At 45.6% G+C, this 113,604-nt stretch carries 131 protein-coding genes, 1 other RNA gene and 1 other annotated feature (2 of these 133 only partly in view); of the genes, 16 read left to right on the top strand and 116 right to left on the bottom strand.

Going from position 1 to position 113,604, the window contains the following annotated elements:
- Positions 1 to 317, top strand: partial view of a glycine--tRNA ligase gene (locus tag SporoP37_RS16390; protein WP_099662706.1) — the 3' end only. 1,063 nt of this gene lie to the left of the window's left edge; 317 of the gene's 1,380 nt are visible here — the last part of the coding sequence; the start codon falls outside the window, past its left edge; its stop codon occupies positions 315 to 317.
- Positions 318 to 344: 27 nt separating this feature from the next.
- On the opposite strand, the gene recO is transcribed toward SporoP37_RS16390, so the two are convergent.
- The 25 genes from recO to gpr all read right to left on the bottom strand — a co-directional run bounded on the left by recO (position 345) and on the right by gpr (position 25,406).
- Positions 345 to 1,127, bottom strand: a complete 783-nt coding sequence (recO, locus tag SporoP37_RS16385) for a DNA repair protein RecO (protein WP_085431589.1) — start codon at positions 1,125 to 1,127, stop codon at positions 345 to 347.
- Between the two features lie 30 nt (positions 1,128 to 1,157).
- Complete coding sequence (era, locus tag SporoP37_RS16380) at positions 1,158 to 2,066, bottom strand: GTPase Era (protein WP_081244685.1); 909 nt, start codon at positions 2,064 to 2,066, stop codon at positions 1,158 to 1,160.
- On the bottom strand, positions 2,047 to 2,460 hold the full coding sequence (locus SporoP37_RS16375) for a cytidine deaminase (RefSeq protein WP_081244684.1): 414 nt from the start codon (positions 2,458 to 2,460) through the stop codon (positions 2,047 to 2,049). Before SporoP37_RS16375 ends, era begins: the two co-directional genes overlap by 20 nt.
- A 36-nt stretch (positions 2,461 to 2,496) precedes the next feature.
- The gene (locus SporoP37_RS16370; RefSeq protein WP_085431587.1) at positions 2,497 to 2,847 is read right to left on the bottom strand and encodes a diacylglycerol kinase family protein; all 351 of its coding nucleotides are present in this window, start codon (positions 2,845 to 2,847) and stop codon (positions 2,497 to 2,499) included.
- A gap of 4 nt (positions 2,848 to 2,851) precedes the next feature.
- Positions 2,852 to 3,325 carry an rRNA maturation RNase YbeY gene (gene ybeY, locus SporoP37_RS16365; RefSeq protein WP_081244681.1) on the bottom strand — a complete coding sequence of 158 codons (474 nt, stop codon included), beginning with the start codon at positions 3,323 to 3,325 and terminating at the stop codon, positions 2,852 to 2,854.
- A gap of 18 nt (positions 3,326 to 3,343) precedes the next feature.
- The gene (locus SporoP37_RS16360; RefSeq protein WP_085431586.1) at positions 3,344 to 5,458 is read right to left on the bottom strand and encodes an HD family phosphohydrolase; all 2,115 of its coding nucleotides are present in this window, start codon (positions 5,456 to 5,458) and stop codon (positions 3,344 to 3,346) included.
- Between the two features lie 104 nt (positions 5,459 to 5,562).
- Entirely contained in the window at positions 5,563 to 6,525 is a 963-nt protein-coding gene (locus tag SporoP37_RS16355) for a PhoH family protein (RefSeq protein ID WP_198160036.1), read from the bottom strand.
- 5 nt (positions 6,526 to 6,530) lie between these two features.
- Positions 6,531 to 7,622: a sporulation protein YqfD gene (locus SporoP37_RS16350; RefSeq protein WP_085431584.1), complete on the bottom strand. Its 1,092-nt coding sequence runs from the start codon at positions 7,620 to 7,622 to the stop codon at positions 6,531 to 6,533.
- A complete protein-coding gene (locus SporoP37_RS16345; RefSeq protein WP_081244678.1) occupies positions 7,612 to 7,869 on the bottom strand; it encodes a YabP/YqfC family sporulation protein in 258 nt (85 codons plus the stop codon). The genes SporoP37_RS16350 and SporoP37_RS16345 overlap by 11 nt, the downstream gene beginning before the upstream one ends.
- Before the next feature lie 47 nt (positions 7,870 to 7,916).
- Positions 7,917 to 8,435 carry a hypothetical protein gene (locus SporoP37_RS16340; RefSeq protein ID WP_085431582.1) on the bottom strand — a complete coding sequence of 173 codons (519 nt, stop codon included), beginning with the start codon at positions 8,433 to 8,435 and terminating at the stop codon, positions 7,917 to 7,919.
- A gap of 36 nt (positions 8,436 to 8,471) precedes the next feature.
- Positions 8,472 to 9,464, bottom strand: coding sequence for a flotillin-like protein FloA (gene floA, locus SporoP37_RS16335; RefSeq protein ID WP_081244896.1), 993 nt, complete (start codon positions 9,462 to 9,464; stop codon positions 8,472 to 8,474).
- The gene (locus SporoP37_RS16330; protein WP_081244675.1) at positions 9,464 to 10,795 is read right to left on the bottom strand and encodes an NfeD family protein; all 1,332 of its coding nucleotides are present in this window, start codon (positions 10,793 to 10,795) and stop codon (positions 9,464 to 9,466) included. Before SporoP37_RS16330 ends, floA begins: the two co-directional genes overlap by 1 nt.
- Positions 10,796 to 11,136: 341 nt before the next feature.
- The gene (gene rpsU / locus SporoP37_RS16325) at positions 11,137 to 11,310 is read right to left on the bottom strand and encodes a 30S ribosomal protein S21 (RefSeq protein ID WP_009496905.1); all 174 of its coding nucleotides are present in this window, start codon (positions 11,308 to 11,310) and stop codon (positions 11,137 to 11,139) included.
- 143 nt (positions 11,311 to 11,453) lie between these two features.
- Complete coding sequence (deoC, locus tag SporoP37_RS16320) at positions 11,454 to 12,125, bottom strand: deoxyribose-phosphate aldolase (RefSeq protein ID WP_231293267.1); 672 nt, start codon at positions 12,123 to 12,125, stop codon at positions 11,454 to 11,456.
- A 94-nt stretch (positions 12,126 to 12,219) separates the two neighbouring features.
- Positions 12,220 to 13,578 carry a tRNA (N(6)-L-threonylcarbamoyladenosine(37)-C(2))-methylthiotransferase MtaB gene (gene mtaB, locus SporoP37_RS16315; protein WP_085431580.1) on the bottom strand — a complete coding sequence of 453 codons (1,359 nt, stop codon included), beginning with the start codon at positions 13,576 to 13,578 and terminating at the stop codon, positions 12,220 to 12,222.
- A gap of 257 nt (positions 13,579 to 13,835) precedes the next feature.
- Complete coding sequence (locus SporoP37_RS16310; RefSeq protein ID WP_081244895.1) at positions 13,836 to 14,576, bottom strand: 16S rRNA (uracil(1498)-N(3))-methyltransferase; 741 nt, start codon at positions 14,574 to 14,576, stop codon at positions 13,836 to 13,838.
- Between the two features lie 2 nt (positions 14,577 to 14,578).
- Entirely contained in the window at positions 14,579 to 15,523 is a 945-nt protein-coding gene (gene prmA / locus SporoP37_RS16305; protein ID WP_081244671.1) for a 50S ribosomal protein L11 methyltransferase, read from the bottom strand.
- Between the two features lie 15 nt (positions 15,524 to 15,538).
- Entirely contained in the window at positions 15,539 to 16,660 is a 1,122-nt protein-coding gene (gene dnaJ, locus SporoP37_RS16300; protein ID WP_081244670.1) for a molecular chaperone DnaJ, read from the bottom strand.
- A gap of 136 nt (positions 16,661 to 16,796) precedes the next feature.
- Positions 16,797 to 18,632, bottom strand: a complete 1,836-nt coding sequence (dnaK, locus tag SporoP37_RS16295) for a molecular chaperone DnaK (protein ID WP_085431578.1) — start codon at positions 18,630 to 18,632, stop codon at positions 16,797 to 16,799.
- Positions 18,633 to 18,671: 39 nt separating this feature from the next.
- Entirely contained in the window at positions 18,672 to 19,253 is a 582-nt protein-coding gene (gene grpE / locus SporoP37_RS16290) for a nucleotide exchange factor GrpE (protein WP_085431576.1), read from the bottom strand.
- A complete protein-coding gene (gene hrcA, locus SporoP37_RS16285) occupies positions 19,250 to 20,305 on the bottom strand; it encodes a heat-inducible transcriptional repressor HrcA (protein ID WP_085431574.1) in 1,056 nt (351 codons plus the stop codon). Before hrcA ends, grpE begins: the two co-directional genes overlap by 4 nt.
- Positions 20,306 to 20,395: 90 nt before the next feature.
- Positions 20,396 to 21,535: a radical SAM family heme chaperone HemW gene (gene hemW / locus SporoP37_RS16280; protein WP_085431572.1), complete on the bottom strand. Its 1,140-nt coding sequence runs from the start codon at positions 21,533 to 21,535 to the stop codon at positions 20,396 to 20,398.
- 72 nt (positions 21,536 to 21,607) lie between these two features.
- On the bottom strand, positions 21,608 to 23,431 hold the full coding sequence (gene lepA / locus SporoP37_RS16275) for a translation elongation factor 4 (RefSeq protein ID WP_081244662.1): 1,824 nt from the start codon (positions 23,429 to 23,431) through the stop codon (positions 21,608 to 21,610).
- Positions 23,432 to 23,514: 83 nt separating this feature from the next.
- Complete coding sequence (gene spoIIP, locus SporoP37_RS16270) at positions 23,515 to 24,315, bottom strand: stage II sporulation protein P (RefSeq protein WP_231293266.1); 801 nt, start codon at positions 24,313 to 24,315, stop codon at positions 23,515 to 23,517.
- Between the two features lie 53 nt (positions 24,316 to 24,368).
- Positions 24,369 to 25,406, bottom strand: coding sequence for a GPR endopeptidase (gpr, locus tag SporoP37_RS16265; protein ID WP_085431570.1), 1,038 nt, complete (start codon positions 25,404 to 25,406; stop codon positions 24,369 to 24,371).
- 194 nt (positions 25,407 to 25,600) lie between these two features.
- On the opposite strand from gpr, the gene rpsT reads away from it, so the two are divergent.
- On the top strand, positions 25,601 to 25,852 hold the full coding sequence (rpsT, locus tag SporoP37_RS16260; RefSeq protein ID WP_081244658.1) for a 30S ribosomal protein S20: 252 nt from the start codon (positions 25,601 to 25,603) through the stop codon (positions 25,850 to 25,852).
- A gap of 49 nt (positions 25,853 to 25,901) precedes the next feature.
- Here rpsT and holA read toward each other — a convergent pair whose 3' ends face one another.
- Positions 25,902 to 26,909, bottom strand: coding sequence for a DNA polymerase III subunit delta (holA, locus tag SporoP37_RS16255; protein ID WP_081244657.1), 1,008 nt, complete (start codon positions 26,907 to 26,909; stop codon positions 25,902 to 25,904).
- Positions 26,910 to 27,011: 102 nt separating this feature from the next.
- Here holA and SporoP37_RS17150 point away from each other — a divergent pair, with 102 nt between their 5' ends.
- A complete protein-coding gene (locus tag SporoP37_RS17150) occupies positions 27,012 to 27,176 on the top strand; it encodes a hypothetical protein (protein ID WP_157118663.1) in 165 nt (54 codons plus the stop codon).
- A 172-nt stretch (positions 27,177 to 27,348) separates the two neighbouring features.
- A complete protein-coding gene (locus SporoP37_RS16250; protein ID WP_040758137.1) occupies positions 27,349 to 27,483 on the top strand; it encodes a YqzM family protein in 135 nt (44 codons plus the stop codon).
- A 46-nt stretch (positions 27,484 to 27,529) separates the two neighbouring features.
- Here SporoP37_RS16250 and SporoP37_RS16245 read toward each other — a convergent pair whose 3' ends face one another.
- From SporoP37_RS16245 to SporoP37_RS16195, 11 genes are all read right to left on the bottom strand, one after another.
- Positions 27,530 to 29,647: a DNA internalization-related competence protein ComEC/Rec2 gene (locus SporoP37_RS16245; protein ID WP_158233565.1), complete on the bottom strand. Its 2,118-nt coding sequence runs from the start codon at positions 29,645 to 29,647 to the stop codon at positions 27,530 to 27,532.
- Positions 29,648 to 29,820: 173 nt separating this feature from the next.
- Entirely contained in the window at positions 29,821 to 30,384 is a 564-nt protein-coding gene (locus SporoP37_RS16240; protein WP_085431567.1) for a ComE operon protein 2, read from the bottom strand.
- A gap of 13 nt (positions 30,385 to 30,397) precedes the next feature.
- Positions 30,398 to 31,054, bottom strand: coding sequence for a helix-hairpin-helix domain-containing protein (locus SporoP37_RS16235; protein WP_232329780.1), 657 nt, complete (start codon positions 31,052 to 31,054; stop codon positions 30,398 to 30,400).
- A 65-nt stretch (positions 31,055 to 31,119) separates the two neighbouring features.
- Positions 31,120 to 31,860, bottom strand: coding sequence for a class I SAM-dependent DNA methyltransferase (locus tag SporoP37_RS16230; RefSeq protein ID WP_085431565.1), 741 nt, complete (start codon positions 31,858 to 31,860; stop codon positions 31,120 to 31,122).
- Entirely contained in the window at positions 31,857 to 32,201 is a 345-nt protein-coding gene (gene rsfS / locus SporoP37_RS16225; protein ID WP_081244649.1) for a ribosome silencing factor, read from the bottom strand. Before rsfS ends, SporoP37_RS16230 begins: the two co-directional genes overlap by 4 nt.
- Positions 32,202 to 32,204: 3 nt before the next feature.
- Entirely contained in the window at positions 32,205 to 32,777 is a 573-nt protein-coding gene (gene yqeK / locus SporoP37_RS16220) for a bis(5'-nucleosyl)-tetraphosphatase (symmetrical) YqeK (protein ID WP_085431564.1), read from the bottom strand.
- Positions 32,752 to 33,336: a nicotinate-nucleotide adenylyltransferase gene (locus SporoP37_RS16215; RefSeq protein ID WP_081244646.1), complete on the bottom strand. Its 585-nt coding sequence runs from the start codon at positions 33,334 to 33,336 to the stop codon at positions 32,752 to 32,754. Before SporoP37_RS16215 ends, yqeK begins: the two co-directional genes overlap by 26 nt.
- 10 nt (positions 33,337 to 33,346) lie before the next feature.
- The gene (gene yhbY / locus SporoP37_RS16210) at positions 33,347 to 33,637 is read right to left on the bottom strand and encodes a ribosome assembly RNA-binding protein YhbY (RefSeq protein ID WP_081244644.1); all 291 of its coding nucleotides are present in this window, start codon (positions 33,635 to 33,637) and stop codon (positions 33,347 to 33,349) included.
- A gap of 2 nt (positions 33,638 to 33,639) precedes the next feature.
- On the bottom strand, positions 33,640 to 34,461 hold the full coding sequence (gene aroE, locus SporoP37_RS16205; RefSeq protein ID WP_085431562.1) for a shikimate dehydrogenase: 822 nt from the start codon (positions 34,459 to 34,461) through the stop codon (positions 33,640 to 33,642).
- Between the two features lie 23 nt (positions 34,462 to 34,484).
- Positions 34,485 to 35,531 (bottom strand): ribosome biogenesis GTPase YqeH, encoded by a 1,047-nt coding sequence (gene yqeH, locus SporoP37_RS16200; protein WP_443028624.1) that lies wholly within the window; start codon positions 35,529 to 35,531, stop codon positions 34,485 to 34,487.
- Positions 35,532 to 35,587: 56 nt separating this feature from the next.
- Positions 35,588 to 36,103 carry a YqeG family HAD IIIA-type phosphatase gene (locus tag SporoP37_RS16195; RefSeq protein WP_081244640.1) on the bottom strand — a complete coding sequence of 172 codons (516 nt, stop codon included), beginning with the start codon at positions 36,101 to 36,103 and terminating at the stop codon, positions 35,588 to 35,590.
- A gap of 155 nt (positions 36,104 to 36,258) precedes the next feature.
- Between SporoP37_RS16195 and sigK the strand changes: the two genes are divergently transcribed.
- Positions 36,259 to 36,957, top strand: a complete 699-nt coding sequence (gene sigK / locus SporoP37_RS16190; RefSeq protein ID WP_085431558.1) for an RNA polymerase sporulation sigma factor SigK — start codon at positions 36,259 to 36,261, stop codon at positions 36,955 to 36,957.
- Positions 36,958 to 37,177: 220 nt separating this feature from the next.
- Here sigK and mtnN read toward each other — a convergent pair whose 3' ends face one another.
- The 15 genes from mtnN to cymR form a co-directional block, all read right to left on the bottom strand.
- Positions 37,178 to 37,870, bottom strand: coding sequence for a 5'-methylthioadenosine/S-adenosylhomocysteine nucleosidase (gene mtnN, locus SporoP37_RS16185; RefSeq protein ID WP_081244637.1), 693 nt, complete (start codon positions 37,868 to 37,870; stop codon positions 37,178 to 37,180).
- 74 nt (positions 37,871 to 37,944) lie between these two features.
- On the bottom strand, positions 37,945 to 38,646 hold the full coding sequence (locus SporoP37_RS16180; protein WP_085431556.1) for a YrrS family protein: 702 nt from the start codon (positions 38,644 to 38,646) through the stop codon (positions 37,945 to 37,947).
- Positions 38,647 to 38,749: 103 nt separating this feature from the next.
- A complete protein-coding gene (gene greA / locus SporoP37_RS16175) occupies positions 38,750 to 39,226 on the bottom strand; it encodes a transcription elongation factor GreA (protein WP_081244634.1) in 477 nt (158 codons plus the stop codon).
- 220 nt (positions 39,227 to 39,446) lie between these two features.
- Positions 39,447 to 40,082, bottom strand: a complete 636-nt coding sequence (gene udk, locus SporoP37_RS16170; protein ID WP_198160035.1) for a uridine kinase — start codon at positions 40,080 to 40,082, stop codon at positions 39,447 to 39,449.
- Positions 40,079 to 40,747, bottom strand: coding sequence for an O-methyltransferase (locus SporoP37_RS16165; RefSeq protein ID WP_085431553.1), 669 nt, complete (start codon positions 40,745 to 40,747; stop codon positions 40,079 to 40,081). The genes udk and SporoP37_RS16165 overlap by 4 nt, the downstream gene beginning before the upstream one ends.
- Before the next feature lie 23 nt (positions 40,748 to 40,770).
- Positions 40,771 to 41,874, bottom strand: coding sequence for an endolytic transglycosylase MltG (mltG, locus tag SporoP37_RS16160; protein ID WP_232329852.1), 1,104 nt, complete (start codon positions 41,872 to 41,874; stop codon positions 40,771 to 40,773).
- Positions 41,875 to 41,995: 121 nt separating this feature from the next.
- Positions 41,996 to 42,286 carry a DUF1292 domain-containing protein gene (locus tag SporoP37_RS16155; protein WP_081244627.1) on the bottom strand — a complete coding sequence of 97 codons (291 nt, stop codon included), beginning with the start codon at positions 42,284 to 42,286 and terminating at the stop codon, positions 41,996 to 41,998.
- 13 nt (positions 42,287 to 42,299) lie between these two features.
- Positions 42,300 to 42,719: a Holliday junction resolvase RuvX gene (gene ruvX / locus SporoP37_RS16150; protein WP_081244626.1), complete on the bottom strand. Its 420-nt coding sequence runs from the start codon at positions 42,717 to 42,719 to the stop codon at positions 42,300 to 42,302.
- 5 nt (positions 42,720 to 42,724) lie between these two features.
- A complete protein-coding gene (locus SporoP37_RS16145) occupies positions 42,725 to 42,988 on the bottom strand; it encodes an IreB family regulatory phosphoprotein (protein ID WP_081244625.1) in 264 nt (87 codons plus the stop codon).
- Between the two features lie 168 nt (positions 42,989 to 43,156).
- On the bottom strand, positions 43,157 to 45,790 hold the full coding sequence (gene alaS / locus SporoP37_RS16140; protein WP_085431551.1) for an alanine--tRNA ligase: 2,634 nt from the start codon (positions 45,788 to 45,790) through the stop codon (positions 43,157 to 43,159).
- 44 nt (positions 45,791 to 45,834) lie between these two features.
- Positions 45,835 to 46,039 (bottom strand) — a binding site (T-box leader).
- 39 nt (positions 46,040 to 46,078) lie between these two features.
- Positions 46,079 to 48,514, bottom strand: coding sequence for an SF1B family DNA helicase RecD2 (gene recD2, locus SporoP37_RS16135; RefSeq protein ID WP_085431550.1), 2,436 nt, complete (start codon positions 48,512 to 48,514; stop codon positions 46,079 to 46,081).
- Positions 48,515 to 48,542: 28 nt separating this feature from the next.
- A complete protein-coding gene (locus SporoP37_RS16130; protein WP_085431549.1) occupies positions 48,543 to 49,211 on the bottom strand; it encodes a tetratricopeptide repeat protein in 669 nt (222 codons plus the stop codon).
- Between the two features lie 12 nt (positions 49,212 to 49,223).
- A complete protein-coding gene (gene mnmA / locus SporoP37_RS16125; protein ID WP_081244619.1) occupies positions 49,224 to 50,342 on the bottom strand; it encodes a tRNA 2-thiouridine(34) synthase MnmA in 1,119 nt (372 codons plus the stop codon).
- Positions 50,343 to 50,362: 20 nt separating this feature from the next.
- A complete protein-coding gene (locus SporoP37_RS16120) occupies positions 50,363 to 51,511 on the bottom strand; it encodes a cysteine desulfurase family protein (RefSeq protein WP_085431547.1) in 1,149 nt (382 codons plus the stop codon).
- Between the two features lie 12 nt (positions 51,512 to 51,523).
- The gene (cymR, locus tag SporoP37_RS16115; protein ID WP_085431545.1) at positions 51,524 to 51,943 is read right to left on the bottom strand and encodes a cysteine metabolism transcriptional regulator CymR; all 420 of its coding nucleotides are present in this window, start codon (positions 51,941 to 51,943) and stop codon (positions 51,524 to 51,526) included.
- A 127-nt stretch (positions 51,944 to 52,070) separates the two neighbouring features.
- On the opposite strand from cymR, the gene SporoP37_RS16110 reads away from it, so the two are divergent.
- On the top strand, positions 52,071 to 53,366 hold the full coding sequence (locus SporoP37_RS16110) for a replication-associated recombination protein A (protein WP_085431543.1): 1,296 nt from the start codon (positions 52,071 to 52,073) through the stop codon (positions 53,364 to 53,366).
- A gap of 84 nt (positions 53,367 to 53,450) precedes the next feature.
- On the opposite strand, the gene SporoP37_RS16105 is transcribed toward SporoP37_RS16110, so the two are convergent.
- The 6 genes from SporoP37_RS16105 to nadC all read right to left on the bottom strand — a co-directional run bounded on the left by SporoP37_RS16105 (position 53,451) and on the right by nadC (position 60,114).
- Positions 53,451 to 54,251, bottom strand: a complete 801-nt coding sequence (locus SporoP37_RS16105) for a DUF6612 family protein (RefSeq protein WP_085431541.1) — start codon at positions 54,249 to 54,251, stop codon at positions 53,451 to 53,453.
- 90 nt (positions 54,252 to 54,341) lie between these two features.
- Entirely contained in the window at positions 54,342 to 55,421 is a 1,080-nt protein-coding gene (locus SporoP37_RS16100) for a branched-chain amino acid aminotransferase (RefSeq protein ID WP_085431539.1), read from the bottom strand.
- An 18-nt stretch (positions 55,422 to 55,439) separates the two neighbouring features.
- Positions 55,440 to 56,684 carry a glutamate-5-semialdehyde dehydrogenase gene (locus SporoP37_RS16095; RefSeq protein WP_085431848.1) on the bottom strand — a complete coding sequence of 415 codons (1,245 nt, stop codon included), beginning with the start codon at positions 56,682 to 56,684 and terminating at the stop codon, positions 55,440 to 55,442.
- Positions 56,685 to 56,701: 17 nt separating this feature from the next.
- Positions 56,702 to 57,796 (bottom strand): glutamate 5-kinase, encoded by a 1,095-nt coding sequence (gene proB, locus SporoP37_RS16090; protein WP_081244608.1) that lies wholly within the window; start codon positions 57,794 to 57,796, stop codon positions 56,702 to 56,704.
- 357 nt (positions 57,797 to 58,153) lie between these two features.
- Positions 58,154 to 59,260 carry a quinolinate synthase NadA gene (nadA, locus tag SporoP37_RS16085; protein WP_085431537.1) on the bottom strand — a complete coding sequence of 369 codons (1,107 nt, stop codon included), beginning with the start codon at positions 59,258 to 59,260 and terminating at the stop codon, positions 58,154 to 58,156.
- Between the two features lie 5 nt (positions 59,261 to 59,265).
- Positions 59,266 to 60,114 carry a carboxylating nicotinate-nucleotide diphosphorylase gene (gene nadC, locus SporoP37_RS16080; RefSeq protein WP_085431536.1) on the bottom strand — a complete coding sequence of 283 codons (849 nt, stop codon included), beginning with the start codon at positions 60,112 to 60,114 and terminating at the stop codon, positions 59,266 to 59,268.
- 108 nt (positions 60,115 to 60,222) lie between these two features.
- Here nadC and SporoP37_RS16075 point away from each other — a divergent pair, with 108 nt between their 5' ends.
- Together SporoP37_RS16075 and SporoP37_RS16070 are read left to right on the top strand one after the other, a co-directional pair.
- Entirely contained in the window at positions 60,223 to 61,368 is a 1,146-nt protein-coding gene (locus SporoP37_RS16075; RefSeq protein ID WP_232329779.1) for an IscS subfamily cysteine desulfurase, read from the top strand.
- Positions 61,369 to 61,384: 16 nt separating this feature from the next.
- Positions 61,385 to 61,924 (top strand): transcription repressor NadR, encoded by a 540-nt coding sequence (locus SporoP37_RS16070; protein ID WP_085431534.1) that lies wholly within the window; start codon positions 61,385 to 61,387, stop codon positions 61,922 to 61,924.
- Positions 61,925 to 61,937: 13 nt separating this feature from the next.
- On the opposite strand, the gene SporoP37_RS16065 is transcribed toward SporoP37_RS16070, so the two are convergent.
- Together SporoP37_RS16065 and SporoP37_RS16060 are read right to left on the bottom strand one after the other, a co-directional pair.
- Positions 61,938 to 62,630 carry an LrgB family protein gene (locus tag SporoP37_RS16065; protein ID WP_085431532.1) on the bottom strand — a complete coding sequence of 231 codons (693 nt, stop codon included), beginning with the start codon at positions 62,628 to 62,630 and terminating at the stop codon, positions 61,938 to 61,940.
- Positions 62,627 to 63,004, bottom strand: coding sequence for a CidA/LrgA family protein (locus SporoP37_RS16060; protein WP_085431530.1), 378 nt, complete (start codon positions 63,002 to 63,004; stop codon positions 62,627 to 62,629). Before SporoP37_RS16060 ends, SporoP37_RS16065 begins: the two co-directional genes overlap by 4 nt.
- A 251-nt stretch (positions 63,005 to 63,255) precedes the next feature.
- Here SporoP37_RS16060 and SporoP37_RS16055 point away from each other — a divergent pair, with 251 nt between their 5' ends.
- Entirely contained in the window at positions 63,256 to 63,468 is a 213-nt protein-coding gene (locus SporoP37_RS16055; RefSeq protein ID WP_081244600.1) for a cold-shock protein, read from the top strand.
- Positions 63,469 to 63,542: 74 nt separating this feature from the next.
- On the opposite strand, the gene SporoP37_RS16050 is transcribed toward SporoP37_RS16055, so the two are convergent.
- A complete protein-coding gene (locus tag SporoP37_RS16050; protein WP_081244598.1) occupies positions 63,543 to 63,740 on the bottom strand; it encodes a zinc-finger domain-containing protein in 198 nt (65 codons plus the stop codon).
- A gap of 110 nt (positions 63,741 to 63,850) precedes the next feature.
- Here SporoP37_RS16050 and SporoP37_RS16045 point away from each other — a divergent pair, with 110 nt between their 5' ends.
- Positions 63,851 to 64,252: a ribonuclease HI family protein gene (locus SporoP37_RS16045; RefSeq protein ID WP_085431846.1), complete on the top strand. Its 402-nt coding sequence runs from the start codon at positions 63,851 to 63,853 to the stop codon at positions 64,250 to 64,252.
- Positions 64,253 to 64,360: 108 nt separating this feature from the next.
- Here SporoP37_RS16045 and SporoP37_RS16040 read toward each other — a convergent pair whose 3' ends face one another.
- From SporoP37_RS16040 to SporoP37_RS16030, 3 genes are read right to left on the bottom strand one after another with little or no spacing between them, the layout of a single operon-like run.
- On the bottom strand, positions 64,361 to 64,951 hold the full coding sequence (locus SporoP37_RS16040) for a metallophosphoesterase family protein (protein WP_081244596.1): 591 nt from the start codon (positions 64,949 to 64,951) through the stop codon (positions 64,361 to 64,363).
- Positions 64,952 to 64,957: 6 nt separating this feature from the next.
- Entirely contained in the window at positions 64,958 to 65,782 is an 825-nt protein-coding gene (locus SporoP37_RS16035; RefSeq protein ID WP_085431528.1) for a sulfurtransferase, read from the bottom strand.
- Positions 65,779 to 69,372 (bottom strand): dynamin family protein, encoded by a 3,594-nt coding sequence (locus tag SporoP37_RS16030; protein ID WP_085431526.1) that lies wholly within the window; start codon positions 69,370 to 69,372, stop codon positions 65,779 to 65,781. The genes SporoP37_RS16035 and SporoP37_RS16030 overlap by 4 nt, the downstream gene beginning before the upstream one ends.
- Positions 69,373 to 69,635: 263 nt before the next feature.
- Here SporoP37_RS16030 and SporoP37_RS16025 point away from each other — a divergent pair, with 263 nt between their 5' ends.
- The gene (locus SporoP37_RS16025) at positions 69,636 to 70,094 is read left to right on the top strand and encodes a chemotaxis protein CheX (protein WP_081244592.1); all 459 of its coding nucleotides are present in this window, start codon (positions 69,636 to 69,638) and stop codon (positions 70,092 to 70,094) included.
- A 60-nt stretch (positions 70,095 to 70,154) separates the two neighbouring features.
- On the opposite strand, the gene SporoP37_RS16020 is transcribed toward SporoP37_RS16025, so the two are convergent.
- The 3 genes from SporoP37_RS16020 to rnpB form a co-directional block, all read right to left on the bottom strand.
- A complete protein-coding gene (locus SporoP37_RS16020; protein ID WP_085431524.1) occupies positions 70,155 to 72,056 on the bottom strand; it encodes an ATP-dependent DNA helicase in 1,902 nt (633 codons plus the stop codon).
- Positions 72,057 to 72,118: 62 nt separating this feature from the next.
- Positions 72,119 to 73,246 (bottom strand): THUMP domain-containing class I SAM-dependent RNA methyltransferase, encoded by a 1,128-nt coding sequence (locus tag SporoP37_RS16015; protein WP_085431522.1) that lies wholly within the window; start codon positions 73,244 to 73,246, stop codon positions 72,119 to 72,121.
- 137 nt (positions 73,247 to 73,383) lie between these two features.
- An RNA gene (gene rnpB, locus SporoP37_RS16010) (RNase P RNA component class B) lies at positions 73,384 to 73,759 on the bottom strand.
- A gap of 665 nt (positions 73,760 to 74,424) precedes the next feature.
- Between rnpB and SporoP37_RS16005 the strand changes: the two genes are divergently transcribed.
- Both SporoP37_RS16005 and SporoP37_RS16000 read left to right on the top strand, forming a co-directional pair.
- Positions 74,425 to 76,689, top strand: coding sequence for an ATP-binding cassette domain-containing protein (locus tag SporoP37_RS16005; protein WP_085431520.1), 2,265 nt, complete (start codon positions 74,425 to 74,427; stop codon positions 76,687 to 76,689).
- A gap of 45 nt (positions 76,690 to 76,734) precedes the next feature.
- Positions 76,735 to 77,430: a DNA-3-methyladenine glycosylase family protein gene (locus tag SporoP37_RS16000; protein ID WP_081244586.1), complete on the top strand. Its 696-nt coding sequence runs from the start codon at positions 76,735 to 76,737 to the stop codon at positions 77,428 to 77,430.
- Positions 77,431 to 77,523: 93 nt separating this feature from the next.
- Here SporoP37_RS16000 and gpsB read toward each other — a convergent pair whose 3' ends face one another.
- The 3 genes from gpsB to SporoP37_RS15985 all read right to left on the bottom strand — a co-directional run bounded on the left by gpsB (position 77,524) and on the right by SporoP37_RS15985 (position 79,666).
- The gene (gene gpsB, locus SporoP37_RS15995) at positions 77,524 to 77,817 is read right to left on the bottom strand and encodes a cell division regulator GpsB (protein ID WP_081244585.1); all 294 of its coding nucleotides are present in this window, start codon (positions 77,815 to 77,817) and stop codon (positions 77,524 to 77,526) included.
- Positions 77,818 to 77,897: 80 nt separating this feature from the next.
- Entirely contained in the window at positions 77,898 to 79,169 is a 1,272-nt protein-coding gene (locus SporoP37_RS15990) for a ribonuclease H-like domain-containing protein (RefSeq protein ID WP_085431518.1), read from the bottom strand.
- A gap of 275 nt (positions 79,170 to 79,444) precedes the next feature.
- Positions 79,445 to 79,666, bottom strand: a complete 222-nt coding sequence (locus SporoP37_RS15985; RefSeq protein ID WP_081244582.1) for a transcriptional regulator — start codon at positions 79,664 to 79,666, stop codon at positions 79,445 to 79,447.
- Between the two features lie 127 nt (positions 79,667 to 79,793).
- On the opposite strand from SporoP37_RS15985, the gene SporoP37_RS15980 reads away from it, so the two are divergent.
- Entirely contained in the window at positions 79,794 to 80,240 is a 447-nt protein-coding gene (locus SporoP37_RS15980) for a DUF4385 domain-containing protein (RefSeq protein WP_085431516.1), read from the top strand.
- 51 nt (positions 80,241 to 80,291) lie between these two features.
- On the opposite strand, the gene SporoP37_RS15975 is transcribed toward SporoP37_RS15980, so the two are convergent.
- Complete coding sequence (locus SporoP37_RS15975; protein ID WP_158233564.1) at positions 80,292 to 81,581, bottom strand: DUF2254 domain-containing protein; 1,290 nt, start codon at positions 81,579 to 81,581, stop codon at positions 80,292 to 80,294.
- A gap of 185 nt (positions 81,582 to 81,766) precedes the next feature.
- Here SporoP37_RS15975 and SporoP37_RS15970 point away from each other — a divergent pair, with 185 nt between their 5' ends.
- Together SporoP37_RS15970 and SporoP37_RS15965 are read left to right on the top strand one after the other, a co-directional pair.
- A complete protein-coding gene (locus SporoP37_RS15970) occupies positions 81,767 to 81,970 on the top strand; it encodes a helix-turn-helix transcriptional regulator (RefSeq protein WP_085431512.1) in 204 nt (67 codons plus the stop codon).
- Positions 81,970 to 82,650: a DUF3169 family protein gene (locus tag SporoP37_RS15965; RefSeq protein ID WP_085431510.1), complete on the top strand. Its 681-nt coding sequence runs from the start codon at positions 81,970 to 81,972 to the stop codon at positions 82,648 to 82,650. Before SporoP37_RS15970 ends, SporoP37_RS15965 begins: the two co-directional genes overlap by 1 nt.
- A 64-nt stretch (positions 82,651 to 82,714) precedes the next feature.
- Here the strand turns inward: SporoP37_RS15965 and SporoP37_RS15960 are convergent, their stop codons facing one another.
- The 45 genes from SporoP37_RS15960 to SporoP37_RS15750 all read right to left on the bottom strand — a co-directional run.
- Positions 82,715 to 83,083 carry a DUF488 domain-containing protein gene (locus tag SporoP37_RS15960; RefSeq protein WP_085431508.1) on the bottom strand — a complete coding sequence of 123 codons (369 nt, stop codon included), beginning with the start codon at positions 83,081 to 83,083 and terminating at the stop codon, positions 82,715 to 82,717.
- A gap of 96 nt (positions 83,084 to 83,179) precedes the next feature.
- A complete protein-coding gene (locus SporoP37_RS15955) occupies positions 83,180 to 83,572 on the bottom strand; it encodes a Zn-binding domain-containing protein (protein WP_085431844.1) in 393 nt (130 codons plus the stop codon).
- A gap of 93 nt (positions 83,573 to 83,665) precedes the next feature.
- Positions 83,666 to 84,415, bottom strand: a complete 750-nt coding sequence (locus tag SporoP37_RS15950; protein WP_085431506.1) for an N-acetylmuramoyl-L-alanine amidase family protein — start codon at positions 84,413 to 84,415, stop codon at positions 83,666 to 83,668.
- A gap of 17 nt (positions 84,416 to 84,432) precedes the next feature.
- Entirely contained in the window at positions 84,433 to 85,257 is an 825-nt protein-coding gene (locus SporoP37_RS15945) for a peptidoglycan DD-metalloendopeptidase family protein (RefSeq protein WP_085431504.1), read from the bottom strand.
- Positions 85,257 to 85,526, bottom strand: coding sequence for a phage holin (locus SporoP37_RS15940; RefSeq protein WP_085431502.1), 270 nt, complete (start codon positions 85,524 to 85,526; stop codon positions 85,257 to 85,259). Before SporoP37_RS15940 ends, SporoP37_RS15945 begins: the two co-directional genes overlap by 1 nt.
- Positions 85,527 to 85,540: 14 nt before the next feature.
- Entirely contained in the window at positions 85,541 to 85,906 is a 366-nt protein-coding gene (locus tag SporoP37_RS15935) for a hypothetical protein (protein ID WP_085431500.1), read from the bottom strand.
- A gap of 90 nt (positions 85,907 to 85,996) precedes the next feature.
- The gene (locus SporoP37_RS15930; RefSeq protein ID WP_085431498.1) at positions 85,997 to 86,992 is read right to left on the bottom strand and encodes a tyrosine-type recombinase/integrase; all 996 of its coding nucleotides are present in this window, start codon (positions 86,990 to 86,992) and stop codon (positions 85,997 to 85,999) included.
- 208 nt (positions 86,993 to 87,200) lie between these two features.
- Positions 87,201 to 87,395 (bottom strand): hypothetical protein, encoded by a 195-nt coding sequence (locus SporoP37_RS15925; RefSeq protein WP_085431496.1) that lies wholly within the window; start codon positions 87,393 to 87,395, stop codon positions 87,201 to 87,203.
- Positions 87,396 to 87,432: 37 nt separating this feature from the next.
- Positions 87,433 to 87,927 carry a hypothetical protein gene (locus SporoP37_RS15920; protein WP_085431495.1) on the bottom strand — a complete coding sequence of 165 codons (495 nt, stop codon included), beginning with the start codon at positions 87,925 to 87,927 and terminating at the stop codon, positions 87,433 to 87,435.
- Between the two features lie 103 nt (positions 87,928 to 88,030).
- Positions 88,031 to 88,624, bottom strand: coding sequence for a hypothetical protein (locus SporoP37_RS15915; RefSeq protein ID WP_143565443.1), 594 nt, complete (start codon positions 88,622 to 88,624; stop codon positions 88,031 to 88,033).
- 54 nt (positions 88,625 to 88,678) lie between these two features.
- Complete coding sequence (locus SporoP37_RS15910) at positions 88,679 to 88,831, bottom strand: XkdX family protein (protein ID WP_085431491.1); 153 nt, start codon at positions 88,829 to 88,831, stop codon at positions 88,679 to 88,681.
- The gene (locus SporoP37_RS15905; RefSeq protein ID WP_085431489.1) at positions 88,832 to 89,041 is read right to left on the bottom strand and encodes a hypothetical protein; all 210 of its coding nucleotides are present in this window, start codon (positions 89,039 to 89,041) and stop codon (positions 88,832 to 88,834) included.
- Positions 89,041 to 90,309 (bottom strand): hypothetical protein, encoded by a 1,269-nt coding sequence (locus tag SporoP37_RS15900; protein WP_085431487.1) that lies wholly within the window; start codon positions 90,307 to 90,309, stop codon positions 89,041 to 89,043. The genes SporoP37_RS15905 and SporoP37_RS15900 overlap by 1 nt, the downstream gene beginning before the upstream one ends.
- 1 nt (position 90,310) lies before the next feature.
- Positions 90,311 to 91,162, bottom strand: a complete 852-nt coding sequence (locus SporoP37_RS15895) for a hypothetical protein (RefSeq protein ID WP_157118662.1) — start codon at positions 91,160 to 91,162, stop codon at positions 90,311 to 90,313.
- Positions 91,163 to 91,172: 10 nt separating this feature from the next.
- Positions 91,173 to 91,925, bottom strand: coding sequence for a phage tail protein I (locus SporoP37_RS15890; protein WP_085431484.1), 753 nt, complete (start codon positions 91,923 to 91,925; stop codon positions 91,173 to 91,175).
- Positions 91,918 to 93,036, bottom strand: a complete 1,119-nt coding sequence (locus SporoP37_RS15885; RefSeq protein ID WP_085431483.1) for a baseplate assembly protein — start codon at positions 93,034 to 93,036, stop codon at positions 91,918 to 91,920. The genes SporoP37_RS15890 and SporoP37_RS15885 overlap by 8 nt, the downstream gene beginning before the upstream one ends.
- On the bottom strand, positions 93,023 to 93,310 hold the full coding sequence (locus tag SporoP37_RS15880; protein ID WP_157118661.1) for a hypothetical protein: 288 nt from the start codon (positions 93,308 to 93,310) through the stop codon (positions 93,023 to 93,025). Before SporoP37_RS15880 ends, SporoP37_RS15885 begins: the two co-directional genes overlap by 14 nt.
- Before the next feature lie 28 nt (positions 93,311 to 93,338).
- Positions 93,339 to 94,007 (bottom strand): phage tail protein, encoded by a 669-nt coding sequence (locus SporoP37_RS15875; RefSeq protein ID WP_085431479.1) that lies wholly within the window; start codon positions 94,005 to 94,007, stop codon positions 93,339 to 93,341.
- Complete coding sequence (locus SporoP37_RS15870; RefSeq protein WP_085431478.1) at positions 94,004 to 94,432, bottom strand: phage baseplate assembly protein V; 429 nt, start codon at positions 94,430 to 94,432, stop codon at positions 94,004 to 94,006. The genes SporoP37_RS15875 and SporoP37_RS15870 overlap by 4 nt, the downstream gene beginning before the upstream one ends.
- On the bottom strand, positions 94,432 to 95,451 hold the full coding sequence (locus SporoP37_RS15865; RefSeq protein ID WP_085431476.1) for a phage late control D family protein: 1,020 nt from the start codon (positions 95,449 to 95,451) through the stop codon (positions 94,432 to 94,434). Before SporoP37_RS15865 ends, SporoP37_RS15870 begins: the two co-directional genes overlap by 1 nt.
- The gene (locus SporoP37_RS15860; protein WP_085431474.1) at positions 95,448 to 95,663 is read right to left on the bottom strand and encodes a tail protein X; all 216 of its coding nucleotides are present in this window, start codon (positions 95,661 to 95,663) and stop codon (positions 95,448 to 95,450) included. Before SporoP37_RS15860 ends, SporoP37_RS15865 begins: the two co-directional genes overlap by 4 nt.
- The gene (locus tag SporoP37_RS15855; protein WP_085431472.1) at positions 95,656 to 98,874 is read right to left on the bottom strand and encodes a phage tail tape measure protein; all 3,219 of its coding nucleotides are present in this window, start codon (positions 98,872 to 98,874) and stop codon (positions 95,656 to 95,658) included. Before SporoP37_RS15855 ends, SporoP37_RS15860 begins: the two co-directional genes overlap by 8 nt.
- 144 nt (positions 98,875 to 99,018) lie before the next feature.
- Positions 99,019 to 99,354 (bottom strand): phage tail assembly protein, encoded by a 336-nt coding sequence (locus SporoP37_RS15850; protein WP_085431470.1) that lies wholly within the window; start codon positions 99,352 to 99,354, stop codon positions 99,019 to 99,021.
- 15 nt (positions 99,355 to 99,369) lie between these two features.
- The gene (locus SporoP37_RS15845) at positions 99,370 to 99,894 is read right to left on the bottom strand and encodes a phage major tail tube protein (protein ID WP_085431468.1); all 525 of its coding nucleotides are present in this window, start codon (positions 99,892 to 99,894) and stop codon (positions 99,370 to 99,372) included.
- Between the two features lie 14 nt (positions 99,895 to 99,908).
- Entirely contained in the window at positions 99,909 to 101,351 is a 1,443-nt protein-coding gene (locus tag SporoP37_RS15840) for a phage tail sheath family protein (protein ID WP_085431467.1), read from the bottom strand.
- Positions 101,351 to 101,671 (bottom strand): hypothetical protein, encoded by a 321-nt coding sequence (locus tag SporoP37_RS15835; protein ID WP_085431465.1) that lies wholly within the window; start codon positions 101,669 to 101,671, stop codon positions 101,351 to 101,353. Before SporoP37_RS15835 ends, SporoP37_RS15840 begins: the two co-directional genes overlap by 1 nt.
- A complete protein-coding gene (locus SporoP37_RS15830) occupies positions 101,664 to 102,149 on the bottom strand; it encodes a hypothetical protein (protein ID WP_085431463.1) in 486 nt (161 codons plus the stop codon). Before SporoP37_RS15830 ends, SporoP37_RS15835 begins: the two co-directional genes overlap by 8 nt.
- A gap of 3 nt (positions 102,150 to 102,152) precedes the next feature.
- Positions 102,153 to 102,698, bottom strand: coding sequence for a phage tail protein (locus SporoP37_RS15825; protein ID WP_085431461.1), 546 nt, complete (start codon positions 102,696 to 102,698; stop codon positions 102,153 to 102,155).
- A 10-nt stretch (positions 102,699 to 102,708) separates the two neighbouring features.
- The gene (locus tag SporoP37_RS15820; RefSeq protein ID WP_158233563.1) at positions 102,709 to 103,044 is read right to left on the bottom strand and encodes a hypothetical protein; all 336 of its coding nucleotides are present in this window, start codon (positions 103,042 to 103,044) and stop codon (positions 102,709 to 102,711) included.
- A complete protein-coding gene (locus SporoP37_RS17335; protein ID WP_158233562.1) occupies positions 103,037 to 103,399 on the bottom strand; it encodes a hypothetical protein in 363 nt (120 codons plus the stop codon). Before SporoP37_RS17335 ends, SporoP37_RS15820 begins: the two co-directional genes overlap by 8 nt.
- A gap of 11 nt (positions 103,400 to 103,410) precedes the next feature.
- A complete protein-coding gene (locus SporoP37_RS15815) occupies positions 103,411 to 104,439 on the bottom strand; it encodes a major capsid protein (RefSeq protein ID WP_085431459.1) in 1,029 nt (342 codons plus the stop codon).
- 3 nt (positions 104,440 to 104,442) lie between these two features.
- Entirely contained in the window at positions 104,443 to 104,811 is a 369-nt protein-coding gene (locus SporoP37_RS15810; protein ID WP_085431458.1) for a head decoration protein, read from the bottom strand.
- Position 104,812: 1 nt separating this feature from the next.
- Positions 104,813 to 105,841, bottom strand: coding sequence for a head maturation protease, ClpP-related (locus SporoP37_RS15805; RefSeq protein WP_085431457.1), 1,029 nt, complete (start codon positions 105,839 to 105,841; stop codon positions 104,813 to 104,815).
- A complete protein-coding gene (locus tag SporoP37_RS15800) occupies positions 105,831 to 107,381 on the bottom strand; it encodes a phage portal protein (protein WP_085431456.1) in 1,551 nt (516 codons plus the stop codon). Before SporoP37_RS15800 ends, SporoP37_RS15805 begins: the two co-directional genes overlap by 11 nt.
- Before the next feature lie 16 nt (positions 107,382 to 107,397).
- The gene (locus tag SporoP37_RS15795; protein WP_232329778.1) at positions 107,398 to 107,631 is read right to left on the bottom strand and encodes a DUF6148 family protein; all 234 of its coding nucleotides are present in this window, start codon (positions 107,629 to 107,631) and stop codon (positions 107,398 to 107,400) included.
- A gap of 3 nt (positions 107,632 to 107,634) precedes the next feature.
- Complete coding sequence (locus SporoP37_RS15790) at positions 107,635 to 109,269, bottom strand: phage terminase large subunit family protein (protein ID WP_443028436.1); 1,635 nt, start codon at positions 109,267 to 109,269, stop codon at positions 107,635 to 107,637.
- A gap of 127 nt (positions 109,270 to 109,396) precedes the next feature.
- Entirely contained in the window at positions 109,397 to 109,975 is a 579-nt protein-coding gene (locus SporoP37_RS15785) for a hypothetical protein (RefSeq protein ID WP_085431442.1), read from the bottom strand.
- Positions 109,976 to 110,611: 636 nt separating this feature from the next.
- Entirely contained in the window at positions 110,612 to 111,166 is a 555-nt protein-coding gene (locus SporoP37_RS15780) for a site-specific integrase (protein WP_085431440.1), read from the bottom strand.
- A 3-nt stretch (positions 111,167 to 111,169) separates the two neighbouring features.
- Positions 111,170 to 111,604 carry an ArpU family phage packaging/lysis transcriptional regulator gene (locus SporoP37_RS15775; protein ID WP_085431438.1) on the bottom strand — a complete coding sequence of 145 codons (435 nt, stop codon included), beginning with the start codon at positions 111,602 to 111,604 and terminating at the stop codon, positions 111,170 to 111,172.
- Between the two features lie 14 nt (positions 111,605 to 111,618).
- The gene (locus SporoP37_RS17145; RefSeq protein WP_099662703.1) at positions 111,619 to 111,792 is read right to left on the bottom strand and encodes a hypothetical protein; all 174 of its coding nucleotides are present in this window, start codon (positions 111,790 to 111,792) and stop codon (positions 111,619 to 111,621) included.
- Between the two features lie 108 nt (positions 111,793 to 111,900).
- The gene (locus tag SporoP37_RS15770; protein ID WP_085431436.1) at positions 111,901 to 112,473 is read right to left on the bottom strand and encodes a membrane lipoprotein lipid attachment site-containing protein; all 573 of its coding nucleotides are present in this window, start codon (positions 112,471 to 112,473) and stop codon (positions 111,901 to 111,903) included.
- On the bottom strand, positions 112,470 to 112,667 hold the full coding sequence (locus SporoP37_RS15765) for an XtrA/YqaO family protein (RefSeq protein WP_085431840.1): 198 nt from the start codon (positions 112,665 to 112,667) through the stop codon (positions 112,470 to 112,472). The genes SporoP37_RS15770 and SporoP37_RS15765 overlap by 4 nt, the downstream gene beginning before the upstream one ends.
- A gap of 68 nt (positions 112,668 to 112,735) precedes the next feature.
- Positions 112,736 to 113,047 carry a nucleoside triphosphate pyrophosphohydrolase family protein gene (locus SporoP37_RS15760; protein ID WP_232329777.1) on the bottom strand — a complete coding sequence of 104 codons (312 nt, stop codon included), beginning with the start codon at positions 113,045 to 113,047 and terminating at the stop codon, positions 112,736 to 112,738.
- An 89-nt stretch (positions 113,048 to 113,136) separates the two neighbouring features.
- A complete protein-coding gene (locus SporoP37_RS15755) occupies positions 113,137 to 113,352 on the bottom strand; it encodes a hypothetical protein (RefSeq protein WP_085431432.1) in 216 nt (71 codons plus the stop codon).
- Between the two features lie 42 nt (positions 113,353 to 113,394).
- Positions 113,395 to 113,604: the 3' portion of a hypothetical protein gene (locus SporoP37_RS15750; RefSeq protein ID WP_085431430.1), read on the bottom strand. The gene runs 171 nt beyond the window's last position; the window shows 210 of its 381 coding nt (coding positions 172-381); the start codon falls outside the window, past its right edge; it ends in the stop codon at positions 113,395 to 113,397.

The raw sequence follows: 113,604 nt of genomic DNA, 5'->3' as shown, positions 1-113,604 counted from the left end.
GCACAGTGCTCCGTTTCCACCCGGCACTGGCTCCTATCAAAGCAGCTGTGCTTCCATTGTCCAAGAAATTGGCAGACGATGCACAGAAAGTATATGCAGATCTTGCGAAGCATTTCCCGGTACAATATGATGACGCTCAATCCATCGGACGCCGTTACCGCCGTCAGGATGAAATCGGAACACCATTCTGTATCACATTTGATTTTGATTCATTGGAAGATCAGCAAGTAACTGTCCGTCACCGTGACTCTATGGAACAGGAACGTATGCCAATTGCAGACGTTACCGCATATATCCAGAAACACTTATCATTTTAATCATTAAAACCCGGAGTGAAGTCGGCATTAGCCTTCTTCTTCCGGGTTTTCTTTTGTTTTCCGCAATTCAGGTGTACGTTCAAGCTGCTCAATAAACTTTCTCGACTTCAGATAGATTCCTGTCTGTTCCTGGTAAACGGTAGACACCAGCTTCTGCATAAATGTTTTCGTCGTTTTCTTCAGCGTCAGCTTGCCGATTTGATCGAGCGGAACATTGTAAAACATTCGGATCAATTTAGTTTGTGTAGGTGACAGGCGGATAATATATGCATCCGCATGAAAGCACCGGTGACAGAGAAAACCGATCTGCTGGAATGAAAACGCAAATTCTCCTTCCGTAGCACCGCAATTTGCACATTCATGGAGAACAGGATGAATTCCGGCGACCGGCAGCATTTTCCACTGTACAAACAATGAAATAGCTTCCGCGTCATAGCCTTCTTCCATCGCATGAAACGACTCCTCCAGCAAACGGAATATCCCCGCATTCGGCTGTTCAGGCTCTGTCAGCCGGTCAAGCAGCTCTACGATAAGTCCAGCGTAGGCTGTCGTCTCCAAATCAGCCCGGATATGGCGGACACTGCTGATCAGATCACCTTGTTCAAGTGATCCCATCCCGCGGCTTGACCGCACGAGAAAATAGCCGTGTGTAAAGGTTTGCGTAATAGCGGCTAAGCGGCTTGCCGGTTTTTTCGCACCGCGTGCCATCGCAGTAATTTTACCAGCTTCTCTCGTGTAGATTGTCACAATTTTATTGGATTCACCGTACGGGATACTCTTAATGATAAATCCTTCCAATTTATTCAGCAACGCGCTCTCTCCTTCTTCAGGGCAGACAGCTTAGTAGTCTTCCTCATTAAATCCGAATTCCTTCAGCCGGCTCGGACGGTTGCGCCAATCTTTTTGAACTTTTACCCAAAGCTCCAGATACACTTTATGGCCAAGCAGCATTTCAATATCTTTTCTTGCCTTCACGCCGACTTCTTTCAGCAGCTTTCCGCCTTTGCCGATGACAATTCCTTTTTGCGAATCCCGTTCCACGACAATCGTCGCACGGATATGTGTTTTATCTGTTGCGGGATCTTGCTCGATACTCTCGATCGCGACCGCAATGGAGTGCGGAACTTCTTCTCTCGTTGTATGCAGCACTTTTTCACGGATCATTTCAGAAATGATGAAACGTTCGGGGTGATCTGTTACTTGTTCCGCATCATAAAACTGCGGACCTTCTTCCAAATAGCTTTCCAATGTTTCCACAAGACGTTCAATATTATTGCCGTTCAGCGCAGAAATCGGAACCACTTCCGCGAACTTCATTTCATTTGTATATGAGGTAATGATTTCCAACAGCTCATCCGGATGCACCAGGTCAATTTTATTGATGACGAGGAATACAGGTGTCTCAGATTTTTCAAGCCATTCCATAATGAATCGGTCGCCTGTCCCAATTTTTTCATCAGCATTGACCATGAACATGATGACATCTACTTCGCTTAATGTGCTGCGTGTCACCTTCAGCATGAAATCACCAAGACGGTGCTTCGGTTTATGAACACCCGGTGTATCGATGAAAATCATTTGGGACGTATCACTTGTGACAATCCCTTGCACTTTGTTTCGTGTAGTCTGCGGCTTATCGCTCATGATGGCAATCTTTTGACCGACCATCCGGTTAATGAATGTGGATTTTCCTACATTCGGACGGCCAATGATTGAAATAAAGCCTGACTTAAAGTTGCTCTTCTGCATAATCTAAATCCTCCTTGGAAAAAGCTCCAGGTAATAGCTGTTCCACTGTTGTTTCCTGCACATCACCTTTGATGTTTGTCAAATACACAGGCATATCCGGCGCACAAAACTCCGCAATAACCTGACGGCAAGAGCCGCACGGGGAGATCGGACCTTCCGTATCGCCTATTACTGTAATCGACTTGAACGTCTGAATGCCTTCTGAAACAGCCTTAAAAATAGCTGTTCGTTCTGCACAATTCGATAATCCGTAGGCAGAATTTTCAATATTACAGCCGCGATAAATCTTGCCGTCTTGCGTTTCCAATGCTGCACCGACCGGAAACTTGGAATACGGAACATACGCCGTTTTCATAGCTTGCTTTGCCTCATTCACTAATTGTTCCATTTTCATATGAGTCACTCCTATTCGTTCTTCCATTATATATTGTCATCCAAACCATTTTGGAAAGAAAATCATGCCACCGATCACAGCACTTGCCACGGCAAAAACAAGCACAGACCCCGCGGCGACGTCTTTCGCTTTCTTTGCCAGCGGATGGAATTCTGCCGTTACGAGATCCACTGCATACTCCACTGCTGTATTCATTAATTCAAGCGCCATCATACCCGCGATGACAATAAAAATAATCATCCATTCCACTTGTGAAAGTCCGGTCAGCCAGCCTGCAATCAGCACGATTCCTGCTGACAGGCCGTGCGATCTCATATTCCGTCCGTGACGAAAGCCATCCTTCACACCGGCCCACGCATAGACGAAAGACTTAAAAAACCTTTTCATAAAATCACTGCCGTTCCAAGCCGAATGATGTAAGAATTTCCGTCTGTCTTCCGAACATCTTGCGTTCATCTTCTTCATTCAGATGGTCGTAGCCTAGTAAATGCAGGAAACCGTGCAGTGCAAGAAAGCCAAGTTCACGTTTAAATGTATGATTATATTCTGCTGCCTGTCGTTTTGCGGTATCGATGGAAATAATAATATCTCCAAGCACTACAGGCATGTCGCTTTCGCGTATAATCGCAACTTCCCCTTCAGACAGCTCCTCCAGCGCAAATGAAATCACGTCAGTCGGGCGATCCTTCCCCCGGTACTCCGCGTTCACGGCCTGAATGGATTCGTCATCCATAAACGTGACGGACAATTCATACAGACCTTCCAATTCTTCCATTTTTGCTGCATGCGTCAATAATTCTTTGATCAGGATCTCTGATTCGGGCTCTACCATTTCTGTTTCGTCTTCAAAATAAAAATCGATCATTGTCACATTGCTCCTTTGTTAATCGGGATATTCTATCCGGTGATGGAATATGCCATTCAATGTTTCACAAATTACTTTTTTCACTATTTTAATCTCTCTCAATGATAAATCACATTCATCAAATTGATCATCTTCCAGTTTTCCTCGGACAATCGAATTGACGAGCGCGGCAATTTTTTCAGGTGTAGGCTCTTTCATTGAACGCACAGCCGCTTCCACACTGTCTGCAATCATAATGACAGCATTCTCTTTTGTCTGTGGTTTTGGGCCCGGATAGCGAAACTCCTCTTCTTTGACTTCAGGATTCATCTCTTTAGCTTTCATATAAAAGAATCTGACACTGCTCGTTCCATGATGCTGTCTTGCGATGGCAACCAGTTCTTTAGGCATATGATGCTTTTCGAGTATTCTCGCGCCGTCTTCTGCGTGGGCTATAATCATATCACGACTTTTCTCAGGTGTCAGTGCATCATGCAGATTTCGGCCATTGTGCTGATTTTCTATAAAAAATCCAGGATGTATCGTCTTGCCTATATCATGATAATAACTGCCGACTCTTGCAAGAAGTCCGTTGGCACCGATTGCTTCACATGCCGCATCCGCTAAATTGGCAACCATTACACTATGATGATATGTTCCGGGTGTCTCGACTAAAATTTTCTTTAAAAGCGGATGATTCGGGTTTGACAGCTCGACTAAACGCATATTAGAAAGCAGCTGGAAACTGGATTCAAAAAACGGCAGCAGCCCCATCGTTAATGCGCCTGACACTAAGCCTGAAGATACAGCCGCCACAGCATAAAAAATCAGCTCAGACATTGTATAACTTGTTTGTGTCATCAATAAATAAAATAGGATGAACATAACATTCGCGCCCGCCACACCGAGACTCGTCTGCAAAATGGTGGACCGCCTGCCGTGTTCGCTCAGCAGATAGATACTGACGATTCCGCCGAATAAAATATAGAGCGCCACTTCCATCTGCATAATTGCCGCCAAACCTTCCTGCAGCATAATGCCGGCTGTTGCAGATGTAATAATTGCCGCCAATACAGCGGATCGTTCATTAATCAATAATTTTACGAGCATCGGCACAAGTGCTGTCGGGAATAAAAATGCAATTAGGACGTCAAATTCATGATCTATATAGCTGACGATTTTCATCAGCACGACGGCGAGCAGAAGGATGATGCAGAAAATCAGCAGGGCTTTCTTTTTGAATGCTTCTTCTCTTTCTGATTTCCCAAAATGCAGCGTAATTAACATAGAGATGAACAGGATATACAGGATAATTCCCAATGTCGGTTTGATTGAAGATTGATTATTGAGTACGCCGGAAAGCTCCAGCTGATGATACACATCGCGGTCGATCAGCTGTCCTTCGCGCACGATGACTTGCCCCTGTAAAATACGGATCGCTTCGATGGATGCCCGTGCATCTGCCTGGTTTTTCGCGGTCTGTTCCTCATCGACTACTTCGGTTTCAACGACTGCCATCCGTCCAAGCGATAAGGCAACGTCGAGCAAGTCGCGCGGCAGCGTATTCGATTGACGGATTCTCCGTTCCACTTCGTACCGGTGCATCGTCAATTGCTCCGTTTTGAACGGCCTTGATAATTCTCTTCCTACGACAAGCGTAAGCATTTCATGCAGGTTATCGAGGTCTACAGGGTCCGATACCAGCAGTTGTTTCAGCTGATCATCGGTGACAGGCAAAGAAGTTTCTTCTTTTTCAAATCCCGGCAGTTTTTTCCGCAATAATTTCATTTGTTTATCCAGCGGCATATCCGGATTGCTGTTCGCTTCCACTTGGACATCCCCCACCGCTGTAAAAATAGAACTGAGGAGTGCCTGGCGGTTTTTCATAATATCTTCAGAAAAACGGTAGGAATTGGGCACTGCCTGTTCAGCACGCACCCGTTCGAGCTCTGTTTTCTCCGTATCTTCAATTGTTTTGGGAGAACGAATGGTTTTTGGTGAAATCTCAAAAGCAGAGATTTCGTATGTTTCACTCTGACCGCTTCCATACATGAGAAAGAACAACAGTACACCGGAAAGTGAGACAACAAGCATCAAAAGAAAGGTAAATTTCACTTTTCTTATTTGCGACCGCAGTTCTTTTAACGTTGCCATACAGCTGCCTCCTTTCGGCAATTTTGCGCGTCACTTGGATTCAGCGAATCTTTTTGATGTGACGGGTCAGTATGTATCTGTATCATTCAAAAAAAAGCAGTCAATTAATTAGTTGACTGCTCTTTCTCATATGCTTCGATAATTTTGGCCACAATCGGATGACGGACAACATCCCCCTGCTCTAAATACATAAACTGGATATCCGGTACGTTCTTCAGTATATGTTCAGCGACGTTCAGTCCCGAGTCCACACCGCGCGGTAAATCGATCTGTGTTTTATCCCCGGTGATTACCATTTTCGACCCAAATCCGAGGCGGGTTAAAAACATTTTCATCTGTGCTTTCGTAGTGTTTTGCGCTTCGTCTAAAATAACAAACGCGTCGTCAAGTGTTCTTCCCCGCATGTAGGCAAGCGGGGCAATTTCGATAACTCCGCGCTCCATCAGACGCTCTGTATGTTCGGCTCCCAGGACGTCGTGAAGGGCATCATACAACGGCCGGAGGTATGGATCCACTTTCTCTTTTAAGTCGCCTGGAAGGAAGCCCAGGCTCTCTCCTGCCTCAACAGCTGGACGCGTGAGGATAATGCGTTTCACTGAACCGGACTTCATGGCCTGCACCGCCATAACGACAGCCAGGTACGTCTTTCCAGTACCGGCAGGCCCGATGCAGAACACTAAGTCCCTTGAACGGATTGCCTGAACGTACTCTCTTTGACCAATCGTTTTCGCACGGATGACTTTTCCTTTGGTGTTGCGTGCGATTTCTTCATCATAAAGAGATGAGAAATATTCAATCGTGCCGTTTTTCGCCATTTCAATTGCTGTCGCCACATCACGTAAATTGATATTGATCCCTTTTCGGATAACTTTTAACAGCTGTTCAAGAAGTGCTTTTGCAGCTTCCGCCTGCTCTTCTTCTCCGCTGATCGAGATGGTTTCACCCCGTGTGTGGATGGCGACAGTTAACTCTTCTTCGATCAGATTCATATTCTGATCGGAAATACCAAGAAGCATAATCGTTTCATTCGGTTCTTCAATATGGAGTTGCAATGTTTGTTCGCTCAATATATTCAGTCTCCTTGAGTTATCGGTCGTTTTTCAGCAATGTTTTCATTAAGTAAAAATAGTATAGTCCCACTCACTTTATCATTAGTGAATGTTACATGTAAAATGTTTTCTTCTTTAATTATGCGCTCATTTGTACTCTTTGACAACAAATCATACTTTAGCAGCGGGAGGATGATCGACTCCTCCATCCCTTCTTTTAAATACACTTGATGAATCGGATCCTCCCGTGTCTTCTCATAGATCACCGGATTTCTAAAACGGACACCACCGGACTCTTGATCTGTCCAGGGTGCTCTCCAGCCGATTTTCAAACTTTCTTCCCCTTGAATGAAATAACGGATAGTGCGCGGCATTTCAAAATGACATTCAAGCCAGTAATCTGCAAACACTTCACCATCCGCTCCCACTACGGCAGTCTTCTCTCCTTGCTCGAGAATACCTGTTGCCAGCATATCACCCTTTTTTACGGTTTGATGAACAATACTGGCCCGCTCTCCTCTTGTTAACGCAAAATGTGTAATCACTCCTCCCGTTTTTGCCACAAGATGTGAAGGCTTTTCTTCCTTTTCTTCTTTCACGCCGGTCGACAGGGGTGCAGTCATAGGAGAGACAACGAGCGACGTGCCTGTCTGTGAAAATCGGATCCACGATAATGTGGGTTCATCCTGCATGAGCAAACGCCTAATTTCATCTTCCTGCGGCAGCCCGGATAAGAGAGAAGGTGCTTTAATGTTCGCTTTATCCAATTTGTTCTCCATTCGCTGCGCAATTTCAGGCACATCACTTTCCACTGTGATCTGCCAGAGAAAAAGCGAGGCCGCGAATGGAATACAGCAGGCGATCAGGAATAAATAAGAGGAGAATAAACGATGAAGGACGGCGTCATCTCCTTTTCTCCTAATTTGTACTTTTACACGGTATTTTCTTCTGAACCTGCGAATAGTTGCGATTCCTTTGCTGTCTGTCTCAAAAAACACCGCACTTCCTGATACATACAGCCGATGGATCTTAATATTCTCCCTCTGCAATTTACCCAGGAATACAGAGCCTTTACGAACATCCGACATCTGCACTTCAAAACGTTTAGTGCTCATAGCCGTTTTCCTCTTCCGGTGTAAAGCGCAGCGTCACTTCTTTTAGCTCATCGATTGATACGTGGGCGTGTTGTTCAGTCAGCATGAGAACCGTTACATCTTCCCCATTGATGGTCATGACATAGTCATTCGTTTGAAAGGATACGGATTGTTCGCTTAATGCCAGTAATCGATAGTTACCGGTAATCCGTAATGAATTGAATTCATCTAGAATAATGGATGGATGAAGTGCGAATAATTTTTTCACGAAAAAACCCCCTGTCTCATCCTATGAAAAGACAGGGGGCGGCATGATTACCGTTTTGATTTTGGCGGACCTAAAATTTCTGAATAGACAATCCCCTGCAAGATTTGCTGGGAAGTTCTCGGAATCAAGTCTTCCTGAAGTATCTGCTCCTCTTCGTGCATGACGGATTGTTGTGCGTTCAGCCTGCCTCTGCCCTTCTGACGCTCCTGGCGGGGCGCAGACACAGTCGTAACAGGTTTCTTGGGTTCCGCATAAAAGATCTCCGACTGAGGTGCCTGAGTCTTTACAGTGGGCTCCTGGGTTTCTTGCTGAAGATCCTGAAATTCTTTTTGTATGTCCTCAAACAGGTTCTTCGATAACTCTTTTAGCGAACGCGGCTTCTCAGCAGGAGCCGCATTGGTGCGCTGTGGTTCTGTTTTTTCCTTTAATTCACGCTGAGTCGGCTGAGCCGGCCATTGCCGGTTGGGCTGCCTTTTTGGCGGCTGTTTCTGTTTTTCATCATCTTTCTTTTTGCCGAACAGCGAGCCCATCGCCAGCATGATGACCAAAATAATGAGCTGTTCCATTATGCATCCCCTTCCCGGGAATTCATCTTGTTATGATTAGTCTTTTTTAGGAGGCTGCTGATCTCCGCCAACTTTGCTGATGGAGTCACGCATACCTGTATCTGCCTGGATATTTTTATAGTTCATGTAATCCATAATACCGATGTTTCCTGAACGCAAAGCCTCTGCCATTGCCAAAGGCACTTCGGATTCTGCACCCACAACTTTCGCGCGCATCTCCTGTGTTTTTGCCTTCATCTCCTGCTCACTTGCAACAGCCATTGCACGGCGTTCTTCTGCTTTTGCCTGAGCAATGTTTTTATCTGCCATTGCCTGCTCCGTCTGAAGTTCCGCACCGATGTTTTTACCGATATCCACATCGGCAATATCGATGGACAGAATTTCAAATGCTGTACCGGAATCCAATCCCTTTGTCAGAACTGTCTGGGAAATCATATCCGGATTTTCCAATACCTTTGCGTGACTGATGGAAGAACCGATCGTTGATACGATACCTTCACCGACACGGGCAACCACAGTATCTTCACCGGCACCACCGACGAGGCGGTCAATGTTGGCGCGAACTGTGATACGTGCTTTCGCTTTTACTTCGATACCGTTCATCGCAACACCTGCGATAAATGGCGTCTCAATTACTTTCGGGTTAACGGACATTTGAACTGCTTCCAGCACGTCACGTCCTGCCAAGTCGATCGCCTGTGCTCTTTCAAACGTCAGATCAATGTTAGCTCGCTGCGCAGCGATGAGCGCATTGACAACACGATCCACATTACCGCCTGCTAAATAGTGGCTTTCCAGCTGATTAATTGATACTGTCAGACCCGCTTTATGTGCTTTAATCAGCGGGTTTACAACACGGCTCGGGATAACTCGGCGTAAACGCATCCCGATCAGTGTGAAGATGCTTACCCGAACGCCTGCCGCAAGGGCCGAAATCCACAGCGTTACTGGAACGAATGTAAAGAATACCGCCAGTACGATGATAATAATGAAGACTGCTGCTACCAGTCCGATTGTTCCTAGTCCCATCATAAGCCTTGTTCCTCCTCTTTCTTCTCTCTTACTACGATTCTGAAGCCTTCTACCGCTACGATCACTACTTCTTTCCCGCTTTCGATATAACGCCCTTCGGATACTACATCGATTCGTTCCCCATCTAATTCAGCGACGCCGGATGGATAAAGTGGTGTAAGTGTTGTTGCAACTTTCTGCAATAACTCGGTACGGTTTTTATTGGAAACATAACCGCTTTCCGTATCCATCGTATCCATTAAGATGATTTTATTCAACAGATGAAGTTTTTTACCGAAGAATTTCATAATTACCACCATCCCTATACTCGCTACGGCTATCGCAATCAGCACTGAAATTGCCATGTAAGCCAAATTCGCGCCTGCGAGCAAAATACTTCCGATGATAGCCAGGATCCCGAAGATGCCCGCTATCCCGCCTGCAATAAAGAATTCGGCAATAATGAGACCGACACCGAGCAGGAATAAAATCAATGTCTCATACCCTGCGAGACCCGCTACTGTGTGCCCGTAGAAGAATAAGAATAAGGCAGTGAGCCCCATGCTTCCCGGCACACCGAAACCTGGCGAATACAATTCTACAATCAATCCGAGACTTGCTACGGAGAGCAGGATCGGCACGACAATAGGATTCGTAATGAAGCGGGCTGCTTTCTCTGAGAACGTTTCCGCTGTTGAGATGACAGTCGCATCTTTCAAGCCCAGCTTTTGAAGTAATTCATCAAATGTAGCAACCGTCCCCTCACTGTATTCCACCTTTTCAGCTTCATCAGCAGTCAGAGTCAGCAGTTCCCCTTTTTTCGCACGTAATTCCGGCATATCCATTTCAGGATCCGCCATTGCCAGCGCGATGTCCGGATTACGTTTTGAATGCAGTGCAGCATTTTTCATTTGAGCCAGCCAATAGCTGTTGGCTTTTGTTTCTGCTGCATTTCCAGATCCGTCAATGACCTGTGCAGCACCGATAGAACCATTGGGTGTCATGTAGATTTCATCTGCATAGAGTGCCAGGAACGCACCTGCGGACAGTGCCCGGTCATTGATGAATGCCACGATGTGCGCGTCTGTCGATTTCATCAGTTTGGCGATTTGATCGGCTGCGTCCACGAAGCCCCCAGGCGTATCTATATCCAAAATAATCGTCTCTGCACCTTCAGCTTCTGCTTCTTTGAAAGAACGCTGCAGAAAGGCATGCAGCCCCTTTTCCACTTCTTTATGGAGCGGCACCCGATATACTGTTTCTTCAGCTGCGTCTGAGTGGATAAAAGGCAAAGCAATTGTCCCGATGAATAAAATGAGCAGAAAAACTGACCTAATCATTTTAGTCATTATTTTCTCACCTCTTCCTACTGCCTATTATACTTACTATTTACGTATGAAGAAGCATTTGGTTTCATTTAATTAAAATTAAATGAAAGTTTTTATTTCAAGGTATCCCAGACTGTTATTATATGGCTGCATCATAGACAAAAATGAACAGAACCGTTGAAGTGAATGATCAAATTATGAATGAATGCAAATCACTTATTGCCGGTAATATGTGAAATAGTATAGCCTTTACGTTTATTTTTATTTCCATGCAATAAAATAAACCGAAAATCCGTTAATGGATTTTCGGTTTATAAGAAATTACATTATTAGGTAATATCAAAATTCAATGTAGGCAGAAATTAGAATTTGCGCTTACGTGCCGCTTCTGATTTCTTTTTACGTTTCACACTTGGCTTTTCATAAAACTCGCGCTTTCTTACCTCTTGTATTGTACCACTCTTGGATACAGTACGTTTGAAGCGGCGAAGAGCGTCTTCAAGTGATTCATTTTTGCGAACGACTGTCTTAGTCATATCTCTTGTCCCTCCCTCCGAGCACACTTCGAAACATAGCAGTTTGCTATGTACTATAAAATTATAACGTACAAAAGCCCATCGGTCAATAAAAAACTATTAGAATACTATCAAAAGTTTTAGTAAATACTCACTTGGAGCCATCAGTAATCCGCTGATGACTGAAGTCCCTGCATGATGGAGACGCCGGAACTTGCACCGATTCTGGTTGCGCCGGATTCAATCATGCGATTGACATCTTCCGCACTGCGAACGCCGCCACTTGCCTTTACCCCGATTGCCGGACCTACGACTGAACGCATGAGCTTCACGTCTTCTGGTGTAGCACCGCCTGTTGAGAAGCCGGTTGATGTTTTAACGAAATCTGCCCCCGCCAGAACTGCCAGCTCACAGGCTGTACGTTTTTGGACATCGTCCAGCAGGGATGTTTCGATGATTACTTTTACAAGCGCCCGATCTTTTGCGGCTTCGACCACTGCTTCAATGTCCCGTTGCACAAGTTCAAGATCACCGCTGTGCAAAGCACCGATATTCAGAACCATATCAACTTCAGTCGCTCCGTTATTGATCGCATCTTTCACTTCAAAAGCTTTTACTTCTGGCGTGTTCGCGCCTAATGGGAACCCGATGACCGTGCAAACTTTCACTTCTGTTCCTTTTAAAGCGTCAGCTGCTGTCCGGACCCATGTCGGATTGATGCAGACTGAAGCGAAGGTATACTTTTTAGCCTCTTCACATAATTCCACTATTTGCTGTTTTGTCGCTTCTGCCTTTAACAGCGTATGATCAATATAAGCGGCATAATTTGTCGTCAATGAAAGCGCTCCTTTGTATATCCTGTTTTTATAAGTATAGCAAAGCCTGCATTTTGTTGCACGAAAAAGACCGCCCATTACAGGCGGTCATCCGTTAAATAAGTATTTCTTCCTCGTTCAGCACACGAACAGGTTGTCCTTCGTTATAAGGATAGCCCGCTTTAGTGATTTTCACTTTTACTATCTGTCCGACCATCGATTCATCAGCCGGCAGGACGACTTTCAGATAATTATCTGTGTAGCCTTCGTACAGGTTTTGTTCCGGATCTAGTTTATATCGCTCTTCCGGGATGACTTCAAGTACTTCACCCTCAAAACGGGCTGCGTAGTCCTTTGCCAATTGATCATTCAGCGTCAGTAAGCGGTGTACACGCTCATTTTTCACGTTTTCATCGACCTGGTCTTCCATGCGTGCAGCAGGTGTGCCCGTACGCTTGGAGTAAGGGAATACATGCAGCTCGGAGAATTTATGGTCGCGAATGAAGTCATATGTTTCCATAAACTCCTCTTCTGTCTCGCCGGGGAAACCGACGATGACATCAGATGTGATAGCCAAGTCCGGCAGCGCTTCATTCAGGCGCGTCAGACGCTCGGAGAAAAATTCCATCGTATACTTACGGCGCATCCGTTTAAGCACCGTGTTGGACCCTGATTGTATCGGAATGTGCAGATGACGCACAACGATATTAGAATCGCGGAGCACATCGATAACTTCATCTGTTAACTGACTCGCTTCAATCGAACTGATGCGAAGCCGCTTCAGACCTTTGACTTGCTGTTCCAGATCGCGGAGCAGTCGTGCAAGATTATAATCTTTCAGGTCTTCCCCGTAACCGCCTGTATGGATACCAGTCAAGACAATTTCCAGATACCCGGCATCAACCAGCTGCTGTGCCTGACGAATCACTTCCTGCGGATCACGGGAACGCATTAATCCTCTTGCCCACGGAATGATGCAAAACGTACAGAAGTTATTGCAGCCTTCCTGAATTTTTAATGAAGCACGTGTACGGTCACTGAAAGACGGCACATCGAGTTCTTCATAAACACGATTTTTCATGATATTGCGAACCGCATTGATCGGCTGCCGCTCTTCGCGGTACTGTTCAATCAAACCGAGCAATTTGGTACGGTCTTGTGTGCCGACAACGATGTCCACGCCGGGAATCGCCATAATTTCTGCGGGAGATGTCTGTGCATAGCATCCTGTGACACAAATGACAGCATCAGGATTTTTCCGAATCGCACGGCGGATTACCTGCCGGCTTTTCTTATCGCCCGTATTGGTCACTGTACATGTATTAATGACATAGACATCGGAATTTTTATCAAAATCTTCCCGTTCATAGCCTGCTTCCTGAAACAGCTGCCAAATAGCTTCCGTTTCATAATGGTTCACTTTGCAGCCTAATGTATGAAAAGCTACGGTTTTACGAAGCCCATTGTTACTCATATTTATTTTTCATCCTTTCATTACACTCAATAAAAATCATAACTTATCCTATAATATCACAATCGTGCAAAATGGGCATAACGCAACCTTACCAGAAAGAAAAAATGAATCCACTGAAGTTTTGGTGAGTTTGGAGGACCTTTTATCGGGGGATTTGCAGGCAGCCTACTTGTAAAGCATTGTTTCCGGCATACGGATGTGGTGGATACAGCGGATATAAATGCAAAGCAGCTGAATAGATCAGCTGCTTCCCTCTTTCATTCAAATTCATAAGACATGGCGGACAATACATATAAAGGAGCTGTTTCTGTACGCAGAATTCTTGGTCCGAGCGATGCTGGAAGGAATCCTGCTTCTTGCAGTAAAGCAGCCTCTTCCCTTGCCAAACCGCCTTCCGGTCCAAAAACAACTGCTATCGTTTGTCCAGGATGCACATTTTTCAGACGGTCAGCAATCTTATGCGGCACGTCGCTTTTTGCGTCTTCTTCATCCGCAAACAGTTTGATGTCAAAAGAGGCAGTGGATGCAATCAGCTGCTTGACGCTTTGGACGGAAGATATCTCGGGCACCTTATTGCGATGACATTGTTCCGCAGCTTCTTTGGCAATCTTTTGCAGACGCTCTATGCGTTTACCGCCTTTTTTAGCATCCCATTTCACAATCGAACGGCTTGCTGCAAATGGAATCAGCCGGCTCATGCCAAGCTCGGTTCCTTTTTGCGTAATCCAGTCGAGTTTATCACCTTTAGGCAGACCGCATGCGATGGTTACTGAAACCGGCAATTCATTGTCCTGATCGATCACCCTCAGCTGCGACACGGTGACATGTTCTTCCGAAATGCTGTCAATTACTGCAGCAGATACGATGCCTTCGTATACCGTCAGCACTTCCTGGCCGGGTGTCATGCGCATGACTTTAACAATATGCTTGTAGTCGTCACCGCTGATGGCAACTTGCTGCTGTTCATCAAACGGCTGATCCAGAAAATATCGCTGCACCATTATTCACTGCCTTTGCGTGCGATAATGGCCACCCAATCTTCCATGAGCACCGTTTCTACAATGTCGAACCCTTTTTCGATGAAATCATTGCGAACTTCATCCCGCTTTGCACCGATAATTCCGGACGCAATAAATAATCCGCCCGGTTTGACGAGCTCGTAGGCATCGTGTGAAAACGACATGATGACATCCGCAAGTATATTAGCAATAATAAGATCAGGTGTTTCTTCAATAGAATCAAGAAGATTTCCCTTTAACACCGTAATGCGGTCATCTGCATGGTTATACGTGACATTTTCCTGGGCGGCACGGACAGCAACCTCATCCAGATCGAGCGCTGTAATGTGTTTCGCACCGAGTAATGCGGCACCGATTGCCAGTACACCTGAACCGGTTCCAACATCAACTATAGTCTGACCAGGCTCCAAATATTTCTCCAGTGCCTGTAAGCATAAAACTGTTGTCGGATGCGTTCCTGTACCGAACGCCATACCCGGATCCAGTTCAATGATCAGTTCATCCGATTCTACCGGCGTATACTCTTCCCATGTAGGGACGATAGTAAAACGCTTGGATATTTTTACCGGGTGGAAGTATTGTTTCCACGAGTTTGCCCAATCTTCCTCGTCGACTTCTGTAATACCGATCGTAAAACGTCCCGGATTCAATGAAAACTGACGAAGGCCTTCAATTTCCAGTTCAAGCTCCTGCACGGTTTCATTGATAAAACTGTTGACAGGCAAATACGCTTTGATAATGACTCCTTCATTCGGGAAATCATTTTTATCAAGTGCATACATTTCGCCGTATTGATCCACCCGCTCTTTGCCGGGCTCTTCGGAATCTTCAATGACGACTCCGCTTGCTCCTGCTTCATGCAGAATATTTGCCACTGCCTCAGTTGCCTCATGCGTCGTATGGACGGAAACTTCAGACCATTTCACAGTTATTCAATCCTTTCATTCACCTTTGAAAGTGCGTTTGATTTTATCGAAAAATGAGCTGGAATACTCATCAGGAGTCTCTCCTTCAATGGAAGCAAACTCACGCAGCAATTCTTTTTGCCGTTCTGTCATCTTTTTCGGTGTTGCCACTTTGACGATGACGTGCTGATCTCCTACTCCGTGCCCGTGTACGTTTGGAACCCCTTTGCCCCGGAGGCGGAAATTGGTGCCGTTTTGAGTGCCAGCCGGAATTTTCAGCTTAACTTTTCCGTGGACTGTCTGAACTTCGAGTTCGTCTCCAAGTGCAGCCTGCGGGAATGTCAGCGTTAATTCAAGGATGATATCGTCTTCTTCACGGATAAAGCGCTTATGCGGACGTACATTAAATACGATGTATAAGTCCCCAGGAGGTCCGCCGTTAATACCGGCTTCACCTTGACCGCCTACACGCAAACGCTGTCCCTGATCCACTCCTGCAGGAATTGTCACTTTAATGACTTTGTTTTTCGTTACGCGGCCTTTACCTCGGCATGTTTCACATTTTTCAGGAATGATTTTACCTGTTCCCTGACAGGTTGGACATGTTCTGCGGTTAACAACCTGGCCAAATGGCGTGTTTTGTGCAACCGATATTTCACCTGAACCATTACATTCTGTACATGTTTTAACACTCGTGCCTTTTTTGGCGCCTGTTCCGTCACATGTATCACACTCTTCTTCGCGCGGAATATCAATTTCCGTTTCTTTACCGAAAATAGCATCCATGAAATCGACCGTCATTGTATATTGCAGGTCATTTCCTTTTTGCGGGGCATTCGGATCTCTTCTTCTTGCACTGCCGCCAAAGAACGTGCTGAAAATATCTTCGAATCCGAAGCCTTCCGCTCCGCCGCCGCCGAATCCGCCAAATCCTTGCCCAGGACCGGCATGACCGAATTGATCGTACTCTGCACGTTTATTCTCGTCGCTCAGTACCTCAAATGCTTCTGTGACTTCTTTAAATTTCACTTCAGCATCCGCTTCTTTATTTAAGTCCGGATGGTATTGTTTCGATAGCTTACGATATGCTTTGCGGATTTCTTCCTTTGTAGCGGACTTAGAAACGCCAAGCACATCATAGTAATCTCGTTTACTCATTCACTGCACCCCTCATCGCATTTTACCTGTTGTCCATTGTAACACGTTGATATTGAATTTTGTTAGTTAACAAACGAAAAAGTCAAAGCCGGAATTTCGGACTTTGACTTTTCCGTCAATAGCTATTTATATTTACTTATTTCTTGTCTTTATCGTCTTCGACTTCTTCGAAGTCCGCATCGACTACATTATCGTCTTCCTGGCCTGGCTGTGCATCGCCTTGTGCAGCCTGTGCTTCCGCTGCAGCCTGCTCATACAATTTCACAGACAGAGCCTGCACTAATTCGTCGAGTTTTTCTTTCTTCGTACGAATTTCTTCAAGTTCTCCGGATTCATTGGCAGCTTTCAATTCTTCCAATGCCGTTTGCGCTTCCTTCACTTCTGCTTCATCCACTTTACCTTCAATATCTTTCAGTGTCTTTTCAGCCATAAATACTAATTGATCTGCTTCATTGCGAAGTTCTGCTTCTTCTTTACGCTTTTTATCTTCTTCAGCGTGTGCTTCTGCATCTTTGACCATTTGATCAATTTCTTCGTCAGAAAGGCCTGAACTTGATTGAATTGTAATGTTCTGTTCTTTCTGTGTACCCAAATCTTTCGCTTTAACATTTACGATACCGTTTTTATCGATGTCGAATGTTACTTCGATTTGTGGAACGCCGCGTGGTGCCGGAGGAATATCCGTCAATTGGAAACGGCCAAGTGTTTTGTTGTCTGCCGCCATCGGACGCTCACCCTGCAATACGTGGATATCAACTGCCGGCTGGTTGTCAGCTGCTGTAGAGAACACTTGTGATTTGCTTGTAGGGATTGTTGTGTTGCGTTCAATTAGCTTTGTGAAAACGGAGCCCATTGTTTCAATACCCAATGAAAGAGGCGTTACGTCCAGAAGTACTACGTCTTTTACGTCTCCAGTCAGGATAGAACCTTGAACCGCCGCACCCATTGCTACGACTTCATCCGGGTTAACCCCTTTAAACGGCTCTTTGCCTGTTGCTTGTTTGATCGCTTCCTGTACAGCAGGAATACGCGTTGACCCACCTACGAGGATTACACGGTCAATGTCAGATGCTGACAAGTCTGCGTCTTTCAGTGCCTGGCGAGTCGGAACCATAGAACGTTCTACAAGGCCTGCAGTCAGCTCGTCGAATTTGCCGCGAGTCAATGTAATTTCCATATGAAGCGGTCCTGCTTCTCCAGCAGTAATGAATGGCAGCGAGATTTGAGTCGATGTAACACCGGACAAATCTTTCTTCGCTTTCTCAGCAGCATCTTTCAGGCGCTGCATAGCCATTTTGTCTTTTGAAAGGTCAATGGAATTTTCTTTGCGGAATTCCTGAACCAGATAATCCATGATAATATCATCAAAGTCGTCTCCGCCCAGTTTGTTGTCACCCGCTGTAGAACGCACTTGGAATACTCCGTCACCCAGTTCAAGGATGGATACGTCAAACGTACCGCCACCTAAGTCATATACAAGGATTGTCTGATCTTCGTCTGTTTTGTCAAGACCGTAAGCAAGTGCAGCAGCTGTCGGCTCGTTGATGATACGCTCTACTTCTAGTCCTGCAATTGTACCTGCGTCTTTTGTTGCCTGACGCTGTGCATCGTTAAAGTATGCTGGAACGGTAATAACCGCTTTCGTTACTTTTTCGCCCAAGTATTCTTCCGCATAACCTTTCATGTACTGAAGAATCATTGCAGAAACTTCCTGCGGAGAATATTCTTTACCGTCAACTTCCACTTGGAAATCAGTTCCCATATGTCTTTTCACAGACATGATAGTGTTCGGGTTCGTGATGGACTGACGCTTCGCTACTTCCCCAACTTGTCTTTCACCGTTTTTAAAAGCTACAACGGATGGTGATGTTCTGTTGCCTTCCGGGTTTGGAATTACTTTTGCTTCTCCGCCTTCGTATACAGCTACTACTGAGTTTGTTGTTCCTAAGTCAATACCGATAATTTTACTCATGTGTGATTTTCCTCCTATAGTGTCAATGCATTAGAATTTTTATTCGTTTACTTTTACCATGGATGGTCTGAGCACGCGTTCTTTAAGCTTATATCCTTTTTGCATTTCGTCCAGGATAATTCCGGACTCTTTGTCATCTTCACTGCCAGTCATGACTGCCTGGTGGAAGTTCGGATCAAACTCTTTATCCAGCGCCTCAATTTCTTCTAAGCCTTCTGATTTCAGTGCTTCCACAAGTGAACGGTAGACCATCTCCATTCCTGTGAGGAGGGATTTGGTTTCCTCTTCTTTTGCTTCTACTGAAAGAGCGCGCTCAAAGTTATCGAGTACAGGCAAAATATTTACCATTACGTTTTGTGCACGATAAGTCTGCAGCGTCTGATAGTCGAGTGAAGCCCGTCTTTTCATGTTTTCTATATCTGCCAAAACACGCAGCCGCTTACTCTCTTCTTCTTCAAGTGCTTTCGTTAATTCATCTATTTTGTTCTCAAGTTCCTGCTCTTTTGTGAGCTCTTCAACGACTTCTTCAGCTTCAGGCTGATCAGCCGCTTCGTTGAGCTCCTGCTCATCCACGGAAAGATTTTCATCTTGCTGCCCGTTAAATTCTTGTTTTTCCGTCACCTGTCTTGCCCCCTGTTCCCGTCTTGTCCGATGGTCAGCCGGTGAAGTGCAGAAGATAGATCACTGCTTAAAATATCAAGCAGCGTAATGACTCTTCCGTAATCCATCCGTTTCGGACCGATAATTGCAATGGAACCTTCCATATTCTCCCCTGCCGAGTATGTGGAAGTGATCACGCTATAATCTTCCATATCCAGCACATTGTTTTCAGAACCGATGCGAACTTGAATTCCTTGTCCATTCTTTTGGAAAAGAGCCATTGCAGGATCGCCCTTCTCGATCAGTTCAAAAAACGACTGCATCTTGTGGAAGTCGTGAAATTCCGGTTGTTTCCACATATTCAATTTCCCGCCGAAATACAACCGTTCTTCAGGCTCCACAGCAATCGCTTGCTGCAATGAGCTGAATAGTTGTTCCGCCTGGTGAATATGCTGTTCAAATACATGCTTCGCTTCGAGCTGCAATTTTTGCTGCAGCTGCACAAGCGATGTGCCGATTAGGCGTTCATTTAAAATATTTACCGTCTTCTCAATTTCTGAAGCAGTCAGTCCCTGGGGTATATCGAAAATACGATTTTCCACATGACCATTATCTGTGACGATAATCGCGACTGCCCGTTGCTGATCCAAAGGTACAATTGAAAATTTCTTGACGGCATGTGCTGAAGTATCAGGCCCAAGTAATATAGACGTATAATTCGTCAGCTCCGACAGAATGGTCGCAGATTTACGAATTAACTCTTCGGACTCTCCTACTTTCTCCTGAAATACCGTCCGCAGCTGCAAGCTGTCTTCCAGACCCAGCGCTTGCGGCTGCAGTAAATGATCTACAAAAAACCGGTAGCCTTTTTCAGAAGGCACTCTTCCAGATGATGTGTGAGTCTTTTCTAAATAACCCATGTCCTCCAGATCCGCCATATCATTCCGGATGGTTGCCGAACTAAATGGCGCTTCCGGCTTCTTTGACAGCTGTCTGGAACCCACAGGCTGAGCAGACTCGATGAAATCTTTCACTGTCAATTGTAGTATGAGCAATTGTCTGTTTGTCAACATGATCATCACTCCTGTTAGCACTCATTAACACCGAGTGCTAATACTACTCATAATTTATCAAATTCTATTTTGCATGTCAACGAATCAAACTCACTTATCGAGTAAAAATTCCTGAAATGCTGTATTTCCTTGAAAAATACCTTTTCTCGTCAGCTGGAGATGATCTCCTGTGATTTGCAGAAGCCCTTGACGCTGCAGTTCTTCTATTGGCTTTCCGAATACTTCGCGGATTGGCCGTTTGAACTTTTCCTCAAATTCTTTCATGGATACCCCTTCAATAATCCGCAGACCCAGAAACATTTCTTCTTCCATGGATTCGGACTGTGTCACTTCATGCACTTCTTTACGAGGCAGTTTTCCATCTTCCAGCAAATCAATATAGTGTGTCAGCGGGCCAACGTTCGCATAGCGCTCTTTCCCAAGATAACCATGTGCGCCTGCCCCGATTCCCGCATAGTGAGAGTTTTCCCAATAAATCAGGTTATGAAACGAAGGATAGCCGGATTTAGCAAAATTACTGATTTCATACTGATTCAGGCCCTTTTTATTCATGCGGTCCATCACCATAGCAAACATTTCTGCCTCTATATCTTCCCCTGGCAGCGGCAGCTTGCCTTTGACCATCCGGTTGTAGAATACCGTTTTCGGCTCCACAATCAATGAGTACGCAGAGTAATGCGGCAAATCAAGTGACAATGCGCGGTCAAGCGTCTCTTCCCATTCTTCCGCCGTTTGCGTCGGCAGTCCGTACATGAGATCAATGCTGATGTTATCGAAACCGATCTTACGCGCGGCAGCAATGACGCGTTCCACATCTTCATTGGAATGAGTCCGGCCTATTTGCTTCAGCAAACGTTCGTTAAAAGTCTGGACACCGATGGATAGACGGTTCACGCCTTTCTCTTTTAATACGACCAGCTGATCTTCCGACAGATCATCAGGATTTGCTTCTGTCGTAAACTCCTTCAGCGCTGTCACATCAATATATTGTGAAACGATCGTCAGTAAACGGTCAAGCTGCGCGACATTGAGTGCCGTTGGAGTGCCTCCGCCTAAAAACACCGTTTCCACTTGATCAAACGAATAGCCGGCTTCTTTCATATAATGAAACTCTTTGCCGATGGATTCTATATATTGATCGACCGGCTGATTTTTCAGGAATACTTTATTAAAATCACAGTAATAACAGATTTGCTGGCAAAACGGTATATGAATATACACTCCCCGCATGCTGTCACATCCTTTTTCTAAATATGTAAACGGCAAAAAGAGGGCGGTTTGCCCTCTTTTTGCTGAGTCCAATTAATCTTCGTCCATCTTCAAAACAGCCATGAACGCCTCTTGCGGAACTTCCACCGAGCCGACTTGCTTCATCTTCTTTTTACCTTCTTTTTGCTTCTCAAGAAGTTTACGCTTACGGGAAATATCCCCGCCGTAACATTTAGCCAAAACGTTTTTACCCATCGATTTGATCGTGGAACGCGCCACGATTTTCTGACCGATTGCCGCCTGAACCGGCACTTCGAATTGCTGTCTTGGGATTAATGATTTCAGCTTTTCAACGATAGCCTTTCCGCGCTCATAGCTAAAGTCACTATGCACGATAAAGCTCAGTGCATCGACAGTTTCACCATTCAGCAGAATGTCCATTTTAACAAGCTTAGAACGTTTATAACCGATTAATTCATAATCCAGGGAAGCGTAGCCTTTTGTGCTGGATTTCAGCTGATCAAAGAAGTCATAGACGATTTCTGCTAAAGGCAATTCATAAATAACATTCACGCGTGTACTGTCCATATAATCCATCGTGATGAAATCTCCGCGCTTGTGCTGGCAAAGCTCCATAACGGCACCTACATAATCATTCGGAACCATGATAGAAGCTTTCACATAAGGTTCCTCAACGAAATCAACTTTTTGCGCAGCAGGCATCATCGAAGGATTATCGACGTCCAAAGTCGAGCCGTCCGTCAAGTTAACTTTGTATATAACACTTGGTGCCGTTGTGATTAAATCTATCTTGAATTCACGCTCGATTCGTTCCTGGATGATTTCCATGTGCAGCAGACCGAGGAAGCCGCAGCGGTAACCGAAGCCGAGCGCCTGAGAAGTCTCTGGCTCATACTCAAGTGCAGAGTCATTCAGTTCAAGCTTTTCAAGTGCTTCACGCAAGTCATTGTATTTGGATGTATCAATCGGATACAGGCCGCAGAATACCATAGGATTCATTCGGCGGTAACCCGGCAGTGCCTCGGGAGCCGGATTATGAACATGGGTAATCGTGTCGCCCACCCGTGTGTCTCCAACATTTTTAATAGATGCGGAAAGGAAGCCTACATCTCCTACAGTTAATTCTTCACGCGGAGAAATAGAGGGAGTGAAGACACCTGTTTCCAGTACTTCAAACTCTTTTCCTGTTGCCATCATGCGAATTTTATCGCCCGGCTTTACTTTACCTTCTACGATTCGAATATTGACGATGACACCTTTGTACTGATCGTAATGCGAGTCAAAGATCAATGCTTTTAAAGGGGCATCAGGATCTCCTTGAGGAGCCGGAACCTTTTCCACAATCTGCTCCAGAATTTCATCAATACCGATTCCTGCTTTTGCAGAAGCCAGCACTGCTTCTGATGCATCTAAGCCGATCACATCTTCAATTTCCTGTTTGACGCGCTCAGGGTCCGCTGCCGGCAGATCAATCTTATTGATGACAGGCAGTATTTCCAAATCATTGTCCAGTGCCAGATAGACGTTGGCCAATGTTTGGGCTTCAATGCCCTGCGCCGCATCCACAACGAGGATGGCCCCTTCGCAGGCCGCCAGACTTCTTGATACTTCATATGTGAAGTCGACGTGTCCCGGTGTATCAATCAAGTGAAACGTATAGTCTTCACCATTTTTTGCAGTGTATGTTAACTGAACGGCATTCAACTTAATGGTGATGCCCCGTTCACGCTCCAGATCCATGGAATCCAATGATTGCGATTTCATATTCCGGGTCTTTACTATTTCCGTTTTTTCTAAAATACGGTCAGCTAATGTCGATTTGCCGTGATCGATATGGGCAATGATAGAAAAATTTCGGATGTTCTGCTGACGTGCTAATCTCTGCTCTTGATTCATCACTGTTCACTCCTACATGTACGTACCTATTTAAGCTACTTGAATTATAGCAGTGAACGGGTCAGACTTCAATATTTGATAGATTATTGCGCACCCATCATAGCTGAAACAGATTCACCGATGATCGAAATCGATTGATTTAGTTCCGCTTCCGTATTACCCACTCCGCCGAGCTCAACTAAAATCATGCTCGTATCAAGATCCTGATTGTACTTTCCATCTACACCCCGGCCGCCTTTAATAATGATTTCCCGCGTAATACCCGGCACCAGCTTCTCCATCTCATTTTTTAATTGTTTCGCTTTGGCCAAATTCCTTTCGTAATACGGATGATCCCTGCCGATTACGAATGCCACTTTCGCATAGCGTGTATTAGCGTGTGTGATTGTTGTTTTGGAAGGGCCCAGGGAATCTCTGTGCAAGTCAATGATTAAATCATACGGTTGTTCCTTCACTCGTTTCTCAACGTACGGCCTGATTGCAGCATAGGATTTATGATACGGTATTTTCTTTTGCTGCATGATTTTTACGATATCGATATCAAGCTGCTCAGCAGAAAGGCCATGAGCGAGTAAATTTTCTTTCAGCCGGCCTCCGACCTTTAAAATATTCTCCGTATGATGTGAGACTGCGACTTTACCGTCAGCCGCTTTTGTGATCGGTTCATATGCTTCATGAGAATGAGTCGCGTAAATCAACACATTTCCTTCCACTTTTGGGCGGATATCTTCTTCCAGCACATTGGATGCATAGACAATCATGCTCGGTTCCTTTATTGAGAGGGCACCGGGGACGGTCGGCTGTTTAGGAATGAACTGCAGAACGACTGGGAAGATGAACAATAGAAAAATGACGCTCATCCAAATTTGCAAAGTTTTTTTCATTGTGATCCCTCCATCTTCCACACTATGCAGAAGAAAAAAGGTCAATGACTAGTTCAGGCGTTTACTTTATGAATCCAGCCAATTAATGAAGAAGACAGTGCTGTTGCATAGTTTGCCACCCACGAATCAATTTCTTTCGGCGAAATGAACGTGGATAATTCCTGATTTGTCAATACTTCTTCAAAGAGCTGAATACGCTCCTCGTGTGTCCACGAAGACCAGTCGCCGAAAATTGGCGCAAGAGAAGCCCGATCAGCGTCTTTCGTCGTCCGCTGCGGAAACCGTCCGGTTGCGAGCTTGGACGAAGGCATACCGTCCTCCTCGATTTTTGCTGCGATATAACCGAACATCGTGTCAATTGCATCCGCCACCAGCACCGGACCGTCGACGACCGTCGGCACACCGATTGCGATGACAGGAATTCCAAGACTTTTCTCAGACAATTCTTTCCGGCTGTTTCCTACACCAGAGCCCGGATGAATTCCAGTATCCGTCAGCTGAACCGTGCGGCAGAGCCGTGTACTGCTTCTTGCCGCAAGCGCGTCGACGACAATGAGCAGGTCCGGCTTGCTCTGCTCCACAATCGCCTTGACAAATGAAGCGGTCTCAAGACCTGTCTGGATCGTCACGCCGGGCGCATAAACTAATATACCGCTCTCATCATCTTCGTAATAATCCGGGATCACCTCTTTCACATAGTCCATTACTGCAGGTCCTACGGCATCGGGTGTAATGTCACGGTTGCCAAGGCCGACATAAAGCACTTTCTCAACTTTGCCTTTACATTTCTCCTGAACCAGCGCATCCATCTTCTCGATTACCAAATTGCATAATGTATCGAGTTCTTCCACTTCGTGAACAGCAAGTGTCGGAATCGTCAGCGTAATATATGTACCTTTTGCTTTACCGATCTCCTCTTCACCTTCTGCCGTCACTTTTACCGTTGTTGATTTAATTCGGCCAATAATCTTCTCTTCTACCTCAATACCGGACATTTGTTTCAGCTTCTTTTCTTCCTGTTCTGTCTGATGTCTGACAAATTCATCACTTTCGTCAATTAAATCCGTACGGTAGTAGTTGTATTCGCTCATTTTCATCACCTCTACTAGCAAGCTTGTGCAAATAATCCGCGTTTATTCTCAAATACATTGCTGTAAAGATGAAAAGCTTTACTTTTTTTCTTGCAATCTGTCAGCAGCTTTGTTAAAATTGTGCTTGTTGTAAAGAGATGTCCGGATGATTGTGGAAACACTCTTGCCTTACCTGAAAGCTGGAGGTGAATGAAATGCCAAACATTAAAGGTGCTATCAAACGCGTGAAACAAAGTGCTGCTGCTAACGAGCAGAACTCTCATGTTAAAGCTTCTATGCGTACTGCAATCCGTAAAGCGGATGCTGCTCTTCTTAATAACGAAGAAAACGCTGGAGATCTTTTGAGAGATGCTGTGAAACAATTGGATACTGCTGCCCGTAAAGGTCTGATCCATAAAAACACTGCAGCTCGTCAAAAATCACGTCTAACTAAAAAAGCTCAATAATGATATGTTAAAAGACTGCCTTCACGAAAGGCAGTCTTTTTTTGTGCTGTTATAATCCATTCATCAGGAATAGTTCCAATTTTCGCTGACGATTGCCGCTTGTGGTTTTCAGCTGCAGATCAATCGTCGCCAAATCATCCAGCGCTTTCAGTAAAACAGGAAGCGGCGGCAGACTTCGCTGCATCATCAGCTTCACCCGGTACGGATGAATATGAAGCGTTGCTGCGATTTGTTGCTGCTGATAACCTTTTTTCCGCAAATTCGTCACATGGATCATCAGACGTACCTGACTTGCAATAAGTGACGCCAGCATAATGGGTTCTTCTCCGTTACGGAGAAGATCATGATAGACTGCCAAAGAATCAGCCTTTTTATTGTTGACGAATGAATCGGTCAGCCGAAAGACGTCCATCTCCGGTGTGCGGGCTACAAGCTGTTCAATCATATCGATGTCTGCCGTCCCCTGATACGCTGTATACGCCGCAAGTTTCTCCACTTCTGCAGAAAGCTGCAGCAAATCAGTTCCTGCCATTTCCATCAGAAACTCCGCGGTTTTTTTATCGAATGTAACGCCTTTATCTTTTCCTTGCTGCATAATCCATGTGGACAAATCCTGCCCTTGCATGGCCACTGCTTCTACGACAACCGCATGTTTTTTAATTTTCTTCGTAATTTTCTTCCTCGCATCAAGCTTTTCATAAGGCGCGACGAAAACAACAGTTGCGGTCGGCGAAGGATTCTCCAGCCACTGTTCCAATAATCCCAGCTGATGATTCTGTTTTTCTTTTGTGTTATCTGTGGCCTTCAGGAATGAACAGTTCTTTGCCACGATCAGTTTATGATCAACCAAAAAAGGCAATTCATCCGCAACTTCAAGAACCGCCTGAATTGGAGTTTCTTCCAAGTCAAAACGGTTCACTTCAGAAGATGTCATTCCGGGCACTGCCTTGATCAGCTTCTTAATTGTTTCATCAAGTAAATGCTGTTCGGTGCCTGTCAGCAGATACACCGGCTGCACATCACCTTTTTCAATTGTGTTCCAAATTTTTGTTACCATCTTCTTCACCTCAGCTGCCTAATACTTATCATAAAAACCTGAGCTAACTATACATGAAATTCATCTATTTCTCCATACTAGCAGGAAAAGGAGGTATTTTTGATGAAAAAGTCTGAACGCGCAAACGGCAGCCGGCGCAGCATTCCGAAAACGAGAGAAAAAGAAGAAATTTCCCTGGAAATGATGGACTTGGAAGAATTACAGCCTAAACAAGAGCCAATGACACCAAACCACAGAGAAACAGCAGAAAAAGACCGATATTATTAACACTAAATCAAAGAGCGGAACTTGCTGTCGGCAGCTCCGCTCTTTGACTCATTATTCATGAAGTTTTTGAACAATTTGTGTCAACGTTCATTGCAAGCTTTGAAAACTGCAATTTATATGGATTTTTCCTTCACTTTCATCTATACTTAGTATGGAATTAGGAGGTGTAGCAATGAATGAATTTGAACATGATGTCCAATCCAAACGTAATGATGCGATTGACAGTGGCATCGGCTTTATAGTTTCGTTTATCGGTTTTTCTGCAATTTTTGTTGTTGCTACGATCATCGATATCGTCGCTCGCTAATCAATTGTTTATAAAATAGACACATCCGTCATGCCGGCGGATGTGTCTATTTGCTTTCCTGCCTGCTGGACGAAGCAGAATACACTCCTTTCTTCACACGCAGTTCAATAGTCCCCCTTTCAGCAGTCGTCCAAACAGGAGTGCCGTTCTCCTTATAACGCTCCATCACGTCTTCATGCGGATGACCGTACCGGCTGTTCCTGCCTGCAGAAACCACTGCGAATTCCGGTTTTAAAAAGCGTATGAACGGCTCTGTGCTCGACGTCCTGCTTCCGTGATGACCCGCCTTTAATACGACCCTGCCAAAAGCGGAAGATGCGTATCTCTGCAAAAACCTTCGCTCTCCTTCGCTCTCCAAGTCTCCAGGAAATATAAGATGCAAATCTTCTTCTGTCATAATCAGCAGTAACGAACTGTCATTTCCTTCATATGCCCGCTGTTCCGGTGCCGCGTAGCGAAAATGATAATTTTGTAATTGCCAGCTTACGCCTTCTCCGACTAACCGAACCGGAACGCGCTGATGTTTTGCCAGCCGCAGAATTCCCTCCATCGCTTTCTCCTTTTCACTCCCGGGAGGTATATGAACCTCCAGTACACGCAGCTCCTCCATCACTTCATCCGCGCCTTCTATGTGATCCAGATCGGCATGCGTGAGCATTAGCCGGTCTATTTTCGTAATACCTTGCGCTTTTAAATAAGGCACCACAATATTCCGGCCGATTTCAAATGGCTGCTCAGGTGTTTTCCAGGTTGATTCGCCAAAGTGAACGACTCCTCCCGTATCGATCACGTAGACCGCCTTGCGAAAGGGCATCTCGATGATTGTGCTGTCTCCCTGTCCCACGTCAACGTACGATATAATCACATCGCGATGCATGATAGGCTTTACCTCCAAATACAGTGCGGGTATAAGCAGACAGATGCTCCCTAGAATCATCGTCTTCCGCCTCTCCAGACAGACAAGAAAGATCAATATACCAACCACTGCAAACACGGCGCCGAATGCATCTGGCCGCCCTGGCGTCCACAGTTGATAAGGCATCGAAGCAAACCAGGTCGTCATGCCGCCAATCCAGCCGCGTATCGGTTCATAGAGAGTAAATAGGACAGCCGCTGTCTGCGGTGAGATATACGTGCAGACGAGCAGAACTAAATTTGCAGGTAAAATGAACACTGAATAAAGAGGCACATAAAACAAATTTGCGGCAAATGAAGAAATCGACAGTTCATAAAAGTGGTACAGCAAAATTGGATATAACGCAACTTGTGTAATAACCGTAACAAGAAATGAAACGAAGAAGCCATTTTTCGCCTCATTTAGAATTGCTGAAGAATACAGCAATGAAAAAGCCGCTAAGTAAGATAGCTGAAAACCTGGCTGAAAGACGATATACGGCTGAGTAACAATGAAAAACAATGCGCTCAATGCAAGCGCGTCATCCAGCCGCAATTTAACGTTTCCGGATACCGCCAGCAATAGAATCATCGTCACGGTGACTGCACGCCAAACTGACGGTGCGCCGCCCGCGACGCATGCATAGACTGGAAGAAACAGCAGCAGACTGTATGTGACCCATTCTTTCCGGAGACCGGCGCGCAATAAAATGGTCCGTATAAAAAAGGTCAATAAACCGACATGCAGTCCCGAGATTGCAAATAAGTGAGTAATACCGAGCGTACGGTACTCTTTCTGTAATACTTGGTCCATCCCCGTACGGTCGCCGATCAGCAATGCTTCCGCTTCGGTGACAAGCGAAGGAGGAAACCGTTCATGGATGTGCGTTTTAATGGCCGACCGATAGTGTGAAAGCCTGGAGCGCACCGTAGACAGCGGTACGATTGCATGTATATTCTTTACTTCCAGAATACCTGCAGCACCGTTCATCCGCAGATAGCGTGCCATATCAAATGAATAGTCATGTGCTGCGGGCTCCAATTCTTTCGGCTCGACTTTCGCGGTGAACTGAAAAGTGGATAAACGGGCGGATTGAAATCGTTGCTTCTCCTGCTCTGAGCCAAGCGTATACATCATATAGACGATTGTGCCATCTGTCAGGCGGGCGAAGCCTTTTACTTTCGCACCGTCTATTTTCACTTGATCTTGCCATTGGAATGTAACGACTGACTGATCGGGGAGAACGGAAGTATTATGGGAGAAATACAAAAAAGAGAAACTTGCCAGAAGCGCGCAAAGAATTAGGTGGAGATAATCTTTGCGTAAAAAGTAGAATGGAATGAGGTAAACTGCATGTAAAAATAAAAGCGATCCCGAAAGCTCAGCCGCAAAGGCAGAAACTGCAACAGGAATCGCTATATACATCCATCGTATCGATCGGATTAATTGCCAAATAAATGATTCACCCTTTGCAAAAGGGTATCCAGTTCTTCAGGTTCAGCGCCAAGCTCCTGCATTTTCAACAGCATTTCATTGAACAGCGCAAACTTCTCTTCGCTTGCAAAGTCAATGGAACGTTCATCAAACGGCACTTTTTCAATCGCAACGCCTGCCTGCGCGAACAGCTCCAGCGCATATTCACTGTTACGATAATCTTCCGCATACTTGACCCGTTCAATGCCTGCCTGAATCAGCGCTTTACTGCACTGCAGACACGGAAAATGGGTGACGTAGATTGTTGCCTGCGCAACAGGTATTCCGTATTTGGCACATTGCAGCAGCGCATTCATCTCTGAATGGATTGTTCGTACGCAATGATTATCTACGACATAACAGCCATGCTCTATACAGTGATCACCGCCGGATATCGAACCGTTATAGCCGCCTGCGATGATGCGCTGATCACGGACTAGAACAGACCCTACAGAAAGCCGTGTGCATGTGCTGCGCATTGCCAGCAGATGACTTTGCGCCATGAAGAACTGATCCCAAGTTATTCGCTCCATACGGTCGCCTCCATCAGTTACTAATATGTGGTGCTAATTTCTCAAACGTCTTGTCGCCAATACCGGAGATGTTTTTCAGATCATCCAGTTGTTTGAAAGCACCATTTTCTTCACGGTATTGAATAATCGCCGCAGCTTTCGCGGGGCCAATGCCGGGAAGTGTCTGAAATTCACTTTCATTCGCAGTATTGATATTTACTTTTGCACTGGAACTGTCAGACGACGGGGAAGAGTCTGCTGCAGGAAAAATTGGCGGCTCTTCTCCTGCGACAGGCACGTAGACCACAGATTCGTCCTGCAGCCGCTGCGCATGATTGAGCAGACGCGTGTCCGCAGACTCTGTGTAGCCGCCCGCTTTGTCAACAGCATCTAACAGCCGATCTCCGTCTTGCATAGAATAAAGACCAGGATGTTTCACTGCGCCTTTTACGTCGACGAGTATAGCAGCAGAAACGGCTTCTGCTACGAGTTCGACCGGCGCTTCCACTTCTTCAATAGTTCCGGATTCTGTCGTTTCAATTGTTTCTAAAAGGGATTGTCCACGTTCTACGGATAATTCATCCGGCTGTTCCCGGGGAAAGAACAAAACAGTGGAAAGTACAGCGAACGCTGCAATAGGAATGATCAATGTACGCCATTTTTCGGTTAGAAATGAACGGATAGTCAACAATCCTTTCTTTCAGCACCGTATGGAGTCCCCTTAACTATACCCGATTCAAAAAAACTATGAAAGAACTATTTACGTGCTTGGAAAAATATTCTTTCGCTTTCTTCATCCGGGGCTTCATCTTCCCAGTCCGCAAAAATTCGCTCAATCTGAAATCCGGCTTCTTCAAGCATCTGGACATACTCAGGCACAGCAAATGAGCGTTGCATATGTACTTCATCGAATCGGCGGTATGTGCCGTCTTCCTGTTTCACGAAAAACGCCAGCTCCGAATAAATTGAATGACGCTCATCTCCGGGAGCCGTCTGCCATACATACGTAATCCGCTGATTATCAAATACGAATGGTCCTTCAAGAAAAATTTCATCCATTTTGAATAGGGAATGCACGTCAAATAACAACACGCCGCCTTTATTCAGCGTGCCGTAAATCCGCCGGAATGTTTCCTCAACATCGGCTTGTCTGATGACGTAATTCAACGAGTCAATGGATATGACCGCTGCGTCGAACGTATTATCCACATCCAGCTGCTGCATCGGCTGTTCAATGAATTCAATATCGAGCGAAAGGGACTGCGCACGGTGAGCGGCCACTTCAAGCATGTCCGCAGACAGGTCGACCCCCGTGACCTTGGCGCCTTTTTTTGCGAGCATCGCGGAAAGCAAGCCAGTTCCGCAGCCAATATCCAAAACTTTTTTCCCGAAAACGCCAGCAGACGCCAAATCGAGTAACTCGACATAGGCGTCATACGGGATATCATTCATCAGTTCGTCATAAATTGGGGCGAACGCTGAATAAGAAGAAGTCATTGATCGGTCGCCACGTCTAACTGCGGTGCGTCTCCCCATAACTTTTCTAAGTTATAGAATCCGCGCTCGTCTCTATGGAACACATGGACTACAACGTCGAGCAAATCGACCAGTATCCAGCGGCCTGCGTCAAACCCTTCCATGCGCTTCACTGTGAAGCCTTCTTTGGAAGCCTGGTCAGCCACTTCACGGGCAATCGCCTGTACCTGACGCTCTGAGTTGGCATGACAAATGATGAATTGATCTGCTATCAGTGAGATGCCCTCCATGTTTAATACTACGATGTCTTCTGCTTTCTTACTGTCTACTGCCTTGTATGCTAATTCTAATAATGTTGGCATATTTCACTGTTCCTTTCTTCTGCGTACATGTTCATTATAACAGTCAAATGAATAAGGGAATATAACTGCGTACTTGTGAACCAAGAACTGCAGCGTATGCTGAATGCACTCCGTCATTTGATCTTCCAGCGGTTCACCGTCAATCCGCTGGCGCAACTCATTGATGCCCGGAAACTTCCGGCCCGGCTCGATCAGATCGGCGATGTAGATTACCTTCTCCAACTCGCTCATACCTGCACGGCCTGTCGTATGGAAACGGATGGCCTGCAAAATTTCATCATCGTCGACTCCATAACGCTCTTTCGCAAGCAGCGCTCCGACTGGTGCGTGCCACAGTTCCGAGTGATACTTTACGTACAGTTCATACTCTTCGTCACGTTTCAGCAATTCCAGTAATTCCTCTTTGTTCATAAACTTGGCGTAATCATGAAAGAGGCCGGCAACTTCAGCCTTCTCCACTGAAACTCCCACTTCTTCCGCTAATTTCATTGCCGTTTCCGTGACACGCAATACGTGTTCATAACGCTCTTTCGGCAAACGCCGCTCCAGGTCATTTCGAACTTGTTGAAGATCCATATAATCTCTCCTCTCGAATGTAAGCTTCGACAGCCGGCGGAACCAGCAGCTGCACTGTTCCGTCTTCGGCAAAACGCCGGCGTATCAGTGTGGATGATAAATCTAGCTGCGGCGTTTCCACCAATCGCACCGGAATTTCAGAAACATTGTCAGCACCTGGGCGTTTGACACCTATAAAGGTCACGATCTGCAGCAGCTCTTCAATCCGGTGCCACGCCGGCAGCTGATCAATCATATCGCCGCCAATGATAAAATAAAAGTCACAGTCCGGTTCGTTTTTTACTAATTGCGACATTGTATCATATGTGTACGATACACCGCCGCGTTCAATTTCAAACGACGAAGCACGCAGACCTTCGATTTCATCCGCTGCCAATTTCACCATTTGCAGACGCTGCTCTGCAGTCGCGTCCCCCGCGGCTGTCTTATGCGGCGGAACAGCAGCCGGCATCAGCCATACCTCGTCCAGTTCCAGCGCATAGCGCACTTCATTGGCAATCAATAAATGTCCGGTGTGCGGCGGATTAAAAGTTCCGCCCAAAATGCCGATTCGTTTCATCTGATTCTCCTTACGGTAATTGTATGCGTTTTTTCTCTGCTGACTCTCTGTATAGAACAATCGTGCTGCCTATAATCTGAACTACATGAATCCCTTTGTACGCGCCAATTTTCTCCGCAATTTCATTTTTATCTTCGTCGCAATTCTGAAGAACACTTACCTTCAATAGCTCACGTGCTTCAAGCGCTTCGTCAATTTGCACAAGGATCGCTTCTGTCAAACCGCTTTTTCCGATTTGGAACAATGGATCCAAATGATGCGCTTCACTGCGCAGAAATCTTTTTTGTTTACCTGTTAACATGTTTACCCGCCAACTTTCATTGTAATCGTATCAATCATTTTTTTTGTGTCAGGATAGACGCCTGTCCACTTTTCAAAAGCGAGCGCCCCCTGATGGACGAACATTCCTACACCGTTCATCGTCTGTGCGCCTGCCTTTTTTGCAAGCCGTAAAAATTCTGTTTCGAGCGGATTATAAATAATATCCGCTGCAACAGCACCGCTGGACATATTTTTTGGATTAAGCGGTATACCCTCCTGCGCAAAATTCATGCCGACAGAAGTCGTTTGCACAATCAGGCCGAACTCCGACAGCCGCTCTTCCGCGTCTTCTATAGAAAGTGCGTGGCCGTCCTCCATATCCGCAGCAAGTTCAGCGGCTCTGGACGCGGTCCGGTTAGTAAAATAAAGCGGGCTGAAACCTGCCGACTGCAGCGCAAAGGCAATACCTCTTGCTGCACCGCCGGCACCGATTACCAGCACAGGACCATTCACTGCATCCGTAAACTCCTGCAGCGATTTCACAAAACCCGCACCGTCTGTATTTGCACCGGCCAGCTTTCCGTCTTCTGTATGATAAACGGTGTTGACTGCGTTCATAACCTTTGCCGATTCATCCACTTCATCAAGCAACGGAAGTATTGTCTGTTTGTGAGGCACCGTCACGTTCCAGCCGCTGCATCCAAGTGTCCGCAAGCTGCTGACAGCTTGCTCAAGATTATCCGCCGCTGCATGAATCGGTATATATGTCGCATCGAGATTGTTTTCACTGAGCCACTGATCATGCATGACCGGCGACATCGATTGTGCGATGGGATCGCCCAGCACTGCATACCACTTTTTCATTACCCCATTCCCCCCGCCTTTGTTTAGATCAATGAAGGCCTAATTTCCACATTTACACCCTTCGGTGCATGAACAGCCACCTTCACATTCGCATGCTGAACCGTGATCCACCCGAGACCTGAAATAACCAAATCCATTTTTGCCTTCTTAATCGAAAATTCATGCCGCACAAGCGGAGGCAGTTTTTCAAGAGAGGCCGGACCTGGCGGTGACAGCATATCGCCGAGATGATTCGCAAATAATTCATCCGCATTTTCCAGCTTTGTCCTGTGCAGCGGCAGACCATTTGCCGCATAAATATTGAATGAAGAACGTTCGCCCTGAATAAAATCAAAGCGGGCCAGTCCGCCGATGAATATAGTCTGCTCTGCATTCAGCTGATAGACTTTCGGCTTCAATTCTTTTTTGGGTGTTATCAATTTCAGATCATGCGCATCCAGATGATGTGCCATCTGGTGATCGTTAATGATTCCCGGTGTATCCATTAATGATTTTCCGTCATCCAACGGAATCTCGACCACATCAAGCGTGGTGCCCGGGAAATAAGATGTCGTAATGACATCTTCCATACCTGTCGCCTCTTTGATAATCCGATTAATGAACGTAGATTTTCCGACATTTGTGCATCCGACTACATAGACGTCTTTGCCTTTGCGGTATGTTTCGATGGCATCAAGCGCTTCACTCATGCCGTTGCCTTTTACTGCAGAAACCAGCAGCACATCAGCAGGTTTCAATCCAAGCTTCGCCGCTTCTTCTTTCATCCAATTCGTTACACGTTTAGGATTGATTGACTTAGGAAGAATATCCGCTTTATTGCCGATCAGTAAAATGTCTTTTTTCCCTACGAACCGATGCAGACCATGGATCCAGCTTCCGTTGAAATCAAAGATATCCACCACTTTGACGATTAAGCCTTCTTTTTCGCCAATTCCGTTCAGAATCGCCAGAAAATCGTCTCCCGATAGAGAAACCGGCTGCAGTTCATTATAGTTCCGTAATTTAAAACAGCGCTGACAGATGACATCTTCCTTCTCTAAGGCTGCAGGCGGTGCATAGCCCTCAGCCATTTTATCTGCCGTTTGGATGGTAATACCGCATCCAATACATTTGATTGATTCCAAATTCAGTCCTCCCACGTAAGTAATCCTTTTCTTTTGAACCTTGCCATGATCCGGCGCTCTATCGCCCGGTTAAACTTTGTAATCGTGGCGTCAGAACTTGCCACAGGAACGACTAATATCGTCTGCAAGCCCACACGATTTGCACCCAACACATCCGTCAGTAATTGATCGCCAATCATGACAACTTCCTCTTTCGGCAGTCCTAGTGTAGCCAGTGCCTGATAGAAGGCTTTTTTCATCGGCTTCCGCGCTTCACAAATATACGGGATGCCCAATGGATCACAAAAATGACTGACACGCTCTATATGGTTATTGGAAACAACTGTAATTTGCAGACCTGCATCGCGCATAGATTCAAACCACGCCATAATATCTTGCGTAGCATCTGCACGATCCCATTCAACGAGTGTGTTGTCTAAATCCGTAATAATACCCTTGAACCCTTTTTCAATTAACTGTTCAGGTTTGATTGACAATACTGATTTAACATACGCGCTCGGTAAAAAATGATTTAACACATTATCCTCTCCGCCCTACAACAAATTCTTGTCTGATTATAACATAGTTGTGTAGACTGCACGCACAACTATGTCTGATTTCATCGCTTTTCTTGCCAGTGATAGACCTTCCGTTGTTTGCATAGAGTAAAGTACCAATAATCGGAGGTGGTCACATGAGCGGGTTTTTCTTGGCTGTCATGCAATTATGGCTAGAGATCCCCGCGCTGATCGGTTACATCAGAGGGCAGGCATTCCTTCGGCCGTTATCGAAAAAAGAAGAGGCCGAGTGCTTACAACGATTGGCAGAAGGTGATGAAAGTGCCCGTGATGAACTCATTGAGCACAATATGCGTTTAGTCGCCCATATCGTCAAGAAGTTCCAGCCTAAGCACGAGCTGCTCGATGATTATATTTCGATTGGCGCGATTGGTCTGATGAAAGCTGTCAACAGTTTTACGCCGGATCGCAAAACCAAGCTCGCCACGTACGCTGCACGCTGTATTGAAAATGAAATCCTTATGTATTTACGAACACAGAAAAAGGTGCAAAAAGACGTATCACTCTACGAACCTATTGGCCTCGATAAAGATGGGCAATCTCTAGAAATCGCAGACCTTCTCCAAACTGATGATGTCCCCCCACAAACCACCGTTGAGCAGAATGAACAAAAAGAGCGGCTTTACCGTCATTTGAATAAGCTGGATGCTCGTGAACTTGAAATTATTCAGAGACGATACGGCCTGCTTGATGATCAGCCCATGACTCAAAAAGAAATCGCTGAACAGCTGAAAATCTCAAGAAGTTACGTATCACGCATCGAAAAACGAGCAATTGTTAAATTGTATCAGTCATTTAAGCATGAATACCAATAATGCAAAAAGCGTTTCCGCTTGTGCTGTTCAGGGCATTTGCCCCCGCACATCGGAAACGCTTTGTTTCTATTGTTAGTCAGCTTTAACCTCACGCAAAATAATTGCTGCCAATAGTGCTGTGACGATAAATACTCCACCCATTAGGAATCCCATTGAATGTCCCTCCTCTCAACAAAACGATCTGCTGGTCTGTCTACTTAGCAATTTTATCATAGAACCATCAAAGTTTCGAGATGACGCGCAAAACAATCTGTGACGAGTGTTTGGCGGCCAGCGGTAAGAACTCATCGAAACTGACCGTCGATTCTTTCCCCGCAATATCAGATAACGCACGGATGACAACGCATTTCGTATGAAACTGATAACAGACCTGCGCTACGGCCGCCGCTTCCATTTCCACTGCGATGACGCGCGGGAATCTGCTCTTCACCTGCAGGACCTTTTCAGGATCTGCCATGAAGGTATCGGCTGAAGCGATCGTGCCGACAGCATGTTCATATGTATCTAGCTCTATAACTGCTTCTCTTGCCAGGCTGATCAGGTTAGGATCCGATGGAAAGCTGGCCGGAAGCTGAGGAACTTGTCCCAATTCATAGCCGAATGCTGTTACATCGACATCATGATGGAGAACATAATCAGATATTACAACTGTTCCTACTTCGAGGTCAGGATTCGTTCCGCCCGCAGAACCTGTATTCAGGACGATATCGGGTTTGTAGTTCTGCAGCAGGATTGCCGTAGCCATCGCCGCGTTTACTTTACCTATGCCGCTTTTCGTTACGATGACCTGATGCTTTCCTACTTTCCCTTCGATGAATTCACAATTGCCGATGGTTGTGATTTTTCCCAGTCCGATTTCTCTGCGTAAGATTTCGACTTCTTCCTCCATTGCACCTACGACTGCTATTTTCATGTATGCCCTCTCCTCTTTTTTCACTTACTGGTATGTGCTGCGGAGTACACAGCACATTGACAGATTCTTGCTGATTATTTCAGCACATCCATTTTCACAGGTTTCCAGCCTTGACCGTCCACCCATTCAAGATATACTTTGTACTTTTTGGAATTATCTCTGCTCGAAACAATACCTTCTGATTTTTGCGGGCCTCCGCCATTTTGAATACGCAAGAAAATTAATTCGTCTTCAGACATTCCCGTAGCATAAGAGATGGCTTTCTTTTTTTCATGCCAGTCAGCTGACTGACCGTCGTATTTGGATACGTGCTGACCTGTTTGCTTCGTTCCAATCGGTTTCCAGTTTGGATCCACAACAGATTTTTTACCGGCGTCTGATGAAGTTTCTTTCTTTGGATCTTCTTGCTGCGGCTCATCCTCTTCTTCCACAGATTCTTCTATCTCATTAACGACCGAAGCACTGTTTTCTTCAGAAGTTTCTGCTGCCGGTTCTTCAGTGCTGTCTGCTTCAGAACTCTCTGTGTCGGGTTCTTTTGCCTCTTCGTCGTCTTCAAGCACAATCGGTTCGATTGGGGCGTCATCAGACTTAGTGGCTTGCTGCGGCTGCTCCACAGTGAGTTCGTCCTTTTTACTGCCGTTGACAAACACAATTGCCACTACCGCGATGAGCACAACTACGACACCGATGGAAATATTCAATGCTTTGTTTACCTTATTTGCTTTGCTGCCTTGTTTTCGTGACGTTCTGGAATACTTTGGATCTCGATCTGCCACTTAGGACAACTCCTTTATTATGAAATCGTGTAGATATTCTGAAGGGAGATTACAGTAAAAATAAGCAATACCGTCTTCTGCTTGTGAGAAGACGGTACGCGTGTCATTTTATCTCGAGTATTTCAACTGACATTTCACCGCCGGGAGTTTGGATCTTTACTGTTTCATCTTTTTTTCGGCCAATTAATGCTTTTGCAATTGGAGAGTCATTTGAAATCAAGCCTTCAAGAGGGTTGGCTTCAGCCGAACCGACAATCGTATATGTCTCTTCGTCTCCGTCTGGTATTTCTTTAAAAGTAACCGTCTTGCCCAGTTGCACTTCATCTGTATTCAATTCATCCTCAGTAATAATGACCGCGTTGCGGATCATTCCTTCCAAAGAAGAAATTTTTCCCTCGACGAATGCCTGATCCTCTTTCGCTGAATCGTACTCAGAGTTTTCAGATAGGTCTCCGTAACTGCGTGCAATTTTAATGCGTTCTACTACTTCTTTTCGTTTAACCGTTTTCAAATACTCTAATTCTTCTTCTAATTTTGCTTTACCCGACGCTGTCATCGGATACTTTTTCTCTGAAACCATTTAGTAACACTCCTCAAATTTCTTTTCATAAAAAATACTATGTCACACAAACTTCAATTATGTGACATAGCAAAACTATTTTTGAATTGACCGTATGTTCTTCCCGGTCAGGAACGAACTTGACTGAATAATAAAGTCTCCACTCGCCTGGAATATCCTGACATTCCATCAGAATAATAGGATGTACGCTAAATTAATTTAAAATTATGTCATCATCATATTATACTTCGCTGGCAGAAGCAAGAATTGTTTTTATTTTCGTCACCATCAAATCAATAGCAACTGCATTCTCTCCACCTTCCGGAATGATTATATCAGCATACTTTTTTGTCGGCTCAATAAATTGATTATGCATTGGCCGGACCACATCCAAATATTGCCCGATCACGGAGTCTACCGTGCGGCCGCGATCATGAATATCGCGCTGTATGCGTCGAATGATGCGGATATCAGAATCCGTATCGACGAACAATTTAATATCCATGAGATTTCGCAGACGTTCGTCTTCAAGGACTAAAATTCCTTCCAGTATGATGACGTCCTGAGAATCTACAGTGACCGTTTCAGCAGAACGAGTATGCACGGTATAGTCATAGGTCGGCTTTTTTATAGCTTGTCTGCTGATGAGCTGATGAATATGTTCTATCAGTAAGTCTGTATCAAAAGCTAACGGATGATCATAATTGGTTTTTAGTCTTTCCTCAAATGCCAGATGCGACTGATCTTTGTAGTAGTCATCCTGTTCAATTACGACAACTGAATGACCTTGAAATACTTCATGAATTTTTTTAGTGACACTTGTCTTACCTGAGCCCGAACCCCCGGTAATGCCAATTACGACAGGTTTATTCTTCACAGTGATTCCCCTTCGCAGCATTTTGTCTCTGCCTTTTTAACCGCAGTCAGAATGCCGTCCCCAATGGGAAGCAGAGATGTTTCAAACTGTTCATTCTGCATCGCCCAGCCGGTAAATTGCTGCAAATTCCGGATCATCGTGCGGTTGCGTTTCGGTATGTCTGCATCTTCCAACAGCACCATACCATGCATGAACATATTATCACAATAGATTACACCTGAAAGACTCACGAGCGGGCTGTATTTGTCAAAGAACTTTCGATATTGCCCTTTCGCCGCATCAATAAACAGCGCATCAAACGGTTCTTGCGGCAATTTGGCTTCATCCAATTCAAGCGCGTCGTCATGCATGATGGTGATGCGGTCCTGCAGTCCGCTGCGGCTAATATTGGTAACCGCTGTATTGTAACGCTCTGTGTCCCGTTCAATCGTATAAATAACAGCCTGCGGAAACGCCTTGGCCAGCCGGATAGCCGAGTAGCCGATGGCGCTTCCAATTTCAAGAATACGTTTTGGCTGCTGAATCTGCAGCAGTCCGATCAGTGTGTAAAGGCCGGTGTCGTCCATAATCGGCACACGATGTTCTGCGGCATATTGTTCCATTTCCAGGATGAGCGGCTCTTTCTCTTCTGTAAAGCGGCTAATATAAGTATTGTAATCCGACATATCCACCCCTCCTTTACAGCGTATTATTTATTCTGGCTATCGATATATTTTGCTTTGTTTTTCAGGTGCTCTTCATACGTCTTGGTAAAATGATTTTTGCCGTCTTTATCGGCCAAGAAGAAGAGATATTTTGTTTTGGACGGTTCCACCACTGCCTGTATCGACGCAGTGCCCGCGTTTGCAATCGGTCCCGGCGGCAGTCCTTTATTTTGATACGTATTATATACATTATCCACTTTTAAATCTTCATTCAGCACACGTGACTTATGCTCGCCGAGCGCATATAAAACAGTCGGATCCGTCTGCAGCGGCATGCCTTGTTCCAGGCGGTTGTTGAATACACTTGCGATTGTTTCGCGATCAGACTGTTCTGTCGCCTCCTTTTCCAGCAATGAAGCAAATGTCAGCAGCCAGTGAGCCGATTTTTCTTTTTCCTTCAAATATCCTTGGTACGGAATGACGTTCTGAACAGTTGCCTCTACCATCGTATCGACGACTTCTTTCACTGTCACTTTCTCCTCATAGAAAGGATAGGTAGCCGGGAATAAATAGCCTTCGAGTGCATACCTGATATTTTTGTTCAGAATTTCTTCTGTAATAATATCAGGATACTTAGTGATATATTCTTGAATGACTTGTTCATTCGTTACATAATCCATAAACTGCTTTTCGCTAATACCTGTTTTTTCACTTGTTTTCTTTGCAATCTGATCCAGCGTAAGGCCTTCCGGTATTACGAGTGTAAAGGCGGGTGTGCGGTAGACAACGCCCGTTTTCAGACTTTCGATCAGTTCATCAGGCGTCATGGCCTGTGTTAACCCATACGTGCCCGCCTGAAATTCAGCTTCATTATTCACTTTGGCATAGTATTTAAAAATACGGGCACTTTTTATAATACCCGACTGTTCAAGTTTTTCAGATATTGCGTCCAAACCGGATCCGATCGGTATTTCTACTTCCACCACTTTTTCTGAATTTGGATCTACAGGCTGTAATGCACCTTTTATGTATGTATAGACTGAGAATCCTGCAACCAGTCCCACTACCAAAACAACAGCAACAATCCAAAACACTATTTTTCTAACGGTTCTCACTTCTTCCTTCTGTTCCAGCATTCGTTCAAACATAATCTCTTTTTTTCTTTGGGGCTCTTTTTCCACAAGCCTCACCTCTTCTTCCGCTATGGATAAATCAAGCAAAAAAGACGGAACGGTCCGCACCATTCCGTCCGTCACATGATGTTATCGTTTACTCGTCTTCTTCTTCAAGAAACGTGTTGAGTACTTCTTCTATCATATCCCACTCTTCATCGGATTCGATTTCAAGAAGCGAACCGCCTTCTTCCGTTTCCTCCGTCGGAATGAAAGCAGCTGCGTGAATTTCAACTTCTTCATCATCATCTGTCGGCTCTCCGTCTAGCACGTGGTACAGCACATAAGATCTTTCAAATTCTTTTGAATCAAATGTTAAAATTACTTCACATACGTGCTCTTCACCATTCTCGTCTACAATTGTCATTGTTTCTTGTCCGTGTTCCATTGTGTAATCACCTCTAAAGTTTTTTTGAATCTAAATACCCTTGTAAAATCATGACGGCTGCCATTTTATCAATGACTGACTTGCGTTTTTTTCGGCTGACATCCGCTTCAATAAGCACACGCTCTGCAGCCATTGTGGTAAGCCGTTCATCCCATAATATCACGGGGAAGCCGAACTTTTCACGTAATTTTTCTGCGTAGCGTTCAGATGCTTCTCCCCGCGGCCCAATTGTATTATTCATATTTTTAGGGTATCCGACGACGAACTCCGTCACTTCGTACTCTTCTGCCAGCTGTTTAACACGTTTCATGCCGAAAGAACCTGCCGCCTCATCAATTTTGATGGTTTCAATTCCTTGGGCTGTCCAGCCGAGGCTGTCGCTAATTGCGATGCCGACCGTTTTTGTGCCGACATCCAATCCCATAGTTCTCATACTGTCTAGCCCCTATTCTCCCTAATATAAAACTTTACTAATTCTTCAAGAATTTCATCCCGCTCCAGTTTGCGTATCAGACTGCGAGCGTCTTCGTGGCGTGGAATATAGGCTGGATCTCCGGACAATAAATATCCGACAATCTGGTTGATAGGATTGTAGCCTTTTTCTTCTAATGATTTGTAAACGTGGAGCATGACCGTTTTTACTTCTTCCTCCATCGACTCTTCAGGAAAGTTGAATTTCATCGTTTCATCAGACGAACTCATACTCGACACCCCGCTTTCCGATTTCCATTATGTGCAGTACGACTAATCGACCTTCTATATATAGAGTATACGGATAACATGCTGCCCGGTTATATACGGGCTCGTGCATACCTATTTATTTACCGGCACTAATTATCCGTATTCATGCATAGCGAACGTACATAATGGTTAAACAGATTTTACATAATCATACACGGATTGAAGCGCCTCATCAAGTTTAGACGCATCTTTTGCTCCAGCCATGGCCATGTCCGGACGGCCGCCGCCTTTTCCGCCGCAAAGTGAGGCAACATGGTTGACGATTTTCCCTGCGTGATAGCCGCCGCCTTTCAGATCGTCCGTGACGCCTGCTGCGAGCATAACTTTCCCGTCAGTTACTGTACCGAGTACAATGACGCTTTTGACCGTTTTTTGTTTCAGTTCATCAATCAATTGTCTAAGGCCGTTATTGTCTTTCACTTCTACATTTGCAGAAATCACTGTGATATCTTCGATTTGCTGTGCTGTCTCCAATACAGCTGTCAGCTGGCTGTTGCCGAGTTTCGCCTGCAATGATTCGTTTTCGCGCTGCAGCTCTTTAAAATCAGCCAGAATGGATTCGACTTTTGTTACCACCGTTTTCGGTGTAGCCTTTGCAGTCTCCGCCACTTGGTCGATCACAGCCTGATCTTCTTTAAACGAACGGAAAGCTTGTCCGCCGGTAAATGCTTCAATACGACGTGTTCCTGCCCCGATTCCGCCTTCTGAAATGATTTTGAAGACATTGATATCAGATGTATTGCGCACATGACAGCCGCCGCACAATTCAATAGAGTAATCTCCAACTTTTACGACGCGCACGATATCGCCGTATTTCTCTCCGAACAATGCCATCGCGCCCATTTCTTTCGCTTCTGCGATGGGTGCAAGCGATGTATCGACCGGCGTTCCAGCCCAAATTTGTTCATTCACCTGGAATTCGATGCGCTCCAGCTCGTCTTTCGTGACTTGTCCAAAATGAGAAAAGTCAAATCGCAGACGGTCTGGGCCAACATAGGATCCAGCCTGATTGACATGATCACCTAGGACATCTTTCAGCGCTCTGTGCAATAAGTGAGTTGCCGTATGGTTTTTGACTGTCAAGTTGCGTGAAAACTCGTCCACTTTCGCAGCAACTGCTGCGCCTTCATTCATTTCACCTGAGCTGATGAAGACGGTGTGAAGGTTTTGACCGTTTGGCGCTTTTTTCACATCACGCACTTCAGCAGTGAAGGAATCATTTGTCAATGTCCCTTTATCTGCAATCTGACCGCCGCTTTCAGCATAGAAAGGTGTGCGGTCCAAAATCAGCTGGACTGTTTCTCCTTCTGCTGCATGGCCAATGCGCTGCCCGTCCTGAATGAGCACACTGATGACTGCGTCCGCTTCGAGCTGGCCATAACCGATGAATTCACTGGCATCGTGAATTTCACCGAGAACGCCTGACTGAACATGCATGGAATCCGTTGTGGCGCGGGCAGCCCGTGCACGGTTCCGCTGTGCAGCCATCTCTTCATCGAATCCGATACGGTCAACCGTTACATCTTCTTCCAGAGCAAACTCTTCTGTCAGTTCAAACGGGAAACCATAGGTGTCATACAGCTTAAAAGCATCACTGCCTGAAACAATAAATGTACCCGACGCTTTTGCTTTTTCAATAATAGAGGAAAGAATCGTCATTCCGTCATGCAGTGTTTCGTGGAAACGATCTTCTTCGTTTTTCACGACTTTCATAATGAATGCCTGTTTATCATGCACTTCAGGATAGAAGTCTTTCATAATATCTCCGACAATCGGCACCAGCATGTACATAAACGGCTTATCGATACCTAATTGCTTAGCGAAACGCACTGCTCTTCTTAACAGACGGCGCAAAACATAGCCGCGGCCTTCATTGGAAGGAAGTGCTCCGTCGCCGATTGCGAAAGCTACTGTACGAACGTGGTCTGCAATAACTTTAAATGCCGTGTCTGCTTGGGATGTTTCCCCGTACTTTCTTCCAGATACATTTTCCACCGCTTCAATGATCGGCAGGAATAAATCCGTATCAAAGTTCGTCGGCACATCCTGGATTACCGATGCCATCCGCTCCAGTCCCATTCCTGTATCAATGTTTTTCTTTGGAAGCGGCGTATACGTGTTATCAGGGTTATGATTGAACTCAGAGAATACTAAATTCCAGATTTCCAAATAACGTTCGTTTTCTCCGCCCGGGTATAATTCGGGATCTGAGAAGTCATCACCGTAGGAAGGGCCGCGGTCATAGAAAATTTCAGAGTTTGGACCGCTTGGGCCTTCACCGATATCCCAGAAGTTCCCTTCCAGGCGAATAATGCGCTCAACCGGGATTCCAATCTGATCTTTCCAAATTTTATATGCTTCCTCATCTTCCGGATGGATTGTCACGGATAATAATTCCGGGTCAAAGCCGATCCATTGATCATTTGTCAGAAAATCCCACGCGCGGATAATTGCTTCTTCTTTGAAGTAATCCCCGATGGAAAAATTTCCGAGCATCTCAAAAAACGTATGGTGACGAGCCGTGTAGCCGACATTTTCAATGTCGTTAGTGCGGATTGATTTTTGTGCATTGGCAATCCGCGGATTTTCAGGAATTACCCGTCCGTCAAAGTATTTCTTCAATGTAGCGACACCGCTGTTGATCCATAACAAAGACGGGTCATCAACTGGCACTAATGCAGCTGATGGTTCTACATTATGTCCGTGCTCCTTAAAATAGTCTAAAAACATTTGGCGAATTTCAGTTGCCGTAAGCTTCTTCATCGTTTTGCTCCTCCTAAAATTAAAAAAACTCCCCCCCTTTTAAAAAAAGGGGCGAAGATTTCATTGATCGCGGTACCACCCTAATTACCGCATGACGCGGTATCTCGAGTTGCCTTAACGCGGCAAGACGGCAGGGATTAACCTGCACTTCGGAATAGCGTTCCCCGCAGTTCTGAGAGAGCTTTTTCAGCCAAGAAGCTCTTTTCTTCACACAGAATATACGGGTACTCGTTCCTTCAACGTTTTTCGATATTTCTAAACGAATTATAGGAAAGTTCTATCGCTTTGTCAATCAGTCGCCTCCAGAAAGTCGAATGGTGACAAATCAGACATACCGATCATAGGATCGATTGCAGTGAAATTATCCATCGTTAATTTTGCTGGGGATGCATCTTCCTGTTTCATCGTTTCCTGTACGGTCACTTTTTCGGGACGCGCCGCAGTTTCAGATGGAACGGCTTTCGTTTCGGGCTGTCCCGCTGTCTCTCCTTCAATCCGTTCTTTCAGCGTGGTCTGCCGTTCTGTTTCATCTGTGCGTGCAATACCTGCTTTGAACTCTTCTGCTTCACCGCATAAAATTAAAAAGTTTTTTGCACGTGTAATGCCTGTATAGAGCAGATTGCGCCGCAGCATTTTACGCTGGCTTTTGACGATCGGCATAACGACAATCGGGAATTCACTTCCCTGGGATTTATGGATAGAACAGCAATAGGCGAGCGTCAGCTGATTTAAGTCGCTGCGTTCATATTGCACTTCATTGCCGTCGTATGAAACGACCATAATGGCTTTTTTGTCAGTTGTTTCTTTAGCCAGCATGATAGCAACCACTTCGCCCATATCACCGTTAAAGACATTGCTCTCCGGCTGATTCACGAGCTGCAGCACTTTATCGCCGACACGGTAAGTGGTTTCGCCGAAGACCATTTCTTTTCTGCCTGATGCGGGCGGATTTATGATTTCCTGAATCATCTTGTTCAATCCGTCAATTCCCGCCGGTCCTTTGTACATCGGAGCAAGCACCTGGATATCTTTAATAGAATGACCTTTTGACACAGCGCTTTGGATAATCTGTTTAACAGCAGGTAAAATCTGTTCACTTGAAGCTTTTATGAAAGAACGGTCGGACGTTTTTTTAGTCACATCCATCGTCAATTCTTTTTGTTTAATCATATGTGCGAGTTCGATGATGGTGGAGCCTTCACTTTGGCGGAAAATATCCGTCAGTTCGACGACAGGAATTTTACCGGACCGCATAAAATCATGCAGCACTTGTCCCGGTCCGACAGAAGGCAGCTGATCCTGGTCTCCGACGAATAACAGCTGGGCGTCATTGCGGACTGCTTTTAGCAGCTGATGCATTAGCCATGTGTCCACCATGGACGTTTCATCAATAATGATGAGATTGCCTTCTACTTCCCGCTCGGTTTCTTCTTCATCTTCCTGGCCTGTAAAGCCGAGAAGACGATGAATGGTCATGGCAGGCAGCCCTGTAGATTCCGACATCCGTTTTGCCGCACGTCCTGTAGGAGCAGCTAAAATAATCGGGAACGGCTCCTTTTTACGTGCATACTCTTCTACATCCAGAGATATTCCATGCAATTCCGCGTACGCCTCGACCAGCCCTCTAATAACAGTTGTCTTCCCTGTCCCCGGCCCTCCTGTCAATACGAGAAGCGGGGAATGGAGAGCGCGTTCTATCGCTTCCACCTGTGTCTCGGCATACTCCACTTCAAGACGTTCTTCAATTTCACCAATTGCTTTTCTGATTTCAGATGCAGGGAACTGTTCGTCCACTTCATTTTCCAATATTTTATTCACTTTGGCAGCAATGCCAATTTCCGAATAATACAGAGACGGAAGGTACAGCCGCTGCATTTCAGCAGAAAGTGCGCCTTCTTCCACGAGCTCGATGACTGCCTGTGTAATGGCTTCGTACGAAATGCTATGCGGCTGACTCGCTTCTAGCAGCTGCTTTGCCTGCGGAAGAATTGCTTCTGATTCCACATACACATGCCCTGCTGAGTTCACTTCACTATGTACGCTGTAATAAACAGCTGCTTTAATACGCGCCGGATGATCGCCTACAAGTCCCAGTTGCTGTGCAAGATCATCTGCACGCTGAAAGCCGATTCCTTCAATTTCTCTGATCAGCCGATAAGGGTTTTCGGTCAGTATCGTAATGGCATCGTCCTGATACGCCTGATAAATACGCATAGCCACTTGCGGTCCGAAACCCCATTCATTCAGCTGGACCATTGTCCGTTCCAGTCCGAGGTTCTCCTGCAGCACGGCAACGAGGGTATCTTTTCTTTCTTCGCTCAAGCGGGGAACTTGATCGAGTACGCTGCGGTCTTCCAAAATCTTCTGGATAACATTATTGCCGAGTATTTTCACGATATCACCGGCAGTTTTTTTACCGATGCCCGGAAACAGATCACCAGACAAGTAATGGATGAGACCCGCCTCGGTTGCTGGTAATTCTTTTGTAAATGTCTGGACATCAAATTGCTGTCCGTGCACGGGATGATTGACAAGACGCCCCGTGAATTTATAATCTTCTTCGGCTATCAAAGGAGGGAATGACCCCTTAATGACGATTTCTTTATCACGGTAATCAGTATTTGTGGATGTGATTTTCATTTTGACGATGGAAAACAGATTCGCCGTATTATGAAAAATCGTCACCACCGGTCTGCCGATTACATATTGTTCAGATTCATTCATCGGGAAAACTCCCTCCTTTCCTGCCGGTTCATTTTTCGCTTTGTTCACCAAGCTGAATCATATCGAATAAATAGCGGGCTTGTGTGTGCTCTGGCTCAATCGTGAAAGCCTTCTCCAGATGAGACAATGCGCTTGCTTTGTCTTCAGTCGAAACAGCGTAAAGTACGCCGAGATTATAATGTGTGTCCGCATGGTCCGGCACACTTGCCAGAATGGATTCAAACACCGGCTTTGCTTCTTTGAATAATTCAAGCTTTGCCAATAAAATACCATAAGACAAGGCAATCTCCGCGTCCTCTGGATTCAGTTCGGCAGCGCGCTGCAAATATGGCAGTGCTAAACGGTCACTGCCTCCCTGCTCAAGACTTTTACCGAGCATGAAATAGGCATCAGCAGATTCTAAACCGGTCTGCACCGCTTTCTCATACAATTTAGCGGCCTCTTCAAAGCGCTCCTGATTATAATAAAGATTTGCGAGTCCGTAAAATGCCGTTCCCGCGTTTTCATCGAGCGTCAGTGCCTTCTGAAAAAACGGCTCTGCCTGTTCAGCATCTCCAAGGGAAGCGAAAATATTTCCGATATTAATATAACCCGTTGCTTCTTCCGGATTTTCTTCCACGGCCTTTGTAAAAAGCTCAATCGCTTTTTCGTAATTGCCTGCCTGCATTTCTTTAATTGCTTCGTTATGAATCGACATGCTGCTGCCTCCTTATCCTACATACGTCAGTTTTTTGCCGTCCTTAAATACTTCATTGATCGTTCCGCCGCCAAGACACTCTTCGCCGTCATAGAGCACGACAGCCTGTCCCGGTGTGACTGCGCGAACAGGTTCGTCAAATGTGACGATTGCTTCATTGCCTGTCAGCTGCACAGTTACTTTTGTATCCGGCTGACGATAGCGGAATTTTGCTGTGCATGTGAAACGTTCCGGCAAATCTCTCGGTGAACAAATATTCATGTCGGTCGCCTGCAGGCTTGTCGAAAATAATGCGTCATGATTGAAACCTTGTTCCACCAGCAGCACATTACGCTCCAGATCTTTACCGACCGCAAACCATGGCTCGCCTGCTCCGCCGATTCCGAGACCGTGACGCTGGCCGATTGTATGGTACATGAGTCCGTCGTGCTTACCCATCACGACACCGTCCATTGTCTGCATTTCGCCTGGTTTAGCCGGCAAGTATTCGCCAAGGAATTCTTTGAAATTACGTTCGCCAATAAAGCAAATCCCGGTAGAATCCTTCTTTTTCGCTGTGGCAAGTCCGGCTTCTTCTGCGATTTCCCGGACTTTGTTTTTCTCCAAGTGACCGAGAGGGAACATCACTTGCTGAAGCTGTTCCTGTGTCAGCTGATTAAGGAAATAGGTCTGATCTTTGTTATTATCTACTCCGCGAAGCATAGCTGTGCCGTTTTCACGTTCGACAACCTGCGCGTAATGTCCGGTTGCCAAGTAATCGGCACCGAGACTCTTTGCATGCTCAAGAAATGCTTTGAACTTGATTTCTTTATTGCACATAACATCCGGATTTGGCGTGCGGCCTTTTTTGTATTCATCAAGAAAATACGTAAACACTTTATCCCAATATTGTTTCTCGAAATTGACGGAGTAATACGGAATGCCGATTTGATCACATACACTGCGCACGTCCTCAAAATCTTCTGTGGCAGTGCAATGTCCCGATTCGTCTGTATCATCCCAGTTTTTCATAAAGATTCCGATCACTTCATAGCCTTGCTGTTTTAGCAGCAGTGCCGCAACCGAAGAGTCCACTCCGCCTGACATTCCAATGACTACACGTGTATCGGCAGGTGCTTTTTTCGTTGTCATGTTTTTCATCCTTTACTGATTCATTTCACTAATCGTTTAACGACGTGTGCGATCCGTTCTGCGGCCTCTTCCACCGAAGACGGAGTGAGGCCGTAGCCGAAGCTGATGCGTATCGAATTTCTGGCATTCTCCGACTCGTTGCCGAACATTGCTGTTACAACATGCGACGGTTCAAAAGAGCCTGCTGTACAGGCAGAACCACTTGAGACAGCGATGCCTTCCAAATCCAGACTCATTAAAAATGTTTCCACGTCGGTACCGGGAAACGATACATGATAAATATGTGATAATGACGGAACAGCAGCCGGAACGGTCGGTTGAAAATGCAAGCCGCGACGTCCGAACACTTCCTCCATTTGTTGTTTATATGCTGAATACGTAATAGTGTGCTCTTGTTTTGACTGCTCGGCTATGGAAACTGCTTCTGCGAACGCGACAGCAGCCGGAACATTCTCTGTGCCTGCTCTGCGCTTTTTCTCCTGCGCTCCGCCGAGCACCTGGCCTGCAAGCATTTTACCGTTGCGCTGATAAAGGAAACCGATTCCTTTAGGACCATTCAGTTTATGAGCTGAGACGGACAGCAAATCCACTTGCATTTGCTCCACGTCCAGCTGACACGCGCCGTAAGCCTGCACCGCATCGGTATGGAACACCGCCTGATGTGGAGAAAGGATCTGGCCTATTTCAGCGATAGGCTGAATGGTGCCGACTTCATTATTGCCGTACATAACAGACACCAGAATCGTTTCATTTGTCAGCGCCTGCTGCACTTGTTGTGCTGTAATGAGCCCGTTGATGTCGGGCTGCAAATAAGTCACGTTATAGCCTTGTGACTCCAGTTGTTTACACGGGTTTAACACCGCATGATGTTCAATTTCAGTTGTAATGATATGGCGCCCGTGCATTTGCATCGACTGTGCAGTTCCGAAAATAGCCAAGTTATCTGCTTCCGTTCCGCCTGAAGTGAAAATAATTTCATTAGGCGATGCGTTAATAGAAGATGCCAGCGTTTTCCGCGCGTCCTCCAGCATTTTTTTGGCGTGTCTGCCTACCTGATGTGTACTCGACGGATTGCCGTACGTATCATCCAGTACGTCAGTGAACCGTTCCAGTACAGCCGGATGCATAGGCGTCGTAGCGGCATGGTCTAAATATATAACAGGTTTCATAAGAAAACTCCTTTAAATATAAAACATGTATTCATCCACAGCGGAAGAATCATCAAATTCAATTAAATCTTTAATAGTTGTATGATCTAACACGCCTCGAATCGCGTCTCCGATCCGCTTCCACAATTCACGCTGCGGAATCTTGTCATCGTCTAATCCTTCGACTAACTGAATCGGACCTTCCAGCAGACGGATAATATCTCCTGCTGTAATCTCAGAAGGATCTTTCGCGAGTTTATAACCGCCGTAGGCACCGCGCACACTTTTCACCAGTCCGCTGTTGCGCAGCGGGGGGATCAGCTGCTCGAGGTATGCTTCAGAGAGATTCTGCTCTTCTGCGATCTTCCGCAGAGGTACAGGTCCTTCTCCATATTTCCGTCCTAATTCTACTATTACTGTAAGTCCGTATCGTCCTTTAGTAGATATTTTCATGTGGGCATCGTCCTTTACTAAAATTGCTGAAATCAGTATAGCATAATTGTATCACTGGTTCTTCCAAATGACTTCACTAATGTTTTACGTTATAATGAAAGAACAAACGTACGCAAGGAGGATATACATGCATAATGAACCTTTGGCCTTTCGCATGCGGCCCGGTACGATTGATGAAGTCATCGGACAGAACCACGTCATTGGCAGCCATACTCCCTTATATCGGATGATCAAGAACGGACATGTTCCGTCTCTTTTACTATACGGAGAACCGGGCATAGGCAAAACTTCTCTTGCCTATGCCATTGCAGGCACTTCAAAATTGCCGTTCATCGCGCTGAATGCCACGGTGGCGGGAAAGAAAGATGTCGAGGATGTCGTAAAAGAAGCGAGAATGACAGGAAAGGTACTGCTGTTTCTCGATGAAATTCACCGTTTCAATAAATTGCAGCAGGATACTTTGCTTCCGCACGTAGAAAGCGGATCGATTGTACTGATTGGAGCGACGACAGAAAATCCGTTCCACGATGTCAATCCAGCCATCCGATCTCGGTGCGGAGAGATTGTCCAGCTGAAACGGCTGCAGCCCGAGGACCTGCTTGAATTACTCGAACGGACCTTAAAGGACGAGAAAAAAGGACTGGGTAAGGAATCTATTCAAATCACAAAAGAGCAGCTCGAAAAAATTGCGGAAGGTGTGAATGGCGATGCCAGAAAAGCACTGACGTTTCTTGAATCATTGCTCGCAGCGAGTGATGAAGAAGACGGGATTATCGTCGTGGAAGACGATTTGCTTTCTCAGCTGCTCACACGCATCAGTCTGCTGGGCGATAAAAAAGGCTCACACCATTTCAACTTATTATCCGCGCTTCAAAAAAGTGTGCGCGGCAGCGATGTCGATGCAGCATTGTATTATTTGGCGCAGCTGCTTGAGATTGGCGACTTGACAGCCGTTACAAGACGGATGCTTGTCATGAGCTATGAGGATATCGGCTTGGCGGCACCGGCGATCGGCAGCCATGTTCTGGCGGCTACAGACGCGGCTTTGCGGCTCGGGATGCCAGAAGCACGTATTCCGCTTTCCGTGGCAATAGTGGAAATGTGTCTGGCGTCGAAATCGAACTCGGCCTATAAAGCAATCGACGCCGCAACGAAAATGCTGCACGAAAAACCGACAGGAGAGATTCCGATGCATTTGCGGGACACACATTACGGAGGATCAGCTGCACTCGGGCATGGCGGCTACGTCTATCCGCACGCGACGCCCGTCGGCACATTCGGCGGCTGGACCGATCAGCAATACCTCCCTGATACGCTGGCGGATGCTGCGTTTTACACGCCGGTTGAAGCGGGGGAAGAAACGAGAATGGCTGCCATCCATAAGCGGCTGCAGTCGTTCAAATCTAAAAAAACTGCACGCTGACAGTATATTTGCAGATTTCATGTAAAACAGAAGTAATTCCATAAACAAAACTCCACACCTGCCGGACGGCAAATGTGGAGTTTTTTATTGAAACATCTTGGCATCTTTCGGAGTCTGGATGGCATCAATATCATTGAAATAACTGTACGTTGCATCCAGCTTTTGTTTATATCGGATATAATCCCGTTTAAAATAACCAGTTATATTTGCCGACATTTTCACTCCTGTTACAAACATCGTCTGATCATTGATTTTCAGCTCAATATCGAGTTTATCGATGACAGGAAACCCGCCGTGTGTATGAATAAATTGCTCCGGTTGTTCACTGTTCACAGAAACCAATTCCATCAGCTTGCGGTAGTCCGCCGGCGACAGCGAAAACTGCAGCGCATAGCCGTAATCGATTTTTTCCAGTTTCGCATCATCTGCGAATGGCTCAAGCAGCGACAAATCCATTACAGGGGATGCAAACGGAACCCAAACACCAAGCAGCTGAGCGCGCTGATCTTCGGTTATTTCTTGCCAGCCTTTTTTATCTTTTACCAGTCTTTCATGCATCGCCAGCTCATCGCCCTGGCGGAACAGCTTGATGTTTCTCGCTGTTTGCAAAGGCGCTTTCCAGACCACTTCCTCTGAAACCATCAGCGGATGCCGTTGAAAATCCGCCTGCACTTGAACGTTTTGGCTTGTGCGTTTCGGAGGATTGGACGTGACACTGCTCTCATCAAAACTGATACTTGTATGAACGGATTCGAGTTTACTCATCGCATGATCCGCTTTTTTCAAAACATCTTCCGCACTTGACGGCGCGGAAGATGTTTTTCCGCATCCTGTCATTGTAAATAGGATTACTGCCAGGAATAGAACGAAAAATCTTTTGTTCATCAGGAAACTCCCCTTCAATCAAAACTATTTACAGTGTACTTCACAGCCACGCAGTTGTCACGGACCATTCGATATCATTTGTGATGAAAATTAGTCAACAGCAACGACCCAGTTGAACGGATCTTCCACTTTACCTGTCTGAATACCTGTAATCGTATCGTATAGCTTCAATGAAAGCTCTCCGATTTCATTGTGATTGATTTCGCATTTTTTGCCTTCAAAGAACAGTTCGCCTATCGGAGAAATGACCGCGGCTGTACCTGTGCCGAACGCTTCTTCAAGCGTGCCTGCTTCATTTGCTTCGATGATTTCGTGAATAGATATTTTGCGCTCGGTAACAGGCATGTCCCATGATTCCAGTAATTCAATGACTGATTTACGTGTAATCCCTTCGAGAATGCTTCCATTGAGCGCAGGCGTAATAATTTCTCCGTTAATTTTGAAGAAAACGTTCATCGCTCCGACTTCTTCGATATAACAATGTTCTTTCGCATCGAGCCAAAGAACTTGAGAGTAACCGCCCGCTTCAGCCACTTCCTGCGCTTTCATGGCTCCTGCATAGTTTCCTGCTGTTTTCGCACTGCCGGTACCGCCCGCAGCCGCTCGGACGTACTGGGATTCCACTGCGATTTTCACGGGGTTCATACCTTCTTTATAATACGGACCGACCGGAGATAAAATGATCATCAGGCGGTACGTTTTGGAAGGCGCTACACCTAAATAGGGCTGCGTGGCAAAAATGAAGGGACGTACATACAGCGATGTTCCTTGTCTGTCAGGAATCCAGTTTTTATCGAGAGAAACCAATTGTTTTAATGCTTCCAGCACGAATTCTTCATCAAACATCGGCATGCATAATCTGTCATTGGATCGATTTAACCGTTTCATATTTTCTTCAGGACGGAACAGCACAACTTCTTTATCTTCGTTCAGATACGCTTTCAATCCTTCAAATACGGTTTGCCCGTAATGCAGGACGATAGCTGCCGGATCGAGCAAGAACGGCTCATACGGTTCAATGCGCGCGTCATGCCATCCCGTGCCGTCTGTATAATCCATTACAAACATATGATCTGTGAAAATCGTTCCGAAAGCGAGCGGGTCATTTGCCGCCGGTTTGTCTTTCGGCTGTGTCGTCTGATTGATTGTGATCTGTTTCTCGGTTGTCATAGTAAAACCTCCTGATAATTATCTGATTTGACCCGTTCCGCGAATAACAAATTTGGAAGAAGTCAATGCTTCTAATCCCATCGGCCCTCTGGCATGAAGCTTTTGTGTACTGATCCCTATTTCTGCGCCGTAACCGAATTCAAACCCATCTGTGAAACGGGTGGATGCATTCACGTACACTGCCGCCGCATCTACACTGTTCAGGAATCGTTCTGCGTGCTCATCGTTCTGAGTAATGATTCCCTCTGAGTGTTTCGTGCTGTATTGCGCGATATGATCGAGCGCCTGCTGAACATTTTCCACACTTTTCATGCGCAGTGTCAAGTCCAGGAATTCACCGGACCAGTCATTCTGTTCAACAGCCTCGATGGACGGGTCAAATGTGCGCACTGCAGCATCTCCCTGCAGCCGGACATTTTTTTCACGTAATGCACCAATTAATTTCTCTCCGTGCTCCGTCAGCCAGCTGCGGTCAATCAATACGGTTTCAATAGCGTTACAGACGGACGGGCGATGTGTTTTTGCATTGACGACAATGTCGATTGCCATTTGCTCATCCGCTGTTCCGTCGATGAATAAATGACAATTCCCTGCACCAGTCTCAATAACAGGCACCGTAGATTCACGAATGACTGTTTCAATTAGTTTTGCTCCCCCGCGAGGAATCAGCACATCCAAATAATCAGTGAGCGTAAACAATTCTTTCGCTGTCTCACGGCTTGTATCTTCAATCAGCTGAACGGAATCGACTGGCAATGAACTCTTCTCAAGTCCGCGCTGAATAACGCGCCATAGTGCGAGGTTAGAATATTTGGCGGACGAACTGCCGCGCAACACGACGGCGTTTCCTGTTTTCAATGCCAGGGAGGCCGCGTCAATTGTAACATTAGGACGCGCTTCATAGATCATTGCGATCACGCCGATCGGCACACGCTTCTTGACGATATGCAGGCCGTTGTCTTTCGTAATATCTTCAAGTGTCTCGCCGATCGGATCTTTCAGGTCAATCAGCAGACGGACGCCTTCCGCCATCGCTTCAATGCGGTCTGGAGTCAATAGAATCCGGTCAAGAACCGCCGATTCAATCCCTTTTTCGCGGCCTTCTTCTATATCTTTTTTGTTTTCCGCAAGCAGCTGTTCCTGTTCTTCCAGCAACTGATCCGCAATCAGCCGCAGCGCTTCGTTTTTCTCTTCTGTCGTTGCGATATTCAGTGCGACACTTGCTTCTTTAGCTGCTTTTCCTTTACGTCTGATTTCACTCATCATCCATTCGCCCCTTTTTATTGTAGTTGTACCCAGCGGTCTCTGTGAATGACTTCCAGCATCGGCTTGAAATCTTCCTGCTTATCCCGCTCGGCAATCGTTTTCTTTAACTGCTCGGATGAATAAGTCACTTCACCTTTGCCGATCAGACCATTGAGCCCGAATACTTCCACCACTTCACCGACCTCAAAACTCCCCTGCACTTTAAACACACCTGCCGGCAGCAGACTGCGGCCGTTATGCACGATGGCTTCTTCTGCACCTTTATCAACGTACAGACGTCCTGTAGATTCCGAATGAAGGGCAATCCACTGCCGGTTCGTGTTGATTGTAGTAGCGGCAGGACTGGAAATATACGTTCCGTCCCCGTGACCTTTTAAAATGTCGAGTAATTTTGTCTGACCATAGCCTGTCCCGATAAAGACCGGAACTGCCAGCGTATGTGCGGTTCTGGCAGCCAGAAGTTTGGAGCGCATTCCCCCTGTACCCACTTTAGAACCCGTTTCATCGGTTCCCCCGAGAAGTTCATCTGTAATTTCATCCAGCTTGGTCAAACGCACTGCATCCGGGTCGGTACGTGGGTTGCTCGTATAAATTCCGTTAACGTCTGTCAGTATTATTAATTGGTCTGCATGCAAAAAGCCGCTGACCAATGCAGACAGCATATCATTGTCGCCAAATGTCAGCTCATCAATCGAGACGGTGTCATTTTCATTGATGATCGGCATAATCCCGCGGTCCAGCAATTCTGACATCGCCGCAAACGCATTACGGTAGCGGTCACGATCCGCAAAATCCAGGCGTGTCAGCAAAATTTGAGCAGGCACAATTTTATGTGTGCTGAACCGTTCGATATACGACTGGATCAGCAGACTTTGCCCTACTGCTGCAGCCGCCTGCTTGCCTTTGATGGTCAGCGGACGGGAAGAATATCCGAGCCGCGCAAAACCCGCTGCCACAGCTCCTGAAGATACAACAATTACTTCATGACCGACGTTTTTCAGCATCGCCAGCGCGTCCACATGATCGTTAAATTTCACCTGATCAATTTCACCGTTATCATTCGTTAAAGAACTGCTGCCGATTTTTACTACTATCCTCTGTTTTTTCATCTACATTCGCCTGCCGTTTCTACTTGTTACTTCACTGTATGCAATTAAAAAAAGCCCAATCGTCCCGATATAATCAGGACGAAAGGACGTAACTTCCGCGGTGCCACCATCATTGGATCCATATACATGAATCCCGCTCTCCCCATAACGCCGGGTGACGCGCCTGTGTTTGCACAGGACTCAAAAGGCAGGTTCAACAAGGCATTGTGACGGAAACTTGCAGCCGGTGGATTCCGCTCTCTTACACATGCTCTTTATCTACTGGTCCTTCTTCAGCGTTCAACATCATTTTCACCAATCATACAATATTCAGAGTAATTGTCAAGTGTCAAAGGAGCAGAAACGGGCGGTTCTCCATTAACAGCGGAGCATACGTTCAAGCGCATTTACTGCTTCAGCTGAGGTCACTTCATCCACTTTGATAATATTCTGTTCGGCGCCTTCCATGATGTTTTCAAGACTCCATAATAAGTGCGGCAAGTCAATGCGGTTCATAGTCAGACACGGGCACATTAACGGATTCAATGAAATGATGTCCTGCTCGGGGTGGTTTTCCATCAGCCGGTTCACTAAATTCATCTCCGTGCCGATCGCCCATTTCGTGCCTGGCGGCGCCGCTTCAATTTGGTCAATAATATATTTCGTCGAGCCGTTATCATCAGATTTCATGACGACTTCATGAGAACATTCAGGATGAACAATAATCCGCCGCCCGGGATCATTTTCCCTTAACTGGCGGATATTTTCCACAGTGAAATTTTCGTGGACTGAACAATGACCTTTCCACAAAATCACCCGGCAGTTTTCATCCTGCCCGTCGTATTCCAATACATCTGTAATCGGGTTCCAAACAGCCATATGATCGAGCGGCACACCCAGATCATATGCTGTATTTCGCCCCAGATGCTGGTCAGGCAAAAATAAAATTCGCTTTTTCTGCGTGAACGCCCATTCAACAATTTTTTTGGCGTTCGATGACGTTACCGTCGCCCCGCCGCTGCGGCCGACAAATGCTTTAATCGCGGCGGTCGAATTCACATACGTCAGCGGCAGAATCGTATCCCCAAAACGCGCCTGCAACTCATCCCACGCACGTTCTGTCTGATATATATCCGCCATATCCGCCATCGAGCAGCCTGCCCGCATATCAGGCAAATAGACTTTTTGATGTTCCGTTGTCAAAATATCCGCGGTTTCCGCCATGAAGTGCACACCGCAAAAAACAATATGCTCCGCCTGTTCATTGGCTGCGCAAATTTGCGCCAGCTGCAGCGAGTCGCCCTTGGCGTCCGCAAACTGAATCACTTCATTTTTCTGATAGTGATGGCCGGGTATGAACAGCTTCGTTCCCAGTGTTTGTTTGATGGTGCGGATTTTCTCTTCCATTTCATTGACGGTGTAATTTTTATAGTGTTCAGGCAACATAGCATCTGCCTGTCCTTTTATGAGATCAATCATCGACATGTTACTCAGTCCCCCTGCCCGGTTAGTTGTAAAGTAGCGCTGATATCAGCAGCAATGACAGAATGTGTCAGCGCGCCGACTGATATGTAATCAATTCCTGTGTCGCCGTAAGCTTCGATCGTTTCCTCCGTAATCATACCCGAGGCTTCAGTGATAATATGCGGCGGCACAAGCGGCAGCCATTCCGTAATTTGCTCCGGCAAGCGGTTATCGAACATAATAATATCCGCTTCCGCTTTGACAGCTTCTTTCAGTTGTTCAAGCGTCTCGATTTCCACTTCGATTTTTACCGTATGCCCCAGACGGCTTCTCAGCTGCGCGACCGCATTAGTGATGGAGCCTGCATAAGCCAAGTGATTGTCTTTCAGCATCACAGCATCATACAGGCCGTTCCGATGATTGAATCCTCCTCCTGTGCGTACTGCATACTTATCGAGCATGCGCAGTCCAGGCGCTGTTTTGCGGGTGTCACAGACTCTCGTATCCGAGCCGGATATCAGTTTCGTCAGCTGTGCAGTCTTCGTCGCGATAGCACTCATTCGCTGGATGCAATTCAATATGACGCGTTCTGCGCTCAACAGACTTCTGACGGGCCCTCTGGCAACAGCGAGCACTTGCTGATCTTCCATACGCTCCCCATCCTGCACATAACATGTCACTTCTATGGCGGGGTTCATCACGTGAAAACCTTGTGTAATCACATCCGTTCCACAAAATATGCCTGCCGTTTTGGCGATTATCTGCATTTCACCGAGTGCATCGGGCGGAAATAATGTGTTTGCCGAAAGATCGCCATCCCCTACATCTTCTATAAAAAATTGCTCTAGCATGGAAGCCAGTTTCATTCTATTCATCTGTGTACCTACTACCTTTCTCTGCTTGAGGTGTCTTTACATCTATCTTTACATAACTGAAGTTATATGACAAGATGAATATATTATTTTATGCAGGGGGTTTTTTATTTGCACTACTTTGATTACGCTGCAGCGACTCCGCTTTGCAAAGAAGCTGCAGCTGTCTATCTGTCAGTTTCGCAGCGGCAATTCGGCAATACTACGAGCCTTCACGATGAAGGAGGCGCAGCACAGCATGTCCTTGCACAGAGCAGGCAGCAGCTTGCGGCGCTGATCGGAGTGCGTGCAGAAGGACTTTATTTCACTTCGGGCGGGACAGAAAGTAATTCTCTTGCTCTTCTGTCTTTGGCACAGGCCGGTCGAAGAAAAGGGCAGCATATCATCCTGTCCGCAGCGGAACACCCTTCCCTTCATTCAGCTGCAGCATACCTGCAGGAAAGGGGGTATCGCATTTCACTGGTCCCTTTCACCAGCGAAGGTCTGATTGATTTACAAGCATTAACTAACGCAATAACAGAAGAAACTTCGGTTGTCTCAGTACAGCATTGCAACCCCGAGATCGGCACCATTCAGCCTGTCCGTGCCATTTCAGAGCTGGTCCGTCCTAAAGGAATCTATCTGCACAGTGACTGTGTGCAGTCTTTCGGCAAGCTGCCGCTGACAGACATCAGCGCATACGTTGACAGCCTTTCGTTGTCCAGCCACAAAGTCTACGGCCCTAAAGGTGTAGGAGCTGTCTATATAAATCCAAGAATCCGGGCTGTCCCGCTGTTCCCCGGAGCCACGCAGGAAAAAGGGTTTCGCGGCGGTACGGTTAACGTGCCGGGTATTGCCGCATTCGTCGCAGCCGCTGAGCTGGCTCAGACCGGCGTACAGCCGTTCACTGAACTTCGCGAGCTATTTCTGGAACTGCTCTCAGCACGCAAAGATTTATTCACGTTTTACGGCAGCCCGCGTGCAGCCGAACAGCTGCCTCATATTGTGGGGATGTGCGTCAAACACTCAGAAGGTCAGCTAATTATGTTAGAATTAAACAGAAGAGGTTTCGCGGTATCTACAGGAAGCGCCTGCCAGGTCGGACAGCAGCAGTCATCGATGACGATGGGCGCGATGGATATCCCCCCGCATCTGGCGAAAGGTCTGGTCCGGATTTCATTTGGAAGCAGTTCCACTGGGGGGAGCGTAAAGAAATTGGCGGAAGCGCTGCTTGAAGTGGCAGAGAGCATGCACAAGATTCCGTCAGATATTTTATAGATTGCAGGTGAGAACATTGTGGCGTAAAACAAAAGCAGGAGGAGAACAGCGTCGTGAATTGATTCTTCGGACGCTGCAGGAAGCGGGCCATCCCTTGACAGGCGCTGAGCTCGGGCAGCTGACGAATGTCAGCAGACAAGTCATAGTCAGTGATGTCAATTTACTGAAAGCAAAAGATGAACCGATCATTGCAACAAATCAAGGATATTTATATACCCAGTCTGCTGAAAAATCAACAGATGCAGAAAAGATTATTGTCTGCAAACATGATCCTGAACAAACAGAGGAAGAATTACACATTCTGGTCGATCATGGAGTGACCGTAAAAGACGTGCGTGTCGAACATCCAGTATACGGCGATGTGAGAGCGTCGATTATGGTTTCAAACCGCCAAGAAGTGAAAGCATTTATTGACCAGATTAAGCAATCAAAAGCACCGTACCTGTTAAATCTGGACGAAAGCGGCATTCACCTCCATACGATCTCAGCCCCTAGGAAAGATCAGTTGCTGGAAGCGGAAAACGCATTAAAAAAAGCAGGATTCCTTGTCGAATAGGAATCCTGCTTTTCTATGGAAATAACCAAATACCGAATAAAGGGCCTGCAAGCGCACCGAGAATTGCCGACAGTGTCATGGCGACCGAACTCATGGAAGCTGTCTGTTCTCCATACTCAAGCGCTTTAGAAGTGCCTATCGCGTGCGCACCGACGCCAAGTCCGATACCCTGGCCGATCGCTGTATCAATTGCAAACCAGCGGGAGATCCAGGGGCCCATGAGGATGCCTGCAAGTCCTGCGATAATCACTAACACCGTGGCAAGCGAAGGAATACCGCCCAGTTCTTCCGCTATCTGCATAGCAATCGGTGACGTGATCGATTTCGGTAAGATGCTGGCAAGAAGTTCGGTTGAGAAACCTGCCAGCCTCGCAGCCAAGACACCTGTAATCATCCCCGTCACACCTCCTGCCACTACCCCGCTGAAAATAGGAAGCAGATTTTTACTGATCAAATCGCGCTGTTTATACAATGGAATGCAAAGCGAAACGATCGCAGGGCCAAGCAGTGCGTCAATCCATCTGCCGCCCGTCATATACGTTTCGTATGAAATATCTAATAGTGATAACACGACGATCACTGCGATGGTTGTCGTCAGAATCGGAACTAAAAAAGGAGACCGAAGCCGAACGTAGACAGCGTTCATCAATATATACATAATGACCGTCAGCATGATCATCAAAACCGTAATCACCCATATGTTCATGAAAGATCCGCCTCCGCTTTTACGCTGCGTTTCGCAATAGACTGGCTGACAAGGCTGGCTGCAGCCATCGTGATGAATGTGCTGATAATCGTAATGACGATAAGCAGACTGCCTTTCCCTGCAAATACATGCCCATAATCCATGACACCGACTGTGGCGGGTATTAAATACAGCGGCAATGTAGAAAGAAATACATAAGCCCCTTTTTCCACCCAGCGAAGCGGCACGATTTTGGCGGCAAGCAGCGCCCACAGCAACAGCAATCCGATAATGCTTCCAGGCAGCGGAATCGACAGCCAGGCCCGCAAAAATTCACCCGTCAGAAATAGTATGTATAAAAAGGCTGCCTGCACGAGCGTGACGATGAGTTTCATTCCAACACTTCCTTACGTAATTCTCCAATTTATGCTAATCAAAATGAATACTCCCTCATTATAGAGATTTATCAATAAAAATCCAAGTCTTTCCGGACTTTCATTAAAAAATATTCAGATTATTCTTCCTACTGTTGACGCTATCTGTCAATTCATGTATAGTGTAGGAAGCCGTATTGAGCAAGTTGCCATTGCGCATGCTCGCGCGTTACGGGTGGATTTGGATTTCTAATTGCCGAGGAGGAAATGATATGCACCAAGGTAAAGTGAAGTGGTTCAGCAGTGACAAAGGGTATGGATTTATCGAAGCAGATGACGGTGAAGACGTATTTGTACATTTCACAGGAATTGCTACAGATGGATTTAAAACACTGGCTGAAGGCCAAACTGTTTCTTTTGAAGTGATTGAAGGAAATCGCGGTCCACAGGCGGCAAATGTATCAGCACTCGATGATGAAGCGTAACTTCATCTTGGCATGAAGTCGAATAAAAAATATAAACAAAGCATCCACGCAGCAGCGGGATGCTTTTTTACTGTCTATTTCGGTGCCGTACTAATTTTATTGATTTCTCTTCCGAGGAATTGCAGCTGATCTCCTATGGTACAATCGGAAATACAAAATTGGTGAGCGCCCGTTTTTCCGCGTTCTTTTGTCAGTTGTTTTTTTACGTAGCAGCCTTCACAATATATATCGAGCAATTGATTAATTTCTTTCATGACAAGTACTTTATTCATTAGAAAAGAACTCCCACCTTTCTTCCTTCTATTTTAGGCGGGCTGAAGAAATGATGCAAGTCATTACGGGAAGTTTTACAATTCATTACCAGACAGGAGCGACGCGAATTATGTTGGAAGTGTATATAGACGGCGCCAGTGCGGGAAACCCAGGACTGAGCGGAATTGGCATCTATATTAAAGGCGAAGGACAAGATGTGCGGATCAGTGAACCGATTGAGCCGACGAATAATCATCATGCAGAGTTTCAGGCGCTTGTGCGCGGCTTGGAGGAAGCCGCGAAGCTGACGGCCGGAATGGTGTCCATGCGTTCGGATTCAACAGTTGTCGTGCAGTCGATGGAAAAAGAGTTTGTAAAAAACGAGCAATATGCCCCCTATTTGAAGCGCGCATTAAAGCTCGCGGCGACGTTTGACTTTTTCTTTATTAAATGGATAGCGGACAGTACGAACAAAACGGCGGATTCACTTGCAAGGCAGGCTATTTTAGCGCAGAAGAAGCAGAAGGGCTGACCGAAAAGCCGATGGATGCATGCAAAGGACAACCTCTCTATAATTCTATTTCCGGTTTCTCCATTTCATCGCGCGAAAAGGCTGAGGAAAATAAATTCCTCAGCCTTTCTATGCTTTCATAAATATTACTGTCTGGGTTACAGAATCATATAACACCCATTCTCTGGACAAAACCACAGCACCCACGTTAATAATGCTTCTCTTATCCGCTACAGTCTGCTCTCTGCCCCATGTAAACGGCACGGTTTGTCCGTCCTGTGTTAGCCCTGAATGATGCGTATGGCCATGGAAGACAAGGTGTGCTTGCGGCAGATGTTCGGTCAGCCACGCTTCTCCCTGCTTATGAGGCCACTGATGACCGTGAATGATTACTGCATCGTCCGCATTCAGCATTTCAGGCAGATCATTGAGAAAATCTCTAACCGGTTCCTGCCGCTCTGTCAGCAGCAAAATGCGCTCTTCCTGATTTCCGTAAATTGACGGAAATGTCAGCAGCTCATCAAACCCTGCCGGATGGTTGATTACTTCTTCTACAGAACGATAAATTTGGCCATGAAGGTCTTTTTTACTGACTGTGCACTCATAGATGTCCCCGGTGCCGATAATTCTTGCCTGCGGAGCTTCCTTGGAAACCTGCTCCAGCACCGCCTGCAGATCTTCTTTTGACGAGTGAATGTCACCCAGCAGCGCAAATTGCATCGTGAATCAGCCCCTTATTGCAGTTTCAATCGGCGCATCGTCCTGAGAAATCCAGTCGCTGAAACTTCCGACGTATAATTTCACATTAGGATAATCCAGTTCCGTCAGTGCTGCGAATAAAGGAGAAGCTGTTACACCGCTGCCGCAGTAGACGATAATGTCATCTTCGGGTGCCGCGGTTTGCATCAGCTGTTCTTTCACTTTTTCCACATCAAACTGTCCGCCCTGTTTCAGCTGCTCCCAGTCAAAGTTGCGGGCAGTCGGGATATGACCCGCTTTATGATAGAGCGGTTCTTTTTCCCCGCGATAGCGGACTTCAGAACGCGCGTCCACAAGCACGGACGGACGATTGCCCGCCGCCACTTCTTCAACTTCATGGCGGTCGGCATACAGCTGCTCCTGCCAGTTCGGTTCGACTGCTGATTTTGCAGGCACAGCCGGTTCAGCAGTTACGTCAAACATTCCGCGCAACTCGCGATAGCCTTCGGTTACTACATGAACATCTGTGAATCCCGCATATTGCAGCATCCACCATGCGCGTGTCGCAAACGGGCTGCCGCCGTCGTCATAAATAAGAATGGCATCGGTAAGTTCCAAGCCGCTCGTGCGGAATAATTCCGTCAGCTGTTCTTTTGACGGCAGAGGATGACGGCCGCCGGTACGAGACGCACCCGATAAATCCTCTTCCAAATCCCAGTGAACTGCACCTTTCAGATGTTCTTGCTGATAGGCGAGTTTGCCGCTTTTTTCATCCTGCAATGAAAAGCGTGCATCGATCCATTTCACGTCTGCCGTATTTACATCATGAGCAGATACAAATACTTGTGTCATTGAACCATCTCCTCTTGTCGGATTGTTTCATAGATATTCTGCCATTGTTCCAGCTGCTCCGAACCGTCGAGCAATGTCCGCTCCGATTCGATCTGCACCAGACTTTCCTGCAATAGATGAACACGCAATGCTTCCGCCTCGTCATTAATCCACAAATCTGCCCACTTCTCAATACGTTCTTTCTGATCGCCAAGATAACTGGACGCATCGCCTTTTAACTTTTCTTCCAGTTTTGCTTTCAGAATATCCCGATCGCCGCGTTCAAAGAATGCTTTTTGATTTTTGAACGATTTATTGACTGCACTGTAGACCATAGGATCTTCATACGGGATGTCAAATGACAGCATCTCTTTGTCATTCGGTTCATATGGAGACGGCACGATGGATTGATCCATATCGGACAGAGCACGGACTTCCGTGCGCTGGCGTTCCAGTAACTGCTTCTTCATGTAGTGAAGAATACGCAAATTGGTTACTTTCAATTCCTGCGTCAAATCAAAGCCGACCATATTCACAGTTTCCGCCAATGCGATTTTCAAAGCTTTTTCGGATGAATTTTTCGCAAATGTCGACGGGCTGTATCCTTCTTTAAAGAAATCTCCGAAACGCAAGAACACACGCTGTAAAATATAGTATACGAGTTCACTTAATTCATCATGTGTCGCTTTCACTAGAATTTCACTCGCACTCTTTTCAAAACGCTGCTTAATTGCCGCTTCGGCAATTGCCAGCTCTTCCAGTCTTTCCGCTTTTCGAGACCTGTTCTGTATGGTTCTGTCAATTAATGAAGCAAGCCGGTCAATTGTTTTCACCGTTTCTTCTTCAAGCGCCTGCACAACCTGCGCACGCAGATCATGCTCAAGGAACGCATAGAATTTCTCTTCAAAATCGGCCATCAGCGGGTTCGGCTGCTGCGCAAGCTTTCCTTCAAGCGCCTGCAGGCTAGAAATGCCATGCACACGCGGATTGCGGATTCCGAATTTCTGTAATTCATTGGCGACGAAACCTTTCACTTCTTCGCCTTCTTCTTCATTGGAAGCAAGGTCGATTGCGTTGACGATAAAGAACATCTTGTCGAGTTCAAATGCGTCCTTGACCCGGCCCAGCTGAATAAGGAATTCACGGTCTGCACGTGCGAATGCGTGATTATAATATGTGACAAACAAAATCGCATCTGCGTTACGGATATATTCAAACGCTACATCTGTATGACGTGCGTTGATGGAATCTGCCCCCGGTGTATCTACCAGCGTGATGCCGTGACGAGTCAGAGGGCAGTCATAGAAGAAATCGATAGAATCTACGAAACAGCTGCGTTCTTCCTGTGCCACGAATTTCGTGAACTCGTCACGCTCTACCGTCAGCGTCGTACCCAGTGCAGGGGTATACAGCGGATAGCCTCTTTGGAACGCACTGATAAAGGATTTATGAATATGCAAATTCTCATCTTCAAGCGGCTGCTTCATCGCTGCGTCTGTCTTATTGAATGCATCTTCAAGTGAAGAAACTTCGATGCCAAGTGCGCTGAATGACAATGCCACGTCTTCAGTCATCGTCGCTTCATCCTTCAAATGAATGTCTGCCGTATTATGCAGATGCGCTTCACTTACAGGACGGATCCGGTTAATCGCCGCTGTTGTCGGATTTGGAGATACCGGCAGTACTTTTTCACCAATTAAGGCATTTGAAAATGATGATTTGCCGGCACTGAATGCGCCAAATAATGCGACTGTGAATTCCTGTCCCTGCAGACGTGCCGCTTTCGTCATCAAATATTGAGCCGTTTCTGCGAACCCAGGGATCGTCTGAACAGATTCTGCAATATGCTGTGCATGCGCGATCGCTTTTTCCGAATCGACAAGCTGACGTTCTTCCGGCACTTCTTCCGCCGTTTCTTCTGCGGCTACCTTTTGTTCTTCCACTTTTGCCACAAAATCGATGGTCTCGATTTGTTTCGGCTTTTCCCACTGGGCAACCAGCTGATCGCGGCCCATGCGTGTAGGGGCGGACGGATTGGCGATTTCTTTGTCCACCCATTCCATGCGCTTCTTCCATTTATTTATTTCATTCAATGCGTCCACTTTCTCCTGCAGTATTTCAATGGTTTCTGCAAGAGGTCCTGACTGCTCACCGCCTGCTTCTTTTGCGATGACCGACATTTCCTGCTTCCATTTATCTGTTTTTCTCTTATAAACTAAATGAATCGCACGTTTCATCTGCTCCGCATAGTTCAGGATAGTTTCACCCGTAATGACTTCCTGCACCAGCAGCTGCTCGTCCACTTCATCAAACGGCAGCGACAAATCCATCGCATCGATTGCAAGAGACCGCTCATCTGTCAAAATACCTGCTTCTTTCAATGATTTCTTCATCAAAGTCTTCATATAAATTTCGATTTGCGTATGCGCGAGACCAGAAATATTATCATCCAGCTTTTGACGGCGTTTTTCGCGTTCTTCTGCTGTCTTCTTCGCACCGAACAGTAAGCCGACTTTGAATTTCGGTGACTTTGCTTCCAAGTGGCTTTTCAGTAATTCTCTTGTCTCAAACGGCGCAAGTCCCGCATTCTCTAATAATTCATTGCGTTCTTTTTCAAAATTCACGTAGAATTCATCACCAGACACTAATTCCAGACGTTTTTTCGCGTCTTTCAAATCCTGGCTCAATTCTTCGTACTGTTCCCATTCGGACTCGCTGAGGATCTCTGAATAATTTTCTTTGACATCATCCACTTGCTGCTGAAGGAATGCCATATGCTCATCTTTCAGTTTCAATAAAGACTGCCCGATATTTTGTTCAAAGTTTTCTTCCCGGTGTTCAATGGAACCGTCGACGATTGCTTTTACTTTCTCAAAATCATTATGCGGATGATCAAGCTGTTTCAATGAAGTGTAAAAAATCCCTTTCGGCTCTACTCTCCATAATTTGAATGAATCTTCAACGGACTTTTTAAAGTCATCGAATGACAGTTCACTGTCACGGTGTTTATCGATCTGATTAATGATCAGATAGACGTTGCTGTTATAGCGCATCAATTCTTTAGTGAACCGGAAATTCATTTCGGATTGAACGTGGTTATAATCCATCGTATAAAACACCAGATCAGCCAAGTGCAATGAAGATTCAGTTGATAGCCTGTGTGCATCATCTGTGGAATCGACGCCAGGCGTGTCCATAACAGTAATTCCTTCAGGAAGATTGGAATCCGTATGGCCGATTTCGACCAATGATACTTCCGCACCGTCCTTACTGAAGGCTTTCACACCTTCAGAGAAGCCGTGTCCGCTAAATTTCACAGCACTTCCGTCAACACGGTGAATGATTGCGTAATCTTCATCCGCTTTATGTACCTTGACGATATTTGCACTTGTCGGAATAGGGCTCGACGGCAGCAAATCATCTCCCGTCAATGCATTGATCGTAGAGGATTTCCCCGCTGAAAAGTGTCCCGCAAAGGCAATCGTATATTCTTTCTCTATTATTTTATTGGCAAGTAATGCCGTTTTGGCTTTACGCTCATCATCTTCGTTGTTGGAAAAAATTTGGCCATATGTAGCAGATTGCTGTAAAAATTCATGGTTTGTAGACATAATCTTCGTCCTTTCAATTTTAACTCACCCCATCATACCATTAATGAGTGAAAAAATAGATAGTTACATGATAATTCCTGTGATTCGTGCGGAAAGTGCGTTCCGGCCCTGCAGCAGCGTCCCCGTTTACGTGTAAGTTACACAGCAGGATCATCTGTCAGCAGCAGTCTTATAGTTATAAAGTTAAAATACTAGTAGTCTTTTAGTTATGTTTGGTGATATAATTGGACTATAAATGTAATTGTGAGAGGATGTTCCTTTAGATGGACAAAGCAGCCAATGTACAAAAGGTATTAAACGCGACGATTTCCTCCCTTACGACAGTAGTCCCGCTCAAATTCCAAGTGCTCTCGCCCGCCCTGATTCAGCAGCCATATGAACAGCGTGAAATTAGTGTGTTAATTGGCCTTATCGGCGATATGAAAGGCCGGCTGATCGTAGAGCCGACGAATTCCATTATCAGTGAAATCGGCCAGGCGATGTTCGGTATGCAAATTGAAGGCGAGATGGCTGAATCATTCACTGGAGAGCTGGGAAATATGATTGCCGGAAATCTTTGTACCGTATTGGAAAAAGAAAATCTGACACTTGATATTTCCCCGCCGACTGTATTGACCGGCCAAACAAAATTTTACGGATTCAAACAAGCGTTTAAAATCCCTGTGAAATTTGAAAATGAAGATGTACTGAATTTATTGCTGACCATCGATGAAGAACGATAAAACACCAATAAAGCGCAAGGACGTCGGAATATCGACATCCTTGCGCTTTTTAGACAGTCATCACGAGAACGGCACAGGCAGCACGCGTTCGATGACCGGAAGCAATTCTTTATTCTCAGGTTTCATAAATAAATGAATCGAACCGAAGTCATCGCTCGTCCGGATCAGCCGGCCGATTCCTTGCCGCAGACGCAACAGCATAAACGGCAAGTCCACTTCGTCAAACGGATCTTCCGCAAATTCTCTGCGCGCTTCAAACAGCGGGTCGTGCGGAGGGAACGGCAGATCAAAGATAATGACACGTGTCAGCGCTTCGTTCGGCAAGTCGAGGCCTTCCCACAGATGGTACGAGAAGAATACATTGACTTTACGCTGCTGGAAATCTTTCACAAGCGAAGACAGGGAGCGCTCTCCTTCATAAGTTACCATCACACTTTGCTCTAAAGGCAGCTGCTCATAGGCGTCCATCATTGACTGCTTGGAGCCAAACAGCACTAATGTCTGTTCCTCATCATCGAGCAGATCCGAGAGCCGGCTGATATTTTCTTCCGCTGACCCTTGCTCCAGATGAATTTTCATGACATTTTCATAATCAAAAGGTGAGGCGATAGAAAACGACTGGTAATCAACAATGCCCAGACTGTATGCCAAATAATCAAATGATTTCTCAACAGATAATGTTGCAGAAGAGAAAATAATCGGCATCGTGCCAGTAAACAATTTCTCTTTCAGAATCGACGTCACTAATCTTGGCATAATGAGCAATGTACTTTCTTCCCGGCGGTTTTCCAGCCAGTCCACCGCGTCGTTATCGCCGGCAAACAGTTCCATTGAATATATATATTGCTCCAGGTATTCTTCGACAATTTTCAAATCATATTCTGGAATTACATACAATTCGCCTTCAAATACGAATTCTTCAAGAAGTTCATTGGACAAAGCTACTGCTGTTTCGGCCAGCTTCATCATTTCTGCATTCTTTTCGATCGTCAAACGTTCATTATCATGCTGTGTGGCATTACTTTTCAGCTGATTAAAGAACATTTCATGCGTTTCAAGCAACTGTTCCATCAGCTGCAGTGATTTCTCACGGATGCCGTCGACCATAATTCGTTCGAGCAGCTGGATAATAGTCTGTTCCTGCACTTCGTAAGTCAATGCGCGCTGAGCAGAGTACTCGAGCAAATGGCCTTCATCAAATACTACCATTGACACTTCCGGCAATAGAGGCAGCTGTCCCTGTCTGACGCGGGATTCTTTCGTCCATAAATGTTCCATATAAAAATCATGTGAACAAATAATCAAATCAGCCGCTTCACGGTAATGATTGCGATGAATCGTCTGACCGCAGCGGTTACGGATATCACATGCCGCACATTGCTGGATGGGGTGATAGTTAATCATATCCCATTCATGATCCGCGAGATACGGATAATCCGAACGCACTCCGTAAGGATACACCGACTGCAGCGAGCGTTCCGCATGGACAAATTCCGGCAGCTCATCTTCGACCAAATCGACGAAATCTTCATTGGTCTTCATGCTGGTTTCTTCCAGACGCTTCAGGCAAATATACTGGTTACGCGCTTTTGCCAGGCGCACGTCCACCGTCATATTCAGGGCCTGACTCAGCTTTTCAATATCGCCCTCTTCTTTTATCAACTGATCAATCAGCGTTTCATCCGCACAGGAAATGACTGCCGGTTTTCCTGTATAACGTGCGTAAGCAATTGCGGGCAATAAATAAGCAATCGTTTTCCCTGTACCAACGCCTGCTTCCGCCAGCAGCACATTCTTTTCTTTCAACGCCTGTTCTATTTGAAATGCCATGTAAATTTGCTCATCCCGGCATTCGAATCCTTTTTCCGTCAAATCGTCATATAATGTATCGCCGAGCCAGTCATTCAGCGATTCAAAAAATGTCTGCCCTTTATCCAATTCAAATGGAATTTTCGTATTCATAGTGTCCCCTCCTGAATGCATGCGAAAGGAAGAGGGGTCTTCTCCTCTTCCTGCTCTTTAAATTATGAACGCTGTCCCCAGAACTGATACAAATCAGTGCGAATAAAGCCGTTAAACAGTTTACGCTTCTTCGTTGCGCGCTTACCGTACATTTCTTCATAGTTTTCCAGGGAAGATAAAATATACACCGACCATGACGGATGCTGTTCCATGATTTTCCCAAGAACCCCGGCAATTTCTTCTGCTTCTTCCACTTCACCAAGTCTCTCGCCATAAGGCGGGTTGGCAATCAGTACGCCGTTGTGGCCTTCAATTTTCAGATCACGCACATCTTGCTGCTCGAATGAAATGATATCCGTAAAACCGGCTTCCATCGCGTTCCGCTGTGCAATAGAAATAATATTATAATCTACATCATAGCCGCGGATATCCAGTTCCAGATCGTACTTCGCGACATCTTCCACTTCTTCACGGACACGGTCCCAGACTTGTGCATTCATCCACGGCCATTCTTCACTAAGAAATGAACGATTGTAGCCGGGTGCAAGATTTTGCCCGATCATCGCAGCTTCAATTGCAATGGTGCCGGAACCGCAGAATGGATCGACAAACGGACGGTTTGGGCTCCATCTGGACAGCTTGACCAGCGCAGCCGCCATCGTTTCTTTCAGCGGCGCATCCCCTTGACCCAAGCGATAGCCGCGTTTATGCAGGCCCTGTCCGCTGGAATCAATCGTCAGTGTCACTTTGTCTTTTAATATGGATACTTCCAATTTAAACAGCGGACCTGACTCTTCCAGAAAGCCGGTTCTGTTATATGCGGTTTTCAGCCGTTCAACAATTGCTTTCTTCACGATAGCCTGACAGTCGGGAACACTGAATAATTTGGATTTGACAGATTTACCTGCTACCGGAAATGCCGCATCCGCAGGCAAAAACTCTTCCCAAGGCAATGCCTTTGTGCGTTCAAACAGTTCATCGAATGTATATGCTTTAAATTCACCGACGATAATGCGGACTCTGTCGCCTACACGCAGCCACATATTGGCTCTTGCGATCGTTTCTTCATTGCCTTGAAAATAAACTTTACCGTTCTCTGTCTGGCATTCATAGCCCAGATCTTTTATTTCAGATGCAACAATCGATTCAAGTCCCATTGCGGCGGTTGCCATTAATTTGTATTCACTCATGTTTCAGCACTCCCTTTGCTTCTGTTCAGCCGTTTCCACTCGATTGGAAAGGTTTATGTACTATTTTGCTTATATACAAAAGAAAAACTCTCCCAAAACTGTAGGAGAGCTAATTGTAAGGTAAATGCCATAGAATATTCTGTAAGCCATGTTTTGTTCTTCGGTACTCAAACGGCTTGCGCCTCGTACTTGAAGCGGTAATCATCTATCTACAGACAATTGTCTGTTCCTTCCTCCATTGAATTCTTTCGGAAGAACGCCCCTACCATAATTTGGGTTTCTCACTCGTGGGGTTTACCCGTTCCACCCGACATGTTTCCATGCCGGCTACGTCACTGTGGCACTTTCAGGGAATCTGGTCCATATCCGAAGACTTAGGAGTTATTCCCGCCATCAATGCAAAAGCATTGCCCCGGCTTATTTTTTCACCGAGCACGAACACTACGGTCATCTCAGATCCGTGTGAGCATGGACTTTCCTCTACAGCCGAAGCTGCAGCGATTACCTGAATACTCTCTATGGCACTCCTGAGTATACACCAGAACTTAGATTTACACAATGGATTCGATTGGGAAAGCGTTTAGAAATAAAATCAAGTGCAAAATCTTTACGCGTGGGTGAGTGAATTGGTGTCGTGTTTGGGATTGATGCTCCAGCTGGGGACGCTTTCCGGAGGGCGTGGCTTGAGCCTCCTCGTCCGCTTCGCTTCCTGCGGGGTCTCAAGACGCACGCTGATCCTCCCGGAGTCGCCCCAGCTTCCGCTTCAATCCTACGCAGAAAGTGGATGGATGTATATCACTCACAGGAGGTATAGTATTAATTATTATTGTCTTTGAACCTATTTAAGTTCAAGGTCAGTTCAAAAGATTACAACACTAACTTCAATGATTTTAATAAGTATCATCCAATCACGATGCTAGGGATTGGAGCGTAGGAGGGGCGACTCCCGGAGGATCAGCCCGACAGGTGAGACCACTAAAGGAGCATAGCGACTAGGGGGGCTCACTGCGGGCCCTCGGGAACGCGTCCCCTCCGAAGCGCAAATCCCCACCCCAACACCCCCGCCAGCTTCTCCCCCTCACCTACCCCAACAACCCCTAATTTCCAAGTGTAACTTCATTAAAACAGGGAATTGATGTAGCAGAATGGAATATGTACAGATGAAGGAGGATGCTGAAATGTCAGGAACTAAGGATGAGATTATTTTAAGAGGACTTTCTGAGAATAATTTAAAAAATATAGATTTGAACTTGCCGAAGGAGGAAATTACGGTTTTCACCGGGCTTTCGGGGTCTGGAAAGAGTTCTGTCGTATTTGATACGCTGGCAACCGAAAGCAGGCGGCAGATGACGCTGAATTATCCTCTTTATGTGAGAAATCAGATGCCGCGCTATGAAAGGCCGCGTGCTGATCTGATGCAGCACTTAAGTCCGGTTATCGTAGTGGAACAAAAACCTGCAGGCGGCAATTCACGTTCAACGGTCGGCACGTATATGGACATTCACCCATTGATCCGGCTGCTATTCTCCCGGATAGGCACTCCGCCGATTGGTTCCGCCACAGACTTTTCCAGTCAAAGTTCATTTGGGAAATGCCCTGAATGCAACGGCTTCGGTGAAGTTGTATATCCGGATTTACATAAAATCATTGATCTGGACAAATCATTGCGTGAGTACGCTGTAAAGTTTCAGCCGTTGTCTCCTTCAGGGTGGCAGGGCAGGTGGATGATGACAGGCGGATTATTTGATCCGGACCTCCCAATTAAAGATTATCCCGAAGAACAGTACAATCTGTTAATCTACGGACCTCCCGAAGGTGAACGGGTCTTTGCACCGTTCCATACTAAAGACGGACCGCATGATCACGAGTGGGATGGCTTGTTGCCAAGATTCGTGCGGCTGTATATCAACCGGGATATTACAAAACTTAAACAGACTTCACAGGAGGACGTCCTGGCTGTATCAACACATACTATATGTCCGACTTGCCATGGTTCCGGCCTGAACCCTGAAGTATTGAAATGTAAAATAAACGGCTTGAACATTGCAGAGTATGATCAGCTGGAACTGACAGAGCTGCTTCTGGAATTAGAAAAGATAGATGACCCGCTTGGCGAATCTATCGCTCGGCAGGCTATTCCGAATGTTCAGCAGCTGATTGACCTCGGGCTTGGCTATTTAAGTTTATCAAGAAAAATGGGAACACTGTCTGGCGGTGAGGCGCAGCGGGTGAAAATCGCCAGACACTTAGGCAGCAGCTTGAACAATATTACGTATATTTTCGATGAGCCGAGCGCCGGTCTTCATCCTGAAGAAGTGGACATGCTCATCGATATGCTGGAAAGCCTGAAAGCCAACCATAATACAGTAATTGTGATTGAACATGATTTGTCGGTCATTAAAGTTGCCGATGAAATAGTAGAAATGGGCCCCGGCGCGGGTGCAGCTGGCGGTAAAGTGGTCTATCAGGGTAAGCCTGACGGATTGAAGCACACCTCCGCTCTGACGAATCTGGATCATAAGCTGCAAATCAATCCCCAGCCGCGCAAATCCCATGATTATTTCAAACTCAATAAAGCCGTGAACAATAACTTAAAAGATGTCAGCATTGCTATCCCTAAAAATGTCCTGGTATCTGTCTGCGGCGTTTCGGGATCAGGCAAGAGTTCCCTTTTACTTGAAGCGTTTTCGGCAAAATATCCTGACACCATCAAAGTCAGCCAAGGACGCATTGGAATCTCCAGCCGTTCCACACTGGCGACCTATATGGGAATCATGGATGATATCCGGCAAATCCTTGCGAAAGAAACGGGACAGCCCGCCGGTTTATTCAGCTTCAATTCACTGGGCGCCTGTCCGGTATGTAAAGGGAAAGGAGTGACTGCGCCTGACGTCGCATTTGCAGATCCTGTGACCGTTGTATGTGAAGCATGCGGCGGGTTGAGATATTCAGATGAGGCACTTTCGTATCAGTACAAAGGCAAAAACATAGCAGAAATTTTAGAACTGACAGTGGATGAAGCGGCTGAATACTTTGTCATGCCGAAAATCCTGAAAAGAATGGATATGCTGCAGGAAGTAGGTTTAGGTTATCTGACATTAGGCCAGACCACGAGTTCATTAAGCGGCGGTGAAATTCAGCGGCTCAAACTTGCAAGCCATCTGCAAAACGAAGGGCAAACATACTTGCTCGACGAACCGTCGTTAGGGTTGCATATGAGCGATAACGGAAAGCTGCTGGATTTATTCCAGAAGCTGGTAAACAGAGGGAATTCGGTTATTATTATCGAGCATAACCTGGACTTTATCGCAGCCAGCGACTGGGTAATTGAGTTAGGTCCTGGAGGGGGCAAACGCGGCGGGAATATATTATTTGAAGGTACGCCAAAAGAGATGCTGTCTGCAGATACATTGACGGCTAAATGGCTGAAAAAGAGTGTCTGATTGACTGGTCTATGCCAAAGGACTTGAAGATGGGAGTGGAGTTAATTGAGTACGCTTTATATTCATACAGAAGATCAGCGGGTCAAAAGTATATGTGAAAGAGATGCAGCGATGAAACAGCTGATTTCGCTAGTGGGAGATCTCAAAATCCCTTTGCGTTCGGATTATCTTTCGTCGATTGTCCGTTCTATCATTGGACAGCAAATCTCCGTCAGTGCAGCCAGCGCAATTTACGGGCGGCTGCTTGAATTGCTTGGCGGCAGTATTACTGTTAAGGGATTACTGGATACTTCTAATGAAGAGCTGAGGCAAGCGGGGTTAACTGTCAGAAAAGCTGAATATGTGAAAGACTTGGCTGAAAAAATCACAGCAAATGAACTCGACCTCGAAAATATTGCAGACTATGATGACGCGTCTGTGATGAAACAGTTAATCAGTGTTAAAGGAATCGGTAAGTGGACAGCGGAAATGTTTCTCATCCTGTCGCTTGGACGCGAAGATATACTCGCTGTAGATGATGTAGGTATACAGCGTGCTGCCAAATGGCTGTACGGAGCAGATCAATCAGAGCGCCGCCAAATACTTATTGACAAGTCACCTCTTTGGGCTCCCTACCGTTCGATCGTCTCTCATTATCTGTGGGAAGCGATTCACCTGGGGTTTGTCAGCGATTACGACTCGATCGATCAGGTGCTGCAGTCCAAACAGATGGAATTGCCGGGAGACCATGGGAAATTCTGAAGTTACGAAAAGAACCGCCGCTAAAAAGTGCGATTGGCACCTTTTGCGGCGGTTTCTTTATAGATGCTGTAAATTTCCTGTCGTCTTGAAATTTTACTCTTCAACCAATTTATCGCCAAATACTTCTCTTTCCAGATTAGCGATACGCTGAATAATATCAATATTGGTAGTTTGAGGTGCAGGTGTGGCGGACCGTCTCTGAGAGGAATTCACTTCTGCTTTCAGTCTAGTATTCTCTTCCTGAAGGCGCGCAACTTCCTTTTTGAAAGTTTCATAGTCCTGAATCACATCATCGAGGAACCAGTCTACTTCTTCTTGCTTATAGCCTCTAATGGCCTGTTTAAATTCTTTTTCTAAGATTGTTTTCGTATCGAGCTTTAATTCCATGACAAAACGTCCTTCCGTCTATGATTCCATAAGGTCATTATAGCATATGTTGTCATTCTTTGTCTTACTCCAAAAGACCATTATTCCTCGCGTGTCGCTTCTTGCGCTTGCCCAGGAAATAATTTACGGGTGATCCGTATTTCCCGCTTGGCCAATGATTTCGTCATTCGGTCGAAGAAGCGTTTAGTAAAGTCATTTGGCTGCTTCAACAGTGTTTTCGCGCTGATAATGCGCTCGTAGGCCAGCTGGAAGTTTTTCATCTGATGCTCATATAATTTCGCAAGTTCTTCAAATGCCAGGAGCTGCTCCCTGCCGCTTCCATATAAAGAGACAATTTCAAATGACTGAACCGCACGTTCATATTCCTTATTGCGCTTTAGTAAAAGACCTAAATGATAATGTGTTAACGGATAGCTGGACCCGTAGGTTTCCGCGATTCGCTGTAATTCCTTGTAGCTGTGATCCGTTAAACCAAGATCTTGAAACCATTTGGCGATATTCGTTGCAACTTGTGCATTCTGCTGACTTTCTTCCTCCATGATGATATCAGATGACAGACTGAACAGCGTCACAAGCGACAGGATATCCCATTCATTATGCCACATGACTTTCATCAGTATTTCTGCACGGCCATTTTTCACCGCATCCTGATAGATGATCGGCGCCATATGACCCGGAATATCGTCTTTCCGGTGAAATCCGAGCTGCATTTTTTCGACTTCTGCCAATTTAAATGAATCCATCTGACCTTTCCATATACGCCGTGATCCATGCAGCAGATCGATCTGATGAGGCACAGGCAGCGGCGGCAGCTGGTTCCGGTGCAGCGACCAGCGTGTCTGCAGCTGAGGAAAGTCAAAACTCTTTCCATTATACGTCACGAGTGTGAGCCCTTCTTTCCACAAACCGGACGCATAAAGGAACGCCGCTTCGTGATCAGGATTCGGCAGCACATATTGTGTCATGACAAATTCATCGGACGTCAACTCCAATAGACCGATCAGGAAAATAACAGCCCCTGCACCTTTCAAACCTGTCGTCTCCGTATCAAAAAACAGCAGTTTACCTGATTCCGGTGATAAAGGATGCGCATAGTCAGCTTCTGACCACTTCAAGAGCTTCTGCTTAATATCACCCAGCCGAAAATCTCCATGCATCATCTCCAACGGATAATGTACGACACGTTTATAGACGATCCCCAAGTCATTTTCGATTTTTTCCATACCGGTTGTCAGCCAGCGCTTTTCATAACGGGGCGCCGGCGGTTTCGTGAAGATCTCTTTCGCTTCCTGAACTACAGCCGTCTTCTTCACCAGCGACTTCATCGCCATTAATTTCTTCTCATAAGACATGACGATTCAGCTCATCTATCTGTTCCTGCGTTTGTGGGCTATCCACTATATGCCGAACCTCTATCGCATAGAACGGCAGAAAATTATTTTCATACATATATTGCAACATTCTCATTTCACCTCAAAAGTGATTGTACTGATATGGATTATACATGATTTTCGGAAATCATAGGTGAAATGAACATTGCGGGAAGGATCAGACGATTCTCAGCTCATAAAAAATGATGCATCCGTCAGCATGGATACATCACACCAGCTTTTCTATACACTACCAGTTACCCCGTAACCGTCTCTCTCGCTTTAACCGGAACAACAGCCAATACATTGTCGATCAGGAAAGTCCGTTTGGAATGACGAAGAAAACAATACGCACTAAATGTTTTATGATGGACGCTGAGGACACGAATTTTCCGTTTGCTGATCGAACCATCCTTCGCCAAATACATTACTTCCAGAACATCCCCATACTGAAAAGCCTTCTCCAATGATTTACGCACATTTGCTCCCCCCTCTTTGCTTCAGTATAAAGAATGTACGTTCTGTTGTAAAGAGTTTAACACGGCATTCACAACGTTTTTTCTTTTTCAGCGAGGGGTACAGTAATTGAATAAAGGAGTGACTTCTATGTCTTTTAATTACGATTTGGATTACAGCACTTTAGACTTACGCAAACACCCCGAACTGTATCGGGTCGGCAAAGGCGAACAAGGAGTCTTATTAGTAGAGCCTTATAAAAGCGAGATTTTGCCGCATTGGCGTTTTAAGACACCTGACATAGCGAAAGAGTCCGCCGATACAATTTATGGAATGTTTGAGGAATACCGAAAGAATGACGACTTTGTCGGAATGGATATGGCTCGGAAATTCATACAAATGGGGTACACACGTGCACGCCGGTATGCCAATCATAAAAGCGGACGGAAGTATAATGAGGACGGCACAGTAAAAGAGCGGGAACTGGACCCCGTGAAAGCGGAGTCTGCAGCAATTTTCAAAGAGCGATGGGATACGATTCGTGAAGATGAAGACTATATTAAACGAAAGAAAGCTCATCAAAAAGCATATGGCTGATAGGGAGTAAAAAGCGATGAACGTCTTACGCAGAAGACATTCATCGCTTTTTTAGGCTGTCAGAACGTGAAGCAGTTCCCTCTTCTCTTCCAGTCTAGAAGAATCCAACGGCTCAAGTACTTCATGTGTAAAATGATTCCACACATAATTACTCATTTGAAATACTAGTTTTTTTGACTTTTCATCTTTAGAAGTGCGTGCGATATACAAAAGAGAATCGAATAAGGCATTCAGAACACTCGCATCCTCCTTGCCGTAATAACTGATCTGGCTATATGCCGAATAAAAATAATCGTCTGCTTTCGGATACATCGCCATCAGGCACGGCTTGTTTTCTTTTGTATATGTAACGGCGATTCCGCCAGGCAGAAGAGATGCCCTCTGTAATACTTCGCCGATCGAATGAATACAACGGATTGCCGTATTCGGATCATTGATTCCGGGTGACAGCGCACGCAAAGCAATCTCCACCAGTTTTTCGATTCCATATTCCACATCCTGTAAAATCGAACGTTCCTCCCCCAGTGAGAAGTGGGAGGATAGGTCTTTCGCGGATACTTCTTGTTCAGAATATATCGTTGCCAACACCGAGTGGGTTCCGCAAAATGCTCCGATCGGCTTTACTACATCTACGATTGCATCCTGGCCGACCGCCCATTCCGTCAGCTTTTTGTACTCAATATATTGTATGTATCCAAAGGTTCCGCTCTTTATTTCCGTAACGAATGGAAAACTTTGCACGAAAAACGGTTTTTCATCACTCCAGACAACGGCGTTTTCCTGCATTCCTTTCTTTTCACTTTTCAGCGCTTCAATCACATCATTAGCCAATTCACGAATCAATCGACTGACCTGTACCGATGTTCCGACATTATGGATAAAAAATGCAAAGTATGCCAGACAGATGACCGCAAGCAAGACACCGACAGAGGCTGAAATAACTTCGTGATCAATGGACGCTTTCCGCATAAATAACAGGGACAGGATGGTATAGACAAATCCTCCCATGAAGATTCCCAATACGCGCTGTGTCGATAATTTATTGAGAAAATTTTGAAGAGCTCGAGGCGAAAACTGGGACGAGTACATCGTCAGTACAACCATAATTGTCGAAAACGTCACGGTCGTCATGGTCAGCAATGCGCCTGACAGCGTTCCTAAAATCGTTTGTGCCAAATCCACCGATGTCCGGAAATAGGAAGGTGTGTATGCTTTCAGTTCATAATTGTACCGTGTATCTATCAGTACCATGCCAAGTGCCAGCAACGATGCGATAGCTGTATAGACGCTTGGTATGAACCAAATACTTTCACGCATTCTCACAAGTATTCGTTTGAACATAGGCATCGCTCTCCTCTCCTTGGCAGCTGAATCTTTCTGTTCATACTGTACCCTGTATCACGGCCTGATAATCGTTTTAAAAAGACTCTGGTGAAACTATATATGACATTTAAATTAGTCAATTTGACAAATATACTTGTCAAAACGAAGTATATTCATTACAATAATTTCAAGAGGTGAGGCTAGTGAGAACACGATTGAAAGAATTGCGTGCGCGAGACGGGCTCAATCAGACAGAATTGGCAAAGCGTGCAAAAGTGTCCAGGCAAACCATCAGCTTAATAGAACGGGAGGAATTCGTACCTTCCCTGCTTATAGCAAAACGCATCGCGAATATTTTTAATGAGACGATTGAAAATATTTTTATTTTTGATGAGGAGGAATTGTAATGAAAATGGTAATTTGGACGTTGATTGGAGCCGCCATAGGTGTCTTCGGAATGAATGCTGTATTGTCTTTTGATTCCACAGCAGGTTTCCCGCCGATAGGTTTTGAAGCGGACATAGTATTGCTTGCGATTACAGTGATCCTATTGATATTCAGTACAGTCAGTATGGTGCAGATGAAGAAAAAATCACAACTGGACTTGACAGGTGACAAGGAAGACGAACGTGATGTCTGGCAGTACAAACGGTTCAGCGATGTCAGTTTATGCACTGCAGCCGCTCTTGTTTTAAGTATCCTGGCCGCCGCTGTAGCAATCATCACTGTTCAGCCCGCATGGATACTGATTATTTCTGGTGTCGCCTTCATGGTATCGGCTATTCTCTCTGTTTTCAGCTCCGGTCTGGTGAACTCCTTATATCCAGAACGTAACTTACCTTCCCCATCCGATAAAAATTATGCAGAAAAACTTCTGGCGGCTTCCGATGAAGGAGAACAGTTCGTTATGCTGCAAGGTTTGTACAAAACTTTTAGTACGATGAACCTTACATTATTGATGGCTTTACTGGTGTTCATTGGCTATTCCGTCATTACGGGAGATTCCCAGTTATTCTCTATTTTCGTCATAGGTCTCGTATTAATTGGGACGAACGCACAGTATTTGATTACGATTCGCAATAAATAACAAAGGCTATGTAATATAAGATCGCTATCCAGGAGGGTTATTTCTCTGGACAGCGGTCTTTTCATCATACTAGCTGATGATCCAATATTTCTTTCAGGACGACAGCCTGATTATTCTTTTCATCCTTTGCTCCATAGACAAGCGTTACGTTTTTCTTATGCTTCACCGTCCACTCTTTCAGCTTTTCCAGCTCTTCCTGCTGCTCGTCATTCTTCTCCAGTTCCTCTTTATACTTTTTCTTAAATTCGTCGAACTTGTCAGGATCATGATCGAACCATTGACGAAGCCCTTTACTCGGTCCCACTTGTTTCAGCCATTCGTCTACTTGTGCATCTTCTTTACTTACTCCGCGTGGCCATGCACGATCCACTAGGACACGAAGTCCGTCTGCTTTCTTCGCTTGATCATATACCCGCTTAATTTGTACTGGCATGTTGATCTCCTCCTTTATCTTGTCTTTCTCTGTCCTATTACCCTCATTTAGAAAAAATAAAAGAGAGCCGAAGCCAAAAGCTCCAACTCTCCCATATCACTTCGCCAACTCCGCCAGCAAGCTATGCGCCCGATGTTTATTATCTTTCTGCCCTGCTTCCTGCGCCCCAATACAAACCGGACAGCCATGTTCACAAAGGCATTCCGCCACATGATCTGCAGCAAGCGTCAGCAGCTCCCTCCACCGCGGATATATATTCTCACTTAATCCTATGCCTCCCGGGTAGCTGTCATAAATAAAGAATGTCGGCCGCTCCATATGAATTGCCTTCACTTGCGGGACAACGTGAATGTCAGTACGGTCACATTTAATAAACAGCGGCACTAAAGACTGGATCGCATACGCGGCAGCAGTCATCGCATCGGTCAGTTCAGACTTTTCCCAGTCATCCGGCACATCAAACGTCAGCCACGTTCCTGATGTATGCATTTCTTCAGCAGGCAATGAAATTGGACCGGAACCAATATTGTCGTGTGTATCGAATTTTATTTTAATGAAGTATAGTTTGAACGCTTGTCAAAATTACTTTCTTAAGTCAGTAACGACCTTCATTATAACACTGGCGAACTGCTCCCGTGTCATATTTTCTTTAGGACGTTCACCGTTCATGTACCCTTTTTCCTTCGCCCAATCCCAACCTGTCTTATGTGACGGGCTCGGTGTGTTTGTCGGTTGCTTAGGTTTACTCACTGCAGCCACTTCCTTTCCTGCTTTTAATTTCAAACCAAAATGTGATACCAAACCTTGAGCGATGGCTGCACCTTGCGCTCGAAGCTTACTGTCATCACGCAGTGCATCGATATCAGTAGTGCTGTCCATAAAACCGCCCTCCGTCAAAATTGCCGGCATATTGGATTCACGGACCATGTGTAGATTCAAGCTTTTTACTCCACGATCACGCAGCTCCATTGCCCTTACAATACGCGGATTAATATTAGCAGCCAACTGCTTGGACGCTTTGCTGGCACCCGGATAAACATACGTCTCAACGCCTCCCCAGCTTCCCCACTTCGCCGTATTGGCGTTATGGTGGATAGAGACAAGCGCGTCAGCTTTCCAATTGTTTGCCTTGTTCGTCCGCGTCCTTAGCGGCACGTCAGTTTTGCCTGTTGGATCGTCAAGCCGAAGAATCTCCACGCCTTCATACTTCTGTAGTTCTGCCTGGCAGGCTATCAGCACCTTACTGTTAAATGACCACTCACGCTCATCGTCTGGCGAGCGCTTGCCTGGCGTATACAGTCCGTGCCCTGCATCTAGTGCTATTTTAACCACTTGATCAGCTCCTATCTTTACAATGATTTGTACAGCTCAACTGCAGCTGCAATGATCAGACCGACAAGGTCGCCATCCTCTTTATCTCGTGTCTTCCAATCTTCACTGTAGCCTTGATCTATGGCCATTTTAATTGCAATTTCTTGCTGAGCGCGACTACCGATAAAGGTTTCCACCAGTCTTCGAGATGTGCCACTTGTAAACGTCAGTGTAAGAGTAGACGTAGCAGACGCCGGCTTTGAGTCAGATGCTACCTGCTTTGCAACATCAGCTTTAAGCGCCGCGTGCGTCGCGTGTCCAGCATAGCCATCAGCAGTCAGGCCGCGGTCTTTTTGGTACTGAGTAACAGCGGCTTTCATTTCTTGGCCATAATAACCGTCCACGTCTAATTTATAGCCCAGCTTAACTAAAAGTCCCTGTTGTTCCTCAGTAAGCGGATCTTTAAAGTATAAAAGCGGGTCTCGCTTTTTCGTGAAATCATCTGTGTATTTGCCTCTGACAATCTCGAAATGCAGATGCACGCCAGTAGCGCTGCCTGTTCGCCCTTTCTTACCGATTACCTGCCCCTGTTCAACTGTTTGCAGATATTTAACACTCGTACTTGCCAGGTGGCTGTAGCTGGTCGTGTCACCGTTAGAATGCCTGATCAGTACAAAGTTACCTGCAGTGTCGGAATAACCGACTTGCGCAACCCTGCCGGACGCTGCAGCCCATACACGGTTATCGTCAGCGCTGCCGATGTCCACGCCTTGGTGAGCCTTTACTACGCCCTCTTTTGGGTGCTTACGTGCAGGTGCGAAAAAGGAAGTAATATAGCCGTTTGTCGGCTTGATGTATGACATTATTTATCCCCTTTCTTCCGCGGCTTATCGTAATTCATTGCCTGGTCGCTGTCGTCGACGCCGTCAGTTGTATGGTCCACTACAATACCTAGAATCACTAACAGACCAAATACTGCATTAATAAAGTTAGTCGCTTCTTCCCCAATCAGGTCTGCAGCCAGTTCATAACCGAACCATCCGGTAACAATCTGTAAGACCAACAAAAAAGCCGGCACCAGGGCCAGCCAGAAGAACTTATTTTTTGCTCGTACTTTCCAATTCACCTTCATCACATTTCCTCCTATCATTTTATCATCTGAATAACGGCGGTGATGCCGCCCACCAGACCACCTGAACCTGCCAATCCACCTACAATACCAATCACAATTTTCTCCCGAGTACTCAAACGCTTAAGTGTGATTTTTTCATCTACCTTGATGACATCACGTTCCGTCTTTAGTTTAGCTCGGTCGGTTTCGAAATAGTGATCTACGAATTTATTCAAAATATTTCTCGTTTCTTGACCATCTTTCATAACAGTCAGCTCCATATTAGTTTGGGAAGATTTTATTTCTGTGACTTGACGGTTGTAATCAAGCTGTGCTTTCTCCACCTCGGCCAACCGGGGTAATATGTCTTGATGTATTAAATCATCATGTTCTTTGAGCATAGTTTGCTCCTCCTCTGTCTGCGTCATCGCTCACCCCACACCCTTTTTCTCCAAAATAAAAAACGCCCGGTGAAGGACGTTTCCATAAATTTATTGAACCAAAAACTTTTTATGCTGCTCCCTTTTACGTTCATCAGATAAAACAGCGTAGCCTTGCGTTGTGCTTGGGTCACTATGACCGAGTAAATGCTGCACGGCCACGATATCTGCTCCGTTGTTAAGTGTCAGCGTAGCGAAGGTGTGCCGCAGTGTATGCGGACTCACCTTTTTCTCTAGGCCGGCCAACTTCGCAATCAGCCCTATTTCCCGCTGGATGGCACGCTTTGACAATCGCCTGTGCGGTTTCCTTTCGGTCACCATCAAGGCCTCTTCACTGTCGGTACGACCCATCAAATACTTGCGAAGGTGATACATGGCTTTGAAGCTTAAATACACCTCACGTTCTTTATTGCCTTTACCTATGACTGAACTGCTCATAGACTGATAGTTAATATCCGATTTATTCAGATCGTGAATTTCTGTTAGGCGGCAGCCGGTAGCGTATAGCACTTCTAAAAATGCTCGCTGTCGATCCGTTACGCATGCTTCACGCATCATTTCAAGTTCTTCTATAGAGAGCGCCTTTGGCACCCGCTTTTCTTTCTTAGGCGGCTTCAGCTTGGCTGTCGGATCGCGAAGTAATATTTCTTCCGCGGTCAGCCAGCCGAAGAATGATTTGAGTACAGATAACTTTTTACTGACCGAGCTCATTTTCAAATGCTCAAATTGCGCCAGGAACACTCGAATGTCAGCAGCGCTGATATCTTCGGTGCGCTTCTTCACTTTATCGGCGAAAATCTTTAAATCTAGTCCATAGCTGTCCAGTGTGATTGGACTCAAGCCGTCTAGCTTTTTCGAAGACAGAAACAAAGAAATCTTCTCATGTAGATCTGGATGCACCTCATCGCTTTCTACCCTTTTGACGTGGTACTTGGAAATCAGAGCAGATAGTTTACTCTTTGTCTTCTCCACATCAATTGGTACCAATTCCGACACAAAACCGACCAGTTCCGAAATCAACATTTCACCAGCTGTGTACGTATTCATATTCTATTCTCCTCCAGGAAGGATGTATTTCGCTTTAGGAGTCTGCCTGCAATAGAAAAGAAGCAGGCACGCACTCCTGGGTGCGTTAGCGACCAGATGATCAGTCCGGTCTACCTGCTTCCAACTTAACATAACATACTGTACACCACAACAAAAGAGAAAGAATGTTCTGTTTAAAAAAGGATACTATAATCGCCCTTTAATAGATTCATCGTTTTCTAGCTACCATAACTTCACTACCAATATTCTCAACTGAAAATTCGCGAGGATTGAACTTAATCAATTGACCCTCTTTGGCTCTTTGTTCGACACCCTCTTCGAACCACCTGCGGACTGCTTCCAATCCATTATTAGCCTGCACAATAGACTTTTCATTATTCCACTTTATTAAAAAGTAATCCACACCTATTCCTCCTTTCTATAGTAATTAATAGAATCCCCTAGTAATTCTTTCTAGCTTCTGCGTATATCGCTTTGAAGTAATATTCTTTTTGCTTTTTAAGCTCATCAAACTTTTTTTTGACGACTTCCAACTCTTCGGAAGTACGTATTTCGACTTTTTTCTCAAAATAATTTTCACATTCACGTAAATACTTAGTTGTCGCTACAACCAGATTATCACTATAGAAATTAACTAACATCTCCAACCTGAATTTGCTTTCTTCAAATTGCTTGCGGTACAGTGCACTATTTTCTGCCGCTTCATTCCTGGCAGAGACGGAGTACACAGGAGGAAATGCTGGCCGTCTTCCCTCAAGGCCATTTTCAAGCAAATCAAATATTCTTAATGCCATCGTGTAGATCTCTTCGAAATTCTTTCGATTAAATTCTATTTTGGCTGTCCGCCTGCTCTGCCAAGAATTAAAAAATGTTGCTGCCAGTGTAATCAACCCGCCGATGGCAGCGCCTATAACTGCCCAAAATGCATCAGACAAAACATAATCCCTCCCTGTTACTGTTCTATTCGACAGAGAGGGCATATAACCTGCTTATTGTTGCGCATTAGCGACCGAATGCGACTAAAAGCATTGCGCAGAGTTACTCCTCATCAGTAGATGTCGATTCTTTATCAAGCTCTTCTTTTATCTCTCTTTCAAGTCGCTTTGCATATTCGAATTTTTTTAACATAATACTAGTTGCGAATATCCTTAATTGAATCCAAATTCCTGCGATCGCGATTCTAAACTTAGTATCATCATCTAATTCACCATTCGATAGTTCAATCATTTTTACATCGGCTTTGTGATTCTCTAACACCCATCCGCTTAGCCCTGACTTTAAGTCCTGGTAATAATCACTGCTGCTTTCGTATTCCAATTTATGAGCAAAGTTATTTCTAACATCATTTAATTTTGATATAGCATCAAATAAATGCTTATCCATAACTCCTAAACTATACAGCAAGCTCAATTTTCTTTTAAAAACCTGATTTACAATACTCTCCGAATGCAAAACCATTACAGGTAATATCTCATTTAATTCTTTTTCGGCATACAAGTGAAGTCTTAATGTCGCCACTAGCGTACTTTCATGTCTAACTTCTTTATAAATTGCCTTCTTTTGCACTTCACTGTCAAGCAATTCTGCATTGATTCTATCTAGAATCCTGCTGCGTAATTCCAAATCATCCATCAAAGACATCTCCCCCTTTCATTACACAGTTCGACAGAAGAGGAAAGAAGCCCTTTATTTCTTATCAGCTACAAACTTATCGCCAGTAATCTCCTTATACTGAGCTTCCGTAATCTTGCCGGATTCAACAAAGACTTTCACCATATCCTTCGTATAAAAACGCGGGTAATATGACTTTGCCACATTGAAATAGTAATCCTCAAACATTTACAGCACTCCCTTTTCGATTAATTGGAACACAAGACCCGCCTGCTGCTCCTGGATATTCTCAATTTGCATGTCTTTTTCAACCAAAGAAAAAGAGAGGAAAGCATTCTCTCTCTCCAAGCGTGCCATTTTTTCTTCGGGCGTTTCCTCGCCAAACACATCTTCCAATGGTCCAAGCGTGCCGTCAGGCAATCGTTTACGTCGTCTCATCAGCTAAGCACCCCCGAAATCTTTTTGATGGTCGCGACTGCTGCGGAATCAGTACGGTTGTAGATGATTTTCAAGATGATATCTGTTTTCTGTGCAGCATCCTGATAGGCAAACTCATCCTCCTGCAGGCCTTCTTTAGGCGCTGTGTTGGTTCGCGGAAGAGTGACAAAGTTTTCCGGCTCACCATCGTTAGTCATGGAGATTTCTGCAGTAACGGCCAGGTCGCCCAGTTGCCGTTCGATCCATAGGAGTATCTTCTGCGAAGATTCGGTTGGTGGATTGATTTTATACAGACCAACCGCCTCATTGATCGGCACTGCATCGTGCGTTTTACGGATGGTTAGCACCTTGGAGGTAAAGGCATCATAGGTATCAGTCGCCTTAATAGTGATCGTGTTAGCACCTATCCTCAAGTCCTTCAGCGCGATGTTAAACGCCCATGCTCCCGACTTGCCCGTATAGACCTCAACCGGCTCCTGATCATTGACCTGCATGGTGACGACTATGTCATTGTTGTCCAAATCCTCGACGGAGCCGTTGACGTTGATGACGTCGCTGTTGATTAGCTTTGACTTAGCTGCAATTGGATCAACCTTTAAAGTCGGGGGTCTATTCGGTACAACATAAAATGTGCGGGTGATGACTTCCGATTTGCCACCGTTGCCGTCCTCCGCCCAAAAAGAAATAGTATGCGGTTGATCTTTGCTTAGTAAGCTTGTCAGAGCTGTTTTGCCGTCTTTAAGGATACCCTCCGAGTAGGTCAGTTCCTTCGAAAAAGAAATTGGTGAGCTGCCGTCTGAAATTGCAGAATGTAGGTTTCGAACTGAGCCGCTGTTTATTTGATATTTTACTGTTATTACATCACCAACGTCAGTATCCTTAGTTGTGCCTTCGGCTATTAAAATTTCCTTTTCATAAAGTGTAATACTATTGTCCGTCGAAATATTGATTTCGGGATTGGTATTTTTCGATTTCCTTTCAAAAGTAAATGTACGGTAACTTTTACCGATGGTGCTAGTATTTACACTAAACCCACTCTTATGGTCCTCGTCTTTCATTTCGTAAGAAAATAACTCTTCTCCCGATTCACTCAAAATACGTGCTCTGTAAAAGTATTTATCTGTGTCTATTGTTGAAAGATCGGTGTTTGGATAGGTTTCAAAAGTCCAATAATAGTAATTCGATTTTGTCGGTCTCTTATAATAAAAACTGTGACCTGTAAACCCATCTAAGAAATAGCTTTTAGATTTTACAACTTCCCATGTCAAATCAGTTCACCCCCCCAACAGAATAAGTTCCCCAGCACGGAAACTTAATCGCTTGATTTTCCTTATCGACTACCGCCGTACTTCGTGCAATCGTTGCGCCTTTCTTAAAAGCATGAACCAACTGCTCAACCGTAATCTGTCCATCGCCAACAGCCGTCACCATCAACGTCTCTTGATTCTGATCATCCATGATGATCACCTCAGTTTGAGGCTTAAATGTACCTTTTGTCATGACGATCGGAAGAGTTAACGTGCCAGCCACCACATCCTCTGTTAAATCAGCAGAATCATTCAAGAAAGTTAAGCGGGAAGGTTCACCGTCAAATTTATCAAAGAATGTCCCCTTATTTGACTCCGGCACCCGCCCATCAATTTCTGACTGAATGATAAGGCGTTCTATTTTGCGCGTCCATTCATCGAAATCCGCCTTGCTGACATAGCCGTCCGTTTCGATGTTAGCGTGGATCTCCATTGCGTTGCCGATAATGATGACCAAGTCAAACTGATGATTGACGAGTGTCGTGCCGCCGGCTGGTGGGAGGTAGTCCGGTGTAGTGGCCGTTGTCACGCCATATAGAATCTCACCTACATTCGGATCTTGTGCGAACAGACCAATTTCATACACAAACAAGCCCTGTTCCAAACCAATATTTGTGATATGCGTACGAATTCGACAGAGCCCGTCACCCTCCGCTTTGATGCTGTTAATGCTGAGGTCCTTCTTCGGACGAACCAAATCGTTCAGCTCATCATACGTGCCGCTGCCCTGACCATCGCCAATCTTGACGCGTGTGAAAACAAGCTTCGTTCCCGCTTCTGCTTTCGCTTGCAGGTCACGACCTTTCTTGGTCAAAATCATGCCTTCATAATTCGCCAAATCTACTCACTCCTTTAGGATATATTTTCGTTTGCTGCCAATAGGAAAATGCCCCGCCATACGTCTTACTGAGCTGTGCTTCAGCAATTGTAAAGGGAGGCATTTCAATTTTTGTCTTATCGTATTTTGCGACTAATGCGCCATAGTGGATACTCGTCTGCAGGTCCGGCAGCTCGAATTTCGGCGGCTGGATGTTGGTGATCTGGTAGCCCGACACCGCGCCGCCTATATTCAATCCTAAATCCATTTTGCGTCTCACTGTGATGTCTTCCAGCCAAGACCTAGTATTCTTCGATTCATGGATGATAGACGTCAGATTTTTTATGTTTATATCTGCAGCTAATGATTGTTCAGTAATAACACGAAAATGATATGGTTTTCCACCATAGTTAAACCATTCATCCACTATCCCATCACCGAAGATTTTCTTAACAGAGGTATCTACAGCACTTGGCGTTCCCTTTTTTCTATGATGACTAATAGACGTTTTAATAACTGATTTTTTTATTTGATTTGGCCATTTGGAATCATAGAGGTCCACGTGCTTTTCATAAGCAAGCAAGTCCAGCAGCTGTTCCGGCACTTGATCAATATCCACCAGATTAAAAATCGCTTCAGCTTCTCGGTATGCCATTTTCAACTGATTCTCTGCGGCTTCGGCCATTGCAACCAACACTGGATCTTGTCTAAGGCTATACGGCAGCAGTTTTAAAAGAACATTTTCTTGGACCTTAACCATCAGCAAGACCTCTGAAATTTATAGCAGCTGACGTTTCTTTAGCAACACTTAGCTTGTCAACTTCTATAAACATCGGTGTGTTGACAGAGACACGAGAAGCCCCTGCTTGCTTCAAGCGCGCAATGAGTTCAGAGAAATCTACGTCTCTGCCCATTTTCGATCGCTGCCAAATCAAGTAGTCTTCATACGCCTGCTCTACCTGTTGTTCGATAATGGAGGATACTGAAGCATTGGAATCTGCAATCCAATATTCTACTTCTGAAGTATAAGCTACAACGGTCGGCGCGCTGATTCGAACAAAATCAGTAAGCGGCCGCACTTTACGATCCATCAATATAGATTGCACAAGCTCGATTTCTTCCTGTTCCGGTAATCGTCCGTTTTTCATAAGCAATCGGACATCCACAATACCGGGCTCTGAGGAATCAACTTGGACGTCAGATATGTTCTGACTCGCCGCTTTCGCCCAATAAATATATGCACCATCAGGGCCTGCAACCGAAAAGCTCTCTGGTGCCAAACGTATCCTTTCAGCGTATGCATCGTCATCTTCTTCCTCAGCACCGCCGGCAGAGATGGTTGTATTCTGTACATGCTTTACATATGGCAATGGCTCTACCAGAATAGTGATCTCGCCTGGCAGAAAGTCATTCCCGATATCACCTGGCTGCGTACAGACAGCGCCTACAGTAAACAGCTGTACCCCTTTAGGTACCAGCCTGTCTTCAGTTGTCTCGAAGTAAATATCTTCACCCACCAGAAAGCGTGTCCCGGTCGGGATGGAAAGGGTATCCACGCGGTCTTCTTCCAGGCTGAAGGCCATGGTAGTGTTGGAAAACTTTGCAGGCAGCCGCTCAGTCGACATTTCCACTCCCATATGATTCAGCATGTTGTCCTCTGCATAAGATAACCGGTTCTGCCGCAGACTATGTTCCAAGTTATTGCGTTCAATAGAAATATAAGCAGCCAGTCCCTGCAGGAATTTACGGCGGGGATCCGCCCGCTGCAGTGTCAGTTGTGTTTTCTCCTCCACATGCATAAGCATCTCTCGCTCAATTACTTCAGGAGCTTTCTCTAGAAAATAAAGATCAGGCAAATTAAAGCGGCTCATTTATACTCACCTTCACTTTCGGTACCAATTTACCTTTTATGCCATCGCCGTCGAAAAGCACCTCAGTAACAATAGCTCTCGGTTCGAATGTATGGATAATTTCTGTAAGCTGGGAAGCTATCCGGGCCTTAGCAAGATGGATTGGTGAATCAATCTCCATCTTCCAACCGAATGCTCTGTCCAACGGGCAACTCATATATGGCGTAGCCATAATAAAAGCGACATTCTGCAGCACTTCCTCTGCACCTGTCGCTCCGAATTTGATATGTTTCATTGGTTCTACAATATAAGAATCCATGTCTTCACCCTTTCTTAAGTGAAGAATATGCCTTGTTCGCTGAAATATATTTACCGCCCCCAAGGGAGTGCCAACCATTTTTCGTGCTGATAACTTTCAACTTATCACCCTTGTAGGCATAGCCAATCACCTTGTTTTTCACGCCTGGTCCACTTCTGATATGTATGGATTTAGCTGTGATGGTAATCGTTTCGAGCTGCTTTGAGTTTGTCTTGCTAGTAGAGTTCGTTTTCGTATTGGAAGTAGTTTTCTTCACTTCCACCTTGTCCTCTACATATTCTTTCAGTTTCACGGTAACTTCAGCAGACAGAAGATTTCCCGATTGATCAATATTTTTCATCGCTTCGGTAATCTCAGTGATGATGAACTTATAACGGGAAATAGGCTTGCTTCCCAAAATGAAATGTGCAGCTTTTCCGCTGTCATTCATTTTATTCAGCTTCTCAATTTCTTTGATTGGATTGACTCCGTTTTCCGCACGCAATAATACTCTATAACTGACATCGGAAAGACCGGCTCCTTCGAATTCGAGCTTCGGTTTCTTGCCATGGATCTCATGCTCAGACCATCGCGACTTATTGCTGCGCTCCATATCATGAAAAGATAGGAGTTTTTTTGGAGAAACCTCAAATATGACTTCTCCGAAACTGCCGATAATGGCCAATGTTCTCACCCGCTTCCTTTAGGAGTCAGAGTTCCAGTATTGGACAGCATTTGGCCATTCACCGTAACGATATTGCCGGCACCACTCCGGATGTGAATATCACCTACTATATCAAGCGACAGTGTATGACTGACGGTGTCATACTCGATCAAGCTCCCATCTTCATATGCTTTCACATACTTGCTCGGGTCGTTGCGTGGTGGCTCCGTTTCTTCTGAATAAAAGGAGCCTAATATAAACCCTTCCGTCTCTTTTGTGAATAGACAAAGGACGTGCTCGCCGACGCTCGGCATGGAATAATGCTTGGTTTTCAAAGTTTGGGAAAACACCATACGGAGCGGAGCAGATACCTTACCATCGAGTTCCTCAAATTTGACCCTGGCTGTTGCATTCGCCGGGTCGATCACTACTACTTCACCTACCTGAACGCGCATCAATATCCCTCCAAGCACCGGCGCAGATCTAGCGTCATTTTATCTTTATGGTGAGTCGCTTTGGTAACGATATACTTGCCGTTCAAACTCCCAAAGTCACTCAGATTAAACGTCATACCCGCGTCGATATGCATCTTGCTCAAGACTATCAGATTAACAGTCGTTGCATTTTTATTGGCTTCCCGAAGCCGTTTTTTTGCCAGCTTATTTGCTTCAGCTACAGACTTTACTTCATCTTTAATGATGAGGGTACGGCCCACTTTTGGTGCTTTCGAAGGAACGAATGTAGCTTTGATTGTCTTCTTCTTACCAGCAGAATGTGACTGGACGCGGCTGTCTTTGTAGAGACCGCTTAAAGTGGTTTTAAAGCTCCAGTCTTCCACTTCTATCTTGTCTGTATCCCGGCTGCGCCGTCTGATCGTGTCAACGATAGGTTTTGCTTCATAATCCGCTTCATCTAAGATGACGATAGAATGATTGGAGAGTTTTAGACAGAGCCCCTCGTCTTTACAGAGACGATGCAAAAAAGCGAGGTCGGTTTCGGACTCCTGCTCATACCTATCCTTTTTGGGATTGTCTTTTGACTCCCAATGAAGTTTTAATTTATTCGCTTTCGCAATATCACCAGCAACTTGTTTCAGTGTAGCTTTTTCCCAAGCTTTCGACTTGTACTGACCACGAATTGATGTGGATTCCGGCACACTTAATGCTTTGATCGTCATGCGTGTACCGTTACTCCTGCCATCCAGCTCATCGACCTCGAACTTCCCGAGTTTTGTTTTTATTAATTCATTGGACCAGTATCGGCGCACCAAGACGACTTCTAAAAGAGAACCCTTAGAAGGGAACCAGTCATTCAGCCATTTAACCAGCGCATCCTGCACAACAATCTGCAAGTCATCTATCTCGCCGCTCAAATTATCGGTATATGTCCAATCAATTAAGTCGTCTCCGAGCTCGTCCGTCAATGTTTTATGGTTGTATCGGATGGAAAGCTCGGTTCTTCTGGCGTTTGTCATAACTCATCCTCCTCTCCAAGCCAGGAGGGGCGATCTGTATAGATGGCATCGTCAATTTCAGGTACCTCTAACTGTTCGCCGCCTGAAAAGATGACCACTTCGCGATATAGAGGGTTAGCTTCCAATAAAAGAGGAAGTAAGTATTCACTTCCCCACAGTTTAAAAGCAATGAGATCCCAAGTTTCGCCCTGCGTCACGTTATATTTATCCATCAAAGCTCACTCTTTTCCCGCCCCCTCCACCGCTTGGCAGTGGGACACTGTTAATTCTTGCTTCCAAGTTCCCTAGCGCTGCAACGACGCGCTGACTGGCTGCAGGAATTCCTGATAAAGAACTAATCCAGCCAGACGCCTGGCTAATTCTTGCAGCTAGATTAGACATGTTGCTTGATGCCAAACCGGCACTAGCCCGCAAAGGAACAAACAGCCCGTTCAGCATACCGCCTGCCTGTCCTATATAGGAAGTCAGCAATGACATGCTATGCGTAGTCATCGTGGTGCTTGTCTGTAAGCCGGAAAAGGAACCGTACATCATACCGCTCGCCTGGCTTGTATAAGTGGCCAGAAGTGACATGCTGTGCGCTGTTATTTCTGCATTGGATTGCAGTGAAGCGAAGGGTCCGTAAATCATTCCACTGGCGCGGCTCGTATATGTTGCGAGAAGCGACATGCTATGCGCCGTCAATTCTGCATTGGATTGCAGCGAAGCGAACGAACCGTATATCATACCGCTTGCTTGGCTTGTATAGGTCGTCAGTAATGACATACTGTGCGCAGTCATATCAGCATTTGATTGTAAAGAAGACATGGAGCCATACAGCATTCCACTGGCCTCACCAAGAATCATTGCTAAGGCAGAAATGTTATGTGCAGTGGCATTTGAACTCTCTTGCAAAGCAGCAAATGAAGTCTGCATGGTACCGCCAGCTTGTTCAATATGACTTGCAAATGCAGTCATACTTTGGCCTGCTGCACTCGTCCCTGTCTGTAACTCCGTCATACTGGCAGTACTGGCAGTTAACGAGGCAGCCAGTTCATTCGCAGCGGCATTAAGTGCAGCGCTGTCAAACGACGTTGACTCTGACGGATTCCCTGCTGAAGGAGCAGGCGGTCCTGCTGTCGCTTTTTCAGATTTCCCTCCGTCTCCCCGCGCGGTATCAACCGCTTTGCCACCCAACCATTTGCCGCCGATATAACCGCCGATCCCGCCGATCAACCCGCCGACAGCCGTACCGATTCCAGGAGCAACTGCTGTGCCGATTGCCGCGCCAAGCTTTCCTCCGCCGAGTGTTCCCGCAAGGCCACCCGCCGCTTCTCCGCCCGCTTTAGCTTTGTCTTTTGATTTGATGACATTAAAAGCTTCATTCGCAAAAGCTAGAGGCAGCATAGCTTTGCTCCCTATCTTCGCTATCTTGCCGGCTAATTTGCCTCCGCCGCTCAATAGACTTTTACCCGTATTCTTCACAATGTTTTTAGGAGCAGGAGCGGCTTTTGCTGTTTGCTTGGTTTTTGCAGCCTTTCTTTCCTGGACGACGGGCTGGGAAGCCACTGCTTTTGATTTTGTTTTCTTTGATCCTTTTTGCTTCTTTTCTTTCGTCTTGCCAGATGAAACAGGAGCAGTATCCTGCATCGCTTTTGCGGCTGCCTTCGATTTCTTGACGCTGCGCGACTCCACAGCCCAACGTCCGGCACCAATAGCACCTTTCACCATAGCTCCGCCGCCGAGCATCCATCCAGCAGCACCTAAACCAAGCGCTCCGCCGATGTTTCCTTCTCCCATTGCTTCAAGGGAGCCGCCCACTGCGCCTTTAAATGCATTCCACCAGGACTTGGCAGCAATCTCACCAAGCGTGGTGAATACCCTACCCATCATCTCCCCGCCGCTGCCAGCTAACCACTCTTCCGCCTTACCCATTGCAGTTTCCAATGAATAGACAATCTTGTCACCCAAGTCCATATCGCCGAATATCTCTTGACGTTCATAATAGCGCTTCAGCTCTTCTTGATATTCCTTGAGCTCTTCATGGCTATACTTTACACCAGCTTGCATTTCGGGTTTTTTCAATGAAAAGGGTTCGAATACATCCCCTAGTGCTTTAGCTGTCCGTTCACCTACAGATTCAATTTCACCTGTTTTCCCGTCCAGCATGCCTCCAATTCCGTCAAACAAATCTTGAAAAACCGGAAGAATAGGTTTCATCAGCTTGATTTGAGCAGTTTCTACTGAAGCTTGGAGCAACTTTAGGGAACCAGCATAATTGTCCACCATTTCAGCAGACATCTTCGCGGCGGCGCCATCTGCAGTTTCAAGATCTTTAGTCAGCCCTCGTAATTTGTCGGATCCGCCTTCAAGCAATATAGCCCAATGCTTGTAAGCCTCTGCTCCGAAAAGGGTAGTCAAAGCCGCGGAACGCTGCTTGTCAGATAAGCCATCGAACCCTTTCTCTAGCGAAGCTATCACATCAGGCATGCTTTTCATTTTGTCATCAGCATCAAAGAACTCGATATTGAGCTCCTTCATTTTCTTTCTCATTTCACGAGTCGGTTTAGATAAGCGGGAAACTGATGATGCGAATGCCTGGCCAGCGATAGAACCTTTCAAACCACTATCAGCCATTACCATCGCAGCAGCTGAAGTTTCTTCAAGTGACCATTTCATTTGGTTGGAAATCGGTGCTGCGTACTTCATCATATCGCCCATTTGCTCAACGTTCGTGTTTGCATTTGCTTGAGCATAGGCAAACACGTCAGCCGCATGGCCAGCTTCCATTGCTTTCATGCCGAATGCAGACATGGTGTCTGATGTAATGTCAGCCGCTCTACCTAAATCCAAATTACCTGCAGCTGCCAGATTGAGCATACCAGGCATACCAGCCATGATCTCTTTAGACTTCCAACCCGCCAAGGCTAAATACTCCATCCCTTGTCCAGCCTGTGTAGCTGTGAAAATGGATGACTTGGATAGCTCTAACGCGAAATCATCCATCTTAGCTAACTCTTTTTTAGTCGCACCAGAGACAGCACCTACTTTAGACATCTGGGCTTCATAGCTGGCTGCTGTTTTAACAGAACTGCCTATAGCCACTGCAGCAGCTGCTGTAGCTCCAACTGCAGCTATTCTTGCGGTAGCCTTAACTTTATTGACGCCGTTATTAAGCATAGTGCTGACTGCTTTGGTGCGTCTCATATCGCCTTCCAACTTGCGGAGTTCGCTTCGTACTTTCTTGGTTTCAGCGGCGTATTGAGACTGGTGAATATTCCCCTTCGAGAACTCACGGCCTAAACGGGATAACTCCCTCTTCGCAGCCAGTGATTTCTTCTTTAGGTCGTCCACTTCACCAGATGCCCTTTTAAACGAGGCGCCGAGAGAACTTCCGACTTTCCCGGCAATTTCGATTGTCATTTCCATTGCCTTTTTAGCCATTGTCTTCTCCCTCCTCGTCGGCTGAAGCAGCAATCCATAGTTTTAAATCAGCTAAGGTCTGTTCCTGCCAAAAAGTAATCGGTGTATAGGAAAAAGAAGAGAGCCGCAGAAACGTTTTTCTAAACGCCTGGGCTCCCTCGTCTCCTACCACCGGATGAAAAAATTACGGACTTGTAGCATAACCTCCAAAAATTCCGGTGCGAACATCTTATTCAAATCATCCGGCAGAATACCCGTTGCCCGGGATGCCAGTTTTAAAAGTACTTCTTGATTAAAAATATTGTCAAAGCCCGCAGGATGGCCTTCCATACGTAGCTCCTGATCAATGCTTAAAATATCGGTTCCTTTCATGCTGGAAAAATCCAGCGTCATCTCGCTGATTTCCTTGCCATCAACCTTAATCGGTTTTTTTAACGGCATATGGATTACCGTTTGTTCCTCCTGCACTGTTTCGTTTGTCGTATTTTTCACTTCATTCATGTCTATTTCCTCCCTTTACATTCCAAGTGCAGCGCGAAGATCAGCCAGCACGTCTTTGCCATCCACTTTATAAATATAATTTGTCCGGTCATACTCAAGAAGCGTTTCCTGGTCGCTTTCCACTTTTACATACAGAACTTCGATTTCTGAAGAACCGTCATACGGGCTTCCTTTTGCGGCCTTTCCAAGATCGTGCTTTACAACGTTCCCGATCACAAGCACACGATTAGCAATAAACGTATGTTTTGCAGCATTCGAATCATAGCGCTGATCCGCCAGTCGGCAATCAACCTTGATAGTTTCTTGCTTATAGAAATCCGTCATTTTTTTATCAATCGTCGAAGTCCAGTTGATTGTCAGTTTCGCAGACTGCATATGACCGATGTTTGGTGATTCGTACTCACCGAGCACTCCTGCAGCATTGATAGTCTCCGTCATTGCGTCCAGAGAAGGCAATTGCAGATCTGCAATGCCTTTATATTCCGGACTGTCATTGACGTATACACGTGAATCATTCATTTTTTCTGGAATAATACTCATAAGTTTCCCTCCTCTTATTCAGCAAATAGCAAGTCATAATAGTTAGCATCGAATTCCAAGATATTTTCAATATCCTGGGCAGGAGTCGGTTCCGCAACAAAGTAACGGAAACGCAATTTCCCTTTAATTAAATCAGTTTTCGGATTATCTTCTTGACGGAATTCGACTCTGCCGCCCAACAGCACACCTTGAGACTGCAGCCCGTTCAGCCAAATATTCATTGTGTCCACAATGGAATCTATTAAGCGATTTCGAATAGGGCCGTCCACTTTGCTCCAAGTAGTCAAAATAATACTGTTCGCAAGCCAGTTATGCGTAATACGCACGGGAATGAAGATATCCTTCACGTCCGTATTAGCAGGAAAAGCGCCAGTATTGTTCCCCCATGCCTTGAACCCGCCGATAAAGTTGAGTGCCGTAACGATACCCTGGCTATTCAGCAGTTCTGCCTGATCTGGACCGAGATCCACTTCGTCATACGTGCCATCCTCTTTCTCGACAAGCATCTTATTCATGGATAAGCTTTTGTTCGATGGAGATTCATGAGGATAGTCTCCGTTATCCGCTGCTGTTTTAATAATGCGCATGGCCAGCTGTGTAGAGAGATGATAGACATGATCACCTAAACCGATTAATGGCCAGTTGACAATTTCCTTTTCACTCGTGTAGTTGTTTTTAGTTTTCCATTCATTCGCTTTGGTATAGACATTTGCTTGCTTAGTATCAATGTCATTCAATGCAATGGCTCGGAAGTACGTATTGATAACAGAAGCTTTGGCTTTCATTACCGCCGCTACCATAGGATCTTTCGAAAACTTAGGAGCCAATACTTGGCCAGGCACCATACCCGTTTTTGGGAATACAGCATTCAGCAGCTCCAGTCCTTTCAATTTACCAGTGTCGACGTCTGATCCTCCGATCACTTCTGTTTTCGTAACAGCTTCTGGTGTCAGCCGGCTGTAAGTAGCAGTGACTGTCTGAGCATCCGAAAACAAAGCAATCGTTACTTTTTCGTCATCCCCGAATGTGGCCACATAGTCTTCGTCGGTAGCCAAAGGCAACCCCTCCGCCGTTTTCACCTCTAACGTTTCAAGCAGAATGTCCTTTGCCTGCAGTGTTGCCTTCTTATTCACAACTACCGCGTCTTCGGTGCCTGGCTCATTATGTTTTGCCGGATCAAGAACATTCACGAAAACGACTGGTGCCACATTGAATTGCCTGAACGCAGCATCCATCGCTTCACATAGCGTATAGTTTTTCCAGTCCTCTGAATATCCCAGAGCAGCCTGGGCTTCAGGAAATGAATAGGCCACTACAATATCGTTAACGTGCTCGCGCGTTTTGGCCAAATGAATAGGAGCGGTTCCAAAAACAATTGGAAGCGTTGCGGTTGCTACAACAGGCGACATTAAGGAAGTAGGTGCTTCTGTGACGCGCGATCCATGACGGAATGCCATTATTCTTTCACCCCTTTAAAATAATCTGATGCTTTTTGGAAAAGCATGTATTCAACTGAACTACTGTCAGTGACGTGCTGTTCGAACTGCATAAATTCTTCAACTGGAATGAACAGCTTCCGCAGCACTGGGCAGGCTGTGAAATGTTCTTCCAAGTGTGTAGGCAGACCATTTGTGAATGAAGCGTAACGGGTCAGACGCTTAGAAGTCGGGCCGACATAAATAAAGACATCTGCCTGAATTGGAGCAGATGCCTCTTTCACTACTTTTTCTTTTTTCAATACCGGTTCTTCCGGATTGCTTTCTTTTGCTTTACTCATCTTCCCAAACACTCCTATTCCATTGGATTTGCGGCGCTTCAAACTCGACCTCCATGATTCCATGCCAAGTCGGCCGCATTTGTTCTTCAAAAAGAGCAGAATCGATTTTGCCTGTGAGATTCACTGGACCAATCACTTGCTGTTCTTTCAATGCAAACTTGATTCTATTCATGACGGACAATGTATCCCGCCATCCATGCTGCTCATCTTTGCTGTACGTTCCGATCAGCAGCCTGAATCGAATTCTGTTCTTTTCATGTATTTCATCTGTTTCGCCCAGATAACGTACAATGACAAAAGGGTAATCCTCTTGTTCTGTGTCTTCCCCGCCTCGTCTTCTGTTTTGCTTAGGAGGCAAGTACCCATCATAGACGGTAGGCGCTTTGGTTATTGTTTCGTCTTTTGTCTGAAGCTCCATATATGAAAGTGAGTCTCCGATGAACTTTACTAAATCGTCAACAATATTTAATGAGTGCATCGCTTACCCCCACAACATTCTTTCCAGTAGCTTGGTCAATTCTTGATCAAGCCGCTTCTCCACTTCAGGCTCGACGTCCTTGATGACATCATCGTTTCCATACATTTGCGGAAGAGACGGGGAGTAAAGGCCTTTGATAGGTGTCCTGCTTTTTCCTACTCGTTCAAAGACATTGATATGGCCGCTTCTCATTTGTGCGACAAAAGCGCTTTCGATATTTTTATGAGCACTTGCCCTTTTCACTCTCGCCCGCACTTTTGCTGCGTCTGGAAATTTGGGTATCGTATCGAACTTGAATAAAGCAATTGGTGTGCCGACTGATTTCAGTTCAGCACGCAGATACCCAGGGGTCGCACGGATCATCTTCAAATCCTGCATGGCTCCCAGTCTATCTACCACATACTCTTTCCTGACAGCGCTGGCCGCTCGACGCCTTCCGTGCGAAGCAGAACTATTAATCGCTATCGCAAGCACCCTATTCACTTGATCGGGCGTTTGGCTTAGCAATCTTTCAATTTCTTCTACCTTATGAAGATCTAATGTGATCATTTGCTATCACCTAGCTTTCATTTGCCGAAACGATAATTTTGAGCACACCGGATTCATCGGATGTTTCCTCGACATAATAATCCGTCCCATCCAGTGTAATTCTGCTGTCTACTTTCGGAATATAGTAATCAGAAGATCTGACGTAAATAGTTTTGTATTCTTTAAAGACCTCTTGCGAAGAATACATTTGGTCACGAGATACGCCACCTAATTTTTCATCCGCTTTTGTAGCTACTACGACCGTCGGCATCATCTCGCCATCCAGCTCATGCATGTCTGCCAGTTCTTCCAAATTAAAAAAAACGTCCAAGTCTTCGAATGCGAAGTCTTTAAACGTTTTATTCATCGGAAGCTTCCTCCAGCAGATCATCTGCTTTGCCCTGGCGAATGATTGCTTCAATAACCGCCTTTTTCGTAGTAGTACCCGTAAGGTCGACGCCTGCTGCTTTTGCTTCACGGGACAATTCCTCTGCATTATATTCCTCATCTAACGCGGCACGCAGCTCTTCGAAAAGCTCAGGATCAATGTTGATTTCTGTTTTTGCTGTCTGAATATCTAGTTCTTCTTCAGGAGAGATCACATACTCAGCTGATTTCAGCGCCACTAACCGTTTTGCTTCGTCACTGGACAGACCATCAATGAGTGAACCTTTTTTAAAGACTTCCTGGTTATGACGAATATTTTCCATTGCACGGATCATAGTCATTCACCTCATTTCACTTTCGCCACAAACCAGCTATCCACTTCTTTCGGGATAGGCAGCGGCTTTGAATTAAGCTGTGCAATTTGACGGGCAGGATTCTTTTCTGTCCACGTATCCGGAACACGCTCAGACTCGAATGTAGTGAACTGACCATCTTTTACGAGTGTGATAGCAGCGTATGCCATCGAGAATTCCGCAGCCGTCGACAGCAGGGTAACTGTTCCATCCGGTACCATCGGCTTCATCGTTTGATCGTCAGCCAAATAGTACTCATTGTATTCATAGATTTTTCCGACGCCTGGAATATGCCCGATATACGTCACGCCGTTCGGAAGATCAAGCACTTCCAATTCTCCTACTTTTAAATGCCGCAAATTCAGGATATCCTGCACTTTTTTATGGTTGATGAATGTGTCCACCACATCCGCTGCCATGATAACTGTATCAGCAGTTACATGGCCGCGTTGCTGTACCACACGCTGATATCGTTTCAGGTCAGCAATTGGATCAGATGCAGGGTCAGACCACAAATCAGTTCCTGACAACGTCTCCTTGTTCGTGAAATTAAAATCAATTTCATGATCCAGCCCATCACCTACGACAGTGATTTTCCCTTCGAACAATGCCTGAGCACACATTAATTCCTCACGGCGTGTCACCATTTCTTCCAGCTCCGCTAAGTCTTTCACCAATTTCTCCGCGGCTCTTTCGTCCGGTGCCTTAGCAGAGTAAATATTCTCGCCCATCGAACGATTCATGATATCCGCAGCTGTCGTAATTTTGAAAGGGGCAACCAACGGCGGAGCAAACGTTTCGGTCTTGAAACCAGAGTTTTCAACCAGTTTGCCGCCCAGTTTTTCGCTGACGAAAGGAGCGATTTTCCGGCTGCCTTTTTTCATGTCGATATCGACTTTATCCGTTACGGAATATTCCCGCCCCTTAAAGAACGTGTCGCGCAGAAATGTACTCGGCTTCGCCATGCGCTCCACGAATTTCAGCATCGTGCGCGGTTCAAAAATATCAATTGTATTTGCCATCAGTTATTCCTCCCCCTGTACATCTGCAGCAATGGCAGTGCGTAAATAAATACCTTTGTTTCTTAGTGCCACCCGGTAAGAAGCCGCATCGGCGTCTGCGGGCAAAATGATTTTGTTCGCATTAAACTCGCCTGCCACATATCCAACAGCTTTTTTCGTTTCTCCCGCAGCTGTAGCAACGGCATCAGCCATAATGCCATACACATCGTCAGCTGTAAGCACGCCGGAAACTGCCACAGCCTCGCTTGCCTCGTTCAAAGCAAATACCTGTCCTACAGACAACTCTTGTTCTGCAGCTACCGTAATCGCTTCTGTTACGACATGTGATTGATAGCCTGCCAGTAAGTTTTCATACTCAAAATAACGTGCCATATTATTTCCCTCCCATCAATCCTGTATTATTCAAAATCGTATTCACGTAGTCATCGATATTTTCACTTTTCTGCGGCAAAGAACCGTTTTCCACCTGATTGAGCGGATTTGCATCTTGCTGAATATTGTTCAGCATTTCAGCTTTTCTTGCTTTTTCGTTTTTCAGGATTTCCATAGCAGTTTCCGCTGCAGAAATTCCTGTTTCGAACTTCGCCTTGTTGATTATTTCCTCTGTTCCTGGAACCGCAATATTTTCGATTTCCTGAATACGCTGCCGTTCGCTTTTCGCAGCTGCCTGAACTAATTGATTCACCAATTCAGGATGATCATTTTTCAATGTTTCCATATCCATCGGTTTGTTTCCCCCTTTTTTCTCTGCTGAATTTGTAGCCTTATTGATTGGATCTTGTTTCAATTGCTGTCGAAGCTGATCAATCACCTTTTTAGGAATGATTCCATTTACCAGTTCCGGCTGCTCAGCATTTGCTACAGCGCCAAATTCACTTTCAAACATGATGGCGTCGACAAATCCCATTTCCTTCGCTTCGCCGGCCGTCATCCATGTCGTGTTATTCATCATTTCAAGTAATTCTTCTTCCGATTTACCAGTCTTTGCCCGGTACGCATTGGTGATTGTTTTATTCACCTTTTGCAAAAAGTCACTCGTATCGTCCATTTCGTTATAATCACCATGCGCTCCTGTAGAAGCGTTATGGATCATTAACTGGCCAAGAGGTGATATTTCCGTGTGGCCAACCATTGCAAGAATGGAAGCGGCTGATGCAGCCAGGCCAACAATCTGTGTTTTTACATTCCCGGCAAACGATTTAAGAGCTGTATACATCTCCGAAGCGGCATACACACTGCCGCCACCAGAATTAATGACAATTGTCAGTTCGTTATCCTGATTGCGGATAGCTTTCTCGATCAACGCGCTCACTTTTCCTGGACTGGTGGCCGGTATATCGAACCAGTCATAGATCCATTGATCAGAATCATTGATGATAGGCCCCTTAATATCAATCTTCATCTTCCTTCACCTCCTCTCGATTCATTTTTTCATAAGCCAGATCCAGTCCTTCTTCACGACGCAAGCGCTCTTCCCTCACCCGCTGCTGATGATTCCGCCAATAATCCCCGCCAGTCATTTCTGCTGTCTCTTTGGCGCGTGTAGAGAATCCATTCAGCACACGCTTCTCCGCAGCATTCACTTCTTTTAACGGATCCAGCTGACCTTGTGACGGTCCATTCCATTCAGCTGCAGCGTACGCCTTGCGAACCAGCGGATCATCCAGAAAGCCAGGGGCATCTATACGGCCAAGTAAAATTGCTTCCGTTAACCATTCTTCATAGATGGGTTGGCAAAAATGGGCTGCCAGCCAAGAACGCCGCATCTTGAACATTTTCCACGCTTCCAGCAGGGCTCCGCGTGAAGCTGAATAGGAAGATGTGAAATGTTTGAGCAACAGCTCATAAGGCAACTCCAAGGCTGCTCCGACCTGTCTGCAAATCGAGACGACGAACGGATCGAACGCCGCATTGTTCCTGCCTGGATTCGTCGTAGTCACCTTTTCTCCTTCAGCAAGGGAAATAATTGCGCCGGGTGACAGTTCATAACTGGTATCGTCCTCATCATCTATCCGATCTTCTTCAGGAATGCCTTCTCCAAAGGATCGTTCACCGCTGTCTTGCGACTCGATAAACACGGTAAACAGGGCAGAAACCAAGGCGGCCATCAGCTCCGCTTCCGAATAACGATCCAGCTGCTTCAGACTCTCAATGACCGGCGACAGGATCGGTACGCCGCGGCGCTGCTCCGGCCGTTCGGATTCCATCAAATGCAAGACGTTCTGCCTTCCTGTAGAGGCTCCGAACTTTTCTACCCTCACCCATTCATTTCGAATCGAAGACATCCCAAGTGGGTGGTTTTTTGCGATATGGTAAGCAGTTACCTCACCAAAAGAACCCAGCTCAATGCCGTTTAGTATTCTTTCCGCTGCGCCTGCAGGAGAACAGACGCGATCTGCTTCAATTAACTGAATGCGCAGTCCGTAATAATGCTGTTTATGATATTGATACGGCAATAAAGCGAATACTTCTCCTGACATAAGAAAGGATAGAAAGGCCAGCTGCTGCAATCCGTAGAAATTTTGCATCTGCATGGAGTCGCACATTAAGGAATCAGCCCAAATTGAAAATTCGCGTTCCACTTTTGTCTGCCATTCTTCTGCTTGCTCCTCGCTCATTCCAAGAAATTTATAATCCACTTGAGAATTCAATTTCAAGCCGGCCCCTACAACATTGGTTCGCATGGTTTTCAATGATCCAGTGGCGAGAGGTGTGTTCATAAAAAGATCACGTGAACGTTCCCGCAGTGTATCCAAGTTATCGTCAATATCTTCTTTCGGGCTGCCGCCTTTAAAAATCCACCCAAGCATAGATTTCTTTCGTTTACTGGCGCCGCTGTTGGAGTAGCCAGTATTGAGAAGCTGCAGTTGTTTACGCGCTCCTGCCCGCTTTAGCGCACGTTCAGGTGAAATAGCAGCAATTGCTTTATCAATAACATTCACTCAACTCCACCTTCTTTCATAAATCTCTAGGAACTACGCGGGTAACACGCCGGCTACCTTTACCGGTCATGGCTGCTTCGGCTTTTACAAGCTCGCGTTGCCAAAACTTGATTTGTTCGCGGACCTGGCCTAGATTGGCACGTTCCAATCGCCGGTTATCGATCATGTAACTCTGCCCTTTGGCGATTGCTTCCTCAGCATCCAGCCAAATTTGCAGACGTTTTTTCACTTCTACTACAGAGAAGGCCATATTTCACAATCCTTTCGAAACCATTTTTCGTTTTCTTTTTCGTCTTTTGGTCGATTGACGGAACACACTGCCGTTCAGTTTGTTGTCTTTTAAGTACTGCAAGTCAGGATTTAAGATTTTAAGCGCTGCCGTGGCATAGTTACGTAAATCCAACGGTTCGTTCCGCACGCTGGACGTTCTCTTCACCCATTCATGACGCGGCTGCCCGTTGATGAACCGAATTTTCTTATACTCAGATGTAAGTCCAATAAAAAAAGCCTCGTCATATCCCTTTTCCTGTTCAATCGGAAAATGGCAATAACCAGGCTTCTCTTCAAATTCATTCCTCAATCTTGAATAAAGCAAATCTTTCCCTTCGTTGACCCCTATCGTGAATAGGTGGACATTTTGACGGCCGACCTTTGACGGCTTATTGATATAAGCAACACCGGTACCGCCTTTCCCCTTAATGGCGAAAATCCTCCTGTGCTCCCGGTCTTTGCAGAAATCATATACTTCATTTGTATAGTGACCCCCACTGTCAATGCAGGTAGCAGTAACCGATAATTGGGAACCATCATTGCAAAGCCACTCTTTTTGCAAGTACGCATCCAGCTGATTCCACACCGCATCCTGGCCAGGATCTCCGTAAAATATCTTATAAGAGATGCCCCAGCTAATTTCATCGACGCCCCAGCCTACTACTTCAATTTCCAGACGGTCGTTCTGCACGTCAACTCCTGCAGTCAAAACGAGCACACCTTCAGGAATATCACATTCATAACGCTTCCTGCGTGCGACAAGCTTTGCATGGTCTTGATCTATCGTATTTTCTTCCCAGCTTTCACCGAGAGTAGTATTTTTCCATGTCTTTAGATTTTCGGTCCCTTTACGCTTCGCCTCTTTAAATTCATTAATGATCTTTGTCCAGGATTCCCATGGTGATGCAAGGGCGTTCATATGAAAACCACGCTTTCCTGAAGCAGCGTTCCGTGCAATCCATTTGCCTTCACGCGATTTCCATTCATTTTCTGTGTGATGTTCCTTACAGAAACGGCACTCCATACCTACCGGCTCGAAACGGATCTGTGTCCATTCAAATGGTTGAAACTGACCGCAGCTCGGGCAGGATATACACCATTGCTCCATCGTGCTCTCTTCATATTCCGCCTCTATTCGAGAAGCGTGCTTCACAGTAGGAGTGGACACTGATATTTTCTTTCGATTCCAGAATGTTTTGGTACGCTTATGGGCGAGTGACAAAGGATCCCCTTCTGTCCCTGCGGAAGCAGGAAAACGATCCACTTCATCGGCCAATACAATTCTGATTGGACGTGACGCAAGACTAGCTGGGGAGTTAGCACCGACCAAAGAAATATGACCGCCGGCAAACTTCTTATGAAGCAATGTATTATTGCCATCCCTTGCTTTCGCATCTGATACTTTCTTGCTCAATGCAGGCGTATCACGAATCATGGAAGCCAGACGGTCCTTGGAATAAGATTCAGCCATTTCTAAGGTCGGTAGCACCATCAGCATAGGAGAAGGATCATAATCAATGAAGTAACCAATGATATTGTTAAGAATCTCAGATTTGCCCACTTGAGCACTCGACATCACAATGATTTCTTCTATGCTGGCATCATTTACAGCATTCATAATTTCACGCTGATAAGGTGCTCTGTCAGTATTCCAGCGGCCATATTCAGCAGAGGACTCCTGAGAAAGGATTCGCTCCCTGTCGGCCCATTCGGAAACTTTCAATTTAGGAGGAGGGGCAACTAAACTAGCTGTCTTTTGGAATAGCTTTAGCGTCTGCTTTTGCATCACCGTCAACTACCTCCACTAAATCTTTCTCATCCTCCACCAATTCAATGAACAATGCTGGATCATAGTTTGATAGTTCGTTGAGTGCTTCATGAACATTCTGTTCAAGAATTGCTTCGATTTGTTTAGGATCGAATTTATTGACGAGCATCAAGGCGACCTTAGTAGGCAAAGACAGCATTTTCGAACGGAATGCCATCACCATGTGGTTGAGCACTTTCTCAACTTCTTCTGAACGATGCATTTCATTCTTTATATGAGCGAGCTCAATCTCCGCTTTTTCTCTTTTCGCCTTTTCGTGCAACCACTTTTCGTATTCCAAAGATTCGACTACATCGTTTTCATCCAATCCTTCAGCAGAAAGCTTTAGAAACGTAACATATTTACCTACTGTGTCTATTAAATCAAAACGTCCATGGCCGACCCGGGCAATTACGCCTTCCTCCACCAGCTGGCGCACGCGGCGCTCTGTCAGATTGAACATTTTCGCTATGGCAGTAGTATTCACTACCAGATCATTAACAGGCGTCTTCGCCATTCTCACACCCCACTTTGGAAGGAAGACTCGTTCCGGGCCATTTTGTGTCTAGAAAACGCGGGCGAGTCGCTGCCCCGCACCGCGTCTTTATTGGCCAGAAGGACCCTTCGCTTTTTTAAATTGTTTACGTTTTACACACAATTAAATTATAAATTCATTGGACAAAGCCTTTCATACTGCACCTTGGTGCGATAATTAAAAAAGTACGGCCCTCCAAATATATTTCAGAGGGCCGTACTGATTCGCTCTATTACATTTATAACACACTATCATCTTAACACATCTAAAATCATAATCTCTGTCATTAGTCTCCCAAAAGTCTCCCACATTTCTGTCACACACAGTCTCATATGATTGATTTGGTATCTTCTGTCTCCTCTATTCACATTAACATAATACATATTCTGTTAATGTGAAGGACTAGCAGAAAACCTAATCATCACAATACTTTGCCCCTTATTCATTCCGTGAGTTTTACAGCTCTTAATTATGTATAACTCTTTAACGAAGTAAAGTCCCCATTTAGTTTTCGTGCGAAAAATCAGGTGGTCGCTTCCGTAAACAGGACAAATAAAAAACGCCGCATAAGCGACGTCAAAGCGATTATATTTCCCAGAAAATGAACAGGTACCCCTCTTAAAATTTTAGCATTCTGTATGCAGCTTCAATAGCGTCTTGGTTCACTCCGATATACTTGAGTGTGATATATTCTGAACTATGGCCAAATATATCCTGCAGTAGCGCAACATTCTTTGTGGCCTGATAAATATGATAGCCAAATGTTTTGCGCATCGTGTGTGTCCCAATCTCCTTTAGTTCTGCCTGCTGGGCTGCGTCTCGCAGAATGTTATATGCTTGCACACGAGTGATCGGGCTATTGCGTCCTTGCCTGCTTTTGAATAAGTATTCGTCATCAGGCATATGGGCTACGTATCTTTCTATCATCTTTTGCAGTTCAGGCATGACGGGAATTCTTTTCGCCCGGTTCGTCTTGATTGTTTTCTGTTCACGCACCATCAGTGCACTCTTCCCCCGAACATCTTTTATTTTCAAACGCAAGATGTCGGATATACGCAGGCCGGTATATATGCCAAAACAGAAGAGCAATTCGTTACGATCACTCTTCTGTTTCAGAATAGAACGGACTTCCCGGACCTTTTCAATATCACGGATTGGCTGAACAAAATTCATATCCTATTCCTCGCTTTCGTACACTTCGATTCTCAAGCCTATCGCCAGTTTGAACAAGGCTCGGCGCCGCAGTCTGTAATACTTGCTCTCTGACATTCGTAACTCTGTATAGATTTCATAGTTATACAGCGGATCTGCGTCCAAATAAGCCATAAAGACTATTTGCCTTTCAATCGTCGTCAACTTGAAATACCCCAAGTTGAACCATTTTAAAAAGCGGAGGTACTTGGTTTCTGAATCAGCTATTTTAACGGCTGCATTCTCAACAGAAGACTGCTTCACATTCGAGAAATTAGGCATCTCAAGTGTATATTTTGCCGTAATAGCCGGCATCATCTCTTCGGGTGTCGTCAGCATGTAGGTTCGGTACTGTCTTAATACGTCCTCTACTGCCGCCTGTGTTGCTTTACCATTTATATTGCTCAATAATTCGTTCATCCTGAAGCCCCCTTTTATTTTCTGCGTACCGCTCCATTGACTCGCTTGTATGTATCTCTCCGAGTGCCCATCAATTCTTCCAGCTCTCGCCTGGTGAAAATGGGTTGTGTTTTCTGGGTTTCTTTCTTCTTCACCACGACCGGATCAGCCAGCCCGCTTCTCATCAATTCAGTTTGCAATGTCTTCATTTACTCAACACCTTTCCTTGGAATAAAAAAAGAGGACAACAAATGAAGCAGCAAGGCGCTGCAATCAAATGTTGTCCTCTGGTTGGCCAGGGGGGACAGATAATTAGTTTAGTTTAAGTTTGCTTCTATCTTAGCCACTGGGAAATAGTCCATACCCAGTTCATTCGTTTCTTTTTCGTTTCGATTCATGCTGACCGTTCCAATATCTACAAACTCCACAGTCAGTACTTCCCAGCCTTCTTTGGAGAGTAATTCATCCGACAATGCGCTATAAGATGAAGCGGCCATCATAGATGGCTCAAAAGCTTCTTCCCCCAACTTCACCGTGGCATAGAGTTTGCTGTCGGCAACCGAAGAACTTAATAATTCGTCTCCTTCACTCAGCATGCTATAATCAATAGCTTCTTTAAATTTTTCATTGCTCAAAGTCTTGGCAGCTGGCTGAACGGAGTGTTCTGCCGGCTTTGACTCTGCTTCATTCTGATGAACGGTATCATTCTTCTCTGCTACTGGCTTCTTTTCCTGATTTGCTTCATCCTGCTGACTTGATATTGTTTCTTTCTCATAAACACTCTCTATAGGGGCCACCTCTTTTTCAGTTCCTTGATCTTTGTCTGCTTTTTCTTCACTGCATGCTGATAACAAGAGCGCTGCCAGAATTATTACTGAAATCTTTTTCAAAAATCTTCGCCTTCCTCTCTTCTCATTCGTTTCACATCACCCTGATAAGTCACGATCTTATACTCACCATGATCGGGCAACTCACGCAGCTTGGCTTTACCGTCAGAAATGACTACTACGCAATTTTTAGGTACTTCCATTATATCAATAAATAACCTTCCCTTACAGTCAATATGTAAATTATTCAGTTCCACGAGAGCGCCCTCCATGCTATAATATAATTGGATGAGCGGGAGGGAAACTTCTCGTTTTTTTGTTTTCACTAACCTCGATTCAAACTGTCTTCCTTACTAAAACCATTCGGATATCTCTTCTTCAACTTCTCAATATTTTTGATTGCGATTTCTTCCAACGTCAAGCCATTCATTGATGCCAGACCGCTTAAATAGTGAAGAGTATCTCCTAACTCACCTGCCAGCTCTTCCCGATCAAGAGGATGCTCATGGTACACATGCTTTTTTAACAAGTCCACTACCTCGCCCGCTTCACCAGACAGCCCCATTGCGTAATTAGATAGGTTTGCTGCTTTACTTGACTTGCTATGTTTAAATTCGGGTAAAGTACGTTTGCTCAATTCTTGGTAATCATTTAAGTTCATGGCTTTATTCCTTTCTAACTATTTGTTATTACCGAGTGGTTCACTTCATGTTCAGAATGTGGAGTTTATAAATTCGACATATCGTCTTTCAGGTATGTGTTTTCTTCCAATGTTGTGCCGTCAAGTTCTTCCATAGGCACGTCTGTAACAGTTCCTTTTGTTCCCTCCGGACACCATTTGTTGCATGTATCATCAGATGTCTTGCTGTAGTCAACCTCTTTTCTCGCGAAACAAGCAAAGGCATAATGCCCGCAAGTCCAACAAATTTTTTCTTCCAACAAAAACATTCCCTCCTTCGCATCATGTTCGGAATGTGCAACTGTTCAAATATTGACTGACATAGAAACTGATGCTTCAAAGTTTGCTAGTATCTTCTTACGGTAAATTTCAACGCCGTCAATTTCCTTGAAGAATTTATAATCTTTATAAACCAGAGGGTGCGTCTTCTTTACGTATCCTCCGCAATATTTAATTACTACTATTTCCTCGTCGTCTTCGCCGTTGTAAGGTAATTCTCTGTCACACCAGTCACT

This window comes from Sporosarcina sp. P37, from assembly GCF_002109365.1.
GTDB lineage: Bacteria > Bacillota > Bacilli > Bacillales_A > Planococcaceae > Sporosarcina.
The sequence above is the reverse complement of the archived record's forward strand: the minus strand, read 5'-3'. Positions and strand labels throughout refer to the sequence as shown.

Bases quoted from the DNA above. Each gene is read 5' to 3' on its own strand.
- era (WP_081244685.1), bottom strand. From the start codon at position 2,066: ATGCAGAAGAGCAACTTTAAGTCAGGCTTTATTTCAATCATTGGCCGT.
- SporoP37_RS16375 (WP_081244684.1), bottom strand. From the start codon at position 2,460: ATGAAAATGGAACAATTAGTGAATGAGGCAAAGCAAGCTATGAAAACG.
- SporoP37_RS16370 (WP_085431587.1), bottom strand. From the start codon at position 2,847: ATGAAAAGGTTTTTTAAGTCTTTCGTCTATGCGTGGGCCGGTGTGAAG.
- ybeY (WP_081244681.1), bottom strand. From the start codon at position 3,325: ATGATCGATTTTTATTTTGAAGACGAAACAGAAATGGTAGAGCCCGAA.
- SporoP37_RS16360 (WP_085431586.1), bottom strand. From the start codon at position 5,458: ATGGCAACGTTAAAAGAACTGCGGTCGCAAATAAGAAAAGTGAAATTT.
- SporoP37_RS16350 (WP_085431584.1), bottom strand. From the start codon at position 7,622: ATGAGCACTAAACGTTTTGAAGTGCAGATGTCGGATGTTCGTAAAGGC.
- SporoP37_RS16340 (WP_085431582.1), bottom strand. From the start codon at position 8,435: ATGGAACAGCTCATTATTTTGGTCATCATGCTGGCGATGGGCTCGCTG.
- floA (WP_081244896.1), bottom strand. From the start codon at position 9,464: ATGGGACTAGGAACAATCGGACTGGTAGCAGCAGTCTTCATTATTATC.
- SporoP37_RS16330 (WP_081244675.1), bottom strand. From the start codon at position 10,795: ATGACTAAAATGATTAGGTCAGTTTTTCTGCTCATTTTATTCATCGGG.
- rpsU (WP_009496905.1), bottom strand. From the start codon at position 11,310: ATGACTAAGACAGTCGTTCGCAAAAATGAATCACTTGAAGACGCTCTT.
- mtaB (WP_085431580.1), bottom strand. From the start codon at position 13,578: ATGAGTAACAATGGGCTTCGTAAAACCGTAGCTTTTCATACATTAGGC.
- dnaJ (WP_081244670.1), bottom strand. From the start codon at position 16,660: ATGAGTAAACGAGATTACTATGATGTGCTTGGCGTTTCTAAGTCCGCT.
- dnaK (WP_085431578.1), bottom strand. From the start codon at position 18,632: ATGAGTAAAATTATCGGTATTGACTTAGGAACAACAAACTCAGTAGTA.
- hrcA (WP_085431574.1), bottom strand. From the start codon at position 20,305: ATGTTGACAAACAGACAATTGCTCATACTACAATTGACAGTGAAAGAT.
- hemW (WP_085431572.1), bottom strand. From the start codon at position 21,535: ATGCGGGGAGTGTATATTCATATACCGTTTTGCCAGCAAATCTGTTAT.
- lepA (WP_081244662.1), bottom strand. From the start codon at position 23,431: ATGAATCAAGAGCAGAGATTAGCACGTCAGCAGAACATCCGAAATTTT.
- spoIIP (WP_231293266.1), bottom strand. From the start codon at position 24,315: ATGAAAAAAACTTTGCAAATTTGGATGAGCGTCATTTTTCTATTGTTC.
- gpr (WP_085431570.1), bottom strand. From the start codon at position 25,406: ATGAGCGAATACAACTACTACCGTACGGATTTAATTGACGAAAGTGAT.
- rpsT (WP_081244658.1), top strand. From the start codon at position 25,601: ATGCCAAACATTAAAGGTGCTATCAAACGCGTGAAACAAAGTGCTGCT.
- holA (WP_081244657.1), bottom strand. From the start codon at position 26,909: ATGGTAACAAAAATTTGGAACACAATTGAAAAAGGTGATGTGCAGCCG.
- SporoP37_RS17150 (WP_157118663.1), top strand. From the start codon at position 27,012: ATGAAAAAGTCTGAACGCGCAAACGGCAGCCGGCGCAGCATTCCGAAA.
- SporoP37_RS16250 (WP_040758137.1), top strand. From the start codon at position 27,349: ATGAATGAATTTGAACATGATGTCCAATCCAAACGTAATGATGCGATT.
- SporoP37_RS16240 (WP_085431567.1), bottom strand. From the start codon at position 30,384: ATGGAGCGAATAACTTGGGATCAGTTCTTCATGGCGCAAAGTCATCTG.
- SporoP37_RS16230 (WP_085431565.1), bottom strand. From the start codon at position 31,860: ATGACTTCTTCTTATTCAGCGTTCGCCCCAATTTATGACGAACTGATG.
- rsfS (WP_081244649.1), bottom strand. From the start codon at position 32,201: ATGCCAACATTATTAGAATTAGCATACAAGGCAGTAGACAGTAAGAAA.
- yqeK (WP_085431564.1), bottom strand. From the start codon at position 32,777: ATGGATCTTCAACAAGTTCGAAATGACCTGGAGCGGCGTTTGCCGAAA.
- SporoP37_RS16215 (WP_081244646.1), bottom strand. From the start codon at position 33,336: ATGAAACGAATCGGCATTTTGGGCGGAACTTTTAATCCGCCGCACACC.
- yhbY (WP_081244644.1), bottom strand. From the start codon at position 33,637: ATGTTAACAGGTAAACAAAAAAGATTTCTGCGCAGTGAAGCGCATCAT.
- aroE (WP_085431562.1), bottom strand. From the start codon at position 34,461: ATGAAAAAGTGGTATGCAGTGCTGGGCGATCCCATCGCACAATCGATG.
- yqeH (WP_443028624.1), bottom strand. From the start codon at position 35,531: ATGGCTGAGGGCTATGCACCGCCTGCAGCCTTAGAGAAGGAAGATGTC.
- sigK (WP_085431558.1), top strand. From the start codon at position 36,259: ATGAGCGGGTTTTTCTTGGCTGTCATGCAATTATGGCTAGAGATCCCC.
- mtnN (WP_081244637.1), bottom strand. From the start codon at position 37,870: ATGAAAATAGCAGTCGTAGGTGCAATGGAGGAAGAAGTCGAAATCTTA.
- greA (WP_081244634.1), bottom strand. From the start codon at position 39,226: ATGGTTTCAGAGAAAAAGTATCCGATGACAGCGTCGGGTAAAGCAAAA.
- SporoP37_RS16165 (WP_085431553.1), bottom strand. From the start codon at position 40,747: ATGTCGGATTACAATACTTATATTAGCCGCTTTACAGAAGAGAAAGAG.
- mltG (WP_232329852.1), bottom strand. From the start codon at position 41,874: ATGTTTGAACGAATGCTGGAACAGAAGGAAGAAGTGAGAACCGTTAGA.
- SporoP37_RS16155 (WP_081244627.1), bottom strand. From the start codon at position 42,286: ATGGAACACGGACAAGAAACAATGACAATTGTAGACGAGAATGGTGAA.
- ruvX (WP_081244626.1), bottom strand. From the start codon at position 42,719: ATGAGAACTATGGGATTGGATGTCGGCACAAAAACGGTCGGCATCGCA.
- SporoP37_RS16145 (WP_081244625.1), bottom strand. From the start codon at position 42,988: ATGAGTTCGTCTGATGAAACGATGAAATTCAACTTTCCTGAAGAGTCG.
- alaS (WP_085431551.1), bottom strand. From the start codon at position 45,790: ATGAAGAAGCTTACGGCAACTGAAATTCGCCAAATGTTTTTAGACTAT.
- recD2 (WP_085431550.1), bottom strand. From the start codon at position 48,514: ATGAATGAATCTGAACAATATGTAATCGGCAGACCGGTGGTGACGATT.
- SporoP37_RS16130 (WP_085431549.1), bottom strand. From the start codon at position 49,211: ATGTCGATTCATAACGAAGCAATTAAAGAAATGCAGGCAGGCAATTAC.
- mnmA (WP_081244619.1), bottom strand. From the start codon at position 50,342: ATGACAACGAAAAAAGCACCTGCCGATACACGTGTAGTCATTGGAATG.
- SporoP37_RS16120 (WP_085431547.1), bottom strand. From the start codon at position 51,511: ATGAAACCTGTTATATATTTAGACCATGCCGCTACGACGCCTATGCAT.
- cymR (WP_085431545.1), bottom strand. From the start codon at position 51,943: ATGAAAATATCTACTAAAGGACGATACGGACTTACAGTAATAGTAGAA.
- SporoP37_RS16110 (WP_085431543.1), top strand. From the start codon at position 52,071: ATGCATAATGAACCTTTGGCCTTTCGCATGCGGCCCGGTACGATTGAT.
- SporoP37_RS16105 (WP_085431541.1), bottom strand. From the start codon at position 54,251: ATGAACAAAAGATTTTTCGTTCTATTCCTGGCAGTAATCCTATTTACA.
- SporoP37_RS16100 (WP_085431539.1), bottom strand. From the start codon at position 55,421: ATGACAACCGAGAAACAGATCACAATCAATCAGACGACACAGCCGAAA.
- SporoP37_RS16095 (WP_085431848.1), bottom strand. From the start codon at position 56,684: ATGAGTGAAATCAGACGTAAAGGAAAAGCAGCTAAAGAAGCAAGTGTC.
- proB (WP_081244608.1), bottom strand. From the start codon at position 57,796: ATGAAAAAACAGAGGATAGTAGTAAAAATCGGCAGCAGTTCTTTAACG.
- nadA (WP_085431537.1), bottom strand. From the start codon at position 59,260: ATGTCGATGATTGATCTCATAAAAGGACAGGCAGATGCTATGTTGCCT.
- nadC (WP_085431536.1), bottom strand. From the start codon at position 60,114: ATGAATAGAATGAAACTGGCTTCCATGCTAGAGCAATTTTTTATAGAA.
- SporoP37_RS16065 (WP_085431532.1), bottom strand. From the start codon at position 62,630: ATGAACATATGGGTGATTACGGTTTTGATGATCATGCTGACGGTCATT.
- SporoP37_RS16060 (WP_085431530.1), bottom strand. From the start codon at position 63,004: ATGAAACTCATCGTCACGCTCGTGCAGGCAGCCTTTTTATACATACTA.
- SporoP37_RS16055 (WP_081244600.1), top strand. From the start codon at position 63,256: ATGCACCAAGGTAAAGTGAAGTGGTTCAGCAGTGACAAAGGGTATGGA.
- SporoP37_RS16050 (WP_081244598.1), bottom strand. From the start codon at position 63,740: ATGAATAAAGTACTTGTCATGAAAGAAATTAATCAATTGCTCGATATA.
- SporoP37_RS16045 (WP_085431846.1), top strand. From the start codon at position 63,851: ATGTTGGAAGTGTATATAGACGGCGCCAGTGCGGGAAACCCAGGACTG.
- SporoP37_RS16040 (WP_081244596.1), bottom strand. From the start codon at position 64,951: ATGCAATTTGCGCTGCTGGGTGACATTCACTCGTCAAAAGAAGATCTG.
- SporoP37_RS16035 (WP_085431528.1), bottom strand. From the start codon at position 65,782: ATGACACAAGTATTTGTATCTGCTCATGATGTAAATACGGCAGACGTG.
- SporoP37_RS16030 (WP_085431526.1), bottom strand. From the start codon at position 69,372: ATGTCTACAAACCATGAATTTTTACAGCAATCTGCTACATATGGCCAA.
- SporoP37_RS16025 (WP_081244592.1), top strand. From the start codon at position 69,636: ATGGACAAAGCAGCCAATGTACAAAAGGTATTAAACGCGACGATTTCC.
- SporoP37_RS16020 (WP_085431524.1), bottom strand. From the start codon at position 72,056: ATGAATACGAAAATTCCATTTGAATTGGATAAAGGGCAGACATTTTTT.
- SporoP37_RS16015 (WP_085431522.1), bottom strand. From the start codon at position 73,246: ATGAGTGAATACAAATTAATGGCAACCGCCGCAATGGGACTTGAATCG.
- SporoP37_RS16005 (WP_085431520.1), top strand. From the start codon at position 74,425: ATGTCAGGAACTAAGGATGAGATTATTTTAAGAGGACTTTCTGAGAAT.
- gpsB (WP_081244585.1), bottom strand. From the start codon at position 77,817: ATGGAATTAAAGCTCGATACGAAAACAATCTTAGAAAAAGAATTTAAA.
- SporoP37_RS15990 (WP_085431518.1), bottom strand. From the start codon at position 79,169: ATGTCTTATGAGAAGAAATTAATGGCGATGAAGTCGCTGGTGAAGAAG.
- SporoP37_RS15980 (WP_085431516.1), top strand. From the start codon at position 79,794: ATGTCTTTTAATTACGATTTGGATTACAGCACTTTAGACTTACGCAAA.
- SporoP37_RS15975 (WP_158233564.1), bottom strand. From the start codon at position 81,581: ATGTTCAAACGAATACTTGTGAGAATGCGTGAAAGTATTTGGTTCATA.
- SporoP37_RS15965 (WP_085431510.1), top strand. From the start codon at position 81,970: ATGAAAATGGTAATTTGGACGTTGATTGGAGCCGCCATAGGTGTCTTC.
- SporoP37_RS15960 (WP_085431508.1), bottom strand. From the start codon at position 83,083: ATGCCAGTACAAATTAAGCGGGTATATGATCAAGCGAAGAAAGCAGAC.
- SporoP37_RS15955 (WP_085431844.1), bottom strand. From the start codon at position 83,572: ATGCATACATCAGGAACGTGGCTGACGTTTGATGTGCCGGATGACTGG.
- SporoP37_RS15945 (WP_085431504.1), bottom strand. From the start codon at position 85,257: ATGTCATACATCAAGCCGACAAACGGCTATATTACTTCCTTTTTCGCA.
- SporoP37_RS15940 (WP_085431502.1), bottom strand. From the start codon at position 85,526: ATGAAGGTGAATTGGAAAGTACGAGCAAAAAATAAGTTCTTCTGGCTG.
- SporoP37_RS15935 (WP_085431500.1), bottom strand. From the start codon at position 85,906: ATGCTCAAAGAACATGATGATTTAATACATCAAGACATATTACCCCGG.
- SporoP37_RS15930 (WP_085431498.1), bottom strand. From the start codon at position 86,992: ATGAATACGTACACAGCTGGTGAAATGTTGATTTCGGAACTGGTCGGT.
- SporoP37_RS15915 (WP_143565443.1), bottom strand. From the start codon at position 88,624: ATGGATGATTTGGAATTACGCAGCAGGATTCTAGATAGAATCAATGCA.
- SporoP37_RS15910 (WP_085431491.1), bottom strand. From the start codon at position 88,831: ATGTTTGAGGATTACTATTTCAATGTGGCAAAGTCATATTACCCGCGT.
- SporoP37_RS15905 (WP_085431489.1), bottom strand. From the start codon at position 89,041: ATGAGACGACGTAAACGATTGCCTGACGGCACGCTTGGACCATTGGAA.
- SporoP37_RS15890 (WP_085431484.1), bottom strand. From the start codon at position 91,925: ATGGTTAAGGTCCAAGAAAATGTTCTTTTAAAACTGCTGCCGTATAGC.
- SporoP37_RS15885 (WP_085431483.1), bottom strand. From the start codon at position 93,036: ATGAGCCGCTTTAATTTGCCTGATCTTTATTTTCTAGAGAAAGCTCCT.
- SporoP37_RS15880 (WP_157118661.1), bottom strand. From the start codon at position 93,310: ATGAAACATATCAAATTCGGAGCGACAGGTGCAGAGGAAGTGCTGCAG.
- SporoP37_RS15870 (WP_085431478.1), bottom strand. From the start codon at position 94,432: ATGCGCGTTCAGGTAGGTGAAGTAGTAGTGATCGACCCGGCGAATGCA.
- SporoP37_RS15865 (WP_085431476.1), bottom strand. From the start codon at position 95,451: ATGACAAACGCCAGAAGAACCGAGCTTTCCATCCGATACAACCATAAA.
- SporoP37_RS15860 (WP_085431474.1), bottom strand. From the start codon at position 95,663: ATGGATAAATATAACGTGACGCAGGGCGAAACTTGGGATCTCATTGCT.
- SporoP37_RS15855 (WP_085431472.1), bottom strand. From the start codon at position 98,874: ATGGCTAAAAAGGCAATGGAAATGACAATCGAAATTGCCGGGAAAGTC.
- SporoP37_RS15850 (WP_085431470.1), bottom strand. From the start codon at position 99,354: ATGAATGAAGTGAAAAATACGACAAACGAAACAGTGCAGGAGGAACAA.
- SporoP37_RS15845 (WP_085431468.1), bottom strand. From the start codon at position 99,894: ATGAGTATTATTCCAGAAAAAATGAATGATTCACGTGTATACGTCAAT.
- SporoP37_RS15840 (WP_085431467.1), bottom strand. From the start codon at position 101,351: ATGGCATTCCGTCATGGATCGCGCGTCACAGAAGCACCTACTTCCTTA.
- SporoP37_RS15835 (WP_085431465.1), bottom strand. From the start codon at position 101,671: ATGAGTAAAGCAAAAGAAAGCAATCCGGAAGAACCGGTATTGAAAAAA.
- SporoP37_RS15830 (WP_085431463.1), bottom strand. From the start codon at position 102,149: ATGCACTCATTAAATATTGTTGACGATTTAGTAAAGTTCATCGGAGAC.
- SporoP37_RS15825 (WP_085431461.1), bottom strand. From the start codon at position 102,698: ATGATCACATTAGATCTTCATAAGGTAGAAGAAATTGAAAGATTGCTA.
- SporoP37_RS15820 (WP_158233563.1), bottom strand. From the start codon at position 103,044: ATGAATAAAACGTTTAAAGACTTCGCATTCGAAGACTTGGACGTTTTT.
- SporoP37_RS17335 (WP_158233562.1), bottom strand. From the start codon at position 103,399: ATGATCCGTGCAATGGAAAATATTCGTCATAACCAGGAAGTCTTTAAA.
- SporoP37_RS15815 (WP_085431459.1), bottom strand. From the start codon at position 104,439: ATGGCAAATACAATTGATATTTTTGAACCGCGCACGATGCTGAAATTC.
- SporoP37_RS15810 (WP_085431458.1), bottom strand. From the start codon at position 104,811: ATGGCACGTTATTTTGAGTATGAAAACTTACTGGCAGGCTATCAATCA.
- SporoP37_RS15805 (WP_085431457.1), bottom strand. From the start codon at position 105,841: ATGAAGATTGATATTAAGGGGCCTATCATCAATGATTCTGATCAATGG.
- SporoP37_RS15795 (WP_232329778.1), bottom strand. From the start codon at position 107,631: ATGGCCTTCTCTGTAGTAGAAGTGAAAAAACGTCTGCAAATTTGGCTG.
- SporoP37_RS15790 (WP_443028436.1), bottom strand. From the start codon at position 109,269: ATGAATGCTGTAAATGATGCCAGCATAGAAGAAATCATTGTGATGTCG.
- SporoP37_RS15785 (WP_085431442.1), bottom strand. From the start codon at position 109,975: ATGGCGAAGACGCCTGTTAATGATCTGGTAGTGAATACTACTGCCATA.
- SporoP37_RS15780 (WP_085431440.1), bottom strand. From the start codon at position 111,166: ATGAATTTTGTTCAGCCAATCCGTGATATTGAAAAGGTCCGGGAAGTC.
- SporoP37_RS15775 (WP_085431438.1), bottom strand. From the start codon at position 111,604: ATGAACGAATTATTGAGCAATATAAATGGTAAAGCAACACAGGCGGCA.
- SporoP37_RS17145 (WP_099662703.1), bottom strand. From the start codon at position 111,792: ATGAAGACATTGCAAACTGAATTGATGAGAAGCGGGCTGGCTGATCCG.